Annotated in this window: 112 protein-coding genes, 2 tRNA genes and 1 pseudogene (2 of these 115 only partly in view); 40 read left to right on the forward strand and 75 right to left on the reverse strand. The window is 35.9% G+C overall.

The features are described from left to right. The 3 genes in view from gltX to CDOM16190_RS00945 are tightly spaced (at most 28 nt apart) and all read left to right on the forward strand, a layout consistent with a single transcriptional unit that may run on beyond the window. Positions 1-712, forward strand: the 3' portion of a protein-coding gene (gene gltX, locus CDOM16190_RS00935; RefSeq protein WP_170018496.1) for a glutamate--tRNA ligase. Its footprint begins 590 nt before the window's first position; only the last 712 of its 1302 coding nucleotides appear in the window; its start codon lies beyond the left edge, outside the window; the stop codon is at positions 710-712. Beyond that, the gene (locus CDOM16190_RS00940) at positions 709-1002 is read left to right on the forward strand and encodes a YggT family protein (protein ID WP_169974113.1); all 294 of its coding nucleotides are present in this window, start codon (positions 709-711) and stop codon (positions 1000-1002) included. Before gltX ends, CDOM16190_RS00940 begins: the two co-directional genes overlap by 4 nt. 28 nt (positions 1003-1030) lie before the next feature. Next, entirely contained in the window at positions 1031-2626 is a 1596-nt protein-coding gene (locus CDOM16190_RS00945; RefSeq protein WP_249934080.1) for a lytic transglycosylase domain-containing protein, read from the forward strand. Here CDOM16190_RS00945 and CDOM16190_RS00950 read toward each other — a convergent pair. Then, positions 2544-3020, reverse strand: a complete 477-nt coding sequence (locus CDOM16190_RS00950; protein ID WP_249934081.1) for a hypothetical protein — start codon at positions 3018-3020, stop codon at positions 2544-2546. The genes CDOM16190_RS00945 and CDOM16190_RS00950 overlap by 83 nt on opposite strands. A gap of 108 nt (positions 3021-3128) precedes the next feature. On the opposite strand from CDOM16190_RS00950, the gene mobB reads away from it, so the two are divergent. From mobB to CDOM16190_RS00980, 6 genes are all read left to right on the forward strand, one after another. Further along, a complete protein-coding gene (mobB, locus tag CDOM16190_RS00955) occupies positions 3129-3608 on the forward strand; it encodes a molybdopterin-guanine dinucleotide biosynthesis protein B (protein WP_170018498.1) in 480 nt (159 codons plus the stop codon). Continuing rightward, positions 3608-4459 (forward strand): class 1 fructose-bisphosphatase, encoded by an 852-nt coding sequence (locus tag CDOM16190_RS00960; RefSeq protein ID WP_502707493.1) that lies wholly within the window; start codon positions 3608-3610, stop codon positions 4457-4459. The genes mobB and CDOM16190_RS00960 overlap by 1 nt, the downstream gene beginning before the upstream one ends. Further along, positions 4431-4655 (forward strand): hypothetical protein, encoded by a 225-nt coding sequence (locus CDOM16190_RS00965; RefSeq protein WP_502707494.1) that lies wholly within the window; start codon positions 4431-4433, stop codon positions 4653-4655. Before CDOM16190_RS00960 ends, CDOM16190_RS00965 begins: the two co-directional genes overlap by 29 nt. 12 nt (positions 4656-4667) lie before the next feature. Next, on the forward strand, positions 4668-6563 hold the full coding sequence (gene metG / locus CDOM16190_RS00970; RefSeq protein ID WP_170018500.1) for a methionine--tRNA ligase: 1896 nt from the start codon (positions 4668-4670) through the stop codon (positions 6561-6563). A 2-nt stretch (positions 6564-6565) separates the two neighbouring features. Then, entirely contained in the window at positions 6566-7552 is a 987-nt protein-coding gene (locus tag CDOM16190_RS00975) for a ferrochelatase (protein ID WP_170018501.1), read from the forward strand. Between the two features lie 135 nt (positions 7553-7687). Beyond that, positions 7688-8344 (forward strand): hypothetical protein, encoded by a 657-nt coding sequence (locus CDOM16190_RS00980; protein WP_170018502.1) that lies wholly within the window; start codon positions 7688-7690, stop codon positions 8342-8344. Positions 8345-8381: 37 nt separating this feature from the next. On the opposite strand, the gene queC is transcribed toward CDOM16190_RS00980, so the two are convergent. Continuing rightward, entirely contained in the window at positions 8382-9050 is a 669-nt protein-coding gene (queC, locus tag CDOM16190_RS00985) for a 7-cyano-7-deazaguanine synthase QueC (protein WP_170018503.1), read from the reverse strand. A 75-nt stretch (positions 9051-9125) separates the two neighbouring features. Between queC and ybeY the strand changes: the two genes are divergently transcribed. Continuing rightward, positions 9126-9536, forward strand: a complete 411-nt coding sequence (gene ybeY / locus CDOM16190_RS00990) for an rRNA maturation RNase YbeY (RefSeq protein ID WP_170018504.1) — start codon at positions 9126-9128, stop codon at positions 9534-9536. A 2-nt stretch (positions 9537-9538) separates the two neighbouring features. Here ybeY and mrdA read toward each other — a convergent pair whose 3' ends face one another. The 14 genes from mrdA to CDOM16190_RS01060 all read right to left on the reverse strand — a co-directional run bounded on the left by mrdA (position 9539) and on the right by CDOM16190_RS01060 (position 21441). Continuing rightward, positions 9539-11362 carry a penicillin-binding protein 2 gene (gene mrdA / locus CDOM16190_RS00995; protein WP_170018505.1) on the reverse strand — a complete coding sequence of 608 codons (1824 nt, stop codon included), beginning with the start codon at positions 11360-11362 and terminating at the stop codon, positions 9539-9541. After that, positions 11359-11718 carry a hypothetical protein gene (locus CDOM16190_RS01000; RefSeq protein ID WP_249934082.1) on the reverse strand — a complete coding sequence of 120 codons (360 nt, stop codon included), beginning with the start codon at positions 11716-11718 and terminating at the stop codon, positions 11359-11361. Before CDOM16190_RS01000 ends, mrdA begins: the two co-directional genes overlap by 4 nt. 95 nt (positions 11719-11813) lie before the next feature. Then, the gene (locus tag CDOM16190_RS01005; RefSeq protein WP_502707495.1) at positions 11814-12278 is read right to left on the reverse strand and encodes an N-acetyltransferase; all 465 of its coding nucleotides are present in this window, start codon (positions 12276-12278) and stop codon (positions 11814-11816) included. Then, the gene (gene yihA, locus CDOM16190_RS01010; RefSeq protein ID WP_170018507.1) at positions 12275-12880 is read right to left on the reverse strand and encodes a ribosome biogenesis GTP-binding protein YihA/YsxC; all 606 of its coding nucleotides are present in this window, start codon (positions 12878-12880) and stop codon (positions 12275-12277) included. Before yihA ends, CDOM16190_RS01005 begins: the two co-directional genes overlap by 4 nt. Then, positions 12877-13350, reverse strand: coding sequence for a lipopolysaccharide transport periplasmic protein LptA (gene lptA, locus CDOM16190_RS01015; protein ID WP_170018508.1), 474 nt, complete (start codon positions 13348-13350; stop codon positions 12877-12879). Before lptA ends, yihA begins: the two co-directional genes overlap by 4 nt. After that, entirely contained in the window at positions 13329-13850 is a 522-nt protein-coding gene (gene lptC, locus CDOM16190_RS01020; protein WP_170018509.1) for an LPS export ABC transporter periplasmic protein LptC, read from the reverse strand. Before lptC ends, lptA begins: the two co-directional genes overlap by 22 nt. Further along, on the reverse strand, positions 13841-14329 hold the full coding sequence (locus CDOM16190_RS01025) for a KdsC family phosphatase (protein WP_170018510.1): 489 nt from the start codon (positions 14327-14329) through the stop codon (positions 13841-13843). The genes lptC and CDOM16190_RS01025 overlap by 10 nt, the downstream gene beginning before the upstream one ends. Continuing rightward, complete coding sequence (gene hisB, locus CDOM16190_RS01030; protein ID WP_170018511.1) at positions 14326-14895, reverse strand: imidazoleglycerol-phosphate dehydratase HisB; 570 nt, start codon at positions 14893-14895, stop codon at positions 14326-14328. Before hisB ends, CDOM16190_RS01025 begins: the two co-directional genes overlap by 4 nt. 2 nt (positions 14896-14897) lie before the next feature. Further along, on the reverse strand, positions 14898-15707 hold the full coding sequence (locus CDOM16190_RS01035; protein ID WP_249934083.1) for a septal ring lytic transglycosylase RlpA family protein: 810 nt from the start codon (positions 15705-15707) through the stop codon (positions 14898-14900). Next, positions 15691-16914: a lytic transglycosylase domain-containing protein gene (locus tag CDOM16190_RS01040; RefSeq protein ID WP_170018512.1), complete on the reverse strand. Its 1224-nt coding sequence runs from the start codon at positions 16912-16914 to the stop codon at positions 15691-15693. Before CDOM16190_RS01040 ends, CDOM16190_RS01035 begins: the two co-directional genes overlap by 17 nt. Positions 16915-16926: 12 nt before the next feature. After that, a complete protein-coding gene (locus CDOM16190_RS01045) occupies positions 16927-17715 on the reverse strand; it encodes a TatD family hydrolase (protein ID WP_170018513.1) in 789 nt (262 codons plus the stop codon). Beyond that, positions 17712-18968, reverse strand: a complete 1257-nt coding sequence (locus CDOM16190_RS01050; RefSeq protein WP_170018514.1) for a GGDEF domain-containing response regulator — start codon at positions 18966-18968, stop codon at positions 17712-17714. Before CDOM16190_RS01050 ends, CDOM16190_RS01045 begins: the two co-directional genes overlap by 4 nt. Positions 18969-19049: 81 nt before the next feature. Then, the gene (locus CDOM16190_RS01055) at positions 19050-20573 is read right to left on the reverse strand and encodes an AAA family ATPase (protein WP_170018515.1); all 1524 of its coding nucleotides are present in this window, start codon (positions 20571-20573) and stop codon (positions 19050-19052) included. After that, positions 20566-21441 (reverse strand): NAD(+) kinase, encoded by an 876-nt coding sequence (locus CDOM16190_RS01060; RefSeq protein WP_170018516.1) that lies wholly within the window; start codon positions 21439-21441, stop codon positions 20566-20568. Before CDOM16190_RS01060 ends, CDOM16190_RS01055 begins: the two co-directional genes overlap by 8 nt. Positions 21442-21535: 94 nt before the next feature. Here CDOM16190_RS01060 and aspS point away from each other — a divergent pair, with 94 nt between their 5' ends. The 5 genes from aspS to CDOM16190_RS01085 all read left to right on the forward strand — a co-directional run bounded on the left by aspS (position 21536) and on the right by CDOM16190_RS01085 (position 25499). After that, the gene (gene aspS, locus CDOM16190_RS01065; protein WP_170018517.1) at positions 21536-23287 is read left to right on the forward strand and encodes an aspartate--tRNA ligase; all 1752 of its coding nucleotides are present in this window, start codon (positions 21536-21538) and stop codon (positions 23285-23287) included. Positions 23288-23296: 9 nt separating this feature from the next. Further along, the gene (locus CDOM16190_RS01070; RefSeq protein ID WP_170018518.1) at positions 23297-23866 is read left to right on the forward strand and encodes an adenylate kinase; all 570 of its coding nucleotides are present in this window, start codon (positions 23297-23299) and stop codon (positions 23864-23866) included. A gap of 219 nt (positions 23867-24085) precedes the next feature. Further along, a complete protein-coding gene (locus CDOM16190_RS01075) occupies positions 24086-24466 on the forward strand; it encodes a YgiW/YdeI family stress tolerance OB fold protein (protein WP_170018519.1) in 381 nt (126 codons plus the stop codon). A 291-nt stretch (positions 24467-24757) separates the two neighbouring features. Then, positions 24758-25276 (forward strand): inorganic diphosphatase, encoded by a 519-nt coding sequence (ppa, locus tag CDOM16190_RS01080; protein WP_170018520.1) that lies wholly within the window; start codon positions 24758-24760, stop codon positions 25274-25276. Between the two features lie 37 nt (positions 25277-25313). Then, positions 25314-25499, forward strand: a complete 186-nt coding sequence (locus tag CDOM16190_RS01085; RefSeq protein WP_170018521.1) for a hypothetical protein — start codon at positions 25314-25316, stop codon at positions 25497-25499. Between the two features lie 193 nt (positions 25500-25692). On the opposite strand, the gene CDOM16190_RS01090 is transcribed toward CDOM16190_RS01085, so the two are convergent. The 14 genes from CDOM16190_RS01090 to CDOM16190_RS01155 form a co-directional block, all read right to left on the reverse strand. Beyond that, positions 25693-27126: a hypothetical protein gene (locus CDOM16190_RS01090; protein WP_170018522.1), complete on the reverse strand. Its 1434-nt coding sequence runs from the start codon at positions 27124-27126 to the stop codon at positions 25693-25695. 101 nt (positions 27127-27227) lie between these two features. Further along, positions 27228-29102: a bifunctional tRNA (5-methylaminomethyl-2-thiouridine)(34)-methyltransferase MnmC2/FAD-dependent 5-carboxymethylaminomethyl-2-thiouridine(34) oxidoreductase MnmC1 gene (gene mnmC, locus CDOM16190_RS01095; protein WP_170018523.1), complete on the reverse strand. Its 1875-nt coding sequence runs from the start codon at positions 29100-29102 to the stop codon at positions 27228-27230. Further along, the gene (locus CDOM16190_RS01100) at positions 29099-30589 is read right to left on the reverse strand and encodes an N-acetylmuramoyl-L-alanine amidase family protein (RefSeq protein WP_170018524.1); all 1491 of its coding nucleotides are present in this window, start codon (positions 30587-30589) and stop codon (positions 29099-29101) included. Before CDOM16190_RS01100 ends, mnmC begins: the two co-directional genes overlap by 4 nt. Further along, on the reverse strand, positions 30573-31670 hold the full coding sequence (locus CDOM16190_RS01105) for a nitronate monooxygenase (protein ID WP_170018525.1): 1098 nt from the start codon (positions 31668-31670) through the stop codon (positions 30573-30575). The genes CDOM16190_RS01100 and CDOM16190_RS01105 overlap by 17 nt, the downstream gene beginning before the upstream one ends. After that, positions 31660-32874 carry a tyrosine--tRNA ligase gene (gene tyrS / locus CDOM16190_RS01110; protein WP_170018526.1) on the reverse strand — a complete coding sequence of 405 codons (1215 nt, stop codon included), beginning with the start codon at positions 32872-32874 and terminating at the stop codon, positions 31660-31662. The genes CDOM16190_RS01105 and tyrS overlap by 11 nt, the downstream gene beginning before the upstream one ends. Before the next feature lie 16 nt (positions 32875-32890). Continuing rightward, positions 32891-35074: a RelA/SpoT family protein gene (locus CDOM16190_RS01115; RefSeq protein WP_170018527.1), complete on the reverse strand. Its 2184-nt coding sequence runs from the start codon at positions 35072-35074 to the stop codon at positions 32891-32893. Next, positions 35058-35276 (reverse strand): DNA-directed RNA polymerase subunit omega, encoded by a 219-nt coding sequence (locus CDOM16190_RS01120; RefSeq protein WP_169974177.1) that lies wholly within the window; start codon positions 35274-35276, stop codon positions 35058-35060. Before CDOM16190_RS01120 ends, CDOM16190_RS01115 begins: the two co-directional genes overlap by 17 nt. 21 nt (positions 35277-35297) lie before the next feature. Next, on the reverse strand, positions 35298-36017 hold the full coding sequence (gene pyrH, locus CDOM16190_RS01125) for a UMP kinase (RefSeq protein ID WP_170018528.1): 720 nt from the start codon (positions 36015-36017) through the stop codon (positions 35298-35300). Between the two features lie 71 nt (positions 36018-36088). Beyond that, a complete protein-coding gene (locus CDOM16190_RS01130; RefSeq protein ID WP_170018529.1) occupies positions 36089-37339 on the reverse strand; it encodes a murein hydrolase activator EnvC family protein in 1251 nt (416 codons plus the stop codon). Continuing rightward, the gene (locus tag CDOM16190_RS01135) at positions 37336-38151 is read right to left on the reverse strand and encodes an FtsX-like permease family protein (protein WP_170018530.1); all 816 of its coding nucleotides are present in this window, start codon (positions 38149-38151) and stop codon (positions 37336-37338) included. The genes CDOM16190_RS01130 and CDOM16190_RS01135 overlap by 4 nt, the downstream gene beginning before the upstream one ends. Then, positions 38138-38809: a cell division ATP-binding protein FtsE gene (locus tag CDOM16190_RS01140; RefSeq protein WP_169974185.1), complete on the reverse strand. Its 672-nt coding sequence runs from the start codon at positions 38807-38809 to the stop codon at positions 38138-38140. Before CDOM16190_RS01140 ends, CDOM16190_RS01135 begins: the two co-directional genes overlap by 14 nt. After that, positions 38793-39974 carry a tRNA (guanosine(46)-N7)-methyltransferase TrmB gene (gene trmB, locus CDOM16190_RS01145; protein ID WP_170018531.1) on the reverse strand — a complete coding sequence of 394 codons (1182 nt, stop codon included), beginning with the start codon at positions 39972-39974 and terminating at the stop codon, positions 38793-38795. The genes CDOM16190_RS01140 and trmB overlap by 17 nt, the downstream gene beginning before the upstream one ends. Beyond that, positions 39974-41191, reverse strand: a complete 1218-nt coding sequence (locus CDOM16190_RS01150) for a fibronectin type III domain-containing protein (RefSeq protein ID WP_170018532.1) — start codon at positions 41189-41191, stop codon at positions 39974-39976. The genes trmB and CDOM16190_RS01150 overlap by 1 nt, the downstream gene beginning before the upstream one ends. Beyond that, positions 41121-42107 carry an RluA family pseudouridine synthase gene (locus CDOM16190_RS01155; RefSeq protein WP_211437372.1) on the reverse strand — a complete coding sequence of 329 codons (987 nt, stop codon included), beginning with the start codon at positions 42105-42107 and terminating at the stop codon, positions 41121-41123. The genes CDOM16190_RS01150 and CDOM16190_RS01155 overlap by 71 nt, the downstream gene beginning before the upstream one ends. Before the next feature lie 45 nt (positions 42108-42152). Here CDOM16190_RS01155 and CDOM16190_RS01160 point away from each other — a divergent pair, with 45 nt between their 5' ends. Then, positions 42153-43259, forward strand: a complete 1107-nt coding sequence (locus CDOM16190_RS01160; RefSeq protein WP_170018533.1) for an FtsW/RodA/SpoVE family cell cycle protein — start codon at positions 42153-42155, stop codon at positions 43257-43259. A 1-nt stretch (position 43260) separates the two neighbouring features. Here CDOM16190_RS01160 and CDOM16190_RS01165 read toward each other — a convergent pair whose 3' ends face one another. The 3 genes from CDOM16190_RS01165 to CDOM16190_RS01175 form a co-directional block, all read right to left on the reverse strand. Next, entirely contained in the window at positions 43261-43470 is a 210-nt protein-coding gene (locus tag CDOM16190_RS01165; protein WP_170018534.1) for an alkylphosphonate utilization protein, read from the reverse strand. A 70-nt stretch (positions 43471-43540) separates the two neighbouring features. Further along, the gene (locus CDOM16190_RS01170; RefSeq protein WP_170018535.1) at positions 43541-43966 is read right to left on the reverse strand and encodes a helix-turn-helix domain-containing protein; all 426 of its coding nucleotides are present in this window, start codon (positions 43964-43966) and stop codon (positions 43541-43543) included. Between the two features lie 48 nt (positions 43967-44014). After that, positions 44015-44485, reverse strand: coding sequence for a hypothetical protein (locus tag CDOM16190_RS01175; RefSeq protein WP_170018536.1), 471 nt, complete (start codon positions 44483-44485; stop codon positions 44015-44017). 132 nt (positions 44486-44617) lie between these two features. Between CDOM16190_RS01175 and CDOM16190_RS10795 the strand changes: the two genes are divergently transcribed. Genes CDOM16190_RS10795 through CDOM16190_RS10805 form a run of 4 tightly spaced genes read left to right on the forward strand, consistent with a single transcriptional unit; the run spans position 44618 to position 47509 of the window. Next, positions 44618-44743: a hypothetical protein gene (locus CDOM16190_RS10795; RefSeq protein ID WP_283956932.1), complete on the forward strand. Its 126-nt coding sequence runs from the start codon at positions 44618-44620 to the stop codon at positions 44741-44743. A gap of 23 nt (positions 44744-44766) precedes the next feature. Continuing rightward, complete coding sequence (locus CDOM16190_RS01180) at positions 44767-46704, forward strand: TonB-dependent receptor (RefSeq protein WP_170018537.1); 1938 nt, start codon at positions 44767-44769, stop codon at positions 46702-46704. A gap of 47 nt (positions 46705-46751) precedes the next feature. Next, positions 46752-47111 (forward strand): DUF4198 domain-containing protein, encoded by a 360-nt coding sequence (locus tag CDOM16190_RS10800; RefSeq protein ID WP_283956933.1) that lies wholly within the window; start codon positions 46752-46754, stop codon positions 47109-47111. Between the two features lie 17 nt (positions 47112-47128). Further along, on the forward strand, positions 47129-47509 hold the full coding sequence (locus CDOM16190_RS10805; protein ID WP_283956934.1) for a DUF4198 domain-containing protein: 381 nt from the start codon (positions 47129-47131) through the stop codon (positions 47507-47509). Positions 47510-47584: 75 nt separating this feature from the next. On the opposite strand, the pseudogene CDOM16190_RS01190 reads toward CDOM16190_RS10805, so the two are convergent. Beyond that, a pseudogene (locus CDOM16190_RS01190) lies at positions 47585-47905 on the reverse strand (aldehyde dehydrogenase family protein); the annotation flags it as partial. A 669-nt stretch (positions 47906-48574) separates the two neighbouring features. Between CDOM16190_RS01190 and CDOM16190_RS01195 the strand changes: the two are divergent. The 7 genes from CDOM16190_RS01195 (at position 48575) to CDOM16190_RS01225 (ending at position 60492) form a co-directional block, all read left to right on the forward strand. After that, positions 48575-52300 carry a DEAD/DEAH box helicase gene (locus tag CDOM16190_RS01195; RefSeq protein ID WP_170018538.1) on the forward strand — a complete coding sequence of 1242 codons (3726 nt, stop codon included), beginning with the start codon at positions 48575-48577 and terminating at the stop codon, positions 52298-52300. Then, positions 52281-54074: a hypothetical protein gene (locus tag CDOM16190_RS01200; protein WP_170018539.1), complete on the forward strand. Its 1794-nt coding sequence runs from the start codon at positions 52281-52283 to the stop codon at positions 54072-54074. Before CDOM16190_RS01195 ends, CDOM16190_RS01200 begins: the two co-directional genes overlap by 20 nt. Then, on the forward strand, positions 54071-55183 hold the full coding sequence (locus tag CDOM16190_RS01205; protein WP_170018540.1) for a coiled-coil domain-containing protein: 1113 nt from the start codon (positions 54071-54073) through the stop codon (positions 55181-55183). Before CDOM16190_RS01200 ends, CDOM16190_RS01205 begins: the two co-directional genes overlap by 4 nt. Position 55184: 1 nt before the next feature. Continuing rightward, positions 55185-56990, forward strand: coding sequence for an AAA family ATPase (locus tag CDOM16190_RS01210; RefSeq protein WP_170018541.1), 1806 nt, complete (start codon positions 55185-55187; stop codon positions 56988-56990). After that, positions 56990-57550 (forward strand): 4Fe-4S single cluster domain-containing protein, encoded by a 561-nt coding sequence (locus tag CDOM16190_RS01215; RefSeq protein WP_170018542.1) that lies wholly within the window; start codon positions 56990-56992, stop codon positions 57548-57550. Before CDOM16190_RS01210 ends, CDOM16190_RS01215 begins: the two co-directional genes overlap by 1 nt. 307 nt (positions 57551-57857) lie before the next feature. Beyond that, positions 57858-59546: an AAA family ATPase gene (locus CDOM16190_RS01220; protein ID WP_170018543.1), complete on the forward strand. Its 1689-nt coding sequence runs from the start codon at positions 57858-57860 to the stop codon at positions 59544-59546. Continuing rightward, positions 59539-60492, forward strand: coding sequence for a hypothetical protein (locus tag CDOM16190_RS01225; RefSeq protein ID WP_170018544.1), 954 nt, complete (start codon positions 59539-59541; stop codon positions 60490-60492). Before CDOM16190_RS01220 ends, CDOM16190_RS01225 begins: the two co-directional genes overlap by 8 nt. A 316-nt stretch (positions 60493-60808) precedes the next feature. On the opposite strand, the gene CDOM16190_RS01230 is transcribed toward CDOM16190_RS01225, so the two are convergent. Then, positions 60809-60885 (reverse strand) — tRNA-Ile (locus CDOM16190_RS01230). A gap of 117 nt (positions 60886-61002) precedes the next feature. Between CDOM16190_RS01230 and CDOM16190_RS01235 the strand changes: the two genes are divergently transcribed. Further along, positions 61003-61419: an SseB family protein gene (locus CDOM16190_RS01235; protein WP_170018545.1), complete on the forward strand. Its 417-nt coding sequence runs from the start codon at positions 61003-61005 to the stop codon at positions 61417-61419. Between the two features lie 9 nt (positions 61420-61428). On the opposite strand, the gene CDOM16190_RS01240 is transcribed toward CDOM16190_RS01235, so the two are convergent. Beyond that, complete coding sequence (locus CDOM16190_RS01240; protein ID WP_170018546.1) at positions 61429-62700, reverse strand: DUF2130 domain-containing protein; 1272 nt, start codon at positions 62698-62700, stop codon at positions 61429-61431. Next, a complete protein-coding gene (gene putP / locus CDOM16190_RS01245) occupies positions 62701-64191 on the reverse strand; it encodes a sodium/proline symporter PutP (protein ID WP_170018547.1) in 1491 nt (496 codons plus the stop codon). Between the two features lie 190 nt (positions 64192-64381). On the opposite strand from putP, the gene CDOM16190_RS01250 reads away from it, so the two are divergent. From CDOM16190_RS01250 to thiE, 5 genes are all read left to right on the forward strand, one after another. Further along, entirely contained in the window at positions 64382-65089 is a 708-nt protein-coding gene (locus CDOM16190_RS01250) for an amino acid ABC transporter permease (RefSeq protein WP_169974203.1), read from the forward strand. Continuing rightward, positions 65082-65810, forward strand: coding sequence for an amino acid ABC transporter ATP-binding protein (locus CDOM16190_RS01255; RefSeq protein WP_170018548.1), 729 nt, complete (start codon positions 65082-65084; stop codon positions 65808-65810). The genes CDOM16190_RS01250 and CDOM16190_RS01255 overlap by 8 nt, the downstream gene beginning before the upstream one ends. Positions 65811-65851: 41 nt before the next feature. Next, positions 65852-66568 carry a basic amino acid ABC transporter substrate-binding protein gene (locus tag CDOM16190_RS01260; RefSeq protein WP_170018549.1) on the forward strand — a complete coding sequence of 239 codons (717 nt, stop codon included), beginning with the start codon at positions 65852-65854 and terminating at the stop codon, positions 66566-66568. A 101-nt stretch (positions 66569-66669) separates the two neighbouring features. Beyond that, positions 66670-67197 carry a hypothetical protein gene (locus tag CDOM16190_RS01265; protein ID WP_170018550.1) on the forward strand — a complete coding sequence of 176 codons (528 nt, stop codon included), beginning with the start codon at positions 66670-66672 and terminating at the stop codon, positions 67195-67197. Positions 67198-67227: 30 nt separating this feature from the next. Beyond that, positions 67228-67830 carry a thiamine phosphate synthase gene (gene thiE / locus CDOM16190_RS01270; protein ID WP_170018551.1) on the forward strand — a complete coding sequence of 201 codons (603 nt, stop codon included), beginning with the start codon at positions 67228-67230 and terminating at the stop codon, positions 67828-67830. A gap of 4 nt (positions 67831-67834) precedes the next feature. Here thiE and CDOM16190_RS01275 read toward each other — a convergent pair whose 3' ends face one another. Continuing rightward, a complete protein-coding gene (locus tag CDOM16190_RS01275) occupies positions 67835-69154 on the reverse strand; it encodes an aminotransferase class V-fold PLP-dependent enzyme (RefSeq protein ID WP_170018552.1) in 1320 nt (439 codons plus the stop codon). 282 nt (positions 69155-69436) lie between these two features. Here CDOM16190_RS01275 and CDOM16190_RS01280 point away from each other — a divergent pair, with 282 nt between their 5' ends. The 3 genes from CDOM16190_RS01280 to CDOM16190_RS01290 are packed head-to-tail and all read left to right on the forward strand — an operon-like array spanning position 69437 to position 71780. Continuing rightward, a complete protein-coding gene (locus CDOM16190_RS01280; RefSeq protein ID WP_249934085.1) occupies positions 69437-70093 on the forward strand; it encodes a DUF234 domain-containing protein in 657 nt (218 codons plus the stop codon). Beyond that, a complete protein-coding gene (locus CDOM16190_RS01285; protein ID WP_170018553.1) occupies positions 70086-71084 on the forward strand; it encodes a sensor histidine kinase in 999 nt (332 codons plus the stop codon). Before CDOM16190_RS01280 ends, CDOM16190_RS01285 begins: the two co-directional genes overlap by 8 nt. Before the next feature lie 24 nt (positions 71085-71108). After that, complete coding sequence (locus tag CDOM16190_RS01290) at positions 71109-71780, forward strand: cysteine hydrolase family protein (RefSeq protein WP_170018554.1); 672 nt, start codon at positions 71109-71111, stop codon at positions 71778-71780. 39 nt (positions 71781-71819) lie between these two features. Here CDOM16190_RS01290 and CDOM16190_RS01295 read toward each other — a convergent pair whose 3' ends face one another. The 5 genes from CDOM16190_RS01295 to CDOM16190_RS01315 form a co-directional block, all read right to left on the reverse strand. Then, complete coding sequence (locus tag CDOM16190_RS01295) at positions 71820-72452, reverse strand: NAD(P)H-binding protein (protein ID WP_170018555.1); 633 nt, start codon at positions 72450-72452, stop codon at positions 71820-71822. An 8-nt stretch (positions 72453-72460) separates the two neighbouring features. Then, entirely contained in the window at positions 72461-76072 is a 3612-nt protein-coding gene (gene dnaE, locus CDOM16190_RS01300) for a DNA polymerase III subunit alpha (protein ID WP_170018556.1), read from the reverse strand. Positions 76073-76114: 42 nt separating this feature from the next. Next, complete coding sequence (locus tag CDOM16190_RS01305) at positions 76115-77026, reverse strand: glutamate--tRNA ligase family protein (protein WP_170018557.1); 912 nt, start codon at positions 77024-77026, stop codon at positions 76115-76117. Positions 77027-77154: 128 nt separating this feature from the next. Continuing rightward, positions 77155-77397, reverse strand: a complete 243-nt coding sequence (gene rbp / locus CDOM16190_RS01310) for an RNA-binding regulator (RefSeq protein ID WP_170018558.1) — start codon at positions 77395-77397, stop codon at positions 77155-77157. A 111-nt stretch (positions 77398-77508) separates the two neighbouring features. Beyond that, positions 77509-78057 carry a DJ-1 family glyoxalase III gene (locus CDOM16190_RS01315; RefSeq protein WP_170018559.1) on the reverse strand — a complete coding sequence of 183 codons (549 nt, stop codon included), beginning with the start codon at positions 78055-78057 and terminating at the stop codon, positions 77509-77511. A gap of 90 nt (positions 78058-78147) precedes the next feature. On the opposite strand from CDOM16190_RS01315, the gene CDOM16190_RS10810 reads away from it, so the two are divergent. Then, a complete protein-coding gene (locus CDOM16190_RS10810) occupies positions 78148-78396 on the forward strand; it encodes a SelT/SelW/SelH family (seleno)protein (RefSeq protein ID WP_260952424.1) in 249 nt (82 codons plus the stop codon). Between the two features lie 95 nt (positions 78397-78491). On the opposite strand, the gene efp is transcribed toward CDOM16190_RS10810, so the two are convergent. The 12 genes from efp to CDOM16190_RS01380 all read right to left on the reverse strand — a co-directional run bounded on the left by efp (position 78492) and on the right by CDOM16190_RS01380 (position 90927). Then, the gene (gene efp, locus CDOM16190_RS01325) at positions 78492-79058 is read right to left on the reverse strand and encodes an elongation factor P (RefSeq protein WP_169974229.1); all 567 of its coding nucleotides are present in this window, start codon (positions 79056-79058) and stop codon (positions 78492-78494) included. Positions 79059-79142: 84 nt separating this feature from the next. Beyond that, complete coding sequence (locus tag CDOM16190_RS01330) at positions 79143-79379, reverse strand: hypothetical protein (RefSeq protein ID WP_170018560.1); 237 nt, start codon at positions 79377-79379, stop codon at positions 79143-79145. Positions 79380-79436: 57 nt separating this feature from the next. Next, positions 79437-81014, reverse strand: a complete 1578-nt coding sequence (serA, locus tag CDOM16190_RS01335; protein ID WP_170018561.1) for a phosphoglycerate dehydrogenase — start codon at positions 81012-81014, stop codon at positions 79437-79439. Next, entirely contained in the window at positions 81011-81496 is a 486-nt protein-coding gene (locus CDOM16190_RS01340) for a hypothetical protein (protein ID WP_170018562.1), read from the reverse strand. Before CDOM16190_RS01340 ends, serA begins: the two co-directional genes overlap by 4 nt. A 12-nt stretch (positions 81497-81508) precedes the next feature. Further along, positions 81509-83182, reverse strand: coding sequence for a 30S ribosomal protein S1 (locus CDOM16190_RS01345; RefSeq protein ID WP_170018563.1), 1674 nt, complete (start codon positions 83180-83182; stop codon positions 81509-81511). Between the two features lie 182 nt (positions 83183-83364). Continuing rightward, positions 83365-84195 carry a 4-hydroxy-3-methylbut-2-enyl diphosphate reductase gene (locus tag CDOM16190_RS01350; RefSeq protein WP_169974258.1) on the reverse strand — a complete coding sequence of 277 codons (831 nt, stop codon included), beginning with the start codon at positions 84193-84195 and terminating at the stop codon, positions 83365-83367. Then, on the reverse strand, positions 84185-85459 hold the full coding sequence (gene aroA / locus CDOM16190_RS01355) for a 3-phosphoshikimate 1-carboxyvinyltransferase (RefSeq protein WP_170018564.1): 1275 nt from the start codon (positions 85457-85459) through the stop codon (positions 84185-84187). The genes CDOM16190_RS01350 and aroA overlap by 11 nt, the downstream gene beginning before the upstream one ends. Continuing rightward, complete coding sequence (gene pheT / locus CDOM16190_RS01360) at positions 85456-87789, reverse strand: phenylalanine--tRNA ligase subunit beta (protein WP_170018565.1); 2334 nt, start codon at positions 87787-87789, stop codon at positions 85456-85458. Before pheT ends, aroA begins: the two co-directional genes overlap by 4 nt. Next, positions 87786-88778, reverse strand: coding sequence for a phenylalanine--tRNA ligase subunit alpha (gene pheS / locus CDOM16190_RS01365; RefSeq protein WP_170018566.1), 993 nt, complete (start codon positions 88776-88778; stop codon positions 87786-87788). Before pheS ends, pheT begins: the two co-directional genes overlap by 4 nt. A gap of 136 nt (positions 88779-88914) precedes the next feature. Continuing rightward, a complete protein-coding gene (locus CDOM16190_RS01370; RefSeq protein WP_170018567.1) occupies positions 88915-90054 on the reverse strand; it encodes a hypothetical protein in 1140 nt (379 codons plus the stop codon). Then, positions 90054-90518 (reverse strand): hypothetical protein, encoded by a 465-nt coding sequence (locus CDOM16190_RS01375; RefSeq protein ID WP_169974269.1) that lies wholly within the window; start codon positions 90516-90518, stop codon positions 90054-90056. The genes CDOM16190_RS01370 and CDOM16190_RS01375 overlap by 1 nt, the downstream gene beginning before the upstream one ends. Positions 90519-90567: 49 nt before the next feature. Then, positions 90568-90927, reverse strand: a complete 360-nt coding sequence (locus tag CDOM16190_RS01380) for a hypothetical protein (protein WP_169974271.1) — start codon at positions 90925-90927, stop codon at positions 90568-90570. A gap of 141 nt (positions 90928-91068) precedes the next feature. Between CDOM16190_RS01380 and CDOM16190_RS01385 the strand changes: the two genes are divergently transcribed. After that, on the forward strand, positions 91069-91422 hold the full coding sequence (locus CDOM16190_RS01385; RefSeq protein ID WP_170018568.1) for a histidine triad nucleotide-binding protein: 354 nt from the start codon (positions 91069-91071) through the stop codon (positions 91420-91422). A 50-nt stretch (positions 91423-91472) separates the two neighbouring features. Here the strand turns inward: CDOM16190_RS01385 and argH are convergent, their stop codons facing one another. The 9 genes from argH to CDOM16190_RS01430 all read right to left on the reverse strand — a co-directional run bounded on the left by argH (position 91473) and on the right by CDOM16190_RS01430 (position 103851). Next, positions 91473-92852 (reverse strand): argininosuccinate lyase, encoded by a 1380-nt coding sequence (argH, locus tag CDOM16190_RS01390; RefSeq protein WP_170018670.1) that lies wholly within the window; start codon positions 92850-92852, stop codon positions 91473-91475. 12 nt (positions 92853-92864) lie between these two features. After that, positions 92865-94232 (reverse strand): CAP domain-containing protein, encoded by a 1368-nt coding sequence (locus CDOM16190_RS01395; protein ID WP_170018569.1) that lies wholly within the window; start codon positions 94230-94232, stop codon positions 92865-92867. Next, entirely contained in the window at positions 94201-95778 is a 1578-nt protein-coding gene (pckA, locus tag CDOM16190_RS01400) for a phosphoenolpyruvate carboxykinase (ATP) (RefSeq protein WP_170018570.1), read from the reverse strand. The genes CDOM16190_RS01395 and pckA overlap by 32 nt, the downstream gene beginning before the upstream one ends. A 69-nt stretch (positions 95779-95847) precedes the next feature. Then, positions 95848-97683, reverse strand: coding sequence for a biotin/lipoyl-containing protein (locus CDOM16190_RS01405; RefSeq protein ID WP_170018571.1), 1836 nt, complete (start codon positions 97681-97683; stop codon positions 95848-95850). A 133-nt stretch (positions 97684-97816) separates the two neighbouring features. Next, positions 97817-99238 carry a DUF4139 domain-containing protein gene (locus tag CDOM16190_RS01410; RefSeq protein WP_170018572.1) on the reverse strand — a complete coding sequence of 474 codons (1422 nt, stop codon included), beginning with the start codon at positions 99236-99238 and terminating at the stop codon, positions 97817-97819. Positions 99239-99330: 92 nt separating this feature from the next. After that, on the reverse strand, positions 99331-100653 hold the full coding sequence (locus CDOM16190_RS01415) for a TRAP transporter large permease (RefSeq protein WP_170018573.1): 1323 nt from the start codon (positions 100651-100653) through the stop codon (positions 99331-99333). A 1-nt stretch (position 100654) separates the two neighbouring features. Beyond that, on the reverse strand, positions 100655-101149 hold the full coding sequence (locus CDOM16190_RS01420) for a TRAP transporter small permease subunit (RefSeq protein WP_169974492.1): 495 nt from the start codon (positions 101147-101149) through the stop codon (positions 100655-100657). Between the two features lie 31 nt (positions 101150-101180). Beyond that, positions 101181-102515 (reverse strand): sodium-dependent transporter, encoded by a 1335-nt coding sequence (locus CDOM16190_RS01425; RefSeq protein WP_170018574.1) that lies wholly within the window; start codon positions 102513-102515, stop codon positions 101181-101183. 1 nt (position 102516) lies between these two features. Further along, a complete protein-coding gene (locus tag CDOM16190_RS01430) occupies positions 102517-103851 on the reverse strand; it encodes a sodium-dependent transporter (RefSeq protein ID WP_170018575.1) in 1335 nt (444 codons plus the stop codon). A gap of 254 nt (positions 103852-104105) precedes the next feature. Here CDOM16190_RS01430 and CDOM16190_RS01435 point away from each other — a divergent pair, with 254 nt between their 5' ends. Beyond that, complete coding sequence (locus CDOM16190_RS01435; protein WP_169974289.1) at positions 104106-104408, forward strand: F0F1 ATP synthase subunit C; 303 nt, start codon at positions 104106-104108, stop codon at positions 104406-104408. A 47-nt stretch (positions 104409-104455) separates the two neighbouring features. Beyond that, positions 104456-104540, forward strand: a tRNA-Leu gene (locus CDOM16190_RS01440). Positions 104541-104615: 75 nt separating this feature from the next. Here CDOM16190_RS01440 and CDOM16190_RS01445 read toward each other — a convergent pair. The 11 genes from CDOM16190_RS01445 to CDOM16190_RS01495 form a co-directional block, all read right to left on the reverse strand. Then, on the reverse strand, positions 104616-105467 hold the full coding sequence (locus CDOM16190_RS01445) for a universal stress protein (RefSeq protein WP_170018576.1): 852 nt from the start codon (positions 105465-105467) through the stop codon (positions 104616-104618). Between the two features lie 19 nt (positions 105468-105486). Continuing rightward, positions 105487-107700: a polyribonucleotide nucleotidyltransferase gene (locus CDOM16190_RS01450; protein ID WP_170018577.1), complete on the reverse strand. Its 2214-nt coding sequence runs from the start codon at positions 107698-107700 to the stop codon at positions 105487-105489. Then, on the reverse strand, positions 107701-108375 hold the full coding sequence (locus tag CDOM16190_RS01455; RefSeq protein WP_170018671.1) for a phosphoribosyltransferase family protein: 675 nt from the start codon (positions 108373-108375) through the stop codon (positions 107701-107703). A gap of 26 nt (positions 108376-108401) precedes the next feature. Next, the gene (locus tag CDOM16190_RS01460) at positions 108402-110585 is read right to left on the reverse strand and encodes an LPS-assembly protein LptD (protein WP_170018578.1); all 2184 of its coding nucleotides are present in this window, start codon (positions 110583-110585) and stop codon (positions 108402-108404) included. After that, complete coding sequence (locus tag CDOM16190_RS01465) at positions 110575-111027, reverse strand: RDD family protein (RefSeq protein WP_170018579.1); 453 nt, start codon at positions 111025-111027, stop codon at positions 110575-110577. Before CDOM16190_RS01465 ends, CDOM16190_RS01460 begins: the two co-directional genes overlap by 11 nt. After that, on the reverse strand, positions 111024-112283 hold the full coding sequence (purD, locus tag CDOM16190_RS01470) for a phosphoribosylamine--glycine ligase (protein ID WP_170018580.1): 1260 nt from the start codon (positions 112281-112283) through the stop codon (positions 111024-111026). The genes CDOM16190_RS01465 and purD overlap by 4 nt, the downstream gene beginning before the upstream one ends. 234 nt (positions 112284-112517) lie before the next feature. Continuing rightward, positions 112518-113162: a uroporphyrinogen-III synthase gene (locus CDOM16190_RS01475; RefSeq protein WP_170018581.1), complete on the reverse strand. Its 645-nt coding sequence runs from the start codon at positions 113160-113162 to the stop codon at positions 112518-112520. 24 nt (positions 113163-113186) lie between these two features. After that, entirely contained in the window at positions 113187-113693 is a 507-nt protein-coding gene (locus CDOM16190_RS01480; protein ID WP_170018582.1) for a DNA-deoxyinosine glycosylase, read from the reverse strand. Next, positions 113690-114067 (reverse strand): MmcQ/YjbR family DNA-binding protein, encoded by a 378-nt coding sequence (locus CDOM16190_RS01485; protein WP_169974305.1) that lies wholly within the window; start codon positions 114065-114067, stop codon positions 113690-113692. Before CDOM16190_RS01485 ends, CDOM16190_RS01480 begins: the two co-directional genes overlap by 4 nt. A 56-nt stretch (positions 114068-114123) precedes the next feature. Continuing rightward, a complete protein-coding gene (locus CDOM16190_RS01490; protein ID WP_170018583.1) occupies positions 114124-114762 on the reverse strand; it encodes a cupin domain-containing protein in 639 nt (212 codons plus the stop codon). Between the two features lie 467 nt (positions 114763-115229). Beyond that, on the reverse strand, positions 115230-115343 hold the 3' end of the coding sequence (locus CDOM16190_RS01495) for an ATP-dependent DNA helicase (RefSeq protein ID WP_170018584.1). The gene runs 3534 nt beyond the window's last position; the window shows 114 of its 3648 coding nt (coding positions 3535-3648); its start codon lies off the right edge, out of view — the gene reads right to left on this strand; it ends in the stop codon at positions 115230-115232.

Raw genomic sequence — 115343 nt, forward strand, 5'->3', positions numbered from 1 at the left:
CGAAGATCACGTAAGCAACACGCCTAAGCAAGAGCTTATCAGAGAGGGACTTGATTACACAGATAAAATTCGCTACGCACATCTGCCTATCATCTTAAATATAGAGGGTAAAAAGATGAGCAAGCGCGAGAACGAAAGTAGCGTAAAGTGGCTGCTTTCTAAAGGATTTATGCCGGAAGCCATAGCAAACTACATCATATCGCTTGGCTATAAAGCTCCTGTGGAAATTTTTACTATAAATCACGCTGCACAGTGGTTTGACATCTCTAAAGTCTCGCCAAGTCCTGCGAAATTTGATATAAAAATGCTTGAACATATAAACAGAGAACATATCAAACTAGCTAGTAGCGAGCGACTTGCTACACTTAGCGGATTAGATGAAAATTTAGCGGATCTAATCAAATTTTATACCCAAGAGGCAAGCTTGCTAAACGAGATCAAGCAAAAGATAGAGGCGATATTTGCGCCAAAAGACATTCCTGATGAGTTTAAAAACGAGTGTGAGATCATAAAAAGCGCTGCAAATTCAATGAATTTGGATGAATTTCAAAGCTTTGACGAGTTTAAAAAGGCTCTAATGAGCGCTACAAATTTAAAAGGCAAAAGCTTTTTTATGCCGCTTAGAATTCTGCTTACAAACGAACAGCACGGACCTGAACTAAGCGAGCTGTTCCCTCTAATAAAAGAAAAATTAAAGGAAATTTTACAATGATACTATCTACTTTTTTATCCGCTATTGCCGATATTTTGCATATGGTGATTCAAATTTACGTCTGGATTATCATTATATCAGCCATTATTAGCTGGGTAAGACCAGATCCGTATAATCCTGTTGTTCAGCTTTTATATCGTCTTACGGAGCCCGTTTATGCCTGGATTAGAAAATTTGTCCCTACAGTATTTGGAGGGATAGACCTGGCGCCGATTTTCATACTTTTAGCACTTCAGTTTTTTGATAGATTTTTCATAAGCTTACTGCTGCAATATGCTAATTCGATTTAATATAATTTTATTTCTCCTTACGACTTTCTTGTTTGGAGAGGTAAAAAGCTTTAACGAGATAAAAGTTAAAGAAAAAGGGCTAGCAAAAGATTATTATATATATAGGTTAATAACAGAGGGAAATTATACAATTAAGCAGGTTGAGGAGCTAAATAAGGATATATTTCGTCGCTCTCCGACCATGATAAAAGCGCTAAATACTATAATAAAACCGGAGTTAAAACCTACAAACTGCGCAAAGATAAATGCAAAAAACATAGTAGATGCCAATTTAACCTGTCAAAAAGCGCTTTTAAAAATACCTTTTATGCTAAAAATATCCAAAAAAGATAGAGAAAAACTGGCTCAAAAATTTGATGATATAAATAAAACAACGGCTAGAAATTTAAGGATTCTAAACTCTAAAAATTCGGCCTTGAAATTTGATAAATTTAAAGATGCAAGAGCCTTTATAGAGTTATTTGAGGCAAGTGACAAAAAACATAAAGAACTTAGGTTTAATCAAAAATTTAGTACCGATTTTATCAATCTACTAGCCAAAGAACAATCTTTTCAAAAAATCATAAATAGAGTAATTATAGATAAAGAGCTTCCTAAATTTAGAGCGAATTTTTTAAATATCAAAGATGATTTGATAAGCGATCAGATAGCTTATATTCTTGGCATTAACGCTATTTTACTAGACTCAAAAGAGACTGCTTTTAAGTTTTTTAAAAGAGCCGAAGATAGCTTTAAAAACCAAGGTGCAAAAGACGCTGCGATCTTTTGGCAATACCTCATCACTAAAAACCAAATTTTGCTTGAAAAGCTAAACAAAAGCAGCGATATAAACATCTATACACTATATGCAAACGAGCTAACAGGAAAAGAAATTCCAGCTGTTTTTTCACCGACACCGACTAAGCAAAAGCTCGAAGACTACGATATCAAAGATCCGTTTTTATGGCAAAAAACCTTTGCTATCGTAAAAGAGGTAAATGCGACTAAAGCTCTTGAATTCGCAGAGCTTTTCAACACCAAAGAAACACTTGGGCAGCACGCTTACTTCATGGAAAAAGCAAGCGGATATAAAGATCACTACTTTGTCATGCCGTTTTTAGAACAGCTTGAGGATATAAATGCGACCAGAAAGGCTACGATTTATGCTATCGGAAGGCAAGAAAGCAGGTTTATCCCATCTGTAATATCGACATCTTACGCACTCGGGATGATGCAGTTTATGCCCTTTCTTGCAAATCACATCGGCAAAAAAGAGCTTATGATAGAGGGCTTTGATCAAGACGATATGTTTGATCCAAGGGTTGCTTTAAAATTTGCAGATCACCACTTAAACTATCTTGAAAAATTCTTGCACCATCCGCTCTTTATAGCTTATGCATATAACGGCGGTATCGGCTTTACCAAGCGTATGCTTCAGCGCGGAGATCTATTTAACGAAGGAAAATTTGAGCCGTTTTTATCGCTTGAGCTTGTGCCCTATGCCGAAAGCAGGCACTATGGCAAAAAAGTGCTCGCAAACTACGTTATATACTCGCACTTGCTTAATTCCAGTACATCGATTTTGAAACTTTTTGAAACTCTAAGCTCACCTGATTTGACGGATAAATTTCGAAAGAAAGATTAAGTCTATCCGAACTCTTTTCAGGTGCGATTACTTCGATATATTTGCCCCACGGCATTTGAAATGTGATGAGCTTTAAAAGCTCGTCATTTTCGTCTAAAATTCTAGTTTTAATGCCGCTTATGTCGTTATTTAGACTAAAACTTTTTAAATTTACGTCAGCATCTTTTGGGTGGATGGCGATTATAAATTTCTCATCTTTGTTTTCTTTTATAAGCTCGCTATGAACGGGGTTTAGATAGGTTCCTAAAATCAAAATTTTAAAATCTTGTTTGATTATTTCGCTCTTGCTCGTATAAGCCAAAAGCTCATTTTTAAGAGGTTCGTGAATGACAATTTTATTATAACACCCCAAAAAAGCCGTCATAATAGCTAAGCATATTAGTAAATTTTTCATAATAATACCTTGAAATTTTTTCTTATTTTATCTTTAATTTGGGTAATTTTTGCTTTAAGAAAGCCTAAATTTGTTATAATCTTACGAAAATTTAGAAGTTGGAACTAGATGAAAAGATTGGCAATGGCGTTTTCAGGACCCTCAAATAGCGGCAAAACTACGCTTATATTAAAGGTAGGGCAAAAATTTATAAAAGATGGACTAAAAGTAGTTATCATTAAGCACGATCCGGGCGACAAGGCTCGTTTTGACGTCAAAGGCAAGGATAGCTATAGATTTAGCGAAATAGGTGCTGACGTGGTTGTGCTAAGCCCCACGCGTACGACATACTTTTCAAAAGAGCAAAAGAGTCTTGATGAAGTAGTGTCTATGGTGGGCGAATTTGACCTACTGTTAGTAGAAGGGCTTAAAACTCTCCCGCTTCCTAGGCTAAGCGTGTTTAAAGACGAGATAAACGCTGAATATATCGGATTTTCAAACGCTATTGCAAGCTATAAAAAAGAGTGTGAATTTGATATTTTAAATATGAATTTAGACGATATAGACACTATTTGTGAGTGGATTTTACAAAACGCAAAGGCTTTATGATGGAAAGAATTTTTGAAACGATTAAACAAATAGCCGTTAAGATTGCAGAAGAGATAAAATTTGCCGATCTTGGCTACACTGATCATGCAAACGCTACGGGAGACACCCAGCTTAAGCTTGATGTGCTAAGTGATGAGATCATCACGCGCGAATTTGCAAATTTAGAGTGCGTAAAAGCGCTGGTTAGCGAGGAAAAGGACGAAATTTTAGCGCTTAACGAAAATGCAAAATTCATCGTAGCATATGATCCGCTTGACGGCTCAAGCTTGGTTGATGTAAATTTTGCTATAGGCTCTATATTTGGCATATACGAAAACGAACTAAAGCCTGAAAATTTAGTAGCTTCTGCATATAGCGTCTATGGGCCGCGCCTTGAGCTGGTTATCTGCACGGATAAGCCAAAGCTTTATAGACTCAACAAAGAGAGCGAATTTCAATTTATCAAAGATTTGCAACTAAAAGAAAAAGGCAAGCTAAACGCCACGGGTGCCACTCAAAAAGGCTGGAGCGATACGCACGCTAAATTTATAAGAGAGCTTTTTGAGCAAGGATACCGCTTAAGATATTCAGGCGCAATGGTAAGCGACTTGCATCAAATTTTGCTAAAAGGCGGCGGACTTTTTAGTTACCCGGCTACCACCGATGCGACAAACGGCAAGCTTAGAGTGCTTTTTGAAGTGCTGCCTTTTGCCTTTATCTATGAGCGTGCAGGCGGAGCTACGAGTGACGGCTACTCTGCGAGTCTTTTTGATATAAAGATAGAAAAAATCCACCAAACCACACCATGCTTCTTTGGCTCCAAAGAGGAGATAAGGACTCTGCATGAATTTTACGGAAGCAAAAATGGCTGAAGAGCTTAAGCAAAAAGACAAATTCGAGCTTGAACTTGATAACCAAATAGACATATTAAAGTCATGCCAATCTCAAAAAAACCTAACAAGCTGTTTTGCCTGCGAAAATTTATTTGAATGCGAAATTCGTAAAAATTATGTTGATGCCGTCTATAATTCGATGTCTAAAGGCAGCACCGGCGGATTTGATTTTTAATTAAGGAAGATTATGAAAGCTTATATAACAACACCTATTTATTATGTAAATGATGTCCCGCACATCGGACACGCCTACACTACGATCATCGCCGATACGATGGCTAGATTTGCAAGACTTAAAGGCGAAGAGACGTTTTTTTTAACAGGAACCGATGAGCACGGACAAAAGATAGAACAAGCTGCGCAAAAAAAAGGCAAAAGCCCAAAAGCATACGCAGACGAGATAAGCGCAAAATTTAAAGAGCTTTGGGATGAATTTGAGATAAGTTACGATCACTTTATCCGCACAACCGATGAGAGCCACAAACTAACCGTTCAAAACGCTTTTAACAAAATGCTTGAAAAAGGCGACATCTACAAAGGCGAATACGAGGGCTTTTACTGCGTTAGCTGCGAGACGTTTTTTACCCAAACTCAACTTTTAGATAACGAGTGCTGTCCTGACTGCGGGCGACCGACAAGCTTAGTCAAAGAGGAAAGCTACTTTTTTAAACTATCAAAATACGAAGACGCACTGCTTAAATGGTACGAGCAAAACGAGCAGTGCATACTTCCGAAAGGTAAAAAAAACGAAGTCGTAAGCTTTGTAAAAGGCGGGCTTAAAGACCTATCTATAACTCGCACCAGCTTTGACTGGGGCGTAAAACTGCCTGCAAATTTAAATGAACCAAAACACGTGATGTATGTCTGGCTTGATGCGCTGATGAACTATCTCTCCGCACTTGGCTACACTAGAGACGGCGAGAAGATGAGCTTTTGGGAAAATGCGGTGCACTTAGTCGGCAAGGATATCTTGCGCTTTCATGCGATTTACTGGCCAGCGTTTTTGATGAGTCTTGATTTGCCGCTTCCTAAGCATATCGCGGCACACGGCTGGTGGACCAGAAACGGCGAAAAGATGAGCAAGAGCAAGGGCAACGTAGTCGTGCCAAAAGAGGTTGCAGACGCTTATGGACTTGAAAATTTCAGATACTTTATGCTGCGTGAAGTTCCGTTTGGTCAAGACGGGGATTTCTCGCAAAAAGCACTTATCGAGCGCATAAACTCGGAGCTCAGCAACGATCTTGGAAACTTGCTAAACCGAATAATCGGAATGAGCGGCAAGTACTCAAACTACGAAGTTTCAAGCAAAGACGTTAGAAAGTATTATGGAGAAATTTTAGATGAATCAACTGTGCATCTAAAAGCAGCCTGCGAAAATTTAGAAATTTTTGCCACAAATCGTTACTTAGAAGAGCTTTGGCGGGTGCTAAATATCGCAAACGCAAGCATTGCTAAATTTGAGCCGTGGAATTTGATAAAAGAAGGTAGAAGCGATGAGGCTAACGCACTTGTGAGCCTTTGTGCGAATTTGCTTGTGCGCGTGGCGATCTTGCTAAGTCCTGCTATGCCAAAGACTTGCGAGAAGATAGCCAAGGCGATGAAATTTGAAATTTCAACCCAAAATTATCAAAAGATAATACTTGAAAACGAGGTTTTAGGCTTTGTTTGCGAGCAGACACCGCCGCTATTTCCAAAGATAGAAAAAGAGCTTATGAGCACTCCTGCACCAAGCGTTGCAGAGCCTATCAAGGATGAAACGCCAAAAATCAAAATAGATGAGTTTAAAAAGTGTGTTATCAAAGTTGGAACTATCTTAGAGGCTTCAAATATCGAAGGCAGCGACAAGTTGCTTAAATTTAAAATAGATCTTGGCGAAAGCGAGCCAAGACAGATCGTATCGGGAATTGCTAAATTTTATGATCCAAAAGAGCTTGTCGGCAAGCAGGTTTGCGTGCTGGCAAATTTAAAAGAGGCTAAGATATTTGGCAATATCTCTCAAGGCATGATACTTACGGCAGAAGACGGCTCGCTAGCGCTGTTAAGTCCTATCTCAAACGTTAAAAATGGAGCAATCGTCGGCTGATGATGAATATTGAGAATTTAAGACGCCTAATAAATGCAGAGGTTTTAAACAAGCCAAGTGTTTCAAGCGTCTTAAATTTCTCATTTGAAGCTAAAAATATCAGACAAGGCTATGCCTATATAGGCATAAATGCCAATGAGGATGAGATTAAAGAAGCCATATTAAACGGGGCCTATGCAGTCATTATAGAGGATGATTTTGAAGTTATCGATAAAGAGATTGCATTTTTAAAGGTAGATAGTCTAAGCGTGGCTTTAATGCGTCTAATGCGCTTTGAAAGCAGCTATAAAAATCTTAAATTTTACTCTATAAATTGTGTACAAAAGGCCATCTTAAAACGAACGAGCCTACCAAAACATGCAAATATATTGCCCATAGACACCAAAGAGCTATTTTTAAAAATCATAAATGCCGACAAGAACGATATATTTTTTAGCGACGATATAAAAATTCTATCAAAGATTGCGCCATTTTACGATACCGTATGGACAGATACACAAGCCAAAGCAATTAATAAAGGCTCAATATTTTTTACATCAATTATTTGCGACGATGTGTATTATCAAAATTTAGCCATACCAAAAGCATTCAAGGGGTTTTTGTCAGGGCTTATTCGTCATCTTAATAAAAATCAAATAGCCTTTAAGATGGGCGATTTAAGAGGGATTGAGCATTTTGAACCTGTTTTTGTAGATAGAAATTTTAAGATAACTCCATTCGGGGCAAGTTTTAGAGCTTTTATAGTAGAAAGCGACGATGAATTATTTGAGATGGAAGCAAATTTTTTAAGAAAAAACTTCAAAGACTCAGTAGAAATTTGTATACCTAAAAATTATAAGACAAAGATAGATTCAACCTTTATTTTTAACGATATAGCCGAGCTAAAACAACTCAAAGATTTTCGATACGCTATTGTAAAGTGTCAAAAACAAGAACTCGAAACAATGTTAAACAAGAGTGAAGCCGAAAAAACTCTATTTGATTTTTAAAATCCAGAATTTTTCAAATATATCATAAAAATTATTTATATAAATCTATATATCATAAGTAAATATTAAGCAAATCTAAATAAAATTTCTATTTTTACCGGATATTAAATAATATTTCAAAAAAAAGGAGAAGATATGCGGTTTATCCATATAGTTTTTATATTTTTCATGGCTTTATTTTTTGCTGGCTGCCCCGCTTCAAAAGGTAAATTTACACTACAAAACCCTGAATTTCAGAATTACCAAAATATAAATTCAGCAAAAGGAGTTGTATTTATAGCTTCAGTTAACGATAAAAGAGAATTTGAAGATACTCCAAAAAATGCTTCGATTCCATCCGTTCACAATAGGCAAGTAGAAAGTCTGAATGCAAAAGAAAAAGATAAGTATATAGCAAGAAAAAGAAATAGTTACGGCAAAGCTATGGAAAATATAGTTCTTGATGGCAATCAAACAGTTACAAATTTAGTCAAAACGAGTGTTGCTAGAGCATTTGCAAACAATGGATTTTATGTTTTAAACGATGAAAAACAAATAAATCAAAATACAATAATATTAAAAGTTGATGTGCTTAAATTTTGGTCTTTTTTCCGTCCAGGATTTTGGTCGGTTGCTGTAAATACACATATAAAAAGCGACGTTTCTACAGGCAGCAAAAACATTACTACAGATGTGGATCACATGGAAAAATTTCAGATGGTTTTAGATAGAGACTATCAAAAAGTGACAAATGACGCTTTACGAATTTACGAAAAACAACTTACAGATAAAATTGCTCAAGAATTTAAATAATCTTGCTCCTCGCCTCTTGATCAAAAACAGGCGAGGTCTATTTTTTATACTGGATCGGATCCTTTACTCCGGCTCTTTTAAACCCGTTTAGTCTTAACCTGCAGCTATCGCACTCTCCGCAAGCTATATCCTCGCTCTCATAGCAGCTCCATGTAAGCTCAACAGGAGAGTTCATTTCAATAGATTTAGCAACAATATCCGCCTTTCTTAAATTTACGAGCGGAGTTATGATTTTGACATTAAAATTTGGCGATGTGCCTTGATTTATAGCCGAATTTATCCTCTCAATAAATTTGGCCGAGCAGTCAGGATAACCGCTGCTATCCTCCTCAACCACTCCTATAAATATCGCCTCTGCGCCCTCTTTTTCGGCAAGTGCGGCAGCAATAGAGATAAATATCCCATTACGAAACGGAACATAGGTATTTGGAATTTCATCACCAAGGCCGTCTTTTGGCACATTTAAGCTGGCATCTGTTAGAGAATTTCCTCCAATATCGGCTACAAAACTTACATCTAAATTCAGTCTTTTTTCTATCCGAAGTCTGTCGCAAATTTCCTCAAAGGCTCTTTTCTCACGCTTCATAGTGCGCTGATTATAGTCAAAATGAAGCGCTATTATCTCGTATCCTTGATTTTTCGCCATAGTCGCACACAATGTGCTATCCATCCCGCCACTCATTATACAAACGGCTTTTTTTACCATCACTACCTCTTTAAAATTTAAAAACATTAAAAATTAGATAGAATTATACAAAATTTTATATGAAAGAGCCTAAAAATGATAATTTGCGATGAAAAATATCCGGAAATTTTAGATCAAATTTGTCAATATCTAACAGCCAGTGATGTAGAGCTAAGCTTTGTAGATAGCGAACAAATGCGAGATATAAATCTAAAACAGCGCAAAATCAATAAAACAACAGATGTTTTAAGTTTTCCATTTGAGTTTATTATGCATGTTCCTCTTGGCTGTATCGTTATAAATTTAGATTTAGCAGAGGAAAAATCAAAAGAATTTAACCACTCTAAAGATGACGAGATCGCGCTATTATTTACGCATGGACTACTTCATGTCTTAGGTTTTGATCATGAAAAAGATAGCGGAGAGATGAGAGAAAAAGAAGAGGAGATAATCGATAAATTTAACCTTCCAAAGAGTCTAATTGTAAGGACTATGGATCAAATTTAAGCCTATTTTTTGACTTTTTTAATAGCTTGCTCACTCTTGGCATATTTTTTATCGATATATCCTAGCTCCAAAAGCTTATTATAGACCCTTACAGCCATAGGACCAGCAGTAAGCCCACCATGTCCACCATGCTCTATTATTATAGCAACTACATATTTTGGCTTTTCGTATGGAGCATAGGTTGTAATCCACGCATGAGAGCGCTGAAGATACTTCATATCCTCCTCTTTTATACGCTTTTTCTCAGCCTGAGAAATACCCACCACTTGAGCTGTTCCGGTCTTTGCAGCTATTGTGAGATTCGCATCTGTAAAATATTTAAATGCCGTTCCCTTTTGATGATTTACAACCTCATACATAGCCTTTCTAATATGCGGGAGTTGTTTTTTTTCAAAAGGCGTGAAGATATCATTAGCCTCAAATTTAACCTCCTCTTCACCTATACTGTGCAAAAAATGAGGTATTATATTTTTACCTGTCGCAAGCATAGCGGTATGTCTTGCAATCTGCATAGGGGTTACTAGGAAATTGCCCTGTCCTATTGAGGTATTTAGGGTCTCTCCCTGATACCAAGGTTGGGAGTATTTATGCATCTTCCATTCGCGGCTAGGCACAATACCTACAAACTCATTAGGCAGATCGACTCCTGTCTTTTGCCCCATACCAAAGCGTTCAAGCACCGGCGCTATAGCATCTATACCTATTTTTAGGCTGCCCTTATAGAAATAATCATCACAGCTCTCTCTAATGGCCGCATTCATATCCATTTTACCATGTCCGTATATGTTCCAGCACCTAAAATTTCGCCCTCCAAGTTCAAAAGAACCGCTGCAAAAATAATCCGTCCCCCTATCTATCTTTCCAGAATCCAAAAATGCCAGAGCCACGCCCATTTTTATAACGGATCCAGGAGGGTATAGTCCGTTTACAAGCTTGTTTGTAAACGGATGATCTATGCTGTTTATAAGTTCATTCCATCTAGCTTGTGAAATTCCTGTTACAAATGGATTTAAATCATACTCGGGAAAACTCCCGGCAGCTATAATAGAGCCGTCGGTGACATCCATTACAATAATAGCACCTGCATTTTCTCCAAAAATTTCTTCTATATATTTTTGAAATTCCAGATCTATGCTTAGCCTTATATCGCTACTCTTGGGCTCTTCTTTAAAAATCTCTTCTATCTCCTCATTAAGAGCATTTACCTTTATCTTTCTAACACCTTCTTGTCCTTGCAAAATAGAGTTGTAATAGCGTTCTATTCCGCTTCTTCCCGTATAGTTTGTAATCTTGGTCACAGGATCATTGATATAATCTTGCTGATTAGCTCTGCCGACATAGCCTATGATATGAGAAGCAAGGTTGGAATATGGATAGTGACGCTTGGAAGCCGGTTTAACCTCTAAATTTTCACGCAAGGAAAGCGCAGCTATCTTAGGAATCATCCTGTCGTAATCTATAAAGTCAATAATTTCTATAAAATCTTGATTATAAGGCGAATCGGCTTTAATATAATCTTTTTTTAATTTTGTAACGTTTAGATCTTGAAACATATTTTGCAAATTTTCAAGTTCTTGATCCAAAACATCTTTTTTACCAAGATGAGGCTTAACAGATACCGAGAAGCCAAGCCTATTAACTGCCAAAGGACGCCCTTTAATATCAAGTATGAGTCCTCTTGCAGGTGGCATAAACTGCTTTTTTACTATATTTTGTTCTGCAATTTCCTCGTAAAATTCATTAGACTTGATGCTTAGATAATAGATTCTAACCAGCAAAAGCACCCAGACACTAAATATTATGGCAAAAACTATGCGCATTCTCATTTGACGCGCTCTTTAAATAAAACAATAGCCAAAGCCGACTCTAAGGCAGTATAGACAAAGTATTCATATCCAAAATTTAAAATAGGTAGATTTTTGATATATACAAGCAGAGAGCTTATAAGATACGTCCCCAGATATCCGTTTGATACAAAAAAAATCAATAATACAGCTCTTGATTTAAAAGTCACCACAAGCCAATCACAAATAAAATAGTAAAAAACTATAAAGGCTAAAATTGTTGAAAATAGAGCAAATCCATGAACTTGCTCAACAAAAATAATATAAACTATAGAAAAATACCACCTTATATCATACTTTAAAAGTCTTTTTTGTTTTTCCATAGTAAGAATAATCATGTATGCAAAAAAGAGTCCTATCAGTGGAGGAGCCCAGATAAATACCGTAGTAGAAGCTTGATATATAAATAATAAAGCAACCCAAAAAAAGGATTTTAAAAGCTGTATATCAGTGCTATTTCGTCGCATACCGGAAAGTGCTTGCATTTAATACAATCAGCCCAAATTTTTTGTGCAGGAAGTTCTGATTTAGGAATCTCTATAAAGCCCAATTTTTCAAAAAAACTCTTTCTATAAGTAAGCGTAAAAACCTTTTCAATATCATAAAATTTAGCCTCATCAAGTATTTTTCTTACTAGCTCGCTTCCTATTCCGCTACCTCTTAAATTTTTAGATATCACAAGGCTTCTAACTTCGGCTAAATTTATGGTGTGTATATGAAGAGCGCAAAAGCCTACTATCCGGTCTTGATCACAAACTACGATATAAGAACGAATATTCGTAGCGATCTCATCATCACTTCTTGGCAGTATAACTCCGCTTGCAACCTCATCTTTAACAAGCTCTTGCATAGCCTTTATATCATTTGGCTTTGGTTTTCTGAAATCTAAATTTTTCACTGCAGATCTATACCTAATGCATTTTTTACTATAAGCTCATTTGCCTTATCAATACCTATTTTTTTTAGAGTTGATACTAGATGTGCGTTTGGATATGCCTTTAAAGCTGCGCTTTTCTCGCTTTGATTTAACTTATCCGCCTTTGTTAGTATGTTTAAAATTTTCTGATCGGCTCTTAAAAAACTTTGCAGATAGTCGTCAACCCCTCTGTCTATAGGCATATCATGCTGCCTGCTATCAATCAGATGCACAAAGAGCCTTATATTTGATCTTAACTTCAAATACTCGTCTAAATTTCGTCTCCACTCATCATGCATAGATTTTGATACCTTTGCATATCCAAAGCCCGGCAGATCCACAAAGACCAAATTTACCCTATCCTCATCACTTATATATTCGACCTCAAAAAAATTTATAAGCCTTGTCTTACCCGGAGTTGATGAGCTTTTAGCTAAATTGTTTTGATTCACAAGAGCGTTTATCAGGCTACTTTTACCAACATTAGAACGTCCTAAAAATGCCACTTCGCTACCGCTAACAGGAGGAGCAAGTGATATATTTGGAGCAGACAAAAGAAATCTGGCATTTATAGGCCTTATCACTTTTTCTTATCCTCTACTTGAAATACAAATTTTACAGGCTTTTTATTGCCGCTATTTACACTATATGTGCCGCTATTTTGATTTACACTTATCTTTTCACCATAAACTCTCTTATCGCTATCAACTTCATGCAAAAATCCGCTTCCGTTTATGGTATATAAATTTGATTTTGGTTCGTATACAAGCTCATTTCCGCTTCCGTTATAATTCTTATCTTTAATCAAAACCTTAAATTTAGCATTTCCTGTGGCAACATATTTAATAGGATTACGATTTTTATCAAAATGTATCACAACCTTATCGGCAGTTAATATATCTTTACCTTTTTTGACACTAACATTACCGCTCAATTCACTTATAAATTTGTTCTCGTCTGCAAAAAAATCATCCGCGGTTACTTCTACATTTTGAGCGACTAAAGGTAAAATACTAAAAACGAAAGCCAAAATTATCTTTTTTCCTGCATCCATGCTTGAATTCCCTTTGCGTAAGTTCTCTTTAAATTTGCATCATAAACAAGACTATTGCCAACTATCTTATCCTCATTTTTAGTCATCACAAAAGGCATGCTCGAACTGGCGATTTTTGTCTTAGTATTATAATCTGCTTCCTCTGAAACAAATTTCAAATTTTCACTATTTAAATATCTAACATTTCCTTTAAGCTTAATAGTTTCGTCTTGATAAAAAGCTTTGTCGGAAATAACGCTATGATAAGTATCGTCTCTTAAAACATCAGCCCTAAAATTTAAAAATTCATCCATATTTTTATATCTATTCCACTCGTCAGCCTCATATTTAGCACTTACAATGGTAGCATTGATTTCGTAGTCCACAACATCGTTCATACCGATAGTGGCAATGCTATTGTCTGGCTTTAGAATTTCACTATAGTAAGGATCTTGAAGTGTCATATATACCATCGCCACGCTAAAAATAGCTATGACGAAGTAAAAAATCCTTATAACCAATGTTTAGACCACTCTTCATAAAGATTTTCGTGCTTTATAAGTATCTCTATCATCTGTCTGATAGCGCCATTTCCGCCTTTAAAATCAAGCTTGGTTTTTACATCAAGCTCTTTTATAGCATTTTTTGGCTTGAAGCTCCACTTAACAGCTTTTAAAAGTTTGTAATCGTTATAGTCATCTCCTATAGCTGCTGCGTTTTCAAAGTTTAGACCTTCAAATTTTAAAATTTCTTCAGCTACAGCAAATTTATCGCTTACGCCTTGATATACGTGATCTATCTTTAAATTTTCAGCCCTTCTTTCTACGATTGCCGATTTCCTACCTGTGATGATAGCAACTTTTTTTCCAAGCTTTAGCCAACTTTCTATAGCATATCCATCTTTAACGTCAAAAAATTTAACCTCTTCTCCATTTGCGCCATAGACTATCTTGCCGTCAGTCATACAACCGTCAACATCTAAAAAAATTATCTCTATCACAACACGCCTTTCGTACTTGGAACTCCGATTCGCTCGTTTTTAGCAAGAGCTCTTCTAAGTGCGACAGCCAAAGCTTTAAAGCTTGCTTCGATTATATGGTGAGAGTTTTTGCCGCGAATTTTGGCTATATGAAGCGTGATATTTGCATTAAATGCAAGCGCTTGGAAAAATTCATTCACAAGCTCGATATCAAACTCGCCAACCTTGCCTTCATGGATACTTTCATAGACTAAAAAAGGTCTGTTTGATAGATCAAGAGCGCAGTTTACAGCTGCTTCATCCATGACAACCGTCGCCTCGCCAAATCTCTCAATTCCGTTTACAGGATATATCATCTCTTTTAAAAGCGAGCCTATGACAATGCCTGTATCTTCAACCGTATGGTGAAAATCTATATGCAAATCGCCCTTTGCAACAAGCTTCATATCAAACAAAGCGTGCTTTGCAAAAGCTTCGAGCATATGGTCAAAAAATCCTATACCGGTGCTTATCTCACACTTGCCGCTTCCATAAATTTCTAAATCTAAGCTTATATCAGTCTCTTTGGTCTTTCTTATCTTTTGCACGCCTACTCCCTTGCGATAAATGCGCCCTCTATATGTCCTGCTTCAATGAAGTCTCTAGCCTCGTTTTCGCTTCTAAAGCCTACTAAAAATACTCTATATATAGCCCTTCCATCAAGTATATACTCTTTGATTTGAGTATTGTAGTTCCTGGCAGAGTGAGTTCTTTTGTAAGCATTTGCACCACTTAAATTTCTAAAAGCACCAATTTGCACCATAAATATACCGCCAACAAAAGTATCTTGCTGAACTCTACTTGATACCTTAGGCTTTTGAGAGCTTGGTATATTGGCAACTTTGCTATTTATACTACCATTAAACCCGACAACTTCAAGCACTACAGGTGCAGTGCCAGATGCTATCATGTCTATCTTTTGCGCTCCTACTTTTGACAGATCTATAACCCTGCCAGCCACAAAAGGACCACGATCATTAATTCTAACTATAATATTTTTGCCGTTCTTTAAATTTGTAACTCTCACCATTGTATTCATAGGCAAAGTTTTATGCGCGGCAGTCATATTATACATATTATAAATTTCACCGTTTGAGGTTTTTTTGCCATGAAAATTCGGTCCATACCAACTGGCTATTCCACTTGCCCTATCTCCCACGCTTACTATAGTCGGATAATATGTCTTTCCGTTTATGGTATAGGGACGCATGGTGGCTTGATGAACACCTTTTGAATTATTTATCTTTACGTTTGTAGGTCCCGTAGGGCCAAAATTTATACCTATCCAAGAGCATCCTGTAAAAAAAATAGATACAAAAATAGCCAAAAGGCCGAATTTGATACTATTTTGCAGTAGCAAGCTTTGCTCCGATAGATGAATTTGAGCTAATTAGACTGTTTGCATCCTTTAAATCCTTAAGTGCGACATCAAATTTCTCAGAAATTTCATTTAGGCTATCTCCGCTCTTTACTATATATTCGGCAAGATAGTTGATGTTTTGCTCCGTAGGGATCACTATGTTCTCATTTGGCTTTAGCTTATCGGATGTTAGATTATTATACTCTTTGATTATCTTATGACTAACTCCTGTTTTTTGAGCAATAGCCAAGAGAGTATCATCTTTTTTTATTGTATAAATTTCAAATTTACGATTTTGGGAGGCCTCAAAATTATCATTAAACATATTTTCTTTATTTTTAGGAATGTATAGATAGTATTGCTTATCCGTAGGTGGAGTATATACGAATTTAAGATGAGAGTTATACTCTTTCATTCTTTTTAAGCTAACTCCTATACTGTCTCCAACCTCCATCAAGGTAGTTCCTCCAGGAACATCAATCTTGGCAAGCTCAACAACTTTAGCATCACTTATCAAATTAGAATCGCTTGAGTTTTTGAAACTATTACCAGCCGCTATATTTGCGACAGTTAAAATTTTAGTGACAAAAGCCCTGGTTTCTTTTGGCAAATAACCTTTTTTGCTATCAAGAAGCACGTGTATATCATCACTTCCAGCTTTTTTTATAGCAGATTTTAGCCTAGTTCCTCCACAATTATATGCCATCATAGCCAAATACCATTTTCCAAATTCATCTTTTAAATTTTGAAGATACTTTGTAGCGGCGATAGTGGCAGCTATTGGATCTTTACGCTCATCAGCGTACTCATCTACTCTAAGACCATAAAGCTTAGCCGTAGGAGCCATAAACTGCCAAATACCTACGGCTTTAACTCTTGATACAACCTCGTTGGAAAAACCGGATTCTATCATCGCAAGATATAAAAACGACTCCGGGATACCTGAATCTTTAATAATTTTTTGCAAGACAGGAATATGCTTATATCCGTTCTCTATTGTCCTTGCAAATTCTTTTTTCTTACTATCTTTGATACTATTTTTAACTGTTTTATAGTAAGGACTGGTTAGAAATTTATAGTCTATGTCAAATTCTTTCAATACTTTTTTTTGTGATTCGGTTACATCTTTAACGTTTTTATTCATAGTCGAAGCAGATAAAAATATAGTACAGGTCATACACAAAAAAACTATTTTTAAAATTCTCATTTTTCTCCTTATTTATTCGGTATTAAAATTTCCAAAAAGCATTTTAGCATTTTGCGTGGTTATTCTAATTATCTCCTCTTTTTCTAAATCTAAAATTTCACTCATTCTTTGTGCAACAAATTGCGTATAAAAAGGCTCATTTCTCCTACCTCTATATGGTTCAGGCGAAAGATATGGACTATCTGTTTCGATAAGTAACTTATCTCTTGGAATTTTAGGCAAAATTTCCACTAAATTTTTAGCATTTTTAAATGTTAAAACTCCACCGATTCCAAAATAAAAATTTCCAAATTTACTAAGCTCTAAAAGTAATGGCGATGCGTTATAACAATGCAAAACCGCCCCTTTTAGCCTACTTGCATACTCTTTTAATATATTATAACAATCCTCATTAGAATCTCTAATATGTAAAATTACGGGTAGATTAAGCTCTACAGCCAAATCAAGCTGAGCCTTAAAAACTCTCTTCTGAGACTCTTTTTCGGCTAATTTCTTACCCTCATCTTTTGGTAGCCTAAAATAATCAAGTCCGCATTCGCCTACAGCTATACATTTGCCATCCTTGGCAAATTTACGTAACTCATTCTCATCAAAATCATCTATATGATACGGATGAACACCCACTGCAAAAAAAACATTTTTATAAGCATTGGCTATTCTAGCAGCTTTTGGTAAATCTTTAATATCAGCACCAGGTATCAAAACCCCACCAATGCCGCCACTATAGGTATTTTGCATAACCGTATCAAGATCTTCATCGTATCTATTATCATCAAGATGACAATGAGTATCTATTATCATCCAGCTACCTCTACTCTATTTCTGCCATTATCCTTAGCTTCATACAATGCATCATCTGCAAATTCTAAAATTTCATCTAAAGAATAATCACTTCTTCCAAATGCTACACCGATAGAAACAGTAAATTTAAAATTCTCTTTTTTTAAAGTTATAACTTGAGACGCAATATTGGATCTTAAATTTACAAAAAATTTAATAGCCTCTTCTTTGGAGATATTTTTAAGAACTATACAAAATTCCTCCCCTCCAAATCTAGCCACAATATCGTTTCCTTTTGTCTCATCTACTAATTTTTTTGCCAAAAACTGAAGCACCTTATCTCCGCCATCATGACCATAAGTGTCATTAATACTCTTAAAATGATCTATGTCAAGCATAGCTATCGCGTAAGGTTCAAAGAATTCCTCATGCTTACTTAAATATTCCTCCATATTGGCATAAAAATACCTTCTGTTATAAACGCCTGTCAAAAAATCATGATTTGCAAAATTTGCAATTCTATTAATATTTTCTATAGCCTCTATAGTATTATGTATTCTGCAGATAAATTCCTCTTTTTCAAAAGGCTTTGCGATAAAATCATTTGCTCCATTTTTAAGAAATATAGAGGCATTAACCTCCTCTTTCGGAGATGTAATAACTATTATTCCAAGATTATTCTTGTCTTTTTCCTTTCTAAGCTCTTTTAAAACCCCAAGACCATCTTTAATAGGCATTCTATAATCAGTTACAACAAGCTTTATATCAGGGTGATCGGCAAAATAGCTCATAGCCTCCTCGCCATGAGCAGCTGTAAATACCTGAAACTGAAGACTTGTTAGAATTTTTTTAATATTATTTCTAAAAGGCATCGAATCTTCAATGATCATAACCTTATACTGCTTATTTTTAATAAGCCTATTTATCATTTGAAATATATAGTTTATATCATCCATGTTGCTCTTGTAAACATAATCTACTATATCTTTATGTATAAATATTTCTCTAGTCTTAGGGTCAAGACTTCCTGTTAGCACTATCGCCGCAATACCTTTTGAAATAACATAATCTACAATCTCTCCATTTGGAGCGTCAGGCAAATTTAGATCAAGCAGGGCTATAAAATATTCACTTGGTTTAGCTAAAAAAACTTCCGCTTCAGCCATACTATGGGCTACGTCTATATCCATTTCGACGTTACCTTCCATCTTTTTTGCAATAAGTTTTGCCAATGCCTTATTGTCTTCAACTATTAAAATTCTACTTTTTTTCATAAATATAAGTTATCCATTACACATTAAATTTATAATTTTCTTCAATGCTACCATTTTTTTTCTTGTTAAAATATAAAATTTTTAACTCTCCAAAAGTTGCCTAGCAAAATTTAAAGCCTCATTTGTTATCTTTTCACCGCTTATCATTCTAGCAAGCTCAGATATACGTTCGCTATTTTCAAGCTCTATTACGATTGATTCTTCGCCATGTCTTTCAACCAAAAAGTGAGAATTTGCCTTTGAGCTAAGTTGAGGCTGATGTGATATAGCAAAAATTTGATAAAATTTGGCTAAATTTAAAAGCACATTTGCGATACTCATCGCCTCTTTTCCGCTTAAATTCGCATCTATCTCATCAAGTATAATAACTCCATTTCCGCTTCCTGAAATTTGCGTTTCGCTCGCTATAAATGCAAGACGCAAGCGATTTAACTCACCGGAGCTCAAATTTTTTAAATTCGTCTCATTTAAGCTCAGGCTAACTTCATCGACTCCAAATTTATCAAGCGGTTTTGGGCTTATTTTTAGAGTTATCTTGCTCATATAAAGCTCTTTAAGATAGGAATTTATAAGGATTTCAAGCTCTTTTAGATTTTCACTTCTTGCATTAGTAAGCTTGCTTGACATATCGTTAATCTCGCTTTTTAAAGCGTTAAATTTAGCTTCAAGCAAGCTCTTTTCAAAGCTTATGTTTTCGTACTTATTAAGCTCTACTTTTCGTTTTTGAAGTAGCTCAAGCGCCTCCTCGATGCTTGCATACCTGCGAATTAGCGAATTTAGCGCCTCGATCCTATCCAAAACGCCTTCTATATCGATATCTTCAAGCTCATCCATATTTAGATTGTCGCGCGCTATTCTAAGCTCGTTCATGCACTCTTCAAAAAAGCTCGCATCTATATCGCTGATATTTAGCGCATCTATGACGGCTCTTTCAGCGTGAAACACGGCTTCAGCCCTACTCCAAGCTTCATTTATCTTATCTTTTTTACTAAGGCGTTTTTTTATCTCCATAAGCTCTTCAAATTCGCCTACTTTTGGGCTAACCGACTCTATTTTTGATATCTCAAAGCTTGCGAATTCCTTAAGCTCCTCAATCCTTCTTTCATCTTCTATTATATTTTGCAACTCTTTTGAAATTTGATCAAATTCCTTAAATTTCGCCTCAAATTCCTGCTTAAATTTTAAAAATTCTCCGTTTTTTTTACTTTCGGCGATATCAAGTAAATTTAAAAATCTCTCGTTTTCAAACTCGTTTATCTCTTTGGCGGACAGATATTTTATATGCTCTTTTGCGATTGAGGCGAGATTTTTCTTTGAGATAGCCTGAGAGTTGATAAAATACCTTGTCGCCTTATCTCTAAACAGCTTAAAAGTATTTATCTGCTCGCTCTCAATCCCATACTCCTCGGCACTGAATTTATACTCCACATCCGCTTCAATCAGCTTTGCGTCGCTATCCTTAAGCCCAAAAACAGCCATTATCGCACTCATCAAAACCGACTTGCCCGCACCGCTTACGCCGGTAAATACGCTAAGCCCCTCCTTAAATTTCAGCTCAACGCTATCAAAATTTAGATATTCCTTTATCAAAAGCCTCTCAATCATTATAACCCCAGTGAAGTTTTTCTTTTAAAATTTGAAAGTAATCCCTGCCGATATGGCGGATAAATTTTGCCGATTTTTCACTCAAAGCAACGCTAATGCTATCTAAATTTGACATGTTAAACCTATCTTGCCCATCGATAACCAAAACAGCATCGCTTTGGGTTTTAAATTTCATCTCAAACCCTCTTGGAAGCACTACAGGACGCTGAGTAAGCGAATGAGAGCATATCGGAGTAACGGCAAAAACATCGCTTAACGGATAGATGATAGGTCCGTTTGCGCTCATGTTGTAAGCAGTTGAGCCGATCGGCGTTGATATAAGAACGCCGTCGCCAAAATACGAGTTAAAATCTTTTCCGTTTAAAAGCGCATTGATATGAGCCATAGAGCCTGGCTTCAAGCTTAGTATCGCAGCTTCGTTAAAGGCTATCTTTTTTACCGTATCGCCGCTTTTTTTATGCATAAACACATCAAGCATAAACGGGGTTTCGATATAGAATTTTCCCTCAAAAAAGTCTTTAAAAAACTCTTCGCATTCATCCATCGTGATATCTGTTAAAAATCCAAGTCTTCCTGCATGAATTCCAAGCACAAACGGCGAAATTTCTGCACTCTGTCTGCAAACTGAGATGATCGTGCCGTCTCCTCCTAAAGAGATTAGAAAATCACAATTTTTAGCCAAATTTATTAGCTCAAAACCCTGCTTATCAACCTCTTTAGCACAACTTTTTTCAAGTAAAATTTCTACACTGTATTTGGCTAAAATTTTCTCAATCGTCTTTAAATTTTTAGCCAAATCGGCATTTATCTTAGCTACAACTCCGACTTTTTTTACATCGGCAATATTTAAATTTCTCTCTTTTTTCATAGTTTTGATTGTAGCATATTTTGGTTTAAAAGCTCGGTAAAAGCAAAATTTGAGTATAATCAGGCTTTCAAAAACGAATTTTAAGGAGTATCTAATGCGAAGCCATTATTGCGCAGAGCTTAGTGCGGCGGACATCGGCAAAGAAGTCGATCTTTGCGGCTGGGTAAATACTTATAGAGACCACGGCGGAGTTGTCTTTATCGATTTAAGAGATAGAACAGGGCTAATCCAGCTGGTTTGCGATCCTGCCGATAGCATAAGCGCTCATGAAATAGCGTCAAAAGTTCGCGACGAGTATGTTTTAAAAATTAAAGGCAAGATAAGAGCGCGTGGCGAAGGACTTGTAAATCCAAGGCTAAAGACCGGTGAGATCGAAGTGGTAGTAAGCGAAGTGATAGTTGAAAACCCAAGCGAACCGCTTCCGTTTATGATCAACGATAACTCGGTAAATGAAGACATCAGGCTTAAATACCGATTTTTGGACTTAAGAAACGAGCGCTTGCAAAATATCTTTAAAATGCGCTCAAAGGCTGCGATTGCTGCTAGAAACGCACTTGATAGGCTTGGCTTTATAGAATTTGAAACACCTATCCTAACTCGCGCCACACCTGAAGGAGCAAGAGATTATCTGGTGCCAAGCCGCGTATATCCGGGGCAATTTTATGCACTTCCGCAAAGCCCTCAGCTATTTAAGCAGCTTTTGATGTGCTCTGGCTTTGATAAGTATTTTCAGATAGCAAAATGCTTTAGAGATGAGGATTTGCGAGCTGATCGCCAGCCTGAATTTACGCAGATTGATATCGAGATGAGTTTTATTAAGCAAGATGATATCTTAAATATGGCCGAAGAAGTTCTAAAAGACATCTTTGCAGCCTGCGGATATGATGTCAAAACGCCGTTTAGACGCATGAGCTACAAAGAAGCTACCGAAACATACGGCTCGGATAAGCCTGACCTTAGATACGATCTAGCTATGGTTGACGTGATTGATATATTCGCTCGCTCGACAAATGAAATTTTTAGCTCTATCGCAAAAGATCCTAAGAAAAACCGCATAAAAGCGCTTAAAGTGCCAAACGGAGATAATATATTTAGCAAGCGCGAGATGAATAGGTTTGAAGAATTTGTCCGCAAATTCGGAGCTCAAGGACTAGGATACTTCCAGATGAAAGAGGACGGATTAAAAGGTCCGCTTTGCAAATTCTTTGAAGAAAAAGACCTTCAAGAGATAGTTGATAGATGCGAGTTAAAGCTTGGCGATGTCGTATTTTTCGGTGCAGGCAAGAAAAAGATAGTACTTGACTATATGGGAAGATTTAGAATTTTCTTAGCTGAGCAAATGGGAATAATCGATCAAGACAGAATGGAATTTTTATGGGTGCTAGATTTCCCTATGTTTGAACAAAACGACGACGGAAGCTACTCTGCAATGCACCATCCGTTTACCATGCCTAAAAATATAGACGAAGAGGACTTAGAAGATATCCTATCCATAGCTCACGACGTTGTGCTAAACGGCTTTGAACTAGGCGGAGGAAGCGTGAGAATCCACAAAAACGACGTTCAACAAAAGGTATTTAAACTTCTTGGCATAGACGAAGCCGAGCAAAGAGAGAAATTTGGCTTCCTGCTTGACGCGCTTAGCTTTGGAGCGCCACCGCACGGAGGTATCGCGATAGGATTTGACCGCCTTGTGATGCTGGCTACTAAATCAACCAGCATTCGTGACGTCATCGCATTCCCTAAAACACAGCGCGCACAATGCCCTATGACAAAAGCGCCGAGTGAAGCAAATTCCGAGCAACTTCGAGAGCTTGGACTTAGACTAAGAGAAAAAACCAACTAAGGAAATTTGATGAAAAAACTATTTTTGATAATCGGAGCACCGGGAAGCGGTAAGACAACAGACGCGAATTTGATCGCAAAAGGCGATGAGAGCTTTACTCACTACTCCACGGGTGATCTGCTTAGAGAAGAAGTTGCAAGCGGAAGCGAGCTAGGCAAACTCATCGACAGCTACATCTCAAAAGGAAATTTAGTCCCTCTTGAAGTGGTTGTAAATGCGATAATAAGCGCTATAAAAAGCTCAAAAACGCCAAATGTCGTGCTTGACGGATATCCTAGAAGCATTGAGCAGATGAGTGAGCTTGATAAAGTCCTCTCTGCGCAAGATGAAATTGCACTAAAAGGCGTTATCGAAGTGGCCGTTAGCGAAGATGTAGCCAGGGAGCGTGTGCTTGGACGTGCAAGAGGCGCTGATGATAATAATGAAGTATTTAACAACAGAATGAAAGTATATCTTGAGCCGATCGGCGCAATTCGTGAATTTTATTCAAGCAAAAATTTGCTTCACGAGATAAACGGCGAAAGAACGATCGATGAGATAGTGCAAGACATGAGAAAACTAATAAATTCACTTCTATAAAACTACTAAAATTTAATTTGCCACGCTTTGCAAATAGCGCAAAATGTGGCAAATTTACTATTTTTTAAGCAATATTACCCCTTAACTTTTAATTAACAAATTCGCATTACAATTCGCTTCAGTTTATAACAAACTTCATAGTAAGTTATAAAACTAAGTTATCAGGCTGCTCTATTTAGCGGAGCTTAAAAAATAAAATCAAAATTTAAAGGATATAAAATGCTTAAAAAACTTACACTATCAGCTCTTCTAGCAGGCTCGCTTTTGGCAAGCGGAGGATTTACAGGCACAAATAACGCCGCACAAAACCAAGGCGGCTTCACAGGCAAAGGAAGTGCGACTTTAATGAGCGTAAAAGAGGCTTTAAATTTAAGAGATGACGCCCCTGTGATACTTGAAGGTAAAATAAGATCGCAAATCAGAGCCGAGCACTACGAATTTGTAGGCAAAAGTGGCGATGTAGTCGAGATAGAAATAGACAATCACATCTGGAAAGGCGTAACAGTAGATGAAAACACGCCTATAAGAATCACAGGCAAAGTCGATAAAGATCTTACAAAAACAACAATAGATGTAAAATCTGTTGAAATAATAAAATAACCAGCTATATACCCTAAAGCCCTTTTTAAAACTAAAATTTACAAAAAAGGGCTTTAGACTAAATTTGATTTGCAGATCACCAAAACAGCCATGTAACTTATCATAGCTTTACAAAGGTTAATTCAAGCCAAAATTTTAAAAACCACCTCATCTCAATTTTATTAAATTTAATCTCAAACCTACTTTATCAAGTATCTTAAATCAACTTATGCCAAATGCAGGCTGTCAAATTTAACTTAAATAAAAGCCGCAAATAAGTATAATCACACGCAAATAAACCAAGGAGCAAACATGGATATATCAAAAATCAAAGCGGGCTCAAACCCCGATAAAATCAATGCCGTAATCGAAATCCCATACGGCTCAAACATAAAATATGAAATTTGCAAAGACAGCGGTGCGGTTTTCGTTGATCGCGTGCTGTATTCTGCGATGTTTTACCCTGCAAACTACGGCTTCGTGCCAAACACGCTAGCAGAGGACGGCGATCCTGCAGACATTTTGGTGCTTAACGAGTATCCTTTGCAAGCCGGCAGTGTCATCCCTTGCCGATTGATCGGAGTTCTTGTGATGGAAGATGAAGCGGGAATGGACGAAAAACTTCTTGCAGTGCCGGTTAGTAAGATAGATCCAAGATATGACGCTATAAAAAGCTATAAAGATCTTCCGGAAGCCACACTAAATAAGATAAGAAATTTCTTTGAGACTTACAAAATGCTTGAGCCAAACAAATGGGTAAAAGTAAAAGAATTTAAGTGCGCGGACACAGCAAAAGCGATTTTAGATAAAGCCATAGCAAGCTATAAATAATATAAGCCCCTAAATTTGGGGCTTTCAAAGGTAAAATTTGAAACAACTACTACTTATACTAACAGCTTGCGCCTTCTTACTTGGTGCTTCACAAGAAAGAGGCATCATAGATATGCACGGAGGCAAAACGCAAAAATATGGCGGTTTTTCAAAGAAATTTGAGAATAGAAAATTTGGAGATTACAATACAACAAAAGAACAAAATAATAAATTTTATAAATAAATACAAAAGTATACTGAGATTATATCCTGATAAATTATTAATTTTTTACTCATAAAGACTAACTAGTAATATTAAATATAAAAATTCATTTAAATTTTATGTTTCAGTTTTTAGTAAAAAGTTTAGATTAAATATATCACTCCAAATAAAAACAATCTTCATAAGTTAATTAAAAACTTACAATTTAAGCAGCTTATACTAAATAAATATAAGAGCTGTCTGTGTCTACTGCAGTATATTTACCTCCATCACTCTTAAGCCCTACTATTTCTATCATTAAATCATTATCATAATCAAAAGACTGTTCTTTATTATTATTTGATTGATATCCATCTTTATTTATATACACATATCTATTATTTTTCACTTGTGCTTGAAAGACATCTCCTTCATTGCTTGATATATACTTAGGAAGTGCAACACCTTCAACTATTGCTTTAAGCAAATTTTCCACATTAGTATATGACTTAATAGTGTTGCTTGTTGTGGTATCAAGATATTGACCATTTATACTAATCGCATTTGGTATATTTTCAATAGATATTACTCCTGTTGTATTTTTGTATACAATTAAAACATCATCACTCCAATAATATCCTTTTGTGTTCTCAGTTTTATCTACTTTGAAAGGACTACTAGAATAAATAGGCTTGGAAGGTATTTTCGCATCCTTACCAAAAGTTATCTCATTTTTATTTGCATCACTCAAAAATCTTGTGCCAAACAATCCAAAATCAGTGTAATCTTTATAGTTGTTCATGCTTTTTGGCATATCTAAAACTCTTATAAGCAAATCTTTATCAGGAGAATAAGAATTTTTAGAGCCACCTTTTTCTAAATATAAATATCTAGTATCGTTTACTTTATAATTATAGAAATATCCTGTTTCAAAAGATTTTTTATCATCATTTTGTAAATAATAAATTAAATCTTTCTGCGTATAAGCCCTTCCACCATCTTTAGATCTCAAAATGCTAAAACCATCAACTTGTATATTTCTAGGTATCTGATCTACTGTTATCATACCAACAGTATCTTTGTGAACTATAAGTGTTTCATTATCAAACGTGTAGCCTTTAACTTTATCAGATAGTTTCTGCAAAATATTTGATATATCCGACTCAGTAGAATCTGACTTTACAGATTTTACAGCATCGATAAATGGTTCTAATTTATTAGGATTTGCACTTTTTATTAAATTTGCAGTAGCATTTGATAGTAAAACTTTATTTTTAAATAAAATACCAGCATCTGTTTTTATATTATCATGATTATAAATAGCTTTTATCATTTCACTTACAATTTGACCTTTGCTAAACTGTTTTGTATTAAGCAAATTTGTCCAATAGTAAACACCTTCTGAATCAACTTTAATTCCTTTATGAGAATACGCTGACTTGTTTAAAGTATTTTCGTAAATAAAATTTATAAATTTAAAATTATCATATAAATTATTACCAAAGTATTGTTTAGCAACAAAAGAATCAAGCATATTATCAGCAATTTGAGCCATATTAAGATTATCATCTATAGACTTCTTGAGCCAATAACTGTTACCATCTCCTTCGCTTACTCTCCCAAAAAGGCTAACATACAATGAAGATACTAAAGATTGATTTAGTGCCATTTTAATCCTTTATAAATACTAAATTATATTTTAACATAAAAAATAATATTTGTATCATTTAAATTTATTTTTCAATTTTATAAATAAGATAAAATATATAATTAAAAATGCCCTTTTTTAAGCTTTCGTATCAAAAATCTAGCAGGATGAAGTGCGTCAAAAAGGCTCTTTTCTATGCATAGCGGTCGATCAAACACAAGATCACAGATAAGCTCAGCCCCAAGCACGGCAGTGCATAGTCCGCGCGAGCCGTGAGCCGTATTTATATAGACGTTTGGGATATATTTGGCGCTTAAATTTTCGCTCTTATTTTTCGTCCAAAGAAGAGCTTTGTAGCTATCCTTATAAAATTCCTCATCATAAAGCCTTCCGATGATCGGAAATCTATCACCGCTATAGCTTCTATAGCCCACTTTTGAGCCTAAAATTTTAGGCTTCTTACCCTGCAAAAACTCACCTATATCGGCTAAATTTTTCTCATCGTCACTGCTTCTAGACTCATCAAGTTTTAAATTTCTATCATAAGTTGCACCGACAACTTGCACGCCATCAACCTCAGGGCAGACATAGCCTTTAGCGCTAAAAGCCAAATTTGTCTTTACGGACTCTTTTATGTGCGTGACCTGCCCGCGAACCGAGCTAAGTTGCATGTCAAAATTTGAGAAAAACTCCATACTATCGCTGCCAAGAGCTAGGAACAGCATATCGCTAATGATGGCTTTTCCGTTTTTAAATTTCGCCGAAATTTTACCATCAGGCAAAACCTCATAGCTCTCAAACTCATATCCAAGCAAGATATCAGCGCACTTACTTGCCGTCTTGCACATCTTTCGCGGTCTAGCCTTGGCACCTTCTTTTATAAAGGCGCTAGGATAAGGAGCACTATTTAAATTTATATCAAAAACTCCATTTTCATCATCAAATTTAAGCCACTCTTCTAGCCTTGCTAAAAGCTTTTCATCGTGTGCATAGTCTATGCACCCCCTAAATTCGCACTCAGTCTTGCTCATAGTCTTTTTATAAAACCTAACCGCTTGTAAAAACGCGTTCATGTGCATCCTGCCAAGCTCTACTTCAGGCTTTGTGATAAGCGGCATCAAAATTCCGCAGTGATTACCAGAGCCGTTTGTAGCGATGTCTTCGCATTTTTCAGCTATGGTAACTTTTACGCCAAGCTGGGCTAGCTTATAAGCGCTCACACATCCTGCCACTCCGCCACCTATGATAAGTGCGTTCTTTGGAGTTTTATCGCTACTTTGGATATCAAATCTACTAAACCATGGATTTTTAACGTTACGACTCGCAGTTTCAAGAGTAGCGCTTATCATCTCGCGCTTTTTGCTAAAGCCTTTTTGCAAGCTTACTTTAAAACCATTTTTAGCAAGTGCATTTTGCACGGCTTTAGCACTAGAGTAGGTTCGTAAAATCGCTCCAGATTTACTTAAATTTGCAACCTCTTTAAAGACCTCGTCACTCCACATATCGGAATTCTTGCTAGGTGCAAATCCGTCCATAAACCAGATATCAGCTCTAAAATCAAGCTCGGGCAAAATTTGATCGATCTTGCCAAAGCAAAGATCAAGCGTGATACGTGAATTTGCAAAATTTAGTCGGTGAAATCCTTGTATAAGCGGTGGGTAGCTTTTTATAAGCTCATTTGAAAGCTCTTTAAAGACACCTAAATTTTGATAAATCCTAACAAGATCTTCCTTGCTAATAGGATTTGCCTCAATGCTGACGTAATGCAAAAATTTGTTTGAGTTTTTGAATTTGTTTAGTGTTGTTAAAAAATTAAGCCCTGCTCCAAAGCCAGCTTCAGCGATGATAAATTTCTGCTTGCTATCCCAAATTTCATCAATTGCGCTAGCAAACACATATCTGCTCTCGCCGGCAGGATTATCGGCGCTAAAGTATATATCTCCAAAATCCTCGCTATAAGCAACTCCGTCTTTAAAGGAAATTTGAGCGGTTTTCATTGCTGATTTGCAAAATACACATCAACGCCGTTAGCAATTCCTTTAGCGATAGCGTCTTGGTAGTTTGACTTGCTTATTAGCTTGCCTTCATCAGGATGTGAGATGTAGCCCACTTCAAGCAAAACAGCGGGCATAAGCGCACCCACTAGAACCCAAAACGGAGCCTCTCTTACTCCACCGTCAACGACCTTTGAATTTATCTTTTTGGTTCTGGCAAGAACCTCTCTTTGGATATCGATGGCAAGCTTGTTTGAGGCTATGATCTTTTCTCTGTTTAAGAAATTTAAAAAAGTCTGTTTAGAGAAAAAATTCATCTCGTCTATGTCCGATTTGTTTTCAAGCGCAGCTACATTTTTGCTACGCTCGCTTCTTGCAGGCGAGAGGAAAAATGTCTCGATACCTTGCATAACTTCGCCTTTTTGCTTATTTGGAGCGGCATTTGCGTGTATAGATATAAAAAGATCGGCAAGTTTGTCGTTAGCAAGCTTGGTTCTACTTCTGAGGTTTATAAATTTATCTTTCGTGCGGGTATAATACACCTTATATCCACGCTTTTTAAGTTCATCTCCAGCCTTAAGAGCTATGCTTAAGACGATATTTTTTTCTTTAAGTTTTGCGCCACCTATCGCGCCAGGATCGTCGCCACCATGCCCCGCATCAAGGACTATGATCCTGCCTGCTCTTTTAATCTTGGTTTTAGTAGCCTTTTTAGATAAATCATTATTTTGCTTTTTATCATGTTTGTCTTTAAGTTCAGTTTTTTGCTGATTTTTTGAATTTGATGCTAAATTTTCAAATTCTACTTTATCAAGCGCGAAAAATATAGAATTTTGATTTATTTTGAAATTTATTTTTTGCTCTTTTTTATGGGAAAATACGACCCTGATAGTGTTTTTATCGAATTGACTTACTTTGAGATCATCAGATATTATATTTTTCAAAGTTTGAGGCTTACTTATCCATGCCCTGTTTAAGTCATACACATTTCTAAAATGATTTTTTGAATTCAGTTTAAAATGTTTTACATCGCTTTCCAAAATAGGACTACTAAATTTTATCTCCAAGCTATTTGGATGTTCGATAACTTTTAGAATTTGAATTGATTTATTTGAGTAATTTTCTTTGGCTGTTATTAATGGCTGCTTTGATCCTTTTGACTCTTTTTGTAGCTTTTTATTGCTTTTACTATCTTTTTGTGCAACTTGTACTAATGACTCCAGCTCTCTTTCATATGGATTAGAGCCTAATCCCAATGCTTTTGAGCTTTGAATCAGTCTTTTTAATATCTCAACTCTAATTTTATCATCATTATCTATGACGGATTTTATATATAATCCCTTCATGTCCTGATGGAGTTCAAGTCTAGCAGTTTTGTTTGCCTTTATAAATTTATCGTCAAAATTCTTGATCCTAGCATCAAAAGCGGAGCAAACCCCTGACGTCGCAATTAATAAAAAAAATAAAATAATCCTAACTATTTTCGCCATGTATCAGTTTTTTAAAAAGCTCTTTTACACTAATTATCTCGTTTAGCTTATACCCATTTGCACCAGTAAAAAATAGCCCGGTCTCTTTAACTCCTGAAAATGCGTCAAATAACCTATCGGCTATACAATAACCGACCTCTTTAGCCTCTTTTCCGCGTTGACAAGGGCTTACGCAGTTACTTATACAACTTATCTTTGGGCCAGCCTTTTTATCCACTAAGTCTAGTAAATTAGTCCTTACTCCGCGTGCAGGATATCCGACAGGACTTTTAATAAGCTCGATATCCTCTTTTTTCGCATTCAATATCACATCCTTAAAATCTTTACTCGCATCGCATTCGTGAGTACCTATAAATCTCGTTCCCATCTGCACTCCGTCAGCACCGAGATCACAGACTCTTTTTATATCATCTTTATCCCAGATGCCGCCAGCTGCAAAAAGCGGAAAATCGCCCCACTCTTTTATCTCCTCTTTTACAGGCTTTATTAAATTTTCAAGTTGATACTCTGGATCTAGGCATTGCTCGTATGTAAAGCCTTGATGTCCTCCGCTAAGAGGTCCTTCTAAAATCACAGCATCAGGAAGACGGTTATATCTCATTGTCCAACGTTTGCAGATGATCTTAAGAGCTTTAGCGGAAGATACTATCGGAACTAATGCTACGTCTTTGAAATTTTGTGTGAATTCTGGCAAATTTGTAGGTAGTCCTGCTCCACTTATTATTATATTTATACCGTGTTCGCAGGCATCTTTTACGGTTCTGGCGTAATCGTTGCTGGCATATAGTATATTTACTCCAAGAGGCAGATCTCCGCAAATTTTTCTAGCATTATCAATGACAGCCTTAAGACCCTCACGTGAATAGAAATTTTCACTTCCAAGCGGTTTTGAATTTAGCTCTTTGGTTATATGTGCTCTATTTTCATAATATCCGGTACCAACGGAGCTTATTACTCCTAGTCCTCCTTCCAAGCTTACGTTGCCAGCCAGCTTGTCCCAACTTATACCAAGCCCCATTCCGCCTTGAATTATCGGGTACTTTATCTCATATTTTCCAATTTTTATCGATTTAAACTCCATCTACTACCTTTAGTTTTGCGAATTTTCTCTTGCCTACTTGTAAAATATACTCTCCAACGCCAAGTTTTAACTGTTCATCGGAAATTTTCTTTTGATCTATACTAACCGCATTTGCACTTATATCTCGTCTTGCTTGAGAATTTGTAGAGCTTAATTTACAATGAACCAAAGCCTCGACTATCCAAACTGGAGCCTTAAGATTAAATTCTTCAAGCTCTGCCGGAATTTGATTTTGAGTATGAACTCGGTCAAATTCAGCCTTAGCCTCGTTGGCAACCGATTCGCCATGATAGCGTGCCGTTATTTCTAATGCAAGAGCCTCTTTTACAGCCTTTGGATGTGCTTTGCCACTATCAACATCATCTTTTAGACTCTTTATCTCATCCACACTTTTATCACTCAAAAGCTCATAGTATCTCCACATAAGATCATCGCTAATGCTTAAAATTTTACCAAACATATCATTTGCATTATCCGTTACTCCTATATAATTACCCAAGCTTTTACTCATCTTATTTACGCCGTCAAGCCCCTCGAGAAGTGGCATCATTATAACCGCTTGCTCTTTTCCGATATTATAAATTCTTTGCAGAGTTCTACCCATTAGAAGGTTAAATTTCTGGTCTGTTCCTCCCATCTCTATATCGCATTTCATCGCCACACTATCATAACCTTGTAAAAGAGGGTATAAAAACTCACTTATGGATATGGAGCTACCAGCCTTAAATCTCTTCTCGAAATCATCACGCTCAAGCATTCTAGCCACGGGAAAAGTGCTTGCTAGCTCAACAATACCTGCCGCTCCAAGCTCGTTACACCACTTTGAGTTAAACATTATTACGGTTTTTTTAGGATCTAAAATTTTAAAAACCTGATCTTCATAAGTTTTAGCATTTTTAGCCACAGTCTCTTTATCAAGTTTCTTTCTAGTGGCTGATTTACCGCTTGGATCGCCTATTTGACCAGTAAAATCTCCTATTAAAAACTGCACTATAGCCCCATGCTTTTGAAGAAATGCCATTTTAGTAAGCACTACGGAGTGACCCAAGTGAAGGTCTGGCGCAGTAGGATCAAAGCCTGCTTTTACATAAAAATTTTCGCCTTTTTCATAATATCTTTTTACAAGCTCTACAACCTGCTCTTCGCCAATTATCTCTGCAACACCCTTTTTTATCTCGTCTATAATTTTTGCAATATCAGCCACTTCTTCTCCTTAAATTTTAATTATACGCATCATCAAGAGATACGAATTCCATGATCTTATAACGATCTCTTAGTCTATCTTTAATTTCGTTCACATCCAAATTTTCATTAAGCTCTATAGTTAGATTAAATACATCCGCAGCAATGTCGTTTGCTTCAGAAAGCGTTATAGTAACGAGATCTACTTGCAACCTAGCTATATATGTTAAAAACTCAGCCAAAGAACCACGGCGATTTTCAAGACTTAAGATGATTTTATATCTATGAGGGGCATTTCTAGTCCATTTTACAAAAATCATCTCATTCTTATCTTCGGCTAACTTCATAGCACGCTCACATAGCTTATGGTGAACGGTTACATGATGATCATTTCTAAAGCCCATGATATCATCGCCTCTTTTTGGATTGCAACAGTAATCAAACTCTACACTACTTATTTTATGGTTTGAATAGATAACTATATGATCAAATTTCTGCTTTCTAACAAGATATTTATCTGTTAAAGCAAGAGCAAATGGACGATCTTTTTTTATATATTTTTTAAGAGCATTTACGACATCTTGAAGGTATACGGAGTCATAGGCGGCTCTAAATACTCTTTTTGTCATCTTTTCGCTCTCAAGCCAAACAAGGATTCTATTAGTAGATACCCCAAAAATTCCACTTAAAATTTCAAGCGCGACGATATTATTTATATCCCTGATTTTCTGCTTACAAAGTGATCTTATGGTAGCCTTTGCCTTGCCTGTTTTTACGCTTCCAAGCCAAGAGCAGCGGTATTTTGGCTCGTCTCCTGTGACAATATTTACTATATCTCCATTTTTTAGCTCGGTTAGAAGCGAAACTCTAATGCGGTTTACATAAGCCTCTTTGGCATGCAGTCCTATCTCGGTGTGAATCTCATAAGCGTAATCAAGTGCAGTAGCTCCGCGCGGCAGAGTAAAAATATCTCCCTTTGGCGAATAAACGGCAATATCCTCTACGTATAGGCTATCTTTTGCATACTCATATAGCTCTTCAGGATTATTTTCACTTTCGTTTTGCATACCGATATCACTTAGCCAATCAAGCTTAGGATTTAAAAATCCTCCGCTTTTATACTTCCAGTGGGCTGCAACTCCGTATTCTGCGGTTTTGTGCATATCAAAGGTGCGAATTTGGACTTCAAAAATGCTTTTATTATCAAAAATTGTAGTATGAATAGTTTGGTATCCATTTTGCTTAGGAAGTGCGATATAGTCCTTAAATCTTGATATAAGAGGATTAAAATTTATATGCAAAAGCCCGAGTGCCAAATAACAATCCTGAGGCTCTCTGACCAAAATTCTAGCTGCAAGAAGATCTAAAACCTCCTCTATGGATATTCCCTTTCTTTGCATCTTAAGATAGATGGAATAGTGATGCTTTACACGCTTTTGTATATCAAAACTGCTTTCATTAAAACCGTTTTGAAGTAAAATTTGACTAATCTTTTCTATAAACGAATTTAGCTTTAACTGAAGCTCTTGTTTATGTTCATCTATGTACTTATCGATTTTTTTATACTCTTCAGGAAGTGCATATTTAAAACTTATATCCTCAAGTATATTTTTTATAGAAGAGATTCCTAATCTGTGAGCAATAGGAGCATAAACCATAAGAGTCTCTTCTGCGATTCGCTTTTGCTTTTCGGGTCTTAAAGCATCTAGGGTTATCATATTATGAAGTCTATCGCAAAGCTTTACTACAAGCACACGAACATCTTCAATAGACACTAAAAGCATCTTACGAAATGTCATAGCAGAGGCTGCTAGACGCTCGTTTGACTCAGAACTGGCCAGCTTATCCTCCCTAATGGCTACAATTTTAGTAAGTCCCTCTACCAGCTTTGCTACCTCTTCTCCAAATTCCTCTCTGACAGTCTCAGTAGAGCAATCCGTATCCTCCACTACGTCGTGCAAGATAGCAGATATTATCATACTCTCATCACCACCCATATGAGCCACGATAGAAGATACCAATATAGGGTGTATCGCGTAAGGCTCTCCGCTCTTTCTAAATTGCCCAGCATGAGATGTTATACAGCAGCTAATAGCCTTTTCTATGTTTGGGGTAATATTACAAAGAGAGGCTAAAATATCTCTAGCGCCGGCTACATCCTTACAAACAACTATATCTTCAATGAGTTGTTCTAAAAAAATCCCGCTATTTTGCTGTTTCAATGATAGCCTCTAGACTAATTTTTCCTTCGGCAATTTCGCAAAGTGCAATATCTGCAAATTTCATCTTGCTTACATCTTTATCAAGCAAACTTTTAGCTCCTGCAGCCAAAGCTTCTGCGCGTTTTGCCACTACTAAAGATAGCTTATATCTATCACCTTCAACCGTTTTTAATGCTTTCGCGGCTACCTCTTCTATTCTCATTATTTCTCCTTAATCTTTATTTTAATTTTTTACTACCGAACAAAGTGCGTTTTCATCACCTTTTATAATGCTTAATAAATTTCCGTCCTTAAACATATTACATACTAAAATCGGCAGTTTGTTATCCTTAGCAAGCGCTATGGCTGTATCATCCATAACCTTGATGTTGTCGTTCATTGCCAGTTCGTAAGTAAGCTCTCTTAGCAGTTTTGCATCGTCAAATTTCTTCGGATCCTTATCATAAACCCCATCAACTTTCGTGGCTTTGATAATCATATCTGCATCGATCTCGATAGCCCTTAAAGTTGCCGCCGTATCAGTTGTGAAAAACGGATTTCCCGTTCCTGCAGCAAAGATTACCACGCGTCCTTTTTCAAGGTGTCTTTGTGCACGTCCCACGATAAATGTTTCGCAAATCGCCTCCATCTTGATAGCGCTTTGCACGCGAACGCTTAGACCCGATTTTTCAAGCGCCTCTCTCATGGCAATTGAGTTTATAACGGTTGCAAGCATACCCATATGATCGCCGCTTGTGCGTTTGATGATACCGTCTTTTGCGGCACTCACGCCTCTTATAATATTTCCGCCGCCTATAACTATGCCTACTTCAACGCCGTTTTCGACAAGCTCTTTTATCTGCTTGGCGATAAATTTTAAAACTAAATTATCTATACCAAACCCACTCTCTCCAGCTAATGCCTCACCCGAAAATTTGACTAAAATTCGCTTTTTACGCTCCATAAATTCTCCTTAAAATTCAAGCATTTTAGCAAAAAAGTGTTTAAATTCTGCTAATCTTTTATCTCAAATATCTATTTAAGAGTTATCATTTCAAGAGGATCTATGTGGTAATTTTTTTGAGTTACTTCAAATGTTAGATCTTTTGACACGCGCCCTATCACATAACCTTTTTGGACCTTTGTGCCAACTTTTACAGTAGGCGCTATCTGACTAAGATGCGCGTATATAGTATGAATCCCGTTTGCATTTTCTATGATTACAACCTTATCTAGCATAGCCGTATCCTTTGCAAATACAACCTTGCCATTTAGCACGCTTTTTACCTTTGCATCAGCGGTTTGAGAGCTTAACACTACGGACTCATTAAAAATTTTAATATTATATATAGGATCGATATAGTTTCCGAATTTTTGCTTAACAGTAAAGCTATCAAGAGGGGCTATCGTCTTTTCTCCGCTATATTTTTTCACCAAACTTGCCTGATAGCTTGAGCCCACTTGCTTAACAGAACCATTGTTTTTTTCATCTTTAGTATCTTTATCTTTTTTATGCTTTTTATCTTTTTTTGTTTTTTCGGCTTCTTTTTGCTCCGCTAGCCTCTTTGCCTCTTCAACCTCTTGTCTTGCGACTATTTTAAGCTCCTCTAGAGTCTTTCTTATCTCTTTTTGCTGCTCTTGAATCATAGATAATTTTTTAGAATAGCTTTCTCTATCTTGCTTTAAATTAGCCACGGTCTTAGACTGTTCACTTTGAAGCAACGCAAGCTCCGTTCGCTTTTGTTTATAAGTTTTTAAATCAGCCTGTATATTTTGTATCTTATCATTTTGATCTTTGATTGAATTTGTGGTCTTTTCATAATCCTTAACTAAATTTTTGAAATCATCTTTTATCACACTATTTAAATTAACCAAAATTTCAGTTGCGATTATGCTTTCGTTGCTGTCCTCATACTCTTTTGGTGCAATAAGATCAAACGCAAAATGATCTGATATTATACGTATCATATTTTGCTCTATAAGTCTTTGATTTTGCAAGAGTTCGCTATTTTGTTCATTTAGCTTTTTAAGCTCGCTATTTGCACTGCTTGCTCTATTTTCAAGCTCAGCAATCTGAGCTAATAACTCTTTCATTTTAGAATCTATTTTCTCTAGTTCCGACTCTCCATCCTTGATGTCTTTAGCTAAGTCATCTAATTTTTTATTTAGCTTACTTGCTATTTGATTTGAAAGTTGCAAAGATGATGTCTGCACCTTAATTTTTTCATCAGTAGTGGCACAAAACGATACTCCTAAAAAAAATAGTAAAAAGAGTAAAATTCTCATAGGCTGTTCTTTTTAGCCTCTCTCATAACCAAAGAAACGGATATTATACTAAGTGCTAAAGAGATAAAAAGAAGCCTACCGCCCTCATATACTATATCTACATTAGGAATTTTCAGCCCCACTTCATCCATCATAAAACTGACAATATTAAAATCTGGTAGTAGATAGTAAAATATCGTGACAAAAAGAGTGGCGACAATGGAATCAACTATAGCCATCCTATACAAAACTCCCGATTTTAGCCAAAAAGAGGCGCCAAAAAGCGTCATTATATCTATTCTCTCCTTATGCTCATATAGCCAAATTCTCATCTGTTTTAGTACGAGCATAAGTCCTAAAATAACGATTAAGATAGAAAAAATTTCAGATATTTTTTTAATCAAATTTAAAATTTTATAGACCTTATTATGAGTCTTTGAAAATGTCTCTACCCTGCTAACCCCGCTTACCTTCAAAAGCTTTGCCTTTATCTCCTCCATATACTCAACGCTTGGAAAAATTTTTAGTTTGATCGAGTAAAATTTAGGTAAAGAGCTTTGTAAAATAGTTAAATTTTTGGCTGAGATATCCTTAGAAAGTCTATCTAAAACTGATTTTGTACTTAATTTCTCAATAGAGTCAAAATCACTTACCAGAGGCTTTATACTAGAGCTATTTAGATCTTTTGAGCTAACCACTATAATATTATAATCCTCGCTCATCAATTTCTCATAATCTTTTATAATATTGCCGACAAGAGTAATAAACTGGATACAAAAAAGCAGAGCAATTAGCGGAAAGATTACCCCAAAGTGATTCTTAAGAGATCTCATGCACACCTCCGTTTTCTATCACGAAGTGGCGATAATGCACCCTTAAGGTAGATGGGATTTTATGAGTTACTACTACCACGCAAGTGCCTAAAAATTCCCTTGCAGAACGCAAAAGCGACCATATAACATCGCTTGAATAATCATCCAAATTTCCCGTAGGTTCATCGCATAAGAGCAGATTTGGATTATGAGCCAAAGCTCTAGCCATAGCCACACGCTGCTGCTCCCCTCCACTTAGCTCAAGTGGAAATTTATGAGCCTTGTGTAGTAAATTTACATGCTTTAGCAGCTTATGTGCTTGATTTTTACATACATTATGCGCAAGCCCCTTTATCATAAGCGGTAGCATCACATTTCTCTCGACACTCCACTCATTTATCAGGCGGTAGTTTTGAAATATGATTCCGATTTTTTGCCTAACCTCACTAAGCTTTTTTTGACTTATCCCGTTCATATTGGCAAGGCAAACTTCAAGAGAGCCGGAGTATGGCTTAATCTCTCCGTAAAGCGACTTAATTATAGTAGATTTTCCGCTACCACTTTTACCCGTTATTATTACAAAATCGCTAGCGCTAATATCCAAATCCACATTTTGAACTATAAGCTCATTTTGATTATAACCTAGCGAAAGACCTCTGGAACTAATAATCTTTTGCATTAGCCAAATACTCCTTTAATGCGAAATGCGCATTTAAATTTTCTCTCGTTAAAAGCGGCTTTTTGATAAAGTATTCACACCTTTTAGGAGTGAGCAGTAGATAACACTGCTCTGGCTGAGAAAATGCGCCAAAAGATATGCGAAGCAAAATTTCATCCTCGCTTTTTTCAAATTTCTCTTCAATATGCAAAAAACAGTCATCTTTTTTAATAATTATATTTTTAAAATTTTTAGATATAGCCTTGATATCGTAACCGCCTTCAAATTTCATCTCGTCAAGTGTTTTTAAAGCTTCGCTCTTTAACTCACACTCAAAAGTTACATCGTAGATATCTTTTAGCTGTTTCTTCCACCTATCCTCATACTTACTTGAAACATTGAGATATTTATTTTTATCCACAATTAGCTTTGAACTATGTAAATTTAAAAGCTGAGATATGGTGTACTCAGTATAATTTCTACTATCGCTTCGAAGCTCGAATCTACCGCCCACCTTAAGAGTTCTTTCGCACTCTTTTGTAAATTTTTCAGATACTACTCGCCTATGAGGTGCGTCATCCCAAGGCACAGGAAAGTGAAGAAAAATTTTATCTATGAAATTTGAATCGATCAAGGACAAAAGCAACCTAGCATCGCTATTGATAAGAACTACATTGTTTAAATTTTTACTCTTTGCAAGCTTTGCGACCTGCTCGATAGATGGCTTATAGACCTCTATTCCTATGACCAAAGCATCGGGGTTTTTTTCTGCTTGCCAGAGCAGGTGCCTGCCTGAACCAAAGCCTATCTCTATAAAAATTTTAGATAATCTTGACTCTTTTAAAATTTGCAAAAGCTCTTTAGTGTCTGAGATATAAGAGGTTTTTTGCGTTAAATGAGTTTTCTTTACAGCTATTGCCTCACTTACAATTTCTTCGCAATTTAGCTCTTTAAATTTTACCAAAGCCTTTTGTAATAGACCTATTTGGGCAGGCCTTGTTATCTTATCGCCTTTTACTAAAAAGCCATTTTTATGCTCTTTCAAAGTCACAAAAAACTCTTCAATTCCACTTTGAGTATAGACAATAGTAGAGTTTCTGCCTCTTGCTTCCCATGCAAAAACCACCTCATCCTGAACAATTGGATAATCTAAAGATTTTAAATTTTTAGTTATAAAATTTGGCATTATTCTATGATTACCATAGCTTTATGAGACTCATCAGAACTTATTCCATACTCGTCTATAGCTATAACTTTATATGTATATTTTATGCTATAGTTGACATCAGTATCTATAAATTCGTTACCGGTTATATTTGTAAATCTTCTCTCGCCTTCTCCGCCTTCTCTGATTACAGTGTAGCTTCTAGCCTCTTTTGGCCCATTCCATTGAACTTTTACAGCTGAACTATCAGCCACTATTGATGATATTATAGGGGCGTCTATAGCTGCTAGAGTTGATCCCGTGACAGCTTCATCTGGCTTTTTAGATTCAAGTCCATCTTTATCTACGATAGTAATCTTATATAACCTTGTAGCGCCATTTTCGTTGATCAGATCTTCGTAACTGTTTGTCTTAGTTTTAGCAAGATACGTATATGGCAAAAATTTACTTGAAGTGCTATAAATTTTGTAATATCCAAAGTCTTCGCTTGCCACACTGTCCCATGTGATGATTATCTTTTTTGGAGCATTCGTAGTAGCTTGTATATTTACAACTTTATTTGGAAGCGGTTTTGTAGTAGAATCAACTATCTCACTTGGTTTAGATACAACTCCTGTGCTAGTTTTTACAAAAACTCTATATTTATACCCCCTGCCTGATTTTACGCTATCGTCTATATATTCGGCATGTAGCCTTCCTTTGATTTCCGCTATCTGCCTCCAATTATCTTTACCGATATCGGCTTTTTCCACTATATAAGACGCCACTCTTAAATCAGGATGCGGACGCCATATTAACTTCACACGCTCCGGCAAATTAGTAAGAGCTCTTAAAAAAGGCACCGACTCTATAAGAGGTCTAGTGCTTGCACTTATAACTACACCTGGATTTGAAATTTGCTTGTTTGCGTTATAAGTTCTCATCTCATATGAATATGTAGTCTCTGGAGCCAAATTTGAATCCACATAATGACTTGCAAAGCGATCTTTTATATCGGCCACAACCTTCATTTTACTGCTGTTTTTGTTAGAATTTGATCTGTAAAGATAGTATCCTGCTACATCTGTTGTGGTGGTAGGAGTCCATTCAAAGCCTATTTCAGTCATATCGCTAATAGTTTTTAAACTAGTAACAGTGGGCAAATTTGAATTGATTTGTGTAGGTGTACTAGGCGAGACACAGCCAGTGATTACAACTGCCAAAGATAGCATCAAGCCTTTTAAAATCGATCTTTTCATCAACTATCTCCTTATTAAATTTATTAAATAAAATTTCATTAAAGTCATCCCAAAGCGGAGCTACAAATTCCATCCTTTTACCTGTATTGGGATGAGTGAAGTAAAGCCCGTAGGCGTGGAGCATAACTCTTTTTATTTTATCGTTTTCGCTCTTAAACCCATATAAAGTATCGCCCAAAATATGGCGGTTAATGCTGGCTAAATGAACTCTGATCTGATGAGTTCTACCGGTAAAAAGCTTAGCTGCTATTAAATTTACTCCGCTCTCTTGAATCAAATTTACAAAGGCACTCTTAGCGCTTCTTCCGTCAATTGTAATAGCTTTTTTTAAACGATTATTCGGATTTCTCCCTATTTTTCGCTCTATCACACACTCCTCTTTAAGTGGCAAATCAGTAATCGCAAGATAAATTCTGCCCATTGTCTTATCGCTTAACTGAGCCGAAAGCGCTACGTGTGAACGGTTGTTTTTAGCCACGACTATAGCTCCGCTAGTGCCCTTATCAAGCCTATGAACAATGCCCGCTCTACTCTCTCCGCTTAAAGTAGATAGTAAAAAGCCTTTTTTTCCAAGCCAGTCTACAAGCGTAGCCTCTTTAACGCTGGGGGCTGGGTGAACAACTAAATTTGGTGGCTTATTAAGCACTATCAAATCATCATCTTCATATAAAGTAGGCACTTCAAATTCCGCACTAAAATTTAAATTTTCATCATTTGATTCTAAAATTTTTACATCTATAACGTCATCTAGTCCAAGCTTAGCTGAGCCTTTTAATATGGGCTTTGAATTTAGGCTTACACAGCCATTTTTGATTAAATTTAAAATTTGATTTCTTGAGATTTTAAGCTCTTCAGACAAAAATAGATCTACTCTTTTGCCTATATCTTTACTCTCTTTTACAGATATTTGATTCAACCGTTTCCTTTTTGGTGTTATAATTCCGCTAAAAAAGGCGAAAATTTGATAAGAATTGATAGGCGAATTTTAACTCATTTTGACTTTGTTCAACCAATCTTGATACTACCTATTATAATTTTATCATATATTTTAGTTTCGGAAGCAAATTCTATTCTATCAAATAAACAGCTTATATATTTCAGTATAGGGCTGCTCGCGTTTACATTTTTTTTCCTGCTTCCCATAAGAAGGCTTGAATGGCTAATACCGGCATTTTACTGGCTATGTATAGCGCTTTTAATAAGCGTGGATATATTCGGAGTAACAAAACTCGGCGCAAAACGCTGGCTTGAAATCCCTTTTGTGCATTTTACTATTCAGCCCTCAGAGATAATGAAGCCATCGTTTTTACTTATGATGGCATACCTAGTAAAGCATCGCCCTCCGGGAATTAACGGTTATGGGCTCAAGGATTTTTTAAGACTTAGTATATACATAATCCTACCTGCATTTTTGATTATGAAAGAGCCTGATCTCGGGACTGCTTTGATCCTTATAATTATGGGATATGCAATTTTATTCATCATAGGGGTAAATAAAAAAATATGGCTTAGCATAGCCGCCGGTATAGTCATATTGGCTCCTTTAATATATGAAAATTTGCACGACTATCAGAAAAAAAGAATCAATGATTTTTTAAGCGAAGAATCAAGCTATCACGTTCGCCAAAGCATAGTCGCCATAGGAAGCGGTGGTCTCACGGGCAAACCAAAGGATGAGGCCACTCAAACGCACTTTAAATTTTTGCCAATTGCAACTAGTGATTTTATCTTTTCATATACTATCGAAAGGTTTGGTTTTTTGGGGGCATTTACGCTGATGATGTTTTACGGATTTTTAATCACCCATCTGCTTAGCCTAAACTACGGTCTTAAAGATGATTATTTCACGCAAGTGGTGACGACTGGAATTGGAATTTTGATATTTATCTATGTAAGTGTAAACATTATGATGACTATTGGATTTGCTCCGGTTGTAGGTATTCCGCTTCCGTTTTACAGCTACGGAGGAAGCAGTTTTGTTACATTTTTAAGCCTATTTGGGATTTTACAAAATCTGCTTACCTTTAGATTTGATCCGACATATCGCTTTGTAAAGATTAAATTTTAACTTACGCCTTCTTTAAAAACTCGGTTTTAAGTACGATAACACCCATCTTATCTATCCTACACTCAACCTCTTTATCATTGCCGGTTAGCTTTATATTTCTTGCTATCGTTCCTCTTTTAAGAGTAGCTCCTGCGCCTTTTACCTTTAAATCTTTTATCAAAGTTACGCTATCTCCTGCGTTGAGTTCTGTTCCGTTTGCATCTTTTGGCATATTTTCTCCTTGTAAAATTTCAGCCATTATAGCAGGTAATTTCCTAAGCTCAAAAACTTAGCTTAAAAAGCTAAAATTTACCGCCTCTTAAAATTTCCATAGGCAATACGCCAAATTTCTCTTTAAATATCTTAGTAAAATGCGCGAAACTGCTATATCCCACTATCTTTGCAGCCTCTTTTACGTTTATATCGTTTTGTTCAAGAAGGCTTTTAGCTATCTTTAGGCGCTCATCTTGCAAAGCTCTATGAATCGTCGTGTTAAAGCAGTGTTTAAACCCATTTTTAAGCTTAAATTCGTTCGTAGCACAAAGAGTTGCAAGCTCTTTTATGGTTGGTGGATTTTGTATATCTTTAAGCAAAATTTCTCTTGCTTTGTGTATCATCTTTAAACCATCTTCGCTGTATCTAAATTTGTCGCTATCTTGGGCTTTTACTTCCGCAAAGCTTTTATAAACCATCTCTAAAATTTTAGACTCTATAAAAATTTCTCTCATCTTTCCGCTATAAATTTTAGAGTTTGCAAGCTCTTTTAGTATTAAATTTTAGGTTAAATTCGCATCCGTTATCCTAGCGCAAAACTCATCATCGCTACTTAAAATTTTAAAAATTCCAAGCTCTTGGATGAGCGAATTTTCAATTATTATCGACTGGCTTTTGTAGCTTTTGCCCTGATGTTTGCTTGTCGCCATAAAGCTATCGTTTATACTACCCATACAAAGCTGCCCCGGCTTTAAAACAAGGCTATCCTTTGACCAGCTTAAGCTGTTTGCACTCTGCCCTACATTAAAACATAAAAAAGAGTGCGGGCTCTTCTTTGGGAGATACCTTAAATTTTCGCTACATCTTATATCGTAAGAGCAGTAGCCAAGTCCACTTCCAGTATCGTAATACTCAAGTTCGCAGTTTAAATTTTCATCTTTAAATGAAATTTCTTTATATCTTTTCTCTTCGCCAAATTCGACTCTGCACTCAAATTCATCAAAAAATTTATCAAGCTTTCTGCTTTCACTCATAGTCTCTCCCCAAATTTGAAAATAATCCGATTAACGCTATCTTTTAATCCTTTTAGCGATATTTTTGTATTGATAATAATTATCCCATTATAGTAAAATGAAACTTAAATATTTTTACAATCAGGAGTTAAGGTGAAAGCTAAATACTTAAAAGTTGCAGCCGTTATCTCTTTAGCGGCATGCCCGTATATCTTTGCAACAGAGAGTGTATCTCTTGGCGAGGTTAAAGTAACAGCAAACAAAATAGAGGAAAACTAAAAGATATCCCACAAAGTATCAGCGTGATTGACGGTATAGAAGTAGAAGAAAAAGGTATAAAAACCATAGAAGACCTACTAAAAAGCGTGCCTAGTATATCAACCACAACGGGACTTCACGGAGGAATTTTTACAAGAGGGCTTAACGGCTCGATATTTACTAGAACAAATCCTGTCACGATCTTCATAAACGGCGTAGCGCACGGTAATCAATTCGGAGCATGCGTGCCTATCACAAACATAGAGAGAATAGAAATACTAAAAGGTCCGTCAAGTACGATTTACGGCAAAGACTCTATCGGCGGCGTTATAAACGTAGTCTTAAAAGAGCCTAGCAACGAGTGGTCTGGAAGTGTTGGCGCAGAGTACGGCTCATATAAATACAGAATCGGCACCTTTGAAGCAAACGGCGCACTTGTAGATGACGTGCTATATCTTGGGCTAAACAGCTCGGCATCCAAAGATCAAGGCTGGATCACGGACGAGATAACAGGCAAAAAATCAAACGGCAAAGAGCTTAACAACTTCGGACTAAATTTGAAATTTATACCTACGGATAGGCTATCTTTAAAGCTTTTTGCGGATAGATACTACAAGAAATTTAACGGCACGGACGGTATAGTAATCCCTTATGACAAATTTAAAAGCTTCAAAAAAGACGATGTCAAAACAACAAGGCTTGAAAGTGAAACACACTCGCTTGAAAAGTCAAATTCCATCGCCCTAAACGCCACTTATAATTTTGACAGTGTAGATCTAAGCTCTATCACCACATATAAAAAGATAGATCAGTCAAGCAACTACGACCTAGATGCAGGAAGCAAGTATTTTCCCCACAATAACAATCTAATCATGTTTTCTGATATGAGAATTAAAAATTTATCTCAAGAATTTAGACTCTCGAGTAATGAAGAGCAAAATTTAAGATGGATTGCCGGGCTTTTCTTTGAAAACGAAAAGATAGATATAAGAAAAATGGGCATGCAGTTTATGATGATGGGAGCGCCTAAGGAAATGGACGCACCTGCAAAGATGAACAGCAAAACGGCTTCAATCTTCGCTCAAGCCATATATCTTATCACTTCAAAGCTTGATCTAACGCTTGGCGGAAGATACCAAAAGATCAAAAAAGATATCAAAGTAGATACCTATATGTATCCTGTCGGCTCAAGCAAAACTGCACCGTTTTACTCGCTTGAAAACGACGCAAGCTGGAACAAATTCTTACCAAAGATAACTCTTGAATACGCCTTACAAGATGAACTTAGCATTTACGCGATGTATGCTAAAGGCTATCTAGCGGGAGGATTTAACTCATTTCCTATGGGAGAAACAAAAGATGAGAATAAATTTGAGTCACAAACAAGCGACAACTACGAAATCGGCACAAAAGGAACTTATGATAGTTTTAGATTTTCGGCGGCGGCATTTTATATGGATATAAAAGATACTCATATCTACATGATAGATCCTAAAAATCCGGCAAATTTCATAACAGGAAACGCCGATAAGGCAACCTCAATGGGCATTGAGCTAGAAGGTGTAGCAAGAGCTACAAAAGAGCTAGCTATAAACATGGCTGCAAGCTTACTTAGAACAAAATACGGCAATTATATTAGCCCTAGCGGCAAAAACAACAAAGGCAATAAGATAGAATACAATCCTGAATATAAATTCTCGTTTGGAGCTTCTTACTATGCGCCGTTTGGACTATATGCAAGGATAGATGGTAATCTCATCGGCAAAACATACTTCGATCCTCAAAACTCGGTCGCCAGAGCAAGCTACTTCACAGCTGACGGTAAGATAGGCTATATGAAGAAAAATTTCGACGTATATCTATACGCTAAAAACATAGCCGACAAAGAGTATCCGATGAATGTCTTTGATAAATCTTACGGTGTGCTTGTAGAGTATGATAAAAGCAGAATTTTTGGGCTTGGAGCTAAATATAGCTTTTAAAATTTGGCGTTAAATTCGGCGCCAAATTTCTATATCAAAGGAAAACTATGATAAATAAAATTTTAGCCGCACTACTTGCGTTTGCGACATTAAACGTAGCGCAGGCTCATGACTTTTGGGTGTTTGGAGAAAATTCCGATAAATTTAGAGCCGATATAGGCTACGGACACAACTTCCCTCATCAAGAGATAATACCCAAAGATGAGGCTAAATCCTTTATTCCGCTTGCAATTATCTCAAAAGACGGAGTCAAAACAGAGCTAATCCAAATAGGCGAAAACTACCGCTACGAAGAAGAAAAGCTTAAAAAAGGAAGCTATATCCTAGCAGGCGAATACAAAAGCACGTTTTGGTCAAAAGACGCAAACGGCAAATGGTATATGGATAAGACACAAAAGATCAGATAGCAGATTCCGCTTACTGCATGCAAGCTTCAATGTATGCAAAAGAGGTTGTAAATATTGACAGCGAACAAGATGAGTTTGTAACTAAAACCATAGGGCAAAAGCTGGAGATAGTGCCGCTTGAAAATCCTGTAAATTTTGATATAAATAAGCCTTTTAAAATTCAAATTCTGCTTGAAGGAAAGCCGCTTAAAACGGCTAGAATAGACGGAACATTTGATAAATTTTTAAAAGATAAATTTGCATTTTCGGCAACTACTGATTTAGAAGGTATAACCGAAGTTATGGCTTTAGCACCCGGCAAATGGATACTAAAAGTCATGCACAAAAGAGCCTTTGGTGAGAGTAAAAGATGCGATGAGGAGATACTGATCGCTTCGTTTACTTTCAAGATAAAGTGATATTTGTGTGCAAATTTTAAAAATTCATACGAAACAAAATCAAACGTCCCCTAAATTTAGGGGATGTTTTAACTATTAATAAAATCCGCTTGGTTTTCCCGTTAGATCGATCATGATATTTTTCATCTGAGTATAGTGCTCAAGTATGATTTTATGAGTCTCTCTGCCTATGCCTGAGTTTTTATATCCGCCAAATGGGCTTCCGGCAGGAATTTGGTTATAGCAGTTTACCCATACGCGGCCTGTTTCCATCGCGCGCGCAGTTCTTAGCGCTTTTGTGATGTCTTTAGTAAATACCCCGCCTCCAAGACTGTATTAGCTATCATTTACCATTTTGATAAGCTCTTTTTCGTTTTTAAATTTGATGATGACGCCTACAGGCCCGAAAATTTCCTTTTACACTAATCTTATATTGCTTTCTAAGCTTACACACAAAAGCATAATCTGTTTATATGAATTGATAGTGGTTTTGAATAATTAAAGCTCGTATTTATAGTAATTTTGTGAAATAATTTGAAGTTTAAAGATTGCTTAAAAAATAGGTAATGGTGGGTTCACCAGAAGCCGAACCATATCGTTTTAAGTCAATATAGATAAGGGTTTAAGGAAACTACTACACTAGCTTGCCACCCCATTTGCCACCTAATAAAATTAGATGAAAATATGGTAAAAGGAAGTAAAAAGTATGCGAATAAAGGTTATGTGAATTTTTTAAAAAAATTTATCTGTTTTTCTCGTTTTGATTCTATAGTCAATCACAATACAATTATCCCATATTCAAAAGATCTCTTTTTATTTTCGGCATATTTTTATACTTTATTTAATGGCATGAGAATTTTAGACTGTTTTAAAATGAAAGTCTTGTGCATTTACTACATAATATCACAAATCTTTTATTATTTTTCTAAGGTCTGTTTTTAACTAACCACATATACAATATGTATTTAATCTTATAATTATAATAATATTTTATTTGACTTTTTTATTTTTTAATCAAAGAGGTTTTAATATAATTATATAAATATTTAAATTGAAGTTAATATTTATATATGAAAGATTTAAAATATGAACGATTTGTATATTAAGATAGACAATGATTTAAACAGTAGAGGAAATGATTTAGAACTTGACATAAAAAATATATCTAAAATGCTTGAAAGTAACAATAATTTTTTAGAAAATATAGGCATTGTAGAGTATGCTAAAAATTTATTAGATAAATGCTTTTATGACAGCTTTAATAATACATTATATTTTGCTAATGCAACTAGAATTGTTTCTTATAAAGACAATGAGCCCAAAGAATTGCGTCAGGTTTGGATTAGACCGGTGTACGATAATTTTTTTATAGAGCAATTAAATGGTAAATCACTTTCTTTTAGAGGTTATGTAAAAAGTGGCTTCTTTGTTGTAAATAAGATAAAAATAGTACCAAACTATAAAGGTGCAAAAAAAGAAATAGAAGAAGAGATAAATGGTGTTATCGTACATACTAAAAATTTAGGCAATTTTGGCAGCCATGATTTAAAATATAAAATAGATGAAACAGAATCTATAGTTAAAATTTCTCAAGACAATTTCCAAGAGTGGCAAAGCTATCTTGAGTGGAGAAAAAAAATCGTAGAACAAAAATTAGTCGGGATAAAGTATAAATATATCAAGTTTAATGATGAAGATCAGTCTATTGTATTAAATCTTATAGTACAGGATACAAAAGACTTTGACAAAATAAAAAAGTATCTAAAACGAGGGAATTTGGATATATTTGACAATTCATATTCACAAGAGGATACAAGGTTCGTATATAATCCAAAATATAAAGTCGGTCAGAATTTTAACAGCACTAGAATTTTAGGTGATTTAGAAACTAAGTTAGACAACATAGTACCTACATATAAAAATAATCTTTACGAATATAATGTTGTTTTCAAAATAGATAAAGATTATATTGAAGAATACAACACTAATGTAAGCAATGAAGAAGTTGATAGTTTTTTTAAAGATAAAAAAACTGGTTTTTTAGCTACAAAAGAGGTTGGTGATTTTGCACTAATATCTCGTCTAAAGAGAGGTATAAATAAAGCCTTGCAAGATGAAAATATGTCACCAAATTTGCTCTTGTGGTTATTTGATATAACAAAAGCCGAAATACCAACAGTTGAAGAGATAAACAAAGAGTATGTGTGGAAAAATTCCAACTTGAATGAGGAGCAAAAAGTAGCAGTTCAAAAAATGCTAGCCACTAAAGATATTTGTTTAATACAAGGACCTCCAGGAACTGGTAAAACTACAGTAATAGCCGAGGCGATATATCATTTTACGAAAAATGGGCAACGAGTATTGCTAGCATCTCAAACAAACTTAGCAGTTGATAACGTACTAGAGAGGCTAGCCAAAGACCCTTCTATAAGAGCAGTGCGTCTAAACGATAGCAAAACTAGTGACGATATAGAGCACCTAAAAGAGAGCAAGGCTTTGGGCTACTATTTAAGCACGATACAAAATAAAATTAAAGAAAAATATATAGATATGTGGAGTAAAGATGAAAAAAGAAAAAATGCTATAGATAAGGATATAAGCGATCTATCAAATTATTATAAACGATTAGAAGATTTGTCAGCAAGAATCGAAGATATTAACAAAGAGTTGTCTATAAACAGGCAAAAATCCCAAGATATAAAATTGCAAATAAAACAAGCTGAGGATAAAAACAATATCGCCAGACATTTTAGAAATGAGATTGCTAAATTTTTAGATTTTTTAAAATATAAAGATGTAAATTTTGTATTACCAAATGAACTAATAAAGAAAATAGTACGGGTAATCACACCACATTTAAATATAATCAATAATAGTATAAAACTAGATGCCTTAGAAATAACCCTGCAAAAAGACGAAAATGATGTAAGTGGAGCCATAAGAGTAATTCATAATAATCTTAAAAAGATAAAAGAGCTAAAAAACAGGTTAGACTTAGCTAATCTAAATGAGCCCAATCCTCAAAATATTGATATTATAAATAGGCTAAATGAGATTAAAGACGAGCTTTACAAAATCGATGACGAAGAGGATTTTAATAGACTCAAAAAAGAACGAAAAGAGTTGGAAAAGAAAATTGGTGATAATATATTTACGCTACAAGAGACAGAAAAAAGACTATTTTATACTAGCAATTTACAAGAGATAAGAAGTATAGTTACAAAATACTGGTCACCAATACTTGAATTAGATAGTAAATTTAATACCGAAATCTATAATCTTTCAACAAGTTTTTTAGAAAATTTGACCTTTATAGACACTAAAACTTATAAGGAAGAGTTGGAAATTTTAAATGGCAAAATATCAATTAACAAAGAAAGTCGTTCGCATAATTTGAATATTGTCAATCAAACAAACAAAAATATAACTGATATAAAAAACAAATACGATATCTGCGACGAGCTCTCCCAAGATAAGGCATTAGAAAAAATAGAACAAGTACGAAATGATCTGGCTGTCACAATAAACAACTACACTTCTACAAGAAAAAATTTTGAAAATATATTAAAAAATTTCAACTCTAAGCTAAAAAATATAGACTTAGAAAATGAAAATGAATATTATAAAGATACATATATAAACTCTTGCAATGTTGTTGGTATGTCATGTACGGATAATCCTAAAATTTTAGAAGATAAAGGACTTGATACATTTGATGTAGTTATAGTAGATGAAGTCAGCAAGGCCACTCCCCCTGAACTACTTTTGCCTATGCTAAAATCTAGCAAAGTTATCTTAGTAGGCGACCACAGACAATTACCTCCTCTATTTGGAGAAAATGAAAAAGCATATAGTGAAATATTAGATAATGTGGACGATAGAGAAGATGATGAATTAAAAAATATTATCACTGAGGAAAATTTTAACGAATACAAAAACATGGTAACGTCTTCCATATTTAAAAAATATTTTGAAACTGCAAATTCAAATATTAAGCATTCGTTACTAAAACAGTTTAGAATGCATAGCCAAATCATGAGTGTGATAAATAGATTTTACGAAAATAGACTTATAGCCGGGCTGCCTCTTGAGATAGAAAATATCAGCAAGGCTCACAATATAACAATAAAAGGCGAAAACGGTTTTAAGTTTATAGAGCCCCAAAAGCACGTATACTGGATAAATTCGAGCGAAATAGTAGTAGACGGCAAAAAAGAAAAAATATCCGAACTACATGAAGCTAGAAGCACCTCTACATATAATATTGCAGAGGTGCATATGACAGTCGAACTTTTGAACAAACTAGAAAAATTTTATGCCGATAAAAAGATTGATCACAAAGTAAGTGTTGGAGTTGTATGTCTTTATCAATTACAAGTAAATAAGATAAGATTGTTTTTGAAAAAGAAAGGCATATCGTTTAAATATATTAGCGTAGACATAAACACGGTAGATAGGTTTCAAGGCAAGGAAAAGGAGATAATAATATCAAATTTGGTTAGGACACGCTCATATTCAAGCCATATAAAGAGTTTTGAGAGAATAAATGTCATGTTTTCACGTGCACAAAAAGTACTATTTATTATGGGTGATATTGACTGCTTTAAAAAGTTAAATATAGAAATTCCAAAAATGGATCAAATAGGTAGTTTAAATAGAAGGATTTATCGAGATATTATTAATACCCTAATTGAAGCCAATATGTACTTTGATAGCAATATTCTACTAGGAAATCGTCTCGCAAAATCGATATATCAAGAATATAAAAAGCTTGACACAAAAGGCAATAGTAATGAAAAAAGAAATAGCTAAAGTAACAATATCGGAACCATATCTAAAATATCAAACAGTAGTTTCTCATTTTAGTATACGAAAGATTACAACTTTTGAATGGCTATTGTTAGAGCTGCTTGCCAACTACGAAAAAACCAATTTTTCAATTTCAAACCTAGCGGTCTTATTTAACGATATATTTTTTATTAGTGATTTCGAAAAAACTATTTTACCGATACTAAAAAGCCTAAAAAGTAAAGGGTTGTTAAGTTGTGATGATTTGGATGATCATCAAGCCCTAACTATGCAAGATATTGAACTCAGTAGCGACGGTAGAGCTTTTCTTGATAAAGGCGAAATCCCAACCGATATCAGGCAAGAGGAAGTTACATTTTCATATGATATGTTTAATAAAAAACTAGATCTACATTATAAAAATAGAAAAACTCAACCTATAGGTATTGAAATTTGCGTTGATGAAAAGCCTACGGTAAAAAAGATAGAGGCAGTAAAAATTTTAGAAAGCCAAAAAAGCAAATTTAAATGGTTTGTTGATAGTACTCAAATAAACAAGATTGAACTACACAGCAGTACAAAAGAGTGGGAACACATTAAAAATGGAGTACTGATAGACAAATATGGACATATTACTCTTACAGAAAATAACAAAGATTTTTTAGAAGAATTTTTTAGATATATAGAGAGTGAGTGGAAAAGTGACGAAAAATTAAATGACTTTGAATATTTTAATTTTGAACAAATAGAAAAATTTCACGATAACCTTTCTTTTTTTAACAATGACGATGTTTTATTGTTTAGCCAAAAAGCACATGGTATTAGGTCATATCCTGAGGTGATAAAAAAGTATTCCGATAAGAATATTAATAAAATAAAGATTTTATTAGTATGTGAAAGCGATGAGTTTGATATAAAAATTTATGATAAACAAATCATAGTAAAAGTAATTGATAAAATGCCTTTAGAAAATTGTCTGCTTTGTAATTATAAGCAAAATGTTTGTCTTGCGAATTTTGCAGTCAAATATTATAATAGAAATAGTAAAATATCTCTTTTTTACAGCCTAAAGATGCAAAATTGTGTAGATGGGTTTTTATCTAAAATTATAAGTGAATACTTATATAAAAACAGCGATATAATTTACTTGGCTCTATTTTTAAAAAATGAAGTTAGAAATAAGGTCATATTAGAATGGTTTGATAGTTTAATTTTTAAAGATAATATTTTACTTTTTTATGATAGAGTAGAAATATTTTACCGTTTTCTTCACAAAACAGCCCAGATAAAAGACGAAAAAACATCTAGTGAAATAAAAGAATATATTCTTCTAAACAATAAAAGAATTAATAGCTTAGATAAAAATGATGAAATATTTGAATATATAGAATTAACTCAAATGATTTACAATGAACGAATTTATGATAAATTGCATATAAATAGCTATGATGATTTGATACAGTTTATGAGATATTTGAAATCAAACGAACTAGAACAGAATAAATTTATAAAAAAATATTATCCAAAGTTTTTTACACAAATCTCACAAATAGAAAATCTACAAAAGATAAGTGAAGTAGAAATAGCTATTAATGAAATACGATTATTATGCAAGGATATTCTAGATCCAGAAACTCGAAAAGAAAATTTAGATCAAATCAAAAGCATGATTAACACGATTTATAGATTAACAGAGATACCTGTGAACGATATAGAAAATACTTTGCTTGATAGTACTATAAGAGACTTAATAAATAGAAAAAATAACAAAAACAAGAAAAGAAAGAAGAAAAAATGAGTAGAGAATACGAAACTAGAATCAGATGGCAAGAAGAACAAGAAAGAGCTAGACGCCAAAGAGAGGAACTGAATAAAGATAGGGTACGAAGTCAGACGGCCAAGTTTTTAACTGGATATAAAAAAAGGCTAGCCTCTATGAAGTCAGCAAGATTGGATGAATATATCTCACTAAATATGCTACAAAGAGATATTATTACAGCCGAGGCACAATTACTAGAAGATCCGTATTATGCAAGAGATCTAAGTTTTACTATAGGGACTTATATAAATCAGTTAGAATCAAATGCAAGGGCAATCAAAAAAGAGCAAACTAGTTTGAACAAGAATGATATTGTAGATTTTTATTATTCTGAAATTCGTAAAATTTCAGATATTTTAGTGATAGAATTTGCAAAAGATGAGCTTAACAATATTAGAGATAGTTTGTCTAGATATGACGGAACAAATTTGACCGCATTTAAAAACAGCCTATGTGACAAAATCTCATCAGCAATAAAAAATGCAAAAATAAAAGCGGAAACCTATAGAGAAAAAAAAGAACAAGAAAGCTTAAAGATTCATGCCAAAAATGACCTAGAAGCCATAGAAGCAGAAATAAAAAATCAAAAAATCTCAGACGAAAACAAACAAGAAAAAGAAAAAATTTTAGCTCAAATCGCCAAAACAAAAGTTGCGTTAAATAGCCATAAAGATATATCAAGCATAAAAGCGGATATTGAAGAAGTACAACGGAAAACAAATGATTTTTTGATAGATGAAACAGCCAGAAAAGAGATTGTAAAATGTATAAAAGCAAGTTTAGAAAAGCAAGAATTTAACGTAACAAAGATAGCTCTAAAAGACGGCAATGTAATAATACAAGCAAGTCGACCATCCGGAAAAACAGCTAGTTGCAAAGTATCTTTAGATGGAAAACTAACATATAAATTTGATAACTATAAAGGAATGACATGTATCGAGGATATAGAAAAATTTGAAAAAGAGATGAATGACATTTACTCTATCAAATTTGAAACCAAAAAAACAATTTGGGAAAATCCGGATAGGATATCTAAAGGTACAATTGATACTAGTAAAAACAATGAATTACCGCTAAAAAGAGGATAATATGAGCGAATGGATAAAAAAATTTGAACGAGATAGTAAGCTAAAAAGTGCTATCTTGCTAAATGGTAATACTTCTGATATAATCAAAGGCAAAACTGGTAAATATGTAAACACTATAGATTTCATAATTCATATGCTTAATGATAATTTTAGTAATGTTATCCTCTGGGATAGGATTAGCGGTATAAGCAAATTGTCCAAAAGTAGTGGCGGTTTTTATGATTCCACTCAAGACAACCTAGACGATGACGAGGAAAATTATGATATAGGAGAAGACGGCAAGAACAATAATAATGATACTGTAAAATACAAAGATATAAATGAATTTTTTAGCTTTATATTGCAAAAAATAAATTCAAAAACTTGTTTTATCCTAGACTATTCCGATTACATTTTTAGCTCGAATTCTAGTATGAGCGATCAAGAAAAGCAGTGGCTTGCTATACTCAAAAAGAGCATAAATGAAAACGCAATATACGATCTTTTAAATACGGACATGATAAGACAAGGTTGTCTGATAGTAATTTTAACCCAAAAACTAGCAACAATCCCATCATCTTTTTATGTAGGCGATCCAAACGTAAGTACCATTACCATACCTATGCCACCTCGCTCTAAACGATATGAATTTATTGAATACATAGAACCAATGATTGAATTTGAACCAATGCTAGATAAGTCAAAACTAAACGACTTTATAGATGCACTTGACGGTTTTAGCCTAAAAGATATCGCCCAAATCATAAAACTATCTAAACTTTCAGAGCCTAAACTAAGTTATGAAAAAACTATAAATTTATATAAATACGGCGAGAGTAAAAGCCCTTGGGAGGATCTCAATAGAGACAAGCTATTTAATATACAAGAAATTTTAAAAGAAAGAGTAAAAGGGCAGAATGAAGCAATAGAAAAGGTGGAAAGTGTTATTATTAGAGCCTTTACAGGCTTTTCAGGCTTGCAACACTCGACAAAAATTAAAAAGCCAAAAGGCGTACTGTTTTTTGTAGGCCCTACTGGCGTTGGTAAGACTGAGCTTGCAAAGTCATTGGCGAATTTTTTATTTGGCGATGAAACTGCTTGCATACGTTTTGATATGTCAGAATTTAACCATGAACATAGTGACCAAAGGCTAGTTGGAGCACCTCCTGGATATGTAGGCTACGAAGAAGGAGGACAGCTAACAAATGCAATCAAGGCAAAACCTTTTAGTGTACTGCTTTTTGATGAGATAGAAAAAGCACATGGCAAAATTTTAGATAAATTTTTACAAATTTTAGAAGACGGCAGACTAACAGATGGCAAAGGTGAGACCGTATCGTTTGCCGAGTCTGTTATTATTTTCACCTCAAATATCGGTGCTTCAGATACTGTAAATTCTGATAACGAAAAAGAGGTAAAAAGACAATTTTTAGAAAAAGTCAAAGAGCATTTTATAGTGACTTTAAAACGGCCAGAGCTTCTTAATAGGATAGGCGATAACAATATCGTGCCATTTAACTTCATCAACAGCGATATTTTTTTGATTGAAATAGCCAAGTCCAAATTTGAAAAAATAAAACAATTTGTAAAAGAAAAATATAAAACTAGCGATATTAAATTTGACGATGAAGAGAAAACATATAAGATTTTAGCGTCAAAAGTTGATAAAAATAGTGGTGGAAGAGGTGTACTAAATATGCTAGAAAGCCACATAGTCAATCCATTATCAGAATTTGTGTTTGAAAATTTTGATTCACTTAGTGGGCGTGAAATAACAATAAAAATAGAAAATGAAAAATTTGGCACATTTGAATTTGAGCTTAACTAATGTTAAATATAGCTAGTATCCGCGAGTGCACAATTGCTGAAGGACCAGGGAAACGTATGGCAATATGGACTCAAGGATGCTTAAAACGATGCAAAAATTGTTGTAATCCGCATATGCAAGCACTAAAAAAACGAGAATTTATACAAACCCATAACTTAATAGAAAAAATTGAAAAATCTCGCAAAGTAAACGGTATAGAAGGTGTTACTCTTTTGGGCGGTGAGCCGATTATACAATCAAAAGGACTGTCAAAAGTCGCAAAATGGTGCAAACAAAATAACCTTAGCGTGCTTCTTTTTAGCGGTTATACATTACAAGAAATGCAGTTAATGAATACGGAAGGTTTGGCGGAGTTACTAGAATACACAGACGTACTTATAGATGGCGAGTATATTGACGACTTATATAATGAAGATTACGGTATAGTTGGCTCTAGCAATCAAAAAATTCACTTTTTGACAAATTTTTATACCTTAAGCGATTTTAAAAATGAAATTAAAGTAGATATTATAATAGAGAAAGATAATATTAGCATGAATGGTTGGGTAATAAATTTGTAAAATTCTAGCCACAAAAGCAACAATATGTTTGAAGTCAAAAAAACTAATAGTTAGTAAAAATTTTAAGTACTGAATATCAAATTTAAGACAATCTATTTATAAAACCTATAGAGTCTTGGAAAAGTTTAAATATGCGGTTTAAATGTTCACCTTGTTGATCTCCGTGCCACACCTAATAATATAACTCTTGAAAAAACAACTTTTAAACGTATTATTGTATCATATTGAACTATCATAAAAATTTATTAAAATAAAATATTAGATAAATAGTATAATTACATAAACAAAATATACTCAAGGAATTAAAATGGTAAAGTGTAGTTTTAATAACTTTAAGGCATTTGGCAAACATCCACAGAAATTCTCAAGCAAACCTATCACTTTAGTGTATGGGCCTAATAGTTCAGGCAAATCTAGTTTTTTACATTCTATTATATACAGAGAGCATATTTTGAATAACGGCAATACTGATTTACAAAAAACAGATTTGGGAGGTGACGAAATAGACTTTGGAGGGTTTAAAAATTTTATCCACAAGCATGATACAAAAAACATATTAAGATATACATACGAGTTCATGGATAAAGAAACTATACGGTATATTTTATACTATAAATATACTGATTGTTTTTCTGAAATAAACAATGAATTTAATAGTGAGAGTTTTTTAGAAAAAATAAATCCTAGGATTTTATTTGATATTATAAAAGAAAAAGATGGGCTTAAAAAACTATTAAAAGACAACAAAAATTTACAAATAACTGCCGGAATTAATGTAGAAGAATTACACAGTATAATAAGCAATAGTTACGGCATAGAAAAAATAGAAATAGAAATTCGTACCGGGATAGATCGCAATTACGCATTTTACAAAAAAGATATAGTTATAATTATCAACTCTGAAGAATATGCACATTTAAGATCTATTTATGATAATGCGGATGATGTCCCAAAAAATCTTAAAACAATAGACAGAACTTTTTTAAAAGATCGCTTCTTTATAAGACTTAACAAAAATCACCCTTTTGTGAAAACAGTAAAAGACAATATAAACTACATTGAGTCCTATGATACAGAACCAAATCTTTACAATCAAGATAAAATAGATGAACGAGGATACTATTTGTGGTCACCTGATGAGCTAAAATATAAAAATATACATAATATTTTAAAAGAATTTGATAAAAGCAAAGGACTTGATGTATTGCTTGGAAATATTGCACTTTGCATATTTGAAGGTTGTAAAAATTATATGTATAGAAAAACGATACAATATTATTCACCACTTAGATTCTATCCCGAAAGAAAAGATCTTATATTTGACAATTTTAGCGACTATAGGGATGACTACAAGCCAAATTCAAGTAAGAACATATGGGAAAAAGTTGTATACGATGAATATGCTAGAAAAAAACTAAATGCATGGCTATCTGATGAAAAAAAACTTAAATCAAGTTACAAAATAGAAGTTGAAAAATTTTATAAATTTAAAGATATTAAAGATGTTCCCAATATACAAGATCCAGATATTCGACAATTAAAATTTCTTGACTTAAGAACTAGTGTGTTTGTATCACCACGAGATATGGGTCTTGGAATATCGCAGTCATTACCTATACTAGCAAGTTGCTTTACTCTTTATGATAGCAGTATCTTTATAGAACAACCAGAACTTCATTTACATCCAGCCGTTCAATGTGAAATAGCAGACGAGTTTATAAAATCAAAAAATAACAATAGAAATGATTTTTTCATAGAAACTCATAGCGAACACATATTGCTTAGAATCATGAGAAGGCTAAGATACTCTAGTGAAGGAAAAATCAATAAAGGTGATGAGCTATACATAACTCCTGAAGACATATGCTTGCTTTATGTTGATAATAATGGAGAAGATACATATATTAAAGAGTTAGAGCTTGATGCTGACGGAACCTTACTGGATCCTTGGCCAAATGGATTTTTTGAAGAGGGATACAAAGAGAGGTTTGAATAAAATGTTAAAAGAGATATTTATAACTCCTGAAGTATTTTTAAAAAGCAATATGAGTGTAAATAATTTTTACAACCTAAAATCACTTTTGGAGAATATAAAAAATGGAGGCTTTGTCCTATCTTTAGAAAATAAAGACTGGATAAAGTATGTGCTATCTAATATATCTTCCTGCATTCCTCAACATAGAGATTTACTATCAAAACTCATAAGTCACCTTAAAGATAGGGAAAGAATAGAATTTCAGCCAAAAATTGGAATTGAGCCACAAACAGAAGATGATTGGCTTAAAATTGCTCAGAATATAAACAGCATTAAGAGGATAAATTCTATATTTTCTAACAAAGCAACTGACTATACTTTAACACTCAATCATTTAGACAGTATAGATCTAGTTAATGAGTATGGATACAATGGGTCTATAAAAAGAGTTAAAACTGAAAAAGAATTAGAAAAAATATTTTCTATCCTAGTAGCTTACGCAAAAAAAGTTACCATAATAGATCCATATTTTTATCTGCACACCCCTAGATATAAAGTATCATTGGAAATAATAGCAAAGAATTTTGGAGAACGCAGAAATAATAAAATTTGTGGAAATATAATTATACATTGTAGATTTCAAGAAAATGAGTATGGGAATTTTAAAAATAAACTAAAAAAATGGCAAGAAGTTTGTAATTTTATTTATTCTAAATATGGACATATTATAACTATATTTGTATGGAAAGAAAAGATTGGTAACATTAAGATGCATGACAGGTATTTAATAACTAATCAAGTTGGGCTTCTTGTGGCGGCAGGATTGGATAAAGACGACAATCAAGAGAGTGAATTTAGTTTAAAATTGTATGAAGAATTAAGCAATATAACATCCCCTTTTGATAGAAACAATCCTTTATTTGATTTGGCTTTTGAAGTTACATCATCGAGTATAAAAACATATTAGACATAACTTGAGCAATAAAATATTTATAAAACTAAAATTTTAACACTCTAAAGTTTTTATTTATAGAAAATTGCACTTTTATCTATTATATAGCAATATTTACTATGATTTTATATTTGTGTTATTAGGGTTAAATTTTGCCTTGCCACCTAATGGTTTGCTTGCCACCCCATTTGCCACCTAATAAAAGTAAAACTATTGTATAGCAAAATTATGGAAACAAAAGTTAAAAAGTGGAATATAAACGTATTTTAGGTAATTTTTTATACAGTGAAAGCATGGTAAAAGAAGGTAAAAATACACTAAAAATATGTAATGGTGGGTTCACCAGGACTCGAACCTGGGACCATCCGGTTATGAGCCGGATGCTCTAACCAACTGAGCTATGAACCCATTAGCCAAATTGAAGTTGAGATTATATCACCTCGAAACTTATTTATCGCTAAATTTTGATTTAAAATTTTAAAAAATGTATAATTGCTCTTAAATTTATGAAACAAGAGCAGTAAAATGAACACAAATTTAACTAAAGCAATGCAAAAATTTTTAGATAATCCAACTAACGAAAACGAAAACACTCTCATAAACGAACTAAGAAAAGCCGAATTTATAGCACCTGTTATTATCAATCAAGCCTTAGCAAAGCCTGATGGAAAAGCGGTTTATGAGGAAGAAGGTTCAAATATCAAATTTATCCTACTTGAAGACGAAGAGAGCGGACTCAGCTATTTTCCAGCTTTTACAAGCAAAGAAGAGATGATGAAATGGAGAAGTGATAGCGAACAAGAGGTGTTAAATTTGCAGCTTAAAAACTATCTTGCTATGCTAGAAGCATCAAAAGAAAAATATGCAGGTATCGTTATAGACGCTTTCTCGTATAATCTAATATTAAATTGCGAAACAATTAAGAAAATTTGTGAAATTTGATCTCAAATTTCACTCACTCTGCATCTCATCGCTATCATCAAATCCAAGCTCAAGCGTCCTTATCTCGCCGATAGCGTTTCCTGCGATACCTTTGATCGAGCCAAACATCTCTATGGCATTATCGCGAACCTTTTCTATCTGCTTTTCGCGACTCTTCCAAATTTTCTTCATCGCGTTTTGCTCTTTTATGAGATCTTCTTGCATCGAGGTAAAGCCCTCAACAATCGCTTCTATACGCATCTTAAACTCATTGCTCGCTAGATAAGAGTAAAGAAGCTCGATCTTGTTGCTTCTGTTTTGCACCGAATTTTTAGCGAAATTTAGCTCGATTACCGAGTTTCTAAGCACGAAACTAAGCGCCTTAAACTCCTCATACGAGCACACCCACACGCCATCAACTAGCCCAAGTCGCTCCATATCTTTAGGACGCGCTTCACTTACAAGCACTCCCACATCAGCCCCGCTTGAGCGCATATCGGCTTTAAATTTCTCTATCCACTCGTTTGAAAAGTTCTTAGTCCGCTTGCTCTCATAGTAAATTTTGCCGCAGTTTTGCGCCTCTCTGGTATTAACCACCTGCATGCAGTCAGCGCCGTTTGCGCCCTTTTTTACCTCTTCTATGGTATCAAACGGAAATTTCGCCCTCAGCCACTCCTCTATCGCAAGCTCTTGCACTTCACCTTGAAGCTGCTGACTGCCCTGCTCTATGCGTCTTTGAGCTTCACTTAACTGCTTTTTAAGCACTTCCATCTGCTCATCTTTTTGGCGAAATTTAAGCTCGTTCGCAGACGAAATTTCCTTTTGCAAGCGCTCCTTTTCGGCTTGTAGCTTAGCCGAAAATTCAAGCTCGCTTTTAGCCTTTATGCTAGTTTCTAATTCATCTTTTTCGCGCTTAAGCTTTTCTATCTCCACGGTTTTTAAATTTAGCTCGCTAACCTGCTTTGACTTAGCTTCAAGCTCGGCTTTTAGCGCATTTACGGCGGCTAAATTTTCATTTTCAAATTTTATCTTTATCTGCGCTTCAAGCTCTTTTTGCTTGAGTTTTAAGGCTTCAGCTACTTTCGTATCAAATTCCGCCTGCTTTGCCTCAAGCTCTTTTTGCTTTGCGTTTAGCTGCTCCAGATGGGCTTTATACTGCTCTCTTTTAGCTTCAACCTCTTTTTCAAAGTTCTTTTTTTCGGCTGCTAATTTTTGGTTAAATTCCTGCTCAACTTGGCTTTTAAAAGCCGAATTTACATCTACATCAAAGCCGCAGTTTGGGCACTTTACGCTATCTTTCATCTACAGTCTCGTTTTCATCTTTTCAAATTCATCTTGCACGACTTGTTGATTTGGCTCGTTTGTCATCTTATCTATCGCATCACCCCACATACTAACAAAAACGATAGCGATACTTGAAGCAACAAACCCGGGCAAAATTTCATACACATAAGAATTTAATCCAAATGATATCCAAGCAAGCACCGTAGTGCCACCAACTATCATGCCGGCAAGTGCTGCAAGTGCGCTCATACGCTTCCAATAAAGGCTAAAAAGAAGCACAGGTCCAAAGCTTGCACCAAATCCGGCCCAAGCGTTGCCAACTACGCCTAGCACAGTGTCAGTCGAGCTAAACGCTAGTAGCGTAGCCACTAAAGCAACTGCGACCACAGCGTATCTGCCAAATGCAACTTGCGCCTTTTCATCTACCTCTTTTTTATAAAACGCTAGAATAAAGTCTTTAGTAACCGAGCTTGCACTTACTAAAAGCTGGCTTGAAATCGTGCTCATGATCGCTGAAAGAACGGCTGAAATGATAACTCCTACGATAAACGGATGAAACAAAGTCTCACCAAGCTTTAAAAACACTGTCTCAGGATCTTTTAGTGGCTGACCAAGCTGATTATAATAGACAAATCCGATAAGCCCGCTCATGATAGCGCCTATGAGCCCAAGCGCCATCCAGCCGATGCCTATCCTGCGTGCCTGCGCAAGCTCTGCCGAGCTTCTTATCGCCATAAAGCGCACTATGATATGAGGCTGACCAAAATATCCAAGCCCCCAAGCCATAAGACCCAAGACGCCTAAAAAGGTCTGATTATAAAATATATCAAGATGATTCTTGCTATACCTACTAATCTCACTCCACAAGCTAGTACTATCTGGCAAATTTAGATTTAAAAACGCAACAGCAGGCACTAAAACAAGTACTAAAAACATCAGCGTGCCCTGGAACGCGTCTGTTATGCAAACAGCCTTAAATCCTCCAAAAAAAGTATAAAAAACAACTATAAAAAGTGTAAATATAGCACCTATCTTAAAATCAAGCCCGAAAAAACTCTCAAAGCTCTTTCCGCCAGCGATTATGCCGCTGCTAACATATAATGTAAAGAATACAAGAATAATCATTCCGGAAACTATTCTAAGTATCTTTGTGTTGTCTTTAAAGCGGTTTTCTAAAAAGTCAGGAATAGTGATACTATCACTAGCAACCTCGGTATATACACGAAGTCTTTTTGCTAAAAAGCGATAATTACAATAAGCTCCAATAGTAAGCCCTATAGCTATCCACGCATTGGCAAGCCCTGTAGCATAAAGCGCTCCAGGAAGCCCTAGCAGCATCCAACCGCTCATGTCGCTAGCTCCTGCACTAAGAGCGGTCACAACGGGACCCAAGCGGCGATTATCCAGCAAATATTCGTTCATGCTGGCGTTTTTGTCATAAGCATATTTGCCCACTACAAGCAAAAATCCAAAATATATAGCAATCGCAATATAAGCGCTAAACTCCATAAATAAAGCCCTTGTAATAAAATTTAAAAATAGTATAGTAGCATTTAATTTATTAAAATTTAAAAAATATAGAGTATTTATTTAAAAATTTCAGCATCTTCTCTACGAAAAAGTAACCCAACTTAAGCAAAAAAATATTATTTTTTTTGTATATTCTACGTTTTATGTTTCACTTTAAAAAGGTAAAAAATTGAACGAGAGATTTTTTAAATTTTTATTCTTTATTTTTATAGTAGGATTTGGCACATACTACTTCTACCCTACCGAAATGAACGAAATTCAACGTATGGCCTACCTTAAAAGCTACGGTGTAACCCTAGGTCTTGCATCAGGCGGAATTTTAATAGGAATAGCACTCGGTTTTACTCTAGCGTTTCTAAAATTTTTAAATATCAAAATTTTAAATTTTATAATCGATGAATATATAGATATATTGCGTGGAACGCCTATACTATTACAGCTTTTAATCTTTTCTGTAGTGATTTTCGCTACTTGGAGCGATAACTTTTACGTAGCCATAATAGCTCTTGGACTAAACAGCTCCGCATATGTAGCAGAAATAGTAAGAGGCGGAGTAAATAGCGTAGATAAAGGCCAAATGGAAGCGGCTCGCGCAATGGGGCTAAACTATGGCATATCAATGAGAGAAGTAGTTTTCCCTCAGGCGACTAAAAATATCCTGCCAGCTCTTGCGAATGAATTTATCTCACTTTTTAAAGAGACATCGGTAGTTGGATTTATTAGCGTAGTTGATATTACAATGCAGAGTAAAAGTCTGCAAGCCGTATTTTATAACCCAAAGCCAATAATTTTTACCGGAGTAGTTTATTACGTAAGTATTAAAACACTTTCATTCCTGGCTAAAAAGCTTGAAGAGAGACTAAATAGAAATGATTGAGATTAGAAATTTAAATAAAAATTACGGCGATCTGCAAGTTTTAAAAGATATAAATGTAGATATCAAACAAGGCGAAGTAATAGCCATAATAGGTCCTAGTGGCGGAGGCAAAAGTACATTTTTACGCTGCATAAACCGTCTTGAAGAGCCAACAAGCGGGCACATCAAGATAAACGGTGAAGATATACTAAGTAAAAAGGGTGATATAAATAAAATTCGCCAAAAAGTTAGTATGGTTTTTCAGCACTTTAATCTATTTGCAAACAAAAACGTTTTAGAAAATTTGACTTTAGCGCCTATAAAAACAGGTCTAATGAGTGAAGCGGATGCGGAGAAAAAAGCACTTGAACTGCTTAAGAGCGTAGGATTAAGTGATAAAAAAGATGCATTTCCTCATAAGCTCTCAGGTGGTCAAAAGCAGCGTATAGCTATAGCTAGAGCTTTAGCTATGAATCCAGAGGTTATACTTTTTGATGAGCCCACATCTGCACTTGACCCTGAAATGATAGGCGAGGTGCTTGATATAATGAGAGATGTAGCCTCAAAGGGTATAACAATGCTTGTCGTTACGCATGAGATGGGATTTGCAAGAAATGTTGCCAATAGAATATTTTTCATGGATGGTGGTAAAATCACTGTGGATGATCAGCCTAAAAATGTCTTTGAAAACCCGCAAAATCAACGTTTAAAAGAATTTTTAAGTAAAGTTCTAAATCATTAAATTTATTGTATTATAATTAAAAAATTTTAAAAGGAGTATGCATGAAAAAATTGTTTGCTTTGTTTTTAGCGTCTTTTGTTTGGCTTGGAGCCACAGAACTTAAAATAGGTACAGCTGCTAACTATCCGCCATTTGAATTTATAAATGATCAAAATAAAATTACTGGTTTTGATATAGACTTGGTTCAAGAACTATCAAAAAGAGCAGGATTTGAATATAAATTCGTAAATATGAGCTTTGATGGAATCATTCCAGCTCTAAAAGCAGGCAAGATAGATGGTGTTGCGAGTGCCATGAGCGCTACCGACGAGAGAAGAAAATCTATAGATTTTACAAAATCTTACTATTCTACAGAAAATATATATCTGAAGAAAAAAAGTAACAATAAGATAACAGATAAAAAAAGCCTTAAAGGCAAAAAAATAGGCGCTCAACTAGGAACCGTGCAAGAAATCGCAGCAAAAGATATAGACGGAGCGAAGGTTGTGCCTGCAGAAGAGACTGTACCACTAATCCTTGGTCTAAAAGCCGGAAAGATGGATGCTGTAATACTTGATAGCTCCATAGGATACGGATACCTAAAACAAAATCCTGATCTAGTGGAGTTTTTTAAAGAATCTGACGGAAGCGAAGGCTTTTCTATGGCATTTGATAAGGGTAAACATAAAGAGCTTATAGAGAAGATAAATGCCGCTCTTGACGAGATCAAAAAAGATGGAACTTACGACAAGCTTTTAGAAAAATACGATCTTAAATAATGAATTTTCGCGCGATTTTTAAATCGAACTTTAAAGGTTGCGCGACTCTTCTATCTCTATTTTTTATATTTCAAGTACAAATTTTTGCCAAAGAAAGAGTGGTGGCTCTTTTTACGGAAAAGATTGAAGACACCTTTATTTTTAGAATAAATATCCTTAAAACAGCCCCTTGCAAGCTATATGGAATTAAGCTTTATGATGTTCAAAAATGCACAAAAGATAAAAAACTCATTGAGGAATTTAATAATTTTTACAAAGATCAAATTTACAAATTTATTAGACCTGGACAAAATTTCTATATATCCTCCAATAAAAACTTAGGCGATAGTTGGCTCTGTGAAGTAAGCAATGAGAGTAAAATTTTAAACAAAACTCTAGTAAAACACTCTCTTGCGATACCAAAAACAAAAGAGTACAAAAAGATAAAACTCAACAAGAAAAAGAGTGAAATCGAGAAGAAATTTCCTCAAATTTTTGAGTGCTTAAGCGGCAAAAAGTCTGAAACAAAAGAACCGGAAAAGCCAAAAGAGATAAACTCTACAAAAACACTAGAAGAAGAAAAGCCAAAGATCATAATAGAGTTTCGTAAGCAGTTTGGAGAGGATTTTGGAAGGGATTTTGGCGAATGATATATAAAAAATCGAACAAGGAAATAATATTTGTCTAAAATTTACGCTATCAGCGATGATATTTTAACTCCCGATGATACTATCTTAGAGCAAGCTCGTGAAATTTTAGAATGCGGGATAAAACATTTTCAATATAGAAGTAAAAAGGCCGTTAAAGATGAAAATTTAGCACGCAAGCTGCTAGAGCTTTGCGATGATTTCGAAGCGAAATTTATCGTAAACGACGATGTGACTTTTGCTAAAAAAATCGGAGCAAAATGCGTTCATATCGGTAAAGACGACGGCGACATAAAAGCCGTGCGAGAAATTTTAGGCAAAGATGCATTTATCGGAGTCAGCTGCTATAACGACGTAAATTTGGCTCTTAAGGCGCAAGACGCAGGAGCAAGCTACGTGGCATTTGGTAGCGTCTTTACAAGCCCTACAAAACCAGCAGCCACAAGATGCTCACTTGAAACGATAATGCAAGCTAAAGAAATTTTAGACATACCCATCTGCGTAATCGGCGGCATAAACGCTCAAAATATCGATAGAATTTTATCTCTTGAAATAGATCTTATCGCCGTTATCTCAGCTCTTTATAAACCTGAAAGCATAAGCGAAAATTACAGAAATTTAAGCAGGTTTTTGTAAATTTTTAAATTTTACCAGCAAATATCGAGTGAAGCGCAAGCTCCTCCCCCCAAACGTTTTTATGCTTCTCAATACTTTTTTTAATAGCGCTTATAAGATAAAGCACATCGTCTTTAGTATGTGTATAGTGCAGGCTCACTCTAACCCAGCCGGGCTTTTTGTCAAAAGCTTGATTGTCTTTTAAATTTAGTAAATCATGCCCGTAAGGTCCTGCACAAGCACATCCGGCTCGGGTTTGTATGCCGTAGTCATTACTAAGGGTTGCGGCAAAATCATAAGGCGAAACGCCTTTAACATTAAACGCAAATATCGGCACGCGAGCCAAATTTTTAGGTAAGTAGCATATCACGTCATCGATATTTGCAAGTTCGTTTGCAAACAGCTCGTTTAATTCATCTTCACGCTCTTTAATGCACTCAAATCCGATCTCGTTTCTAAGCTTATAGGCCAAATTTGCCCTTATCATCTGAATTATCCCCGGAGTGCCGCCCTCTTCTAACTGCTCGAAATTCTTTACAAATTGATGGCTCGTCCTGCTTACGTAAGCCACCGTTCCGCCTGCTGCAAAAGTAGGCTCACAGCTATCTATGAGCGATTTTCTAATCGCCAAAAGCCCGCAGCTTCCGACCCCGCCAAGCAGTTTGTGCGGAGCCAAAAACAGCGCGTCAAAGTAATTGCAATCCACATTGGCATAAGCGCTAATACTTGACGCATCAAGCGCAAGTACTCCGCCATGAGCTTTAATCATCTCATAAATTCTTTTGTAATCGCTAATAACGCCTGTAACGTTTGAAGCTGCGCTAAAAGAGGCGATGATCTCGCGGTTTTTATTCATCTCAAGCACACGCTCAAGCATTTTAAAATCAATTCCGCCGTCTTCATCAAGCCCTATTCTAAAGACATCGCACATACCTTCGCGAAAACTAACTTCGTTTGAGTGGTGTTCGTAAGGCCCCACGATAACTAAAGGCAAATTTGAAATCGCTTTTATATTGTATCTTTTGCGAGTATTTGGCGGTATATAAAGCCCCATGATCTCTTGAAATTTCTTTATCGCGGCACTTGCTCCGCTTCCGCAACCAATGAGATAGAACTCATCGTTAAGAGCAAGTAAATTTTTAAGCTCGCTTCTTGCGTTTTCGTATCTGCGCTGGGTTAAAATGGCATTTGATGAGCTGTCAGAATGTGTGTTGGCATAGGTTTTTAGAAATTTTAAAACTTCTTTTTCGATAGGCTCATAAGCAAGCCCCGAAGCGGTATAATCAAAATAATAAATTCCGTCTTTTAAAATGATATTTTTTCTAACTTCATCCAAATTCAGCACACTATCGCCTTAGTTTTTAAAAGTGATTATAACCAAAAGTGTGCTAAAATGGGCTAAAAAGGAGAACAAATCCATACGTTAAAATCCTCTTATAAACGCTTCAAACACCTTGATATACATGAGCTTATAAATTTCCATTGCGTTTTTGACGCTTATGATATAAGCCCAAATTTTTACGATGTTTTTGAGGCAATTGAGGTTTGTATAGTAAGAGAATTTCAAAATTTAAAACCAAAATTTAGCTTTAACACTCCGCTTAAAAACGAACTTAGCCTTGCACTAATGCGTCTTGCAAAAAGCGATAGAAAGCGGTTTAATATCCATAAAATTTTCTCCCAACAAGTCGCCAAACGAGTTTATAAAGAGCTTTTTGAAAGAGAGCTCATAAGTGTCGAAAAGAGCCTTGAAAAACCTATAAAAGCGCCAAAAGGACAGCTTTTAAAAAAGCATTTAAGAAGATATCAGGTAGAGGATAAAATACGTTTTAGCGATAATTTCACTAGATTTTGGTTTAGATTTATAGAGCCAAATTTAAGCCTGCTTGAAGAGGCTAAATTTGATAACGTTATGCGAGATATAAGGGCGAATTTTGATGATTATGCGAGCTTTGGGTTTGAGCTTGTTTGCAGGGAGCTTTTAGCGCACAAATTTGGCGTAAAATTTGATAGAGTAAGCAGCCTGTGGACAAGAGAGGTTGAGATCGATCTGTTTTTAAAAATTAACGAGCAGATCATAGTCGGAGAGGCGAAATTTAAAGAGCATAAGATATGTAAAAATGTGCTAAATTTGCTTGCTAAAAAATGTGGCAGATTGCAGCTTGAACCGTATAAATTTGCGCTTTTTTCAAAGAGCGGCTTTAGCAAAGAGCTTGAGAGATTAAAAGACGAGCGAGTGATGCTTTTTGATATGAAAGATTTTGAGGAGCTGATAAATGGATGAAAAAACAAGCATACAAGATGGGTTAAAAAGCCTGATAGAGCAGACTTATCTAATCGAGCAAGAGTATAAAAACCTCACGAATTCATACTCAAATTTGCAAAATTTCATAAAAGAGATCGTGGAAATTTTGCCTACCGCCATCTGGGTGATAGATGAAAAGGGCGAAATTTTCTTGCAAAACTCAGAAGCGCTTAAAATTCCAAAACTTTTAAATTTAATCGATGAAAACAGCGAAGAGATAGAGCTAAACGGTCAAATTTACCTCATAAAAACCACTCAAAAAAACGGTAAGAAAATCATCTCCGCAACCGACATCACCAAAGAAAAACGCACGGAACGACTAGCCTCTATGGGACAGGTTGCCGCCCATTTAGCTCACGAGATAAGAAATCCAATAGGCTCCATCTCGCTTCTAACCTCAACCCTTTTAAAGCGAGCCGATGAAAAAACAAAGCCCGCAGTAAGCGAAATTCAAAGGGCTATTTGGCGAGTAGAGCGTATCATCAAGGCAACCCTGCTCTTTACAAAAGGTCTTAGCATAAATCCTAGCGTGTTTAATTTTAACGAATTAAAAAGCGAATGCGAGGAAGCCATAGCTTATTACGCTTATTCAAAAGATATAAATTTCAACTTAAATTTTCCAAACGCTTACTATAATGGCGACAAAGACTTGCTTGCGATAGTCTTTCAAAACATGCTTTTTAACGCGATTGACGCGATTGAGCAAGGCGATGATGAAAGCGGGGAGATAAGGCTTGAATATGAAAAAACATCCCAGGAACATCGCTTCGTCATATTTGATAGCGGAGTAGATATAGCAAATGCGCAAATTGTCTTTGAGCCGTTTAAGACGAGCAAGCTTAAGGGTAACGGGCTTGGACTTCATCTGTGCTTGGAGATCATAAACGCACACAAAGGAAGTATCGAAATCATGCTAAATCCGAAGCGATTTTGCATAAATTTGCCTATTTACAAGGCAAAAAGCGAGTAAATTTATAAAACTTGAAAGGCAAAAATGAAACTTGATAGAAAAATTTTAGACGAATTAGAAATTTGGTACGAAGAGCTAAAGCCACTTAAGATGAGCGAGATTTTTAAAAACGGTGGCAAAAATATCGCCTTCGTAAGCGTAGATATGATAAACGGCTTTTGCTGTGAGGGCGCGTTATCTAGTCCAAGAGTGGGCGCTATAGCTAAAAATTTGGCAGATACATTTAAAAGAGCGCACGATGAGTTTGGCTTTAAAAATTTCATCTTGATCCAAGATAATCACGGTGAAATTTCAAGCGAATTTGACGCTTTCCCGCCACATGCGATAGCAGGAACGAGCGAGGCTGAGACGATAGATGAGCTTAAAAATTTAAGCTTTTTTGATGAGATGAAAATTTATTATAAAAACTCGATAAGTTCGGCGTATTGCGACGGATTTAACCGCTTTTTAGAGCAAAATAGGCACGTTGATACCTTCGTCATCTTTGGCGACTGCACCGATCTTTGCGTTTATAACCTCGCCCTTCACATCAAGCTAAGCGCAAACGAAAAAAACATAAAGCGCGAAGTTATTGTAGTAAGCGATCTGGTGCAAACTTACGACGCACCTTGGCACAACGGCGATTTTTATCATCTGGTATTTTTGCGCCACATGCAAATCGCGGCAAATATAAAAGTGATCAAATCTCTTAACTAAAACAATGTAGTCAAATTTGCTTTTTTGAGCTAAATTTGACTACCTAATCTCTCTTGGATGATAAATTTGCATGCCGTTTTCATCGCTTTGAGCGGCTTTTATCACGGCTTTTGCGATGTTAAATGGAGTCATTGGATGATGCACTCTAAAAAGACTCTTTGGGATAAATTTAAATAGCCAAACAGCAAACCTCTCGCCAAGCCTAAACTCATCTCGCTTAGCGTCAATGAGCGGCAAGCGAGCCACATGAAAGCTATGAAATCCAAGCTCTTTTATCTTCTTTTCTACTTCGCCTTTAACTCGCAGATAAAAGAATTTAGAATTTTTATCCGCTCCGTTTGAAGATACAAGCACGAAACGCTTTGTGCCGCCGTTTTTAGCCCAAGTAGCGATTTTGATCGTGTAATGAAAATCAACTTTTTTAAACCTCTCTTTTGAGCCAGCCTGCTTGATAGTCGTGCCAAGCGCGCAGAAAACTTCATCCACAAAAAGGCTTGGCAAATTTGAAATTTCATCAAAATTTACTATCTTAACTTCTAGCTTTTCGTGGCTAATTTTAAGCTCCTTGCGAGCAAGCACAATCAATTTAGCATAATTCTCATGCTCGCAAAGCTGCTTTACAAGCTCGCTTCCGACCGCTCCTGTAGCGCCTACAACCAAGGCTGTTTTCATTTACGCTCTTATCTTATGCTGCTGATTCGCTCTTCAAACCCGTCTCTAACCGAAATTTGTGTATCGTAGACTAAAATTTGATTTTGCTGCGGATTTGATATGCGAACGATAAGTTTTTTGGTATTACTTTCGGCACTTGCCTTATGCTCGGCCATCGCTAAGCGGTAGATGTTTGTCACCATATCCTTGCTAAGCTGGGCTATATCCAAGTTTACTTCAAGCGGAGTTAAATTTCTAGGCTTTTCACCATAGCTTGAGCCGCCATTTGAGACGTTTTGAGAGCTGCTGTTACCGTTAAAATTTCGCTTCTTAAAGGTTCGCGCCTTGAAATTCATATCTTTAGCATCCTCAAGACTAACCATCTCTATAAGCCTTATGCGGTTAAACTGTCCGTCTCGAGAAAAATTTATCTTAAAGGCGTAAGGAGTCTCATAAACTGCATTTCCAAGCTTTTCAAGCTCGGCAAGTTCGCGATCAAATAGCGTTATTTCGATATTTCCGTGAAAATCAAGCACGTTTAAGGTGCCGATTTTCTTGCCGCTATTTTTAGCTATCCTCGTGCTGATATCTTCGATCTTTCCCACTACAAGCAGCTCCGCACTCTCGCCCACGCTTTCAAATTCCGAGCTTAAAGTGTAGCTTATCTCGTCAATTTGCGCCTTAAAGTCCTGCAAAGGATGACCCGAAAGATAAATTCCCACGCTATCTCTTTCGTATAAAAGCCTCTCTTTTAGCTCAAATTCCGTATCGTCCGCCAGCAAATTTACCTTCACGTTATTCATGCTCTCATCTTCACCAAAGAGGCTTTCTGCACTATTTTTCTTGATCTGAGCGGCACTCTTGCAAGCTTCCATTATGTTATCAAGGTTGTTATAAAGCATCTTTCTGGTAAAGCCAAAGGTGTCAAAAGCGCCTGATTTTATGAGGCTTTCAACAACTCTTCTATTTACCCTAAAGCTGTCTATACGCGAAACAAAATCGTCAAGCTCTTTAAATTCTCCATTTTTACGCTCTTCAATAATATTTTCTATCGCTGCACCGCCAACGCCCTTAATTGCTCCAAGACCGTAAATAATAGCGTCGCTTCCGTTTTCGCTAACAACGCTAAATTCTTTCATTGAACGGTTTATAGACGGTGGAAGGATAGATATACCCATGCGCTTTGTTTCATCTATATATCTTACAATCTTATCAACATTGTCTTCTTCACTCGTTAAAAGAGCTGCCATAAATTCGGCAGGATAATAGGTCTTTAGATATGCGGTTTGAAAGATTATCATCGCATAAGCTGTGGCATGCGATTTGTTAAATCCGTAAGAGGCAAATTTCAAAATCAAATCAAAAAGTTCTCCTGATTTGTGTGGATCAAAACCTTCCTTAACCGCACCCTTAACAAACAAATCTTTTTGTTGTTGCAAAAGCTCCGGATTTTTTTTGCCCATCGCTCGACGTACCATATCAGCTCCTCCAAGACTAAATCCGCCTATAGTTTGAACTATCTGCATAACTTGTTCTTGATAAACCATGACTCCGTAAGTAGGAGCCAAAATAGGCTCAAGTTCCGGAAAAATATATGTTATCTCAGATTCTTGATGTTTCCCTGCAACAAAATCAGGAATAAGATCCATAGGTCCCGGACGATAAAGTGCAACCATCGCGATAATGTCATCAAAACAGTCAGGCTTTAGGCTAAAGCCAAGCTTACGCATACCTTCACCCTCAACCTGAAAGAGTCCTATGGCCTGACCATTTTGAATAATCTCATAAGTTTTTTTATCGTTTATATCAATCGTCTCCCAAATAATATCCTTGCCAAAGCGATTTTTGATAAGCTTTATAGCGTTATTAATAACTGTTAAGGTTTTAAGTCCAAGGAAGTCAAATTTGATAAGATCCACATCCTCAAGATACTTTAGACTGTATTGTGTTACATAGTGATCTTCTGCGCTATTTGGCTGTCGAAACAGCGGGGCTTTGTTCCAAAGTTCTTCGTTTGAGATAACCACTCCTGCCGCGTGCATGCCTGCGTTGCGGTTTAAACCCTCCAGATCAAGTGCAAATTTCCAAATTCTAGCTGCGTTTGCATTTTTATCGATAAGCTCTTTTATCTTTGGCTCTTTTTCAAAGGCTTTTTCAAGAGTTATATTAAGCTCATCAGGTATGAGCTTAGCCATAGCGTCAGCCTCGGCATAGGGCATGTTACAAACCCGCGCGACATCACGGATAACGCCTTTTGCAAGCAATTTACCAAACGTTATAACCTGAGCTACGTTAAATTTGCCGTATTTTTCGATAACATAATCAATTATCTCACCTCTTCTATCCTGACAAAAATCCACGTCGATATCGGGCATGCTTACCCGCTCGGGATTTAAAAACCTCTCAAAAAGCAGATTGTAAGGTATAGGATCGATATCGGTTATCCTAAGGCTATACGCCACCAAGCTTCCTACTGCGGAACCACGCCCGGGACCCACCGGCACTCCGCGCTTCTTAGCCTCTCTTATAAAATCCCACACTATCATCATATAGCCCGGAAAATTCATCTTATTTATGATATCTATCTCGACCTCAAGGCGCTTCTTATACTCTTCGTGCTTTTCCTCAGGCACAAATTTAAGCCGCTCGGCAAGACCGTTTCTACACTCATGCTCAAAAAATACCGAGTCGTTTGCAAAGCTGTAGCGATTATCAGGTTCCGGTAGGCTAAGTCCGCGCTCTGCCGCACACTCAAGGGTAAATTTGAAATTTGGCGGAGTAGCGTCGCCTAGTTTTATTTCAAGATTGCATTTCTCCGCGATCTCTTGCGTATTTGTGATGGCTTCAGGGATATCTGCAAAAAGCTCGCTCATCTGTGCGGGAGTCTTAACGTAAAATTCATGCACACTATGGCGCAAGCGGTTTGGATCATCAAGCAGTTTGTTCATCGCAATGCACATGAAAACTTCGTGCGCGTCGGCTCTTTGCTGAAACGTATAGTGCGTGTCGTTAGTAGCGATAACCTTGATATCAAGCTCTTTTGCTATACGTAAAATTTGATCATCAATCCTGCGCTGATCACCGATACCGTGGCGCATGATCTCAAGATAAAAATCCTCACCGAAAATTTCCTTATACTCGCGCGCCACTTCAAGCGCTTTTTCATATCCGCCCGCTCCGTAGCGCAAATTTCGTTCGCTTTCGTTTAGATGCCAATTCACTTCGCCTTGAAGGCAAGCGGAGCTGCATATCACGCCCTCGCTATGCTCTCTTAACAGTTTTTTATTGATACGCGGATAATAGTAAAAGCCCTCTATATAGCTCATCGAGCTTAGATACATCAAATTTTTATAACCGATCTCGTTTTTAGCAAAAAGACACAGGTGAAAGCGCTGTTTGGAACTCTTATCTCCGACATCTTCGCTGTTGTGTATATAAGCTTCTATACCGATTATCGGCTTTATGCCCTCGCCCTTCATCGTCTTGTAAAAATCAATTGCGCCAAACATATTTCCATGATCTGTTATTGCTACTGAGCTTACGCCTTGTTTTTTAAGCGTTTTGGCAAGCTCTTTTATCTTGTTGGCTCCGTCAAGCAAGGAGTATTCGGTATGCAGATGTAAGTGTGTAAAATCGCTCATAATCATTCCTTTATTAGGCTTGATTTTACAAAATAGTAGCTTTTAGAGCGCTTTTATATGGCTTATATTTTCTTTAAAGACTTCGAGTAAATTTGATAAAGTATCGCATTTTGCCTCGTTTAAGCCGAGTTTTTTAGCTAGAAATTTATAGTGAATTTTTGCACCGTCTTTTAAATTCACAGCAGGCGCATTTGAAGTTTTTGATAGTTTTTTATCTCCGCTTTTAAGCAGGCTATGATGGATGAAATTTGAGTTTTTGAAATTTAATCCAAGCAAATTTGCCGTATATTTTTGAGCTGCCGAACACTCAAGCAGATCCTCTCCTCGCACGAGCAAATTTACTCCAAGCATCTCGTCATCAATAAGGCTTGCAAGGTTATAAGCGGCGGTGCCGTCTTTTTTATATATTATAAAATCGCCCATGTCTTCAGCCAAATTTATACTTTTGCTTTGGTTTAAATTTGCAAGCCCAAATTTTGTGCCGTCACAACCAACTTCTATCATCTCATCGCTATTTACGTGAAGTCTGACGCAGGTTTTACCCGGAGTAAATTTTAGATTTTTATTTAGGCAAATTTGTTTATAGATGCCGTTTTCAAAGGAATTTCTCATCGAATGAGAGCACTCGCAAGCATAGCAAACTCCTAAATTTTCAAGTCTCTTAAGCGCGGTTTCGTAGTTTGAAGCTCTAAATTTGGAGCTAAATTTTGATTCAAATTCAGCCACCGAACTAGCTCCGCCGTCAAAATCAATACCAAGCATATCAAGCACACGAAATATGTTTTCGGTATATTGGCTTTTGTATCTCACAAAATCGTAATCATCGATGCGAAGATATAAAATTCCATCAAGCGTGCGGGTAAAAAGATATGTTAAAAGAAAGTTATATACATTTCCTGCATGAAGAAATCCGCTAGGTGTAGGAGCTATACGAGAGATGATCTGCTGGTTCATAAAAACAGCTTCAAACCAAACCTAAAATTTAGCAATAAAGGCTTAAAAAATTTAAAAACTAGAGAGTTTAAAAACAGAAATTTAAATCGCATAAATTTTAAAAAGCCGCCCAAGCGAGCGGCTAAATTTTACTCTTTTGGGCGAGCTTCATTTACTCTTAAAGCCCTTCCGCCTACCTCTTTGTCATTTAACGCTTCTATCGCCTTGACTGCTTCGGCATCATCCATTTCAACAAATCCAAACCCTTTTGAGCGATTTGTCTCTCGATCTTTAACGATTCTTGCACGTTTTACTTCACCAAATGGCGAAAAAGTATCCTTAAGCTCTGCCTCAGTCATGCGATATGACAAGTTACCGACGTAAATATTCACAGTAACGTTTCCTTAAAATCAAATTTCCGATAAAATCGGTTGCTTGATGATACCTGAATTTACAAAAAATAGCTAGTAAATTTGGCATTTGTAAGCAAATTTAACTCAATTTTACACAGTAAATAAAAGACCCTCTTTTACCTCTTTGTAAATTTTCTCTCCGCAGAGATTTTTAACCAGCTCAAGCGCAAATTCCATAGCCGTAGCAGGACCTCGAGAAGTAATGATGTTGCCGTCTTTTACGACATTTTGAGAGCTTATATATCCGCTATCTTTAACGTGAGCTTCAAAGCTTGGATAGCAAGTGTAGCTCTCTTTTATCACGCCGGCCTTTGCTAAAGCCATAGGAGCTGCGCAAATGGCGCCTATAAATTTGCCTTTGCTATCAAATTCTTTTAAAAGCGCTTGAAGTTTAGCGCTGTTTGCTAGGTGTTCCGCTCCCGGCAAGCCTCCTGGAAGCACTATCATGTCAAACTCGCTTTCGCAAATTTTTTCAAGCGTAGTGTCGGCATGAACTTTTACGCCATGAGCTCCTGTAAGAATATCCGCATCAAGTCCTACAAATTTCGCCTGGGCTCCCGCTCTTTTTAATACATCGATAATTGTTATCGCTTCAATCTCTTCAAAGCCGTTTGCAAGCATTACAGCTACTTTTTTCATATCTGCTCCTTTAAAGTTGTTTCTTAATTATACGTTAGATTAACTGAATTTGTGTTAGAATTCAAAACTTCTTGACAAGAAAGGACATAAATGGAAGTAAAGATTACTTATTGTAATTCTTGAAATTACAAACCGACAGCTTCTCGTGTAGAAGAAAAAATACTTTCAGAAATCAAAGGTGCTAGGGTTAGCAAGGTCGTCGGAAGTGGCGGAAATTTCATAGTCGAAGTTGATGGAAAAGTTGTATTTTCCAAAAAAGATCTGATAGGCACTACCGTAAATGCTCTACCAAATAACGAAGAGATCGAAGCTTTGGTGCAAAGCCTAAAATCCGCTTAAATTCTAAAGAGCCAAAGCTAAATTCGGCTTTGGCTTTCTCAACTAAATTTGCAAAGCTTTAACTTAAATTTTAAGACTCAAGTTGCTTTCAAAACTTATTTATTAGCTCTCTCGATATACTCACCTCTAACGGTATCTACGCGGATAACTTCGCCTTCAAGCACGTGAAAAGGGATTTGCACGACAGCACCACTTTCAAGCGTAGCAGGCTTTTTACCGCCTTGTGTGTCGCCCTTGAAATTTGGCGGAGTCTCTACTATCTTTAGCTCAACCACTTGAGGCACCTCGACACCGATAGCCTTGCCGTTGTGGAACAAGATATCAACCATCATGCCGTCTATCATCCATTTTTTAACTTCGCCCACATCATCGTCACTGATCGCTACTTGCTCGTAAGTCGCCGTATCCATAAACTGGCAATACTCACCGTCATCGTAAAGATACTGCATCTGCTTTTCTTCCAAATTTGGCTGATCTGCCTTATCGCCTGCGTGAAATGTCTTTTCCAGCACTTTACCGTCGATAAATGACTTGATCTTGGCTCTTACGAAAGCTGCTCCTTTGCCCGGTTTTACGTGTTGGTATTCAACCACTTTGTAAGGAACGCCGTCTAATTCGATCTTTAAGCCCTTTTTTAAATCTCCCATTGAGTATGTTGCCATAAATTCTCCTTATTAAATAATCGCCGATTATATCAAAATTACAATTATAGATTTATTATTTTAAAAATTGTGTAGCTAAAAGGCTTATTTTTCACCGAATTTAAAAGTCCCTTTTTTCTTTTCACTTCCATCTGATTGAGAATATATCTCTCTCATAAGCTGTTCACTTACACTTGGATTATCTTCTTTTATCTTTTGAAATTTTTTCTTTTCGGTTAAAATTCTCTCGAAACTCTGAGTGCTTCGTCTCTGTGCCTCACTCTCACATCCTATAATAAAAAATAAAGTCAAACAAAAAATCAAAATTCGAAAATAATTCATATAAATTCACTACTCCGTAAATATTTTAAGCCTCCTAAAGAAGAGGCTTAAAAATATCTATAATACAGCATATTTCGCCCAAACACAAACATCAAGGCTATTTAATTTACCAAGAGTTTCTTTTGATATTTTTTCATCGACAAGAACAACCGCAAGCGCAAATCCATGCTGATCTCGACCCAATCTAAAGTCTGCAATATTGATTTTTTCATCTGCCAAAATAGCACTAATTTTTGCAATTACTCCAGGCACATCGGAGTTTTTAAATATTATCATCTTGCCTTTTGGCTTAAAGTCGGTTTTAAATCCGTTGATACCCACTATGCGTTGATCCGATTCATCAAACACAGTTCCGCTCACTGATGTTATACCGCTATCTGTAGTAACTTTTACTGTCACTCTGTTTTTATATCCACTCTCTGGCACACAAATAGCATCTGTTAAAATTCCTTTTTCATCGGCTAAAAATTTGGCATTTACATAGTTAATACCATCCCCTAAACTCTCTTTTAAAACGCCTACAAGAGCGAATGTAAGCATAGATTTTATGTAGTTTCCTATATATCCTTCCGCCTCAACCTTAATAGCCTTTACAGGCGCGTGAGTCATTTGTGCCGCTAAAAAAGACATCTTGGAAATTAGCTCTATATAAGGTTCTAAAAAAGGAGGTAGATCCTCTGTCTTGATAGGCAAATTTAAAGCATTCGGATAGCTTATGCCACGAGCTGCACTGATAGCCTGTTCCGCTGCCGCGATAGCGATATTGCTTTGAGATTCAAGAGTATTTGCACCAAGATGAGGAGTAACGCTAATATTATCAAGATCAAGCAGAGAGTGATCTGTCGCAGGCTCTTTGGAAAATACATCAATACCCGCAAAGGCTATCTTGCCACTTTTTAAGGCTTTTTCAAGAGCCTCTTCGTTATAAAGCCCGCCACGTGCGCAGTTTATGAGTCTTACGCCATCTTTCATCTTTAAAATTTCATTTTCACCTATTATATTGGTAGTCTCTTTTGTCTTAGGAGTATGGATGGTGATAAAATCGCAAGCCAAAATATCATCAAAATCCCTAGTATAAGTTCCGCCCATATCAGTTACCTTAGATGGATCTATATATGGATCATAGGCTATTATTTGCATACCAAAGGCAGCAGCTCTAATAGCAACCCTTGAGCCTATGTTACCAAAACCTATAACACCTAAAGTTTTGTTAAACAGTTCAACTCCGTACCATTTTTCGCGCTTCCATATTCTATCGATTTTTAGGGCATTATGAGCATAAGGAAAACTTCTAGCAGCCGCCAACATATGAGCCATAGTTAGTTCAACCGCTGCAATCGTATTTGCCGTAGGAACGTTCATAGCGATAATTCCTCGCTTGGAGCATCCATCTATATCTACGTTGTCCACACCAACGCCTGCTCTAACAAGAGCTTTTAAATTTTTAGCCGCATTTAAAAACCTCTCGTCTACTTCTGTAGAGCTCCTGGTTATCGCTACATCCGCTTCACCTATAATCTCCAAAAGCTTATCTTTTGGTACAGAAGTAGCGTCAACCACCTTTATATTTTCTTCACGGTTTAAAATTTCAAAACCAACCTGATGAATCGCATCACATACAATTATCGTTTTCACAGCTTAACCTCCATAATTTGCGAGTGTATATCATACGTTTTAAGATCATCTATAACACGATTTAATATACTGACATCTTGCGTATTGATATATATTAGATTTTTAGAATTTTCTTTTATTACACTAAAATCGACAGAGATATTTTTAAGAGTTTGACTTAGACAAAACATAGAATATATATCATTTTTATCTATTATTAATTGATAGACTCTTTTTTTAAAATTATCTTTTTCGCTATTTTTAAACTCTATAAATATCTCATTTGCAGCTAAAATATACTCTTTAGGAGTCAAATTTGCAAGTTTATTAACCCAGGAAACTTCATTTTTGCTTCCATTTGACTCAACTTCTTTTATAATATCTTGCTTTTGTGGTATTCCTTGAGCTAAATTTGCGTTTGCATATCTCCATAGAAAAAACCCACAGAGACATACAAACGCCAGCAAGCAAACAATCACAGAAGCAAGCAGATGTCGTTTCATTTAATTTCTAAATTAAGACAGCTGCTCTTTTATAATATCGCCCAATGTAACCTTGTCATTACTATTTATTTCATTTAGAACTTCACGTTCTTTTTGTTTAGCCAAGCGTCTTATACTTAGGCGAATTCTATTCTTTTTCTCGTCTATAAAAGCTATTGCGGCTTCGATATTATCATTAATATTCAGATCCTCGGCTTTTACACTCCCCATATCCTCTTTACGGATTAAGGCATCAACGTTGTCACCAAGCTCTACAAATATACCAAACTCTTTAATATCGCGAATTTTACCGGTTACTATATCACCCACATTGAACTTTTTAGCATAGGCTTGAACAGGGCTTTGTTTTAAATCTTTTAGACTTAGAGATATCTTTTGTTCGTTATTATCTATCTTTATAATCTTGACTTCAACTTCGTCGCCTATTTTAAACATATCTTTGCACTTATCGTTTCTATCCCAAGAAGCGTCTTCGTTGTGCAACAATCCCTCTACTCCACCAATTTTAACAAAGGCACCAAAATTAGTAACTGTAGTAACAGCTCCTTTTACCACGTCACCTTCTTTAAATTTAGAGTTAAACTCGTCAAACGGTTTTGGAAGTAGATTTTTAAGGCTAACTCTTAAACGACGATCGTTAGCGTCTATCTCTATTACCTCTACATCAAGCTCTTCGCCTTCGCTTATATGATCTTTAGGATTTTTTATATTTTTATCCCAAGAAATTTCAGATATGTGCAAAAATCCTTCTATGTCATTTCCAAGATCTACAAAAGCGCCATAAGGCTCAATATTGCTGACTATTACTTTTATGGTATCGCCAACTTCCAAACTATCTTTAATCTCATCCCAAGGATCCGGCATAGCAGCTTTTATAGATAGTGAAAGGTGTTTTTTCTCATTATCGTATTTAATAACCTTAACTAAAACCTTATCGCCTTCTTTATAAATAGATCCAGGATTTACAGGGCCTTTGTAACTAATTTCACTATAGTGAACAAGCCCGTCTACTCCGCCAACATCTACAAACATTCCATAAGTTGTGATCTTCTTTACGGTGCCTTCGATAGCGTTTTCATTCGCGATTATTGACGAAATAGCCTCTTTTTTCTTCTTGCGATCTTCATCTAGCAGTCTTTTTCTGGAAACAACTATACTTTGTTCCTCTTTATCAACCTTGATAACTTTAACTTTATAAGTTTTTCCCATTACGGAATTCGCATCTTTAAATCCACTTTGAGATTTTGGTAAGAAAAACTCGATTCCGTCATTATTTTGAGCTACGAAACCGCCTTTGTTTTTACCTATTATTTTAACATCAAACACATCTTGATTATCTTCGTTGTAAGAGTCGATATATGCCTTAACCTTCTCTTTTCTTAAAGCTTTTTTGTGAGAAACTATTGGTCTTCCACCGCGAGAACCGGTTATAACAACCTTAATAGTATCATTGATGTTAAATTTTAAATTTCCGTTTTCATCGCTAATCTCGGATATATTTAAAATACCTTCCGATTTTTTACCTACATTGACGAAAACCTCATCACCTTTGATATCAACGATAGTACCGTCGCTATCCTCTTCAGTCTTTTTAAAAGACTCCTCTAACATCGCAGCAAAGTCTTCGTCTTCTATAAGCTCGTCCTTCGCTTTATTGATTTGAACATCTTTGTTCACCGCAGCCATCGTGATCCTTTTGAGTATATTTTGCTTGCACTATTTTTAGTTGCAATTAGCCAGATTATACTTAAAAATAACTTATTTGTAGATTAACTCGCGAGAATTTGGGACTAAAATAGATATCCTTGAGTAATTTTAAACTCAATTTTTATAAATTTAAAATTATTCAATTAAGCATAATATATCTGCTAGTTTTTAAATTCTTCTATCTTTTTTATAACGTTTTGTATGATCCAATCAGGCGTGCTAGCTCCAGCACTTACTCCGCAGTGATTTTTATTCCTAAACCACTCCTCATTGAGCTCACTCTCATTTTCTATCAGATAGCTATCGTTGCAAAAATTTTTAGATATCAGATATAGCTGCTTTGTATTGGATGAATTTTTTCCGCCTATTATTATCATCACATCGGCTCTTTCGGCAAGCTCTTTAACAGCCTCTTGGTTTTCCAAGGTCGCATTGCAAATAGTGTTAAAGACTCTAACCTCTTTTGTTTTAAGCATTAAGTAGTTTACTATCTGCATAAATTTTTCAACCTTGCGCGTAGTCTGGCTAACTACAGCAACTTTTTGCGAAAGCTTTATGTTATCTAGTTCGCTCTCATCTAAAACTACATAAACCTTTCCCTCTGCATATGATTTTACACCTTTTACTTCAGGATGATTTTCATCCCCAAAAATGACTATATCATAACCCTCTTTGCTCATTTTTTCACAAATTTGCTGTGGCTTAGTCACGAACGGACATGTCGCGTCAATAATTTTAATATCGCTATTTTTTAGTTTAGACAGATCGTTTTTAGTAATGCCGTGAGTACGTATAATTGCCTTTTTTTCCTCGGTTATCTCGCTTATTCCTTCTAGGGTTTTTACATTAAAGTTTATCTTTAATCTATTAATCTCTTCATTATTATGAATAAGAGGTCCGATAGTAGCAGCATCTTTTGCATTTTCAGCGATTTTTATCGCACGTTTTACTCCAAAACAAAATCCATAACTACTTGCAAGCTCAATCTTCAACGCTAGCTCCAAGCTCTCTTAAAATATTGCTAAAATTCGGGAAAGAAGTAGAGATAAATTCACTCTTTTCTATTACCATGCCGCATTTTAATCCTAAAATCGCAAAGCTCATAGCTATCCTATGGTCACCGTGACTATCTATTATAGCGCTATTTAGCTCTCCTCCTGTCACGCTAAACCCATCGTCAAATTCACTTACTTCAAGACCGCATTTTCTAAGACCCTCTACGACAACAGATATCCTATCGCTCTCTTTTACACGAAGCTCTTTTGCGTTTCTTATTACGCTCTTTCCTTTGGCATTTGCAAAAGCTATTGCTAGAGCAGGAATCTCATCAATAAGCCAAGAGATATTTTCATCTACCTCCACGGCTCTAAGTTGAGAATATTTAATCTCTATATCTCCGATACTTTCATATTCGCTTGAAGTCTCTTTAAATTTAATATCAGCGCCCATTTTTTCTAAAATTTTATAGGCTTCTATACGAGTTTTATTTAAAAGAATATTTTTTAAAATTAAATGCGAATTTGGAATTATTGCTGCGGCAACAGCGAAAAAGAAAGCCGAGCTAGGATCGTTTGGCACAAAAATTTCAAGCGGTTTAAGAGGCGATTGCATAGGAGATACTTTAACTTCAAGATTATTTCTTACAAGCTCTGCTCCCATACCCTTTAGCATTCTTTCTGTATGATCACGGCTTAGTTCAGGCTCGCTTATAACGCATCCATTTGATTTAAGTCCTGCTAAAATAAGTGCGGATTTAACTTGAGCGGAAGCGATTTTACTTTCAAATTTAAAATACTCAAGTTTGCCTCCCCTGATACAAAGAGGAGCCATATCTCCATTATTCACACCATCTATCTTGGCTCCTACGCTTATTAATGGCTTTCCCACTCTAGCCATCGGACGGCGATTTAGATACTGATCTCCGCTTAGTACAAAAAATCCGTCAGTTGCAGCCAAAAATCCCATAAGAAGCCTCATTGCGGTTCCGGAATTTCCACACTCAAGCACAGAGTGCGGCTCCTGCAATTTTTGAGGTGGAATTATAGTCATAACTCCGTTTTCTTCTGATACTTTGGCACCTAAAAGCTTAATTATATTTAAAGTGTTTAATGTATCTTCAGCCTTTAGATAGTTTTTTATTGTGGACGGCTTATCACTTAATAGCGAAAATATAGCACATCTATGAGATATCGATTTATCCGCCGCTATAACCTCTAATTTCGCTTCAATCCTATTTTTTAAAGCAAAAATTTTCATCTCACTCCGATATTTAAATTTTTCTTCAAACTGTCTAAAATTTTATCCATTATCAGCGCTACCTCTTCATCTTCAAGCGTTTTTTCTATATCTTGGAAAATAAATTTCACAGTTAAACTAGAATTTGAACCTAAATTTTTATCTCTATATATATCAACAGGTAAAAATTCCTTCAAGAATCCTATTTTAAGAGCATTAATACACTCTTTTATAACTTCAAATTTCATATCATCAGGTACAATCAAGCTCAAATCTCTGCTTATTGCCGGGAATTTAGAGTAGGCCTTTACAGCAACGCTACTAAATTTAAGCTTACCAAAATCAACTTCGCAAAGATAGGTTTTAGGTAGATCAAATCTATTCTCAACAACTACATTAGCTCTACCTATATAGCCTACTTTAATACCATTTCGATAAATTTCAGCCTGCTCAAATTCGCTTAGATAATTTATATCTTTACTAGGTTTTAGTTCAAATTCTCCAATCGCATTCCTAACTGCAGAGGCAAAGCTTAAAAAGCCTATTTCATAAGGCTTGGCTGAATTTAGTAAACTTGGCTCCTTCACAAGTCCGCTAACTACAAACCCAAATCTCTCGCTTTGGTTTCCATTCTCATCAAAAACACTTCCGAATTCAAAAATTTTGACTGATTTTTTTGAATTTTTAATATTTCTTTCTGCAGATTTTAAAAGATGGTTTACAAGAGTCGGACGAAGAGTGTTAAGCTCATTATTTATAGGATTTGCGATCTCTACTTTACAAGGTTTAAAGCCAAGCTCATTTAGCTCATTCAAATCATCAAATACATAATGAACAGACTCAAAAAAGCCGCTACTAGCCGCTTTGAGTCTTAAATTTAACGCATTTTTATAATCTACAAAAGTATCGTTGATACGATTTTGTTCGCTAAATTTCAAAGGTTTTGAAGCAATATTATCAATACCTATGATTCTAACGATCTCTTCGCATACATCTTGAGCGTTTATGATATCGTGGCGAAAATGAGGAACTTTGACATTCGCACTATCTTTTTCTACATTGAAATTTACCTCAAATCCAAGCTTTTTAAGGATTTTGACGACATCATTTTTCAAAACCTCTTGCCCTATCATCCTATTCATTTCGCTCATAGTAAAGCTAACCACTCGTGGCTCTTTTTGCAAAATACTCTGTTGAGAGCCTGCATATATCAAAGCGCTCTTTGATCCTGCAAGCATTTTAAAGAGATAATCTGCTCCAAAATTTATGTTAGGTTCGCTCCCTCTTAAGGTTCTATAAACATAATCGCAGCGCGGCATTTTTTTATCTTCGTATATCGTAGTAGCAATTATTTCAGGATTTGTGTAGCTTGCCTCTATAACGATAATTTTACTGTTATCATCTATTTTAGCCGCATCGCTTTGATAAATTCCAGCCACTCCTAAATTTTCGCCGCCTACCATAATCTTGCTTGCAGAGTGTGCATCCTTATCTATATCAAAAACAACTCTACCATCATCTTTTTTAAGCTTGTCATAATCATACGCGTTAAATATGACTCCGGTAGAGTAAGCAACGTATTCTAACAATCTTTCTACACAGTTTTGCTTGCTACACTCAATGATTGCCAAACGCATCTTCATAAGCAAATTTTCGCTAAATTTCTCTTTTAGTTCAAAAGCTCTATATTGAAGATTACTTTGTATATTCTCCTCTGTGCGCAGAGTCAAGATTCTACCTATTCCCAGTAAATTTTCAGCCTCTTCATATCTGCTCACATCCTTTAGCGGCAGATCAAGTGCTGCCGATAAATCTCTGGCTAAGCCGTAAATACTAAGGCAATCACCCCTATTTGGCGTAAGGTCGATCTCTATAATATCATCGTTTATCAATGGATATTCGCAAAGCTCTCGTCCAAGCTTTAGCTCGCCTATACTCTCATCAAGAGGCAAAATTCCATCATTTACCTTCACTAGCCCAAGCTCAGTTGAAGAGCAGATCATACCATTTGACTCAACCCCTCTAAGCTTGGTCTTTTTTATCTCTAGCCCGCTTGGCATGACAGCGCCGATTAGCGCCACCGGCACAAACTGTCCAGCTTCTACGTTTTTAGCTCCACAAACTATCTGTAAGGTCTGGCTTCCGACATCTACCTGGCATACGCTTAATTTATCCGCATCAGGATGCTTATCTCTACTCTTTACATATCCAACAACAATATTTTTAGGGATTTTTACAGAGTTAAAGCTATCCACCTCAAGACCGATAGAGTTTAGAGTCTTTAAAATCTTCTCACTATCTACATTTGCTATATCTACCCACTCATTTAGCCATTTTTTTGAAAATATCATTTAAACTGCTCCAATAATCTTAAATCTCCCTCAAAAAGTGAGCGCAAATCAGGAATTTGATGAAGTAACATAGCAAATCTCTCAACTCCAAGCCCAAAAGCATATCCGCTTACGTTTTTATATCCTACCGCTTTAAATACGTTTGGATCTACGACACCGCATCCAAGCACCTCAAGCCAGCCCGTCTGCTTACATACCCTACATCCACAGCCCTTACAGAATATACAGCTTATATCAACCTCCGCACTTGGCTCCGTAAACGGGAAGAAACTTGGACGGAAGCGTACTTTTACATCACCAAACATATATTTTAAGAAATTTTCTAAGATACTTTTTAAGTTTGCAAAGCTTACAACGCCTTCATCCTCTACCACAAGCCCCTCTACCTGATGAAACATCGGAGTATGAGTTAAGTCCATATCACGGCGAAATACCGCACCTGGAGCTATCATGCGAATAGGAGGCTTAGTGCTCATCATCGTTCTAACCTGCACAGGGCTCGTGTGAGTGCGAAGCAATCTAAAATCCTTAAAATAAAAGGTATCTTGCATGTCGCGCGCAGGGTGATACTTAGGCAAATTTAACGCCTCAAAGTTATGAAAATCATCCTCTATAAGCGGGCCTCTTTCTAACGAGAAATTTTGCATCATAAAATACTCAATTATCTTATCCATTGTAGCCATTACAGGATGAAGAGCACCGGCACTGCTTGGCTCATTAAATAGTGTAATATCAATGGCTTCAGCCTTCATTTTGGCCTTTATCTCACCACTTTCAAGCTCAGTTTTTTTAGCTGCCAAAAGCGTTTCAAATTCATCACGCATCTTATTTAAATTTGCAGCGAAAGCCTTCTTCTCATCTTCGCCCATATTTTTAAGTTTGGCAAATTCAGAGGTTATGATGCCTTTTTTACCAAGCAAATCTACGCGAATTTTGTCGAGATCGGCTAAATTCTTGCATTTACTTATATTTTCTTTATACTCTTGCAATTTCTTACCTTGTATTAAAATTTTGGACTATTTTAGCTAAAAGTTTTTGAAGTGTTGATAAAAGAGACAATGCGACAAATCTATAAAGTATTTAATACCAATCCGATTATTAAAATTAATTATAAAAATTTATAGATTAAATTCTTTTATTAAAAACAGGAATCTCGTCTATAGAACGAAATTTAAATCCTTTTAATCTTTGCATCTCTTTTATTATTAAATTATTATCTGTATTAAAATTTAAATTTTGAATATCAGTGTAAACATGTTGAAGTATATAATTCATGCTTGCAAATAAAACATTATCTAATGTTTTATTGACAGGAATTAGCATATCATATCGCTTGCCATGATGAAATTTACATATTTTAGCAACACTTCCATGTTCATCATCTGTTATAAAAAATTCAAATAACGATGGTTCTGTCATAAAGTGATAGATAAAAAAATGAATATTTACACCGCTTTTATTATTTTTGATAGCAAAAGGCATTTTAGTAAATCCAATGCACTCTGTTAAAATTTTCATTTTATCCTCAAAACCAAGATTCAAAAAATATTCAGATATTTTGCTTAAAACTACCAATTCTTTAGCTGTTATTGTTTCATTTCTATAACCTATTTCGCTCACAAGACCACCAATAAGATGAACCATATTATCAAGATTATCCATTGCCAAAATATTAGTTAATCCGTATTTGGATATATAAAAATCATTTTCATTCAAAAAACTTTGTTTCATTGCAGTATTGATTTTAGAATATCCTGGTAACGGACACCAATTTATATCTATAAAATCTTCTCCATAAAAATAAGTTTCAGTAGGATGCTTATTTATTTGTATAGTTATAGGCTCCAAAAATCTCGTTGTGCTTTTTCTATAAAATATATTCGCACGTTCAGGATTTCCGATATTGTATTTTTTCATAATAGATATAATAACAATAAACATGACATCCAGAAAGTTATAAAAATTTCCTTTACAGCTTAATATACTATTAGTTTCTGATTCGTATTCTTTTGAATCGATATGACAAAATTCATCGACTGAAATACCTATTCTATCAATAAACTCTTTGCACATACTATCAAATTCATAGAACTGATATATAAAATTTAGTTGCTCATATATAAATATTTTTGCTTTGTTCTGGTTTGTAATTTTATAAACAATATTTGATATTAAAACTTTAATATGTTCTTTCTCTTGACTGCTGGCAGGATGAAGAGATATTTCCTCTCTAAGTTCAGAAAATGTATATTTATCACCAAACATTATATCCTCCCATAATTTGAGAGAATACACTCTTTTATTTTTTCTGAATTTCCTATGTTGTATTTCAACATAACACTAAGCGTAATAATCTGCATAGCAATCTTGCCGTCTATTGACGGAGCTAATCCTTCCTCAAAAAGATCATAAATTACATCGCTAGCTTCAGTATCGCAACTAAATAAATCTGCATTATAAAACTCATATTTTGGAATGCCCGACATATCTATAAAACTTTTACATAAAATATCACTATCATAAAAAAAATACATAAAATTAAGCTGTTCATATACAAATTTTCTAGCTTCATCTATATTGTTAATTTTACTATGAGCTTTTTTTATTGCTTTTGCAAGCACATTATTATATTCTGTATGCACTTTCTTATCATTGGTTTTATTATTAATCCAGCCAACAAAAATAGCAACAATAAGCATAACAATAATTAATTCTTGATTTTCTATCATCTTAACAACTCCTAGCAATAATTCATTAATAGCAACTAAAAAATATATTTTATTGAAGTTGCTCAATAAAAGAAGAAATCATCAAAAGCTTATCTAGCGAGCTTTTAAGAAACTCTAAATCTACATCCCTAGAGGTATAAGCCGGATTATCTGGCACCTCAAAATTACTAACTAAATCTACAAGCTGTCTAGCGCTATCAATCTCATCGTTAGGCACAGAAAATCCTTCTGATGACAATACAGACCATATATCTTCGGTTCCTAATATATCTTGCATTTTGCGCATTTTAGATTCCACAAGATGCTTAGTAAGCAATACGATTACATCTGTATAGCTTTCCTGCTTACCCCCTAGAAGCCTTTCAATAGCTTGATAATACTGAGTCTCAATAGAAAGGATGCAAACCATTATTAATCCTTTATTTTAAAAATATTTTTTATCTATTTAGAAGTATATATATATATATATATTAATTTTTGCTTGCAGGAACAAGGCTCAATTTTATACTATATTTTGTTATAATTTGAAAATTTTAAACAGGAGATAATCATGACAATTTTTGAAAAGATAGTAGCAGGCGAAATCCCTTGCAACAAGGTTCTTGAAAACGATAAATTTCTAGCTTTTAACGACATCAATCCAAAAGCGCCTATCCATATCCTCATCATTCCTAAAAAGCACTTTAAAAATTTCCAAGAGATGGACGCTACGCTCATGGGAAAGATGACAAAATTTATCCAAGAGGTTGCAACTCTAATGGGGCTTGATAAGAGCGGTTACCGCCTCATCACAAACAACGGAGAAAACGGCGGTCAAGAGGTTATGCACCTGCATTTTCACATGCTTGGCGGAGCAAAACTTAACTGGACTGACGCCGCTACCGATCCGCAATCAACTTTTTAATTATATTTTAAAGGCGAGCCACACTATCAAGCTCGCCTACTTGTTAAACTCTATCTTAAATCTTTAAGCCACTCATTAAGCGAATTTATCTGCTTTTGCACACTTAAATTTGACGTGCCGCCAAGCGAAGTTCTGGCCTCTTTTGAAGCGTGCAGATCTAAAAATTTAACCGCATTTTCATCTAAATTTTCATCCACTTCTTTTAACTGCTCAGAGCTTAGCTCGCTTAGATCAACGCCCAAACTCTCGGCCTTTGCCACAGCCTTACCCGTGATAAAGTGAGCGGTTCTAAACGGCACGTTTTTTTCTCGCACTAAGAAATCAGCCAGATCGGTTGCGCTTAAATGCCCTTTTTTAGTCGCCTCAAGCATATTTTTTTCGTTAAATTTAGCCTCTTTCATCATCTCATTTAAGATATGAACCGATGTAAGCGCGGTATGCACACTATCAAAAACCCCTTCTTTATCCTCTTGCATGTCCTTGTTATAGGCTAACGGCAAGCCTTTCATAGTAGTTAAAAGAGCTATCAAATTTCCATTTACGCGACCCGTTTTTCCGCGGATAAGCTCGGCTACATCGGGGTTTTTCTTCTGCGGCATGATCGAGCTTCCGGTAGAATACCTGTCACTAATAGTTACAAAGCCAAATTCTTGCGAACTCCAGAGTATCAACTCCTCGCAAAGACGCGAAGCATGAGTCATCAAAACGCTTATGTTAAATAAAATTTCCATAGCAAAATCACGATCCGAAACGCTATCCATCGCATTTTGCGTAACGCCGCTAAATTTAAGCTCTTGCGCCACAATCTTTCTATCTATAGGATGTGGTGTGCCCGCAAGCGCAGCTGAACCCAGCGGACAGAGGTTATTTCGCTCATGCGAGCTTGAAAATCGCTCATGATCACGCTTAAACATAAAGGCATATGCAAGCAGATGATAAGCAAGACTAATCGGCTGAGCGTGCTGAAGGTGTGTAAAACCTGGCATTAGCGTATCAAGATGTCTGTTCGCAAGAGAGTTTAGAGTAGAGATGAGAGAGTAAATTTCATTCATGATTTCAAGCGAACTGCGCAGCACATAAAGGCGAAAATCGAGCGCAACCTGATCGTTTCTACTGCGCGCCGTATGCAGCCTACCGCCAAGCTCGCTTCCAATGATCTCGCTTAGGCGCTTTTCCACGCTCATATGGATATCTTCGTCTTCGATTTTAAACTCAAATTTGCCCCCTTCTATCTCTGATAAAACCGCGTCAAGCCCTTTTATGATAGCCTCCGCTTCATCAGGCTTTAAAATCCCACAAGCTCCAAGCATCTTAGCGTGAGCCTTGCTGCCTGCGATATCTTCGCGATACAAATTCTTATCAAAGCCGATAGAGGCGTTAAACTCCTCAAGAAGCCTTGAACTAGCCTCGCTAAACCTTCCCGACCACATCTTTTTCACTGCCTACCTCCTTAATGTTCTACTTATTATTATAAACACGATTATCACGCCAAGCACCATGAGAGCGGATTTTATGATATATTCTTTACGCTCTTTTTGCGCTTTTGGCGAACTTGCACTAAGCCTAACCTTAACCTCATCTCCACCGCTCGTCTTTATCGTAAGTATATCGCCTTCCATTCCGCTTAACTTCACGCTTAGAGTGTTTGTTCCGCTTTGCTTGACTGCGGAATTTAAAAGCGCGGACGAGTTGTAAGAGTAGCTCGTAAGCAGATCATTACAATCCTTTGGGCGAAAGAAAATTTCATATATCATATCAGGCTTTACGCTTAGCACATCGCCATCGCTTGCTTCAAAGTAAGGAAATTTAAGCGTCTTAGTTTTAAAATTCCACTTTATCTGCTTGGGTTCATTTTCCTGCGTATAGCTAAAAACTGCGGTGTAATCGGTGTTAAAGCTAAACACCTCTCTTGAAAACGCCGCAAACTGATGAGATGAAAATTTGCGGTTTATGTCGCTTTTTTGATCTAGAATTTTTAAATTTCTAAGTTTCTCATCGCCTTTATAAATTTCAAAATTAAGAAATTTTATATCTTTTAAACTCTCGTTAAACTCTATACTTACAGGGTTTGCAGTGATTTTGCACTCAGGAAACGGATCTGGAACTTCGCCGCTAAAATACGGCACAACAGGAGCTTTATCAGGGAATTTTACATACTGTTTGGTTGATTTTAAAAACCCCTCAAGCCTAGTGTCTTTTACTTTGATATCTTTATTCGCACAGACATTTGTGTAGAATTTACCGGGGTCGTTATCACTTGCACCTCTTTTGCAAAAGCTATTAAGATTTGAGTTGCCCATCAAAAAGACATAAGCGCTAAATTTATCAGAAGTTGCAGCGTCAAAACCCACTTCATTTACGCTTAAATTTAAAAATGCAAAGCGATGATAAATCGCTGAAAAAAGCCCGTCTATGGAGGTTATAAAATCGCTCTTATAAGCTATATTTTCAAGCACGTGCATGGAGTGATAGCCTGCGGTTTTGGCTCTTTCGCTAGGCGTTGAGCCTGTAAATTTAGCAAGACCTGAGCTTTCATCATGCCCCATATGATTGTGAGCTAGGCTATATTCGGCGTGATTTTTTGAGGCTAGACTTAGGTTTTCGTTAAATTTAAACCCAAACAGTCCCGAGCCTCTTCGGTAGTCGTTTAAGTAGCTAAGCGCGTCACTATCGCTTATATAAGAAAATTCAGGCTGGCTTGCCTCTTTAAGCCTTGTAGGGTCGTAACTGCTGTCACAACCCGCAAGTAAAACAAGCCAGACTCCAATCAGCCCAAATTTAAGCTTTAGGGCCTGCTTTTGCGTATTCAACGCCCTCTTTCACATCTTCGTATCTTTTAAAATTCTCTTCAAACATCTTAGCTAGCTTATCTCTCATCGCGATATACTCGCTTGAATCAGCCCATGTATTTATAGGGTTTAAAAGCTTGGTTTCAACCCCGCTTAGGCTCTTTGGAATAGCTAGATTAAATTTCTCAAAATTTTCAAACTCGCACTCTCTGATGCTTCCGTCAAGTATGGCATTTATGCAAGCGCGAGTGGCTTTTATACTCATTCTTTTACCAACTCCGTAAGCACCACCGCTCCAGCCAGTATTTACAAGATATACATTTACGTTGTGCTTATCGATCTTCTCACCCAAAAGTTTGGCATAAACGGTTGGATGAAGCGGCATAAACGGCTCGCCAAAGCAAGCTGAAAATGTCGCTACAGGCTCGGTTATACCGCGCTCTGTTCCTGCAACTTTAGCCGTGTATCCGCTTAAGAAATAATACATCGCCTGCTCTTTTGTAAGCTTTGCAACAGGAGGAAGCACGCCAAATGCGTCTGCCGTTAGGAATATAATGTTTTCAGGATGGCCCGCACTTAGGCTTGGCTCATGGTTTTCTATATGCTCGATAGGATAGCTTACGCGTGTGTTTTCAGTCTTGTTTCCATCTTTATAATCAACCACTCCGTTTGCGTCCGCTACGACATTTTCAAGAAGAGCGTTGCGTTTGATAGCGCCGTAAATTTCAGGCTCGCTCTCAGGGTCTAGATTTATACATTTTGCGTAGCAGCCGCCTTCGAAGTTAAACACGCCGTCATCATCCCAACCATGCTCGTCATCGCCTATTAGTTTGCGGTGTGGATCTGTTGAAAGGGTGGTTTTACCTGTTCCGCTAAGCCCGAAAAATAGCGCCGTATCACCATTTTTACCTACGTTTGCAGAACAATGCATACTTAGCTTACCCTCAAGCGGAAGCCAGTAGTTCATCATAGAAAAAATTCCTTTTTTCATCTCTCCGCCATACCACGTTCCGCCGATTACCGCGACGTTTTCTTCCACGTTAAAGATAACAAAAACTTCTGAATTTAGTCCGTCTTCTTTGTAGTTTTCATTTGAGCATTTGCAAGCGTTATACACTACAAAATCAGGCTTAAATTTAGCTAGCTCGACCTCATTTGGTCTTATGAACATATTTTTTACGAAATGCGCTTGCCAAGCAACCTCAGTTACAAATCTAACTGATTTTTTACTCTTATCGCTTGAACCGCAAAACGCGTCTTGCACGTAAATTTCCTTACCGCTTAGCTGCTCTTTGGCTTTTTTTAAAAGCTTGTCAAAAAGCTCTTTTGATATCGGTTTATTTACTTTGCCCCAAGCGATGTATTTGCCGCTTGGATCTTGCTTTACGAAATACTTATCTTTAGGGCTTCTTCCGGTAAAAATTCCCGTATCAACCATAAATGTTCCGTTGCTACTTACTCTGCCTTCGTTATTTTTCTTCTCGTGCTCGAAAAGCTCGTCGTAGCTTAGGTTATAATAGACGTTTTTAACGTCCCTCAAGCCTAGTTTTTCAATCTCATTTACCATTGCTTTTCCTTTTTAAATTTTATCGTTGATTTTAGCTCAAATTTCTAGCAAAATATCAGCCAAAACCACCTAAATCCTTGCTAAAATTTGTCCATTCTTTATCGTTTGTCCAGCCTCCACTTCGATTGAATTTACTACGCCATCCTTTGGAGCGACTACCTCTATCTCCATTTTCATGGCCTCTAGGATAAACATCTTTTGACCCTTTGTCACCTTTTCACCGACCTTAACTAAAATTTTAAAGACATTTCCTGGCAGTGTGCTTAGCACCGTTTCGCTGCTGTCATTTTCGTTAGTAGATTTTCTTCCCGCAGGCGAAATTTCAGGCGGCAGAAGCATAGCATCACTTGCAGGCTTTAGGCTTTTAACCTCAACAGCTCCGCTTGCGCTATCATAAATTTCAACCTCAAATTTTTTGCCGTTTACTACGACGTTATATTTTTCGTTTACAGGCTCTCTGCTCTCTTTTGCGGCACAAATTTTCTCACCGGTAGTTTGAGAAATTTTACGCACATTTACCTTGCCCTCGCCTTTTAAGAATACTATTCCTTTTTCTTTACAGGCTGCTGCGATAAATACGTTCTCCTCTGTTATTTTTATGCCCTCTTTTTTAAGTAGATCTTCTGTAAATTTTATCGATTTAGTTTCGTCTTGGTCTGCTATATCTATGGCGTTTTCTTTGGTAGGTTTTAGTCCAAGTTGCTCGCTTGCAAGCTTAACCACATCTTTATCAGGCCTTGCAGGAGTTCTTCCAAAGTATCCAAGCACCATTTTGCCGTATCCATCGGCGATTTTCTTCCATTTGCCAAAGAGTACGTTATTAAAAGCTTGTTGGAAATAAAACTGGCTTACAGGAGTTACAGATGTGCCGTAACCGCCCTTTTCTACGACTTCGCGCATAGCGTCGATCACATCAGGAAATTTATCTAAGATATTATTATCTCTCATCATTTGAGTATTTGCAGTTAGTGCGCCTCCTGGCATCGGTGAAAACGGTATTAGAGGGCTTACCTGTATGGCTTCAGGCGGCATAAAATAATCTTTCAAACAATCAGCCAAAACGCTTTCGTATTTTAAAATTTTCTCAACGTCAAGTCCGCCAAGATCGTAGTTTTTGCCCTTAACCGCGTGAAGCATGGTTAAGATATCAGGCTGGCTTGTGCCACCACTTACTGGACTTACCGCTAGGTCGATGCCGTCAGCTCCCGCTTCAAGTGCGGCTAGATAGCACGCCACGCTAACGCCTGCGGTTTCGTGAGTGTGAAGTCTGATGTGAGTTTTTTGAGGAAGTAGCTTGCGAGCCATTTTGATAGTTTCATAGACTTTTTGCGGACTGCTTGTGCCGCTTGCATCTTTAAAGCAAACACTATGATAAGGGATGCCTGCATCTAAAATTTCTCGTAAAATTCGCTCGTAAAACGCCACATCATGAGCGCCCACACATCCTGGAGGCAGATCCATCATAGTTACTACAACTTCGTGCTTAAGTCCGTGATGAACTATCCTCTCGCCTGAGTATTTTAAATTTTCCACATCGTTAAGCGCGTCAAAATTTCTAATCGTAGTCGTGCCGTGCTTTTTAAAAAGTTTAGCGTGAAGATCGACAAGCTCGCGGCTTCCCGTATCAAGAGTTACGGTATTAACACCTCTGCTTAGAGTTTGCAGATTTGCTTCAGGTCCTACGATTTCTCTAAATTTATCCATCATAGTAAAAGCGTCTTCGTTCAGATAAAAATAAAGGCTCTGAAAGCGCGCTCCGCCGCCAAATTCAAAGTGTGTGATACCGGCTTCTTTCGCTGCGCTAACCGCAGGCAAAAAGTCATCCATAAGAACTCTTGCACCAAATACGGACTGAAATCCGTCCCTAAAGGTGGTATCCATAATATCTATAAACTTCTTTGGCATAGGCTACCTTTTTCACTTTATAAATTTGGTCTTAAAATAGACTGGCAATATAAAAATATATCGCCGATAATTCTATCTTTATTTGCTTTAATTAAAAATTATAATCATACCCTCTTTATAAACTTTCGACTGATTACTTGCTAGGCTTAGTTAGCTCATATGAAAATTCTATATTCTTACTCTCACTTGGATTTAAGTAAAATTTCCAGCTTATCTCACCTTTTTTTGATATCTCACTCTCTTTTGGATTGTTTTTGGTGGATACGCTTACACTTTCGTGCGTAGGCACAGGAAGTCTATCTATCAAAGTTACGCTCCATGCGGAATTTGAATTATTTTTAACCTCGTAATTATAGCCTTCCAAAATTTTACTCTTTGCTCCAAAAAACGACTCTTTAGTAAAATTTGTATTTTTCTCTTTTTTCACATTTATTAGATCATTCTTACCAAAGTAGACATGACTCTCACTATTTGGTTCAGCCTTAAAATTTGAAGCCTTGCCAACACTTACGCCGTCTATCTTAAATGCAGTAAGAGCATATTCTATACTTTTCAACGGAATAAAATTTGCTTTTATATAGGCATTTGAGTTACTGTACCCATCTATAATTATCTCAAATTTTACATCCAAATTCTGCTTATCATATGCAAATACTCTCTCTTCATCTGATTTTAAATTTACTTTTGAAATTTTCCATACATTAGCAAGTGTATTTTGTATATTTTGACTCTCTATATCATTACTATACGCCCGCTTGCTACTTGACTCTACAGCCATCATACTAGCAGACTCTTGCATCATCCTCGAAGAACTTCTTTCAAATTCAGGCTTGCCCTCATACCAAGGATTAAATCTAGGCGGAGTCAAGTTTGAAGAGTAATAGAATGGATAAAGAACGATAGTTAGATTATTTATATCGACACTTAAAGGATTTTTCACTACTAAATTTTGTTCTATATAAATTTTTGATTTTGTAGTATCTGCCAAAACTTTATTTTGAGTATTAATGTTAAGCTTTACAGGATATGAAATTTTAACAAACTTAGGATCGCACTCAAAGTCAAGATCGGCCTTTTTAATTTTTTTTAGATTATAAGAGTTTATCTTGTCATTTAACTCTTTAATTTCATCTTTTAGAGAGGTTTGTTCGTTTAAATTTTGCAAAACCGCATCGTAAAATTTATCGCTATCAGATTTTAGACTATCAACATTTGACCCTTTGATAGAATTTGTAATAGTGATAAATTTAAATTTTTCGCCAAGAGCAACAAGTCTGTTATTAAGTAAAGCAAGTTTTTTAATATCTGCTTCATACTGCTCGTAAATATTATTTTTAATGAGTTCGGGCTCTTTTAATATAATGCTTTTTAGCTCACACGAAGCGGACACATCAATATCGTTTTGATTGATATTTTCTGGCAAATTTATACTAAAAGAGCTCTTTTGGTTTATAAAATTTTGATGTAAAAAGCTTTGATTTTTATAGACTTCAAGCAGGTTTTCATCGGCCATTGCACAAAGCATAAGTGCTGACGTAATAGCAATTTCTTTCATATTAACTCCTTATCTAGAATCTGAGTTAATTATACTCTTTCAGGATTAATATTTGAATTTAAAAACTCTTTATCAATAATATTTTGTATAATTTATAAAAGTATGACTACAAATGCCGCTAAAACCAAAACTTGCAAGATTATAAACGGTATAACCCCCCTATAAATATCTGTAGTTTTTATAGACGATGGCGCCACTCCCTTTAGATAAAACAGGCTAAAACCAAAAGGCGGAGTCAAAAACGAAGTCTGTAAATTCATAGCCACAATAATGGCAAAATATAGAGGATTGATACCCAAATTTGCAACTATCGGCACTAAAATAGGCAAAACTATATATGATATCTCAACGAAATCTATAAAAAATCCAAGAGCAAAAATTACAATCATGGTTAATAGTATAAAACCCCATTTTTCACCGGGTAAATTTGACATTACCTCTTCTACTATCTCATCTCCTCCCGTATAGCTAAAAACCATTGAAAAAGCAGTTGCGCCGACAAGGATAGTAAATACTATGGCCGTGGTTTTTACAGTCTCTTCAAGGGTTTCTTTTAGCATTTTAAATGAAAATGTCTTATAAAATATGGATAAAACTAGAGCTCCTACGCAACCAAATGCAGAGCTCTCAGTAGGTGTGGCAATACCGTTAAATATAGAACCCAAAACAAGCAATACAAGCACAAGAGGAGGCAAGATAGCCTTGAGAGCATTTAAAATTTGTCTACTTTTAGGGATTTCGCTTTCTTCAACAACAGCCGGAGCATAATCTTTATGCAGATAAGAGATAATAAGAATATAAGCTACATAAATACCTACAAGAGCTAGTCCCGGGGCTACTGCGCCTTTAAAAAGATCGCCCACAGGCACGGAAAACACATCGCCTAAAATTATAAGCACTATAGATGGAGGAATGATTTGCCCAAGAGTTCCTGATGCGCATATGGTTCCACAGGCTAAAGATTTATTGTATTTATATTTAAGCATTACAGGAAGGCTCATAACACCCATTGCGACGACACTTGCGCCAACAACTCCTGTTGAAGCCGCAAGCAAAGCTCCTACTAAAACAGTGCTTATAGCCACACCACCGCGAATTTCACCAAACAAAAACGCCATTGATTCAAGCAAACGCTCAGCAAGCTTTGTCTTTTGTAAAACAATACCCATAAATACAAATAGTGGAACGGCGATGAGAATTTTATTCTCCATGATTGAGAAAATTCTATATGGCATAAAAGCAAACATCTCTTTAAAAACTTCAAGTCCGCCAATAAAGCCGCTGCCATCTCCAAAGCTCTCAACCATGCCACCAATAAGACCAAAAAGAACCGCAACAGCTCCAAATGTAAAAGCGACAGAAAAGCCTATACCAAGCATCAAAAGAGCAGCTACAAACATAACTATACCGGTCATTTTACCCTCTTTTCTTAGCTGCTATATATAAATTTAGATGTTTTATAAAATATCCTATACTAAAAAATATCAAAAGATAGAATGATAAAGGAATAAACGCCTTAATAATCCATCTATAAGGAAGCCCACCGGGATCGCTACTTCCTTCGCCGGATTCATAAGCCTCTACTACATAATCAAACGAAAGCCAAGAGACTAAAAGTGCGATAGGAAGTATAAAAAATATAACACCTAGCATATTGATTAAAGCCTTTGTTTTGGGACTAAATCCCTCATAGAATACATCGACTCTTACATGCACATCTTCTTTTAGAGCATAGCTCATTCCAAGCATAATAATAATCGCAAAAAAGTGCCACTCAAGCTCTTGAAGTCCAACGTTTCCGTATTTAAAAAAATATCTTGCAACGACATTAAAAAACACATCAACTATCATTAATAGCATAACAAACATACAAATATACCCGATGATATTAGCTAATTTATTAAAAAACATCTCCGCTTTTAAAAGTTTTTCTTCCACAACCCTACCCCACAATCTGCTTAATCATAATCGCCACAACACAACTTGGCGCAACAAATCTAAGTAAAAAATACCAAATTTCAAAAATCACAGCTCCCATATATGGTACAAATAGCGCACTCAAGCTCTCTTTTTTCATAAAAAATCCAACAAAAATCGCTATAACTATACCTCCAAGTGGCAGCATAATATTTGAGCTTATATAGTCTAATATATCAAAAAACCCTTTGCCAAAGAAAGTTAGATGATCTTTAAAATTTTCTATATTTGATAAAGCACAAAGAACTCCTAAAATATATACGCTCACCCCCACTATAAAAATGGCTTTAGAACGAGAAATTTTAAACTCTTTTGTTATATAAAATATCAAAGGCTCCACCATAGAGATAGCAGATGTAAGTCCCGCAAAAACAAGGGCTGTAAAAAACGCAAAGCTTAGTAAATTTCCTATAGCCCCAAGTTTAGCAAAAAGCGTAGGAAGCGAGATAAAAGCAAGTCCAACACCTTGACTTGGCTGCTCGTTAAACTCAAATACAAATGTAAATACGATAAGTCCTATAACAACGCTAAATACAATGTTTAGAATAACTACATATAGAGATGATGTAAACAAATTTGTCTTATCATCAAGGCTAGTTGAATAGGTAATTATCGCGCCAATTCCCACGCACATTGTAAAAAATGCAAGTCCAAGCGCCATGAATACGGCTTCGCCAGTAATCTTTGAAAAATCAGGCACTAATAAAAATTTAGCAGCTTCGCCAAATCCGCTCATCTGCATTGAGTAAATTAGCATCAATATTAAAAGAATAGAAAAGGCAGGTAACAACCATAAATTTATACGCTCTATCCCTCTTTTTACACCCTTTGCAAGGATTATAAAATATGCAAAAAGCGCTATAGTAAAATATGCGATTTGACCTAAGATATCGCTTGATATAAATTTAGTAAAATTTTGAGCTGAGTCACTTATCTGAGAAGGCAAAGAACCTAAAGACAAGATGGCATATCTCATAACCCAGCCTATAATTAGTGTATAAAATGATGCTATAAATACACCAGTTATCATCATTATTCCGGCAAATCCCCAAAATTTGGAATTTGACGAGGCTAAATTTTTAAATGCATTTACTGGATCCGAATTTGAAATTTTACCCATAGCCATCTCTGCAAAAAATATGCTAAGCCCCACTATAACGGCAAAAACAAGATACAAAAGCACAAAAGCGGAGCCTCCGTTGCTTCCTACCATATACGGAAATTTCCAAGCATTACCAAGCCCTATAGCAGCACCTACTATAGATAGGATAAAACCTATTTTAGAAAATTTATCACTCATTTTATTTTAGAATTTGATATATCATAATGGCCAAAACAGCAACAGGTATTACAAATCGTAGCAAGAAATACCATATCTCAAACATGGTTTTATTCATAAAACCGCTAAATAATATGTATATACCCTCTTTTTTGAGCACAAAACCCACAAATATACTAAATGTAATTGCACCTACTGGCATTATAATATTTGAAGTTAAATAATCCAATATATCAAAAAATGGTTTTCCAAGCAGCTTAAATGATGTCGGCTCATAAAATGAAAGTATGCAAATAATTCCTAAGCTATATACAAAGATGGCTATATATACCAAGGCTCTTTTACGAGAAATTTTAAGCTTATTTATAAGATAAAATGTAAAAGGTTCTATCATGGAAACCGCACTTGTAATACCTGCAAAAAGAAGCGATGTAAAAAATGCGACAGCAAGAATATTGCCTACAACTCCAAGTTTAGCAAAAAGCGTGGCAAGAGAGACAAATATTAGTCCTGGTCCTCCTTGAGTAGTATCACCGCTATATGCAAAAACAAAAGTAAATACTACAAGGCCCATCATAATACCAACCAAGATATTAATAAATATGATAGATAGTGTTGACTTGACCAAATTTGTTCCATCTGGCAAGTTAGCAGCATATGTAGGCACAGTACAAACACCCATAGAAAGTGAGAAAAATGCAAGTCCTAATGCCTGAAGAACAATATCTGGAGTGATTTTACTAAAATCTGGCACAAATAAAAACTCAGCAGCCTTAAAAAATCCATCGCCCATAGTAAGAGAGTAGGCAAGCATGATTAAAAGCAAAATAAAAAGTGATGGCATCATCCATACGTTTAGCTTCTCTATGCCGCTTTTTATACCTTTTGAGACTACATAAAATACGATAAAAAATACTACGCTAAAGCACAGGGCCGAGCTTACAAAATCATTGGTTATAAGATTTCCAAATGCCGCACCAGCCTCATCGGTAGTAGATGGAAGACTTGAAAAGCTCAAAAATATATATTTTAATATCCATCCTATGACAAGTAGATAAAAAGAAGCTATAAGCACTCCTCCTATCATAAAAAATCCTGCCATAGACCATTGTTTTTTATATTTAGGAGCAAGTTTTTCAAAAGAGTGCACAGGATCTGTTTCGCCAAGCTTTCCTATACTAAGCTCTGCTAAAAATGCGACAAAAGCTATACCAAAAGTCAAAACCAGATAAAGGACTATAAAGGCTGAACCGCCGTTATTGCCAACCATTGTAGGAAATTTCCAAGCATTTCCAAGACCTACGGCAGATCCTGCCATCGCTAATACAAAGCCTATTTTTGAGAATTTATCTTGCACGGATTAACCTTAAGATTCATAAAATTTGGATTTTACCTTATCATAAAAAAACTTTTAATTTTTTAAATTTAATTCATACAATAGTAAAAAATGAAACAATATAAAAATATTTTGTAAATTTGTAACACTTTCATTATGTTTTCTTTTTTTAAATTTTTAAGTAATTCAAAGCTTAATTTATATAAAATACGAGTTCAAAAAGTTTCAAAGTAGGGGATAAATCCGAAATGGCTTTAAATTTCTAAGGAGAATTCATGAAAAAGTTTCTTTTTCTAATGGCAGCATTTGCTTCTTTCGCATTTGCGGCAGATGGTGGCGAAATGCTAAAATCTTACACAGTTCTTGCTGCGGCTATAGTTCTAGGTATAGCAGCTTTTGGTGGCGCTATAGCTATGGGAAATACAGCTTCTGCAACAATTACAGGAACAGCTAGAAACCCTAGCATCGGAAGCAAACTTATGACAACAATGTTCGTTGCTCTTGCGATGATCGAAGCACAAGTTATCTATGCTCTTGTTATTTGTTTGATCCTTCTTTACGCAAACCCAATGTTATAATAACTCAGCCCGATTAAGGGCTGACTCTTCTTTATTTTATCTCTGTTGCGATCATGGTGGAATTGGTAGACACGCTATCTTGAGGGGGTAGTGCCGGTAGGTGTGCGAGTTCAAATCTCGCTGATCGCACCATTAAAAACTCTCAAAAATTTCATAAATAACTTAGAAAGATATAAGGCAAAAGGAGCAAGGAGCCCCTTTATACTCTTACATAAATACAGGAATTGTAGTGTTTTTAAGAAAGTATCTGGATGTACCGCCTAAGAATATCTCCAAAAATCCGTTTTCACCATGTCTTCCAGCCACTATAAGGTCAAAATTTCCATCCCTTGCACTCTTTAAAAGAGCCTCTCCAGGCACTGCCGTAGTGGTTACTATCTCAAAGGTAGCTTTGATTTCATGGATGCTTAGATACTTTTCAAGCTTTTTTAGACTCTCTTCAACAGACTCATCGCTAAGACTTGTTCCGCAAGTTATACAATGAACCCTCTTAGCCTTCTTTAAAAGCTCTATCGAGCTTGAGAGAGCACGAGAATTTTGGATAGAGCCATTCCAGCTAACTAAAATATTATCCGTGCTAAATTTCTTTAAATTTCTTGGTATTGTGATCGCTGTTTTTCCACTCTTTAGTACGGCTGCTTCAAACGTACCGGTTATCTTACCATCAAGCGGTACAGCGGCTATAACCATATCGCAAAATTTAGACTCTTGCTCTACTAAAACGCTTCTTTTTCCGCTCTTTGTAATAAAATTTGCACTCGCTCTGCCGGTTGGCTTATCGCTTATTTCAATATCAAGCTCTGCACAAAGCTTTTTAAAGATCTCTTCATTTTGATTATGTTCCATCTTAAGCTCATTATGAGCAGCTTTTAAAAACTCCTCATATAAAACGCCGCCCCTAAGAGCCATTTTCATATTATATACAACACTTGGATCAAGCTGAGAAGCCAAAATTTCTACATAAGTATCAAAATGCTTGGCTATAAGCAAAGCACCATACATACGTTCTTTTACATCATCTCCTGCACCTATTGGGAAAAATAACTTCTTATACTGCACGATACTCTCCTTTTAAATTTTACTCAGCTAAAACAAGGGAAATTTTATGCCCTTTTTGCTCACTTACCCTTACCTTCACCACATCGCCCTCTTTTAGAGGTGTAGAAATTTTAGAAATATGAAGCAATCCGTCAACTCCATCTTTTAATCCTACAAAGGCACCAAATTCTACTACTTTTTTGACCTCTCCTTCAAATTCATCGCCAATATTAAATGTAGGTTTTGACTTCTCTTTATCCCTGTCTCTACCATCTCTTCTCTTTCCGCTACCAAAGCCGTTTTTAGAACCATCTTTTGAGACTATTTGGATGATATAATCTTTTGCCGCATCAACCTTTGTCTTTTGAGCTCCTGCGATTTTTACCTCACCCTTTTCTCTATCAAGATCTATTGATACCTCAAACTTCTCTATGATTTCTTTTATAGTTTTTCCCGCTTGACCGATAATATCAACTATCTTGCCAGGATCTACGCTAAATAACTCAAGCTTAGGTAAAATTTCTTCATTTACAGCAATTTCCTTATCGGCTTTTTCCATTAAGTTTAAGATATGAAGTCTGCCCTCTTTGGCTTGCTCAAGAGCTTCTTTTAGCACTTCCAGACTAATTCCACCAAGCTTTATATCCATCTGAAGCGCGGTTATACCATCCTTGCTACCCGCAACCTTAAAGTCCATATCTCCATCGTGATCTTCAAGACCCATTATATCGGTCAAAACGGCATGTTTATCACCTTCAAATATAAGCCCCATAGCCACGCCGGCAACAAGTTTTGCACTATTTACACCTGCGGCGCGAAGTGCTAATGAACCACCGCAAACGCTGGCCATAGAGCTTGAGCCATTGGATTCTAAAATCTCAGAAACCAAACGAATAGTATAAGGGGAGTTGATATCTATACTAGGAGATAAAGCACGTTTAGCTAAATTTCCGTGCCCTAGTTCGCGTCTACCAGGTGCTTTTAGAGGACTGGCTTCACCAACGCTAAATCCAGGGAAGTTATAGTTAAACATAAATTTATCAATAACAGCCGACTTTTCTGTTAGCATATCATACATTTGCGCATCGCTATCAGTTCCAAGAGTCGCTACCACAAGGGCTTGAGTCTGACCTCTTGTAAATAGACAACTTCCGTGAGCATTTGGCAATATATTTGTCTCAATAGAGATTGGGCGTACATCCTTAAGCCCTCTGCCATCTGCCCTTGTTTTTTCATTGATAATCTGCTCTCTAACTATCTTTTTCTTAAATTTGCCAAGGACGTTCATTATCACATCCTCGCTCCAACCCTCTTTTTGAGCAACATCATCAGCAAAAATTTGCTTAGCTATCTTTCCAAGCTCACTAGCTCTTTCGCTTTTTGCCATTTGATTGATCGCAAATTTTACCTCTTTTTTGTAAAACTCATCAAGATAAATAGCAATGCTTTCATTCTCTATTTCTGGCTTTAATTCAAGCTGTGCGTCCTCTTTTTTATGAGCCAAAAATGCCTCTTCATACGCATTAGACGCTCTAAGTATGGCCTTACCGGCTTCAGATATTGCCTCTAATATCAAATCTTCACTAAACTCGTTCATATCTTGCTGCAATATTATTCCGTCATTGATATTTGGATCCATCATAGGATCAATCGCCATCATCGGTACTGATTCACTCTTTGCTTGAGCGATACTTCTCATCTCTATCATCAAAAGCTCATCTTTAACACCGGCCACATAAAGATCAAGTGCGCTTGTTTTTAGTTCGCTATTACTAGGATTTATAACAAATTTATTATCTATATATCCCACTCTTACACCGCAAACCGGTTGACTTACAGGAATATCGCTAAGATATAGTGCCACTGAGGCCGCATTTAAGGAGACCACCTGTAAATCCACTTCCGGATCTGCAGATAGTACCATTACAACAATTTGAGTAGGATAGGCATAGCCCTTTGGAAACAGCGGTCTTAAAGAGCGATCTATAATACGAGCCGTTAGGGTCTCAAAATCACCAGGTTTTGTCTCTCTTTTAACATATCCTCCAGGAATTTTGCCCGCAGCATAGGTCTTTTCTATATACTGAACCGTTAGAGGTAAAAAGTCCTCTTCTACCTGCGAATCTTCACGAGCAACAGTGGCTAAAACGACAGTATTTTTAACTCTTAGCAAAACAGCTCCACTGGCTTGTTTTGCAACTTTATTTATATCATAAATTTCAACTTGATTATTTACTTCTATTGAATACTGCATCTATTTGATATCTCCTTGTTTTTGTAATGGTATATAAAACGGGCTCTCCTCAAGTATAGAGAGGATTACCTCTGGTTTTGGCTCGATCTTATTTTTGTAGTAAAAATCCACATCTATAAAATTTACTATTTTGTGAACTGCAAAAATATTATCTACAAGCGGCGCAAGCACATTCGCAACATCTACTGCTATAGAAGGTGTGGCATAAGTGACTGATTTTACTCTCTCTTTAATAAGAGTTTTAAGGCAGGTAAGCGCCGTAAAACCTGTCTCGCAACCCTCATCAATAAGTAAAATATTTCTATCTTTTAAATTCTTGATTAAATTTCCCTTTCTGTATTTATAAACATTTTTTAAAATTTTTTCTTCATATTTTCTCTGAGCCTCTCCGTATATAAAATCATAGCTTATATTAAATGATTTTATGAGCTCATCATGAAGAACTATATCATCAGCTTCGCTAACCATGGCAATTTCACATTCAGGATTATTTGGAGCAAAAACCCTCTCGGTAAAAAGCATCTCGTAGCTTAGCTTTAGCTCCCTTGCGATAACATCTACCAAAATTACCGAATCAATAGAGGAGCAGATGAGTAGATATTCATTTTGAACAAGCTCTTTTTTAGGTAAAATTTCAAGTAACTTTTTTGCGGCATCAAGCTGATTTTCAAACATAAGATCATCTAGATTGACCACGCTACCTACCTGCCTTCTTCGTAACTTTCACCGAGTGAAAAGTCATAGTGAATGCCACCCATAGGATAAAAATTGACCATAAGATATACGCCCTTTGATTTTTTAGAGGCTGAACCGCCACTTGTGCTTGTAGGCTCAATCTTTTCTTCATAAAGAATAGAGTAGTTCCAGCACTTTCTCTTATGAGCAATACCTAGCCTCCAATCTTTTGTATATGCTCTTTGTATATCATATTGAAGTCTACCAAGAAGCTTATAATTGTGCGGTAAATTTATAGAGCCTGTCCCGCTTATAAAATTTTGCACCTCTTGGTCGCTCTTTTTTTCGTATGTGTGCCATAATCCTAGGCCAAAATATCTATTATCGTGATTGACTCCTGATTGTATCTTTTCAATATATTTATGCTTGTGCGAATACTCAAATTTATTATAAAATGATAAATTTGTCATAGGATAAAAGCCTATGATATTTTTTAGATTAGAGTATCTACTCTCTTTGGTATAGTATCCTTGTGAGATAGTGTGTCTTAAAAGCTTTCTGCCGTCTCGATTGAAAAAATACTGAGTTAGTCTAGCAGCCACCTCATCTTTAGTATATGGAGAGTTTATAAAGCTTTGATACTTATTACCGGACATATCGTAAACATAAGTATTTTGATCATACTCTATAGTCTTATAGTCATCCGGAAGCTCTCCATTACTGTAGCCTCTAGTTATATAGTCTATTCCTAAATTTAGACTATGATAAAAGCTTTCATAAGCCTTAGCAATATCTGTGTGAAGTGAAAATTTATGAGAAATTTCTATATAGCTTGCGCTATTGTCTTCGGCTCTTGTAGGTCTATACATCTTATTTGAGTAATTTATCTGAGTTGCATACAAGTGGTTATGATATGAAAACGTTAGATAATCTTGTAAAAACGGAATATGAACTGAGACCGGCAAGCTAAATTCATGCTGCGTAGCCTCTACACCGATTTTTCTTGTATAGTTACGAGAGTAAAAATCAACCGAATAAAGAATATTCGGCAGTATCATACTATCTGTATATTTATGATACTGCAAGCTGGGATACTCTTGCAAAGTATCTTTGTTCTCATTTATATTACCAACTTTTGCGGTATCTATATAATATCTTGCATAACTACCAAAATAATGTTTATCGCTGCTTATAAAATAGTTAAATTTAGAGGTTATAAGCGAATTCTCCTCATTATTATCGCCACTTCTGCTTTTTAAATTAATAAAATCTATATCGTTAAGCTTGGTCGCATCAAGCCATAACCCCTCTTGCAAATCACCATCTATAAGATGCTTTACAAGCCTGCTACGCTCATATTTTACCTCTATGCCCTTATGTGTTTTATTTTTCAAAGGAAGTCTATTTGAGTTTTGAGATATCTGCTTTTGTCTATAGCTTTCCTTGTCATTAAATGTTCCAAATCCGATAGAGCCGCTAGAGTAAGCAGAATCTGCAAATCTAAATACAGTATAAAGTCCAGATCCCCTAAGAGTCCTAATCTGAGGATCAAGTTGCAAATCCCAAGAGTTATATTCTGCTATATATATTGGCTGTCTATAAAAAAGTCCACCGTTTTTATTATACCCCACATCAGGAGACAAAAGCCCCGTTCTACGCCTAGTATCTGTAGAAAATCCAAAATAAGGCAGGTAAAACATAGGAGTATCGTGTATATACAAGACCGGATTATAAAGATGTAGATATTTACTCTCTTTATTCAACTTTCCGCTACTAAATTTTATCTTCCAGTCCGGATTTTGTACGTTGCAACTAGATACGATAGAACCTCTAGTTTCATAGTATTTAGAGTTGCTCTTGCTTTCGTCGTTTTGCATCCATACTTCCATGTCTTTATTCATGAGAAATAAGGCCTCGTAGCTACTATCTTTACTGTTTAGGTCTATCTTTGCGTAATTACAACGAGATATCTCCTCTTTACCGCGCATCAAATTTACATTTCCAAAAAGCTCTAAAATTCTACTATCTTGATTGTATACGGCCTTATCCGCACTCATTATGTACTCTTTGGAATAAACCAGCACGTTTTTATTTGCGGTTACTATATTTGCCTCGCGTTTTACGTCATCTGCCAGCAGTTCAAAGTCTTGAATATTTGCAAAAACACTCACAAACGAAACAACTAAGACAAAAAATAGTCTAATAGACATCAATCACCACTGTTTTTGCAAATTTGTCATGCCAAGTTTGAAGAAGCGGATTAGAAAGCGCCCAGACACATCCTAGGAAAAATACATTTTCACTTACAACCCTCATGAGCGCCCTGATGATAGAAATTTTAAAATTAGGCTTATCAAGCAAATCTATATCTACACATACAATTTTCATCACTATTTTACCTATGCTGGCACCATAATACCAAGTAAAAAATGCCTGATATACGACTTTAAGAGCAAAAATTTGAACCAATAAATTTGAAGTCATCATAACAGTTTCTTCGTAGTTTTTTACACCTTCAAATATATCCCAATATATAATCAAAAATAGCATCGAAAGCAAAAGCTCGTCTATGGCGTAAGCAAGTGCACGCTTTTTAAACGGAGCTAAAGTTATATTTTCACGCTGTAGTTTATCTATGATATTTTGGCTCATTTTTTATCTTTGCCAAGCATCTGCCAAGCTATATCTTTTCGGTATTGAGAGCCTTGAAATTTGACATTTTCGCAAAGCTCATAAGCTCTATCTCTGGCCTCTTTTATGCTTTTAGCAACACCTACACACACTAGTACCCTGCCTCCATCTGCGTAAATTTCGCCATTTTCTTCGCTAACTCCAGCATATGCGATATGAGAGTTTTGAGGCACTTTTAAAACTTCTATCTTGGCTTTTGGTGTACTTGAATATGGATAATTTTTGCTAGCCATTACAACTCCGACCGCAAATTCATTCTTTAGCTTTACCTCTTTTAGCTCACCCTTTGCGGCATTTAGTAAAATTTCACTTAAATTTCCATCTATCAATGGCATCAATACTTCACACTCTGGGTCTCCAAAGCGCACGTTAAATTCTAGCACGTAAGGCTCATCATTTACCACCATAAGCCCTACAAAAAGCACTCCGCAAAAAGGATAACCCTCCGATTTCATACCTTTTAAAGTAGGCTTTACAACCTCTTCTTCTACTTGTTTTATGAGTTTAGTTGTAGCTAGTGGGCTTGGAGCATATGCCCCCATTCCGCCTGTATTTGGCCCCTCATCGTTATCAAGTAGTCTTTTGTGATCTTGAGCCACAGGCAAGCTTACAAAATTTTCTCCATCACAGATCGCAAAGAAACTTAATTCAAATCCGTCTAAAAATTCCTCTACTACTACGCATTTGCCGGCATCTCCAAAACTCTCTCCACTAAGCATCTCTTTTGCGCTAGACTTTGCTTCTTCTTTTGTTTTGGCGATTATTACACCCTTTCCTGCGCATAGTCCATCGGCTTTTACTACGATAGGAACATTTAAAGAGTCTATAAATTTACTAGCCCTATCAAAATCATCGGTATTTAGATATTTTGCGGTTTTTATACCGTTTCTTGCTAAAAAGTCCTTCATAAAGGCCTTTGAGCCTTCAAGTCTAGCGGCACTTTTGCTAGGTCCAAATATCAAAAGTCCATACTCTTTAAAAATATCCACCACTCCTTCACTAAGCGGAGCTTCCGGGCCTACAATAGTTAAGTCTATATTATTTTCTTTAGCAAAATTCGCCAGTTCGTGATAATCTTTGACTTTTAAGTTTTTTCCGAGTTTTGAAGTAGCACCGTTTCCGGGTGCAAAGTATAAATTTGATACGTTTTTTTCGCTTTTTAGCTTAAGTGCGATTGCATACTCTCGTCCGCCATTTCCGATTATAAGGATATTCATAGTAGCTCCAAATTTTAATACCCAAGTGAGCGGTGTGTAAGTAAGTGGCCCTAAAACTAAAGCCAACCTTGCAAATAGGCGATCTCCTTTAGGTTGCAACTTCTCGCGCTTTTTGGGCGTTCAGGCAAAGCCACATCACACAGATACCGCACATCTTCGCCAATACTAATGTGTTGGACCCAAAAAAATACACTGCCAAATCACTCAGGCAATTAAATTATATAGTGATTTTGCTTAAAGTAATGTTTTAGCAAGCTCTATGCAAGAATCCACGCTTTGAATTTCGCTAGTTATTGGGTTTGTAAATTTAATTAGCTCACTACTTGTGGTTTTGCCTATACTAACGGCTTTATAACTATCGTCCCAGCCGAAATTTGAAATAAAATTATTTACAGCCGAAGGGGCGGTAAATATTAAGATAGAATTTGATTCTGGCTTATGCTCTAATCCTAATCTTTTGCACATATTTTTATAAGCTATGATCTGAGTCACATTGCACTCTTTTTCTTTTAGAATTTCGCCAACTCTTGAAGCAGTCTTTTGAGCTCTTAAAAATAAAGCCTTTTTGCCTTGTATCAAAGGAGCGATCTCATAAGCAAATTCGTTTCCGTGAGAGTTTTTGGCTATATAAATTTGCTCAAATCCAACCTCTTTGGCGGCTTTCGCGCAAGGCTCTCCGATAGCGTAAACTACAATATTTTTTTCAATATTTATATCGTTAAATTTTAAAGCGCTTATTGAATTTTTAGATGTAACTACAAGCACCTCAAAAACAGCTAAATTCAGATTAAATTCTAAAAATTCAATCTCGCTAAGATTTAGATTTATTATCTCTTTATCGCTAGTCTTTGTGTTAGAAACTAAGAAAATTCTAGGCATTGTAGACCTTTTAACTTTGTTTGATTATATCAAAATTTTACCTATCTCGCTCCAGCTTATAAGTAACCTCTTAAGGCTAAATTTTGCATTTGCAGGACTTGTTGAAGGAAGTTTTATGATCTCTTTTTTAGTGGCTTTTAAAATCTGCTCATTTTGAAATTTTTTAGAAATTTCATAAGCCTTATTGCCATTTGTAAACACTTGAGAAATGCTCGCAACTTCAAATATAGGCTCTAAATTTGACGGGCTTATCTTAGTCATTTTGGCATCACTTGAACCAGTTATTTCACAAGCAAGAGCCGCGTCATAAATTGCAATCTTATGCTTTATTAACAATTCTATTTTCTCATCGGTATTTTTTGGAAGTTGACAATCTAAAACTGCCGCAAGCACTCTCCAAAAACGATTTTGAGGATTGGCATAGTAAAATCCCTGCTCTCTTGAAGCAACCGAAGGAAATGAGCCTAAGATTAGAATTTTAGAGTTTTTGTCAAAAATCGGCTTAAATGGATGCGTGAGCAAACTATTCATCTTGTTAGCTCGAAACTTTGATCTATGAGATCAAAAATTTGCTCTGCTGAAATTTCGCTATCTAAATTTATACTTATCCAGTGCTTTTTATTCATATGATAAGCGGGCATTATGCGCTCATTATCACAAAGAATATAGGCAAGAGACGGATCGCATTTTAAGTTTAATATATTCAATTCGGCGCTATATTTCTTAGCAATTTTCTCATTTAGTTTTTTGGCATCTACGGGCAGGAGAGCGGCAAACCATTTTTTATTTTTCGGATGTCTAAAAATGGCTATTTTAGGGCTTCTTTGGAATATAAATTCAGGGGCGATATTAAATTTGTCCTCGATATACGACACTATCTTATCTTTTAAATTTCTACCGCCCATCCACCGCTCTCGTTTTTTAAGTGGATTATACCAAAATCCATATGCGGCGTGTAAAACTAATCTCTAGTAACTATTAACAACATCTTAAATTTATCTTTTATTTTTAAAGCATGCGGTATCTTTCCTGGCATTACGATACTATCGCCTGATTTTATATCAAATTTTTCATCAGCTATAGTAAGCTCCATCTCTCCGTCAAGAGCAACCAACAGAGCGTCTCCTGGTGCGGCATGCGTTGAAAGACCTTGTGCGCCATCAAAACTCATTAGGGTCATAGTGCCGTTCTCGTTTTTTACAAGAGTTTTACTCACAACCTTACCCTCTTGATACTCTATCGCATCAACCAAACTAAAAATTTCAGCCTTTGGCAAATGATTTACCATCACGTTCTCCTTTAAATTTATTAAGATCATCTTAGTTTTCTCTTTAGTCTCAAATTTACGCCAATAATCTTTGGCTATAAGAAAGCAGCCGTTTTGCTTTAGATCAAATTTTTCATCTTTGTAAAAAAGTGAAATTTCTCCTTCTAAAACCCAAGCCAGCGAATCACCAAACCTCTTCTCCTTATCAAGCTCTTCATCCTTGTCAAGAGCAAACAAATCTATATCTAAATTCTTGCTTGAAAATAGGCTCTGGCTTACTATACCCCCATTTTGGAAGTGAATTTCATCTTTTATATTGTAAATTTTTGACATTTTGTCCCTTTAATAATTTAGGACAATTGTAGTGTGATTTAAAAATATTTTTGTAGATTTAGATCAATGAATTGATATTTATTTGCATTTTACCAAAGAAGCTGGATTTTAAAATTTAGTAAATTATATAAATTACTCCTACTATTCTACTATTCAATACATAAACCAGTTTAAAGTTAAAGTCTTGTGCTTACCGAATACCGACAAATCCATCTAGTTTAAGTTCTTTTTTATATTTTTTTTGGAATTCATAATTTCAAATAGTGTAGATTAGCCTAAAAAATAAAATTGCCTATTTAGCTTGTACTCCATATCATTTTTTGATATTTTTTATCATTTATAATTCATCCAAAGTAATGTCTAAGATGGCACTTCTATCTCATAAACAGCCTTCATAACTTTATGTTACTACTCAGAATATTTTGTAAAAACAGCATCAATATAAAATTTTAGTAACGCAGAAAGAGTCAAATGTCCGCCATCCATGTTCTAATTTTATTCTCTATTAATTCTGCGTCTATGCTCCCGTCTAATCCATCTTTAGTAATTATTAAATTCCCTTTAATTTCTGATATACCTTC

Source organism: Campylobacter sp. RM16190, assembly GCF_012978835.1.
GTDB lineage: Bacteria > Campylobacterota > Campylobacteria > Campylobacterales > Campylobacteraceae > Campylobacter_A.

What these genes read in the sequence shown, in the direction of transcription:
- CDOM16190_RS01415 (WP_170018573.1), bottom strand. Translation starts at nt 100,653, where the DNA reads ATGACCGGTATAGTTATGTTTGTAGCTGCTCTTTTGATGCTTGGTATA.
- CDOM16190_RS00940 (WP_169974113.1), top strand. Translation starts at nt 709, where the DNA reads ATGATACTATCTACTTTTTTATCCGCTATTGCCGATATTTTGCATATG.
- CDOM16190_RS01150 (WP_170018532.1), bottom strand. Translation starts at nt 41,191, where the DNA reads ATGAAAAGATCGATTTTAAAAGGCTTGATGCTATCTTTGGCAGTTGTA.
- CDOM16190_RS01165 (WP_170018534.1), bottom strand. Translation starts at nt 43,470, where the DNA reads ATGCCAAAAGATGCAAACGGAACAGAACTCAACGCAGGAGATAGCGTA.
- CDOM16190_RS01175 (WP_170018536.1), bottom strand. Translation starts at nt 44,485, where the DNA reads ATGAGTGAAAGCAGAAAGCTTGATAAATTTTTTGATGAATTTGAGTGC.
- CDOM16190_RS01000 (WP_249934082.1), bottom strand. Translation starts at nt 11,718, where the DNA reads ATGATTATTCTTACTATGGAAAAACAAAAAAGACTTTTAAAGTATGAT.
- CDOM16190_RS01385 (WP_170018568.1), top strand. Translation starts at nt 91,069, where the DNA reads ATGACAATTTTTGAAAAGATAGTAGCAGGCGAAATCCCTTGCAACAAG.
- ppa (WP_170018520.1), top strand. Translation starts at nt 24,758, where the DNA reads ATGGATATATCAAAAATCAAAGCGGGCTCAAACCCCGATAAAATCAAT.
- CDOM16190_RS10800 (WP_283956933.1), top strand. Translation starts at nt 46,752, where the DNA reads ATGATAAATAAAATTTTAGCCGCACTACTTGCGTTTGCGACATTAAAC.
- CDOM16190_RS10805 (WP_283956934.1), top strand. Translation starts at nt 47,129, where the DNA reads ATGCAAGCTTCAATGTATGCAAAAGAGGTTGTAAATATTGACAGCGAA.
- aroA (WP_170018564.1), bottom strand. Translation starts at nt 85,459, where the DNA reads ATGAAAATTTTTGCTTTAAAAAATAGGATTGAAGCGAAATTAGAGGTT.
- CDOM16190_RS01455 (WP_170018671.1), bottom strand. Translation starts at nt 108,375, where the DNA reads ATGTTTGAAAATCAGCTTGATGCCGCAAAAAAGTTACTTGAAATTTTA.
- CDOM16190_RS01375 (WP_169974269.1), bottom strand. Translation starts at nt 90,518, where the DNA reads ATGATAGAAAATCAAGAATTAATTATTGTTATGCTTATTGTTGCTATT.
- CDOM16190_RS01465 (WP_170018579.1), bottom strand. Translation starts at nt 111,027, where the DNA reads ATGAGCCAAAATATCATAGATAAACTACAGCGTGAAAATATAACTTTA.
- CDOM16190_RS01100 (WP_170018524.1), bottom strand. Translation starts at nt 30,589, where the DNA reads ATGGCGAAAATAGTTAGGATTATTTTATTTTTTTTATTAATTGCGACG.
- CDOM16190_RS01135 (WP_170018530.1), bottom strand. Translation starts at nt 38,151, where the DNA reads ATGAGATCTCTTAAGAATCACTTTGGGGTAATCTTTCCGCTAATTGCT.
- pckA (WP_170018570.1), bottom strand. Translation starts at nt 95,778, where the DNA reads ATGGTAAATGAGATTGAAAAACTAGGCTTGAGGGACGTTAAAAACGTC.
- CDOM16190_RS01220 (WP_170018543.1), top strand. Translation starts at nt 57,858, where the DNA reads ATGGTAAAGTGTAGTTTTAATAACTTTAAGGCATTTGGCAAACATCCA.
- queC (WP_170018503.1), bottom strand. Translation starts at nt 9,050, where the DNA reads ATGGTAAAAAAAGCCGTTTGTATAATGAGTGGCGGGATGGATAGCACA.
- CDOM16190_RS01200 (WP_170018539.1), top strand. Translation starts at nt 52,281, where the DNA reads ATGAAAAAAGAAATAGCTAAAGTAACAATATCGGAACCATATCTAAAA.
- CDOM16190_RS01075 (WP_170018519.1), top strand. Translation starts at nt 24,086, where the DNA reads ATGCTTAAAAAACTTACACTATCAGCTCTTCTAGCAGGCTCGCTTTTG.
- CDOM16190_RS00980 (WP_170018502.1), top strand. Translation starts at nt 7,688, where the DNA reads ATGCGGTTTATCCATATAGTTTTTATATTTTTCATGGCTTTATTTTTT.
- pyrH (WP_170018528.1), bottom strand. Translation starts at nt 36,017, where the DNA reads ATGGAGCGTAAAAAGCGAATTTTAGTCAAATTTTCGGGTGAGGCATTA.
- CDOM16190_RS01140 (WP_169974185.1), bottom strand. Translation starts at nt 38,809, where the DNA reads ATGCAAAAGATTATTAGTTCCAGAGGTCTTTCGCTAGGTTATAATCAA.
- mrdA (WP_170018505.1), bottom strand. Translation starts at nt 11,362, where the DNA reads ATGAGAATGCGCATAGTTTTTGCCATAATATTTAGTGTCTGGGTGCTT.
- CDOM16190_RS01330 (WP_170018560.1), bottom strand. Translation starts at nt 79,379, where the DNA reads ATGAATTATTTTCGAATTTTGATTTTTTGTTTGACTTTATTTTTTATT.
- CDOM16190_RS01480 (WP_170018582.1), bottom strand. Translation starts at nt 113,693, where the DNA reads ATGAATAGTTTGCTCACGCATCCATTTAAGCCGATTTTTGACAAAAAC.
- CDOM16190_RS01195 (WP_170018538.1), top strand. Translation starts at nt 48,575, where the DNA reads ATGAACGATTTGTATATTAAGATAGACAATGATTTAAACAGTAGAGGA.
- CDOM16190_RS01475 (WP_170018581.1), bottom strand. Translation starts at nt 113,162, where the DNA reads ATGCCTAGAATTTTCTTAGTTTCTAACACAAAGACTAGCGATAAAGAG.
- CDOM16190_RS01090 (WP_170018522.1), bottom strand. Translation starts at nt 27,126, where the DNA reads ATGGCACTAAATCAATCTTTAGTATCTTCATTGTATGTTAGCCTTTTT.
- CDOM16190_RS01410 (WP_170018572.1), bottom strand. Translation starts at nt 99,238, where the DNA reads ATGAAAGAAATTGCTATTACGTCAGCACTTATGCTTTGTGCAATGGCC.
- CDOM16190_RS01040 (WP_170018512.1), bottom strand. Translation starts at nt 16,914, where the DNA reads ATGAGAATTTTAAAAATAGTTTTTTTGTGTATGACCTGTACTATATTT.
- pheT (WP_170018565.1), bottom strand. Translation starts at nt 87,789, where the DNA reads ATGATATTTTCAAAAAAATGGCTAAATGAGTGGGTAGATATAGCAAAT.
- CDOM16190_RS01240 (WP_170018546.1), bottom strand. Translation starts at nt 62,700, where the DNA reads ATGAAAGATAGCGTAAAGTGCCCAAACTGCGGCTTTGATGTAGATGTA.
- CDOM16190_RS01340 (WP_170018562.1), bottom strand. Translation starts at nt 81,496, where the DNA reads ATGAAACGACATCTGCTTGCTTCTGTGATTGTTTGCTTGCTGGCGTTT.
- CDOM16190_RS01460 (WP_170018578.1), bottom strand. Translation starts at nt 110,585, where the DNA reads ATGTCTATTAGACTATTTTTTGTCTTAGTTGTTTCGTTTGTGAGTGTT.
- aspS (WP_170018517.1), top strand. Translation starts at nt 21,536, where the DNA reads ATGCGAAGCCATTATTGCGCAGAGCTTAGTGCGGCGGACATCGGCAAA.
- CDOM16190_RS01210 (WP_170018541.1), top strand. Translation starts at nt 55,185, where the DNA reads ATGAGCGAATGGATAAAAAAATTTGAACGAGATAGTAAGCTAAAAAGT.
- CDOM16190_RS01205 (WP_170018540.1), top strand. Translation starts at nt 54,071, where the DNA reads ATGAGTAGAGAATACGAAACTAGAATCAGATGGCAAGAAGAACAAGAA.
- CDOM16190_RS01260 (WP_170018549.1), top strand. Translation starts at nt 65,852, where the DNA reads ATGAAAAAATTGTTTGCTTTGTTTTTAGCGTCTTTTGTTTGGCTTGGA.
- CDOM16190_RS01070 (WP_170018518.1), top strand. Translation starts at nt 23,297, where the DNA reads ATGAAAAAACTATTTTTGATAATCGGAGCACCGGGAAGCGGTAAGACA.
- CDOM16190_RS01045 (WP_170018513.1), bottom strand. Translation starts at nt 17,715, where the DNA reads ATGATAATAGATACTCATTGTCATCTTGATGATAATAGATACGATGAA.
- mnmC (WP_170018523.1), bottom strand. Translation starts at nt 29,102, where the DNA reads ATGAAAACCGCTCAAATTTCCTTTAAAGACGGAGTTGCTTATAGCGAG.
- CDOM16190_RS01130 (WP_170018529.1), bottom strand. Translation starts at nt 37,339, where the DNA reads ATGAGAATTTTACTCTTTTTACTATTTTTTTTAGGAGTATCGTTTTGT.
- CDOM16190_RS01315 (WP_170018559.1), bottom strand. Translation starts at nt 78,057, where the DNA reads ATGAAAAAAGTAGCTGTAATGCTTGCAAACGGCTTTGAAGAGATTGAA.
- CDOM16190_RS01170 (WP_170018535.1), bottom strand. Translation starts at nt 43,966, where the DNA reads ATGAGAGAAATTTTTATAGAGTCTAAAATTTTAGAGATGGTTTATAAA.
- CDOM16190_RS01370 (WP_170018567.1), bottom strand. Translation starts at nt 90,054, where the DNA reads ATGTTTGGTGATAAATATACATTTTCTGAACTTAGAGAGGAAATATCT.
- CDOM16190_RS01420 (WP_169974492.1), bottom strand. Translation starts at nt 101,149, where the DNA reads ATGTTTTTTAATAAATTAGCTAATATCATCGGGTATATTTGTATGTTT.
- CDOM16190_RS01380 (WP_169974271.1), bottom strand. Translation starts at nt 90,927, where the DNA reads ATGGTTTGCATCCTTTCTATTGAGACTCAGTATTATCAAGCTATTGAA.
- CDOM16190_RS01295 (WP_170018555.1), bottom strand. Translation starts at nt 72,452, where the DNA reads ATGAAAACAGCCTTGGTTGTAGGCGCTACAGGAGCGGTCGGAAGCGAG.
- CDOM16190_RS01120 (WP_169974177.1), bottom strand. Translation starts at nt 35,276, where the DNA reads ATGAGAATAGAAGAGGTAGCCGCGAAAGCATTAAAAACGGTTGAAGGT.
- CDOM16190_RS01450 (WP_170018577.1), bottom strand. Translation starts at nt 107,700, where the DNA reads ATGCAGTATTCAATAGAAGTAAATAATCAAGTTGAAATTTATGATATA.
- CDOM16190_RS01235 (WP_170018545.1), top strand. Translation starts at nt 61,003, where the DNA reads ATGAACACAAATTTAACTAAAGCAATGCAAAAATTTTTAGATAATCCA.
- CDOM16190_RS01280 (WP_249934085.1), top strand. Translation starts at nt 69,437, where the DNA reads ATGCGTCTTGCAAAAAGCGATAGAAAGCGGTTTAATATCCATAAAATT.
- CDOM16190_RS01255 (WP_170018548.1), top strand. Translation starts at nt 65,082, where the DNA reads ATGATTGAGATTAGAAATTTAAATAAAAATTACGGCGATCTGCAAGTT.
- trmB (WP_170018531.1), bottom strand. Translation starts at nt 39,974, where the DNA reads ATGCCAAATTTTATAACTAAAAATTTAAAATCTTTAGATTATCCAATT.
- CDOM16190_RS01305 (WP_170018557.1), bottom strand. Translation starts at nt 77,026, where the DNA reads ATGAACCAGCAGATCATCTCTCGTATAGCTCCTACACCTAGCGGATTT.
- CDOM16190_RS01050 (WP_170018514.1), bottom strand. Translation starts at nt 18,968, where the DNA reads ATGAAAAAAAGTAGAATTTTAATAGTTGAAGACAATAAGGCATTGGCA.
- CDOM16190_RS01060 (WP_170018516.1), bottom strand. Translation starts at nt 21,441, where the DNA reads ATGAAAAAAGAGAGAAATTTAAATATTGCCGATGTAAAAAAAGTCGGA.
- CDOM16190_RS01490 (WP_170018583.1), bottom strand. Translation starts at nt 114,762, where the DNA reads ATGTCAAAAATTTACAATATAAAAGATGAAATTCACTTCCAAAATGGG.
- CDOM16190_RS00960 (WP_502707493.1), top strand. Translation starts at nt 3,608, where the DNA reads ATGGAAAGAATTTTTGAAACGATTAAACAAATAGCCGTTAAGATTGCA.
- dnaE (WP_170018556.1), bottom strand. Translation starts at nt 76,072, where the DNA reads ATGAGCGATTTTACACACTTACATCTGCATACCGAATACTCCTTGCTT.
- CDOM16190_RS00975 (WP_170018501.1), top strand. Translation starts at nt 6,566, where the DNA reads ATGAATATTGAGAATTTAAGACGCCTAATAAATGCAGAGGTTTTAAAC.
- CDOM16190_RS01105 (WP_170018525.1), bottom strand. Translation starts at nt 31,670, where the DNA reads ATGGAGTTTAAATCGATAAAAATTGGAAAATATGAGATAAAGTACCCG.
- metG (WP_170018500.1), top strand. Translation starts at nt 4,668, where the DNA reads ATGAAAGCTTATATAACAACACCTATTTATTATGTAAATGATGTCCCG.
- lptA (WP_170018508.1), bottom strand. Translation starts at nt 13,350, where the DNA reads ATGGATGCAGGAAAAAAGATAATTTTGGCTTTCGTTTTTAGTATTTTA.
- CDOM16190_RS01215 (WP_170018542.1), top strand. Translation starts at nt 56,990, where the DNA reads ATGTTAAATATAGCTAGTATCCGCGAGTGCACAATTGCTGAAGGACCA.
- putP (WP_170018547.1), bottom strand. Translation starts at nt 64,191, where the DNA reads ATGGAGTTTAGCGCTTATATTGCGATTGCTATATATTTTGGATTTTTG.
- CDOM16190_RS01290 (WP_170018554.1), top strand. Translation starts at nt 71,109, where the DNA reads ATGAAACTTGATAGAAAAATTTTAGACGAATTAGAAATTTGGTACGAA.
- CDOM16190_RS01405 (WP_170018571.1), bottom strand. Translation starts at nt 97,683, where the DNA reads ATGCCAAAGAAGTTTATAGATATTATGGATACCACCTTTAGGGACGGA.
- efp (WP_169974229.1), bottom strand. Translation starts at nt 79,058, where the DNA reads ATGGCAACATACTCAATGGGAGATTTAAAAAAGGGCTTAAAGATCGAA.
- CDOM16190_RS01345 (WP_170018563.1), bottom strand. Translation starts at nt 83,182, where the DNA reads ATGGCTGCGGTGAACAAAGATGTTCAAATCAATAAAGCGAAGGACGAG.
- CDOM16190_RS01485 (WP_169974305.1), bottom strand. Translation starts at nt 114,067, where the DNA reads ATGGGCGGTAGAAATTTAAAAGATAAGATAGTGTCGTATATCGAGGAC.
- argH (WP_170018670.1), bottom strand. Translation starts at nt 92,852, where the DNA reads ATGTGGTCGGGAAGGTTTAGCGAGGCTAGTTCAAGGCTTCTTGAGGAG.
- CDOM16190_RS01435 (WP_169974289.1), top strand. Translation starts at nt 104,106, where the DNA reads ATGAAAAAGTTTCTTTTTCTAATGGCAGCATTTGCTTCTTTCGCATTT.
- CDOM16190_RS01285 (WP_170018553.1), top strand. Translation starts at nt 70,086, where the DNA reads ATGGATGAAAAAACAAGCATACAAGATGGGTTAAAAAGCCTGATAGAG.
- mobB (WP_170018498.1), top strand. Translation starts at nt 3,129, where the DNA reads ATGAAAAGATTGGCAATGGCGTTTTCAGGACCCTCAAATAGCGGCAAA.
- ybeY (WP_170018504.1), top strand. Translation starts at nt 9,126, where the DNA reads ATGATAATTTGCGATGAAAAATATCCGGAAATTTTAGATCAAATTTGT.
- CDOM16190_RS00965 (WP_502707494.1), top strand. Translation starts at nt 4,431, where the DNA reads ATGAATTTTACGGAAGCAAAAATGGCTGAAGAGCTTAAGCAAAAAGAC.
- purD (WP_170018580.1), bottom strand. Translation starts at nt 112,283, where the DNA reads ATGAATATCCTTATAATCGGAAATGGCGGACGAGAGTATGCAATCGCA.
- CDOM16190_RS00950 (WP_249934081.1), bottom strand. Translation starts at nt 3,020, where the DNA reads ATGAAAAATTTACTAATATGCTTAGCTATTATGACGGCTTTTTTGGGG.
- CDOM16190_RS01055 (WP_170018515.1), bottom strand. Translation starts at nt 20,573, where the DNA reads ATGATTGAGAGGCTTTTGATAAAGGAATATCTAAATTTTGATAGCGTT.
- CDOM16190_RS01425 (WP_170018574.1), bottom strand. Translation starts at nt 102,515, where the DNA reads ATGAGTGATAAATTTTCTAAAATAGGTTTTATCCTATCTATAGTAGGT.